General features: G+C 64.8%; 118 protein-coding genes (2 of these 118 only partly in view). 84 read left to right on the top strand and 34 right to left on the bottom strand.

Annotated elements, in window-relative coordinates:
* The 7 genes in view from rplB to rpsQ are tightly spaced (at most 9 nt apart) and all read left to right on the top strand, a layout consistent with a single transcriptional unit that may run on beyond the window.
* Positions 1–786: the 3' portion of a 50S ribosomal protein L2 gene (gene rplB / locus HBA99_RS19430; protein WP_030096695.1), read on the top strand. It extends 51 nt beyond the left edge of the window; the window shows 786 of its 837 coding nt (coding positions 52–837); its start codon lies off the left edge, out of view; it ends in the stop codon at positions 784–786.
* 9 nt (positions 787–795) lie between these two features.
* The gene (rpsS, locus tag HBA99_RS19425) at positions 796–1077 is read left to right on the top strand and encodes a 30S ribosomal protein S19 (protein WP_030096696.1); all 282 of its coding nucleotides are present in this window, start codon (positions 796–798) and stop codon (positions 1075–1077) included.
* Positions 1077–1550, top strand: coding sequence for a 50S ribosomal protein L22 (rplV, locus tag HBA99_RS19420; RefSeq protein ID WP_030096697.1), 474 nt, complete (start codon positions 1077–1079; stop codon positions 1548–1550). The genes rpsS and rplV overlap by 1 nt, the downstream gene beginning before the upstream one ends.
* Positions 1550–2365, top strand: a complete 816-nt coding sequence (gene rpsC / locus HBA99_RS19415; protein ID WP_030096698.1) for a 30S ribosomal protein S3 — start codon at positions 1550–1552, stop codon at positions 2363–2365. The genes rplV and rpsC overlap by 1 nt, the downstream gene beginning before the upstream one ends.
* 2 nt (positions 2366–2367) lie before the next feature.
* Positions 2368–2784 carry a 50S ribosomal protein L16 gene (rplP, locus tag HBA99_RS19410; RefSeq protein WP_030096699.1) on the top strand — a complete coding sequence of 139 codons (417 nt, stop codon included), beginning with the start codon at positions 2368–2370 and terminating at the stop codon, positions 2782–2784.
* Positions 2784–3020 carry a 50S ribosomal protein L29 gene (gene rpmC / locus HBA99_RS19405; protein WP_030096700.1) on the top strand — a complete coding sequence of 79 codons (237 nt, stop codon included), beginning with the start codon at positions 2784–2786 and terminating at the stop codon, positions 3018–3020. The genes rplP and rpmC overlap by 1 nt, the downstream gene beginning before the upstream one ends.
* Positions 3017–3322: a 30S ribosomal protein S17 gene (gene rpsQ, locus HBA99_RS19400; protein WP_030096701.1), complete on the top strand. Its 306-nt coding sequence runs from the start codon at positions 3017–3019 to the stop codon at positions 3320–3322. The genes rpmC and rpsQ overlap by 4 nt, the downstream gene beginning before the upstream one ends.
* Before the next feature lie 132 nt (positions 3323–3454).
* On the opposite strand, the gene HBA99_RS19395 is transcribed toward rpsQ, so the two are convergent.
* Positions 3455–4306 carry an alpha/beta fold hydrolase gene (locus HBA99_RS19395; RefSeq protein WP_030096702.1) on the bottom strand — a complete coding sequence of 284 codons (852 nt, stop codon included), beginning with the start codon at positions 4304–4306 and terminating at the stop codon, positions 3455–3457.
* A 173-nt stretch (positions 4307–4479) separates the two neighbouring features.
* Here HBA99_RS19395 and HBA99_RS19390 point away from each other — a divergent pair, with 173 nt between their 5' ends.
* From HBA99_RS19390 to rplO, 17 genes are all read left to right on the top strand, one after another.
* Positions 4480–5487: a cutinase family protein gene (locus HBA99_RS19390; RefSeq protein ID WP_070932945.1), complete on the top strand. Its 1008-nt coding sequence runs from the start codon at positions 4480–4482 to the stop codon at positions 5485–5487.
* 6 nt (positions 5488–5493) lie between these two features.
* Positions 5494–6840, top strand: coding sequence for an MFS transporter (locus tag HBA99_RS19385; protein ID WP_057967470.1), 1347 nt, complete (start codon positions 5494–5496; stop codon positions 6838–6840).
* Between the two features lie 294 nt (positions 6841–7134).
* Positions 7135–7503 (top strand): 50S ribosomal protein L14, encoded by a 369-nt coding sequence (gene rplN, locus HBA99_RS19380; protein WP_005055680.1) that lies wholly within the window; start codon positions 7135–7137, stop codon positions 7501–7503.
* Positions 7504–7821, top strand: a complete 318-nt coding sequence (rplX, locus tag HBA99_RS19375) for a 50S ribosomal protein L24 (RefSeq protein WP_030096705.1) — start codon at positions 7504–7506, stop codon at positions 7819–7821.
* Entirely contained in the window at positions 7821–8384 is a 564-nt protein-coding gene (gene rplE / locus HBA99_RS19370) for a 50S ribosomal protein L5 (protein WP_030096706.1), read from the top strand. The genes rplX and rplE overlap by 1 nt, the downstream gene beginning before the upstream one ends.
* Before the next feature lies 1 nt (position 8385).
* Complete coding sequence (locus tag HBA99_RS19365; protein WP_005055692.1) at positions 8386–8571, top strand: type Z 30S ribosomal protein S14; 186 nt, start codon at positions 8386–8388, stop codon at positions 8569–8571.
* Positions 8572–8679: 108 nt separating this feature from the next.
* The gene (locus HBA99_RS19360) at positions 8680–10194 is read left to right on the top strand and encodes a carboxylesterase/lipase family protein (RefSeq protein ID WP_070933417.1); all 1515 of its coding nucleotides are present in this window, start codon (positions 8680–8682) and stop codon (positions 10192–10194) included.
* 48 nt (positions 10195–10242) lie between these two features.
* A complete protein-coding gene (locus HBA99_RS19355; protein ID WP_070932949.1) occupies positions 10243–12258 on the top strand; it encodes an acyltransferase family protein in 2016 nt (671 codons plus the stop codon).
* Between the two features lie 411 nt (positions 12259–12669).
* On the top strand, positions 12670–13197 hold the full coding sequence (locus HBA99_RS19350; RefSeq protein WP_044105301.1) for a hypothetical protein: 528 nt from the start codon (positions 12670–12672) through the stop codon (positions 13195–13197).
* Between the two features lie 57 nt (positions 13198–13254).
* Positions 13255–14607, top strand: a complete 1353-nt coding sequence (gene gdhA, locus HBA99_RS19345) for an NADP-specific glutamate dehydrogenase (protein WP_030096710.1) — start codon at positions 13255–13257, stop codon at positions 14605–14607.
* Positions 14608–14664: 57 nt separating this feature from the next.
* On the top strand, positions 14665–15156 hold the full coding sequence (locus HBA99_RS19340) for an MBOE_33420 family protein (protein ID WP_070932950.1): 492 nt from the start codon (positions 14665–14667) through the stop codon (positions 15154–15156).
* A gap of 262 nt (positions 15157–15418) precedes the next feature.
* Entirely contained in the window at positions 15419–15817 is a 399-nt protein-coding gene (rpsH, locus tag HBA99_RS19335; protein ID WP_030096712.1) for a 30S ribosomal protein S8, read from the top strand.
* 15 nt (positions 15818–15832) lie between these two features.
* A complete protein-coding gene (gene rplF, locus HBA99_RS19330) occupies positions 15833–16372 on the top strand; it encodes a 50S ribosomal protein L6 (RefSeq protein WP_030096713.1) in 540 nt (179 codons plus the stop codon).
* Positions 16373–16374: 2 nt separating this feature from the next.
* The gene (rplR, locus tag HBA99_RS19325) at positions 16375–16782 is read left to right on the top strand and encodes a 50S ribosomal protein L18 (RefSeq protein WP_030096714.1); all 408 of its coding nucleotides are present in this window, start codon (positions 16375–16377) and stop codon (positions 16780–16782) included.
* Between the two features lie 28 nt (positions 16783–16810).
* Positions 16811–17476 (top strand): 30S ribosomal protein S5, encoded by a 666-nt coding sequence (rpsE, locus tag HBA99_RS19320; RefSeq protein WP_030096715.1) that lies wholly within the window; start codon positions 16811–16813, stop codon positions 17474–17476.
* Positions 17469–17651, top strand: coding sequence for a 50S ribosomal protein L30 (rpmD, locus tag HBA99_RS19315; RefSeq protein WP_005055719.1), 183 nt, complete (start codon positions 17469–17471; stop codon positions 17649–17651). The genes rpsE and rpmD overlap by 8 nt, the downstream gene beginning before the upstream one ends.
* 3 nt (positions 17652–17654) lie before the next feature.
* The gene (rplO, locus tag HBA99_RS19310; protein WP_030096716.1) at positions 17655–18095 is read left to right on the top strand and encodes a 50S ribosomal protein L15; all 441 of its coding nucleotides are present in this window, start codon (positions 17655–17657) and stop codon (positions 18093–18095) included.
* A 126-nt stretch (positions 18096–18221) separates the two neighbouring features.
* Here the strand turns inward: rplO and HBA99_RS19305 are convergent, their stop codons facing one another.
* The 3 genes from HBA99_RS19305 to HBA99_RS19295 form a co-directional block, all read right to left on the bottom strand.
* Complete coding sequence (locus tag HBA99_RS19305) at positions 18222–19451, bottom strand: serine hydrolase domain-containing protein (protein ID WP_070922944.1); 1230 nt, start codon at positions 19449–19451, stop codon at positions 18222–18224.
* 90 nt (positions 19452–19541) lie between these two features.
* Entirely contained in the window at positions 19542–20345 is an 804-nt protein-coding gene (locus tag HBA99_RS19300; protein WP_070922943.1) for a hypothetical protein, read from the bottom strand.
* 7 nt (positions 20346–20352) lie between these two features.
* The gene (locus HBA99_RS19295) at positions 20353–21933 is read right to left on the bottom strand and encodes a sensor domain-containing protein (RefSeq protein WP_070922942.1); all 1581 of its coding nucleotides are present in this window, start codon (positions 21931–21933) and stop codon (positions 20353–20355) included.
* 105 nt (positions 21934–22038) lie between these two features.
* On the opposite strand from HBA99_RS19295, the gene sppA reads away from it, so the two are divergent.
* Both sppA and HBA99_RS19285 read left to right on the top strand, forming a co-directional pair.
* Positions 22039–23790: a signal peptide peptidase SppA gene (sppA, locus tag HBA99_RS19290; RefSeq protein WP_070952085.1), complete on the top strand. Its 1752-nt coding sequence runs from the start codon at positions 22039–22041 to the stop codon at positions 23788–23790.
* Positions 23791–23874: 84 nt separating this feature from the next.
* Positions 23875–25014 (top strand): AI-2E family transporter, encoded by a 1140-nt coding sequence (locus HBA99_RS19285; RefSeq protein WP_070952454.1) that lies wholly within the window; start codon positions 23875–23877, stop codon positions 25012–25014.
* Here the strand turns inward: HBA99_RS19285 and HBA99_RS19280 are convergent.
* Positions 25011–25928 carry a class I SAM-dependent methyltransferase gene (locus HBA99_RS19280; protein WP_057966432.1) on the bottom strand — a complete coding sequence of 306 codons (918 nt, stop codon included), beginning with the start codon at positions 25926–25928 and terminating at the stop codon, positions 25011–25013. The two genes, HBA99_RS19285 and HBA99_RS19280, sit on opposite strands and share 4 nt — an antisense overlap.
* A gap of 163 nt (positions 25929–26091) precedes the next feature.
* Between HBA99_RS19280 and HBA99_RS19275 the strand changes: the two genes are divergently transcribed.
* The 5 genes from HBA99_RS19275 to map all read left to right on the top strand — a co-directional run bounded on the left by HBA99_RS19275 (position 26092) and on the right by map (position 31039).
* Positions 26092–26958: a hypothetical protein gene (locus tag HBA99_RS19275; RefSeq protein WP_070922940.1), complete on the top strand. Its 867-nt coding sequence runs from the start codon at positions 26092–26094 to the stop codon at positions 26956–26958.
* 5 nt (positions 26959–26963) lie between these two features.
* Positions 26964–28220 (top strand): HAD family hydrolase, encoded by a 1257-nt coding sequence (locus HBA99_RS19270; RefSeq protein WP_070922939.1) that lies wholly within the window; start codon positions 26964–26966, stop codon positions 28218–28220.
* 129 nt (positions 28221–28349) lie between these two features.
* Entirely contained in the window at positions 28350–29678 is a 1329-nt protein-coding gene (secY, locus tag HBA99_RS19265) for a preprotein translocase subunit SecY (protein WP_030096726.1), read from the top strand.
* Entirely contained in the window at positions 29675–30220 is a 546-nt protein-coding gene (locus HBA99_RS19260) for an adenylate kinase (protein WP_030096727.1), read from the top strand. Before secY ends, HBA99_RS19260 begins: the two co-directional genes overlap by 4 nt.
* 24 nt (positions 30221–30244) lie before the next feature.
* On the top strand, positions 30245–31039 hold the full coding sequence (map, locus tag HBA99_RS19255; RefSeq protein WP_030096728.1) for a type I methionyl aminopeptidase: 795 nt from the start codon (positions 30245–30247) through the stop codon (positions 31037–31039).
* On the opposite strand, the gene HBA99_RS19250 is transcribed toward map, so the two are convergent.
* The 6 genes from HBA99_RS19250 to HBA99_RS19225 are packed head-to-tail and all read right to left on the bottom strand — an operon-like array spanning position 31040 to position 36518.
* Positions 31040–31918: a DUF4190 domain-containing protein gene (locus HBA99_RS19250; RefSeq protein ID WP_070952086.1), complete on the bottom strand. Its 879-nt coding sequence runs from the start codon at positions 31916–31918 to the stop codon at positions 31040–31042.
* 45 nt (positions 31919–31963) lie between these two features.
* Complete coding sequence (locus HBA99_RS19245; protein WP_030096730.1) at positions 31964–32581, bottom strand: dTDP-4-dehydrorhamnose 3,5-epimerase family protein; 618 nt, start codon at positions 32579–32581, stop codon at positions 31964–31966.
* Position 32582: 1 nt separating this feature from the next.
* A complete protein-coding gene (gene rfbB, locus HBA99_RS19240) occupies positions 32583–33578 on the bottom strand; it encodes a dTDP-glucose 4,6-dehydratase (protein WP_057967480.1) in 996 nt (331 codons plus the stop codon).
* Positions 33579–33598: 20 nt separating this feature from the next.
* Positions 33599–34423, bottom strand: a complete 825-nt coding sequence (locus HBA99_RS19235) for an LLM class F420-dependent oxidoreductase (RefSeq protein WP_057967481.1) — start codon at positions 34421–34423, stop codon at positions 33599–33601.
* A 29-nt stretch (positions 34424–34452) separates the two neighbouring features.
* Positions 34453–35997, bottom strand: coding sequence for a flotillin family protein (locus HBA99_RS19230; RefSeq protein ID WP_057967482.1), 1545 nt, complete (start codon positions 35995–35997; stop codon positions 34453–34455).
* Entirely contained in the window at positions 35994–36518 is a 525-nt protein-coding gene (locus HBA99_RS19225) for an NfeD family membrane protein (protein WP_070952087.1), read from the bottom strand. Before HBA99_RS19225 ends, HBA99_RS19230 begins: the two co-directional genes overlap by 4 nt.
* A 129-nt stretch (positions 36519–36647) precedes the next feature.
* On the opposite strand from HBA99_RS19225, the gene HBA99_RS19220 reads away from it, so the two are divergent.
* The 9 genes from HBA99_RS19220 to truA all read left to right on the top strand — a co-directional run bounded on the left by HBA99_RS19220 (position 36648) and on the right by truA (position 42727).
* Positions 36648–37931 (top strand): FAD-dependent oxidoreductase, encoded by a 1284-nt coding sequence (locus tag HBA99_RS19220; protein ID WP_057967524.1) that lies wholly within the window; start codon positions 36648–36650, stop codon positions 37929–37931.
* A gap of 206 nt (positions 37932–38137) precedes the next feature.
* Positions 38138–38359: a translation initiation factor IF-1 gene (gene infA, locus HBA99_RS19215; protein ID WP_003418601.1), complete on the top strand. Its 222-nt coding sequence runs from the start codon at positions 38138–38140 to the stop codon at positions 38357–38359.
* Positions 38360–38381: 22 nt separating this feature from the next.
* Positions 38382–38495 (top strand): 50S ribosomal protein L36, encoded by a 114-nt coding sequence (rpmJ, locus tag HBA99_RS19210; protein WP_003886927.1) that lies wholly within the window; start codon positions 38382–38384, stop codon positions 38493–38495.
* 169 nt (positions 38496–38664) lie between these two features.
* On the top strand, positions 38665–39039 hold the full coding sequence (gene rpsM, locus HBA99_RS19205; RefSeq protein WP_030096736.1) for a 30S ribosomal protein S13: 375 nt from the start codon (positions 38665–38667) through the stop codon (positions 39037–39039).
* A gap of 5 nt (positions 39040–39044) precedes the next feature.
* Positions 39045–39464 (top strand): 30S ribosomal protein S11, encoded by a 420-nt coding sequence (gene rpsK, locus HBA99_RS19200; protein WP_030096737.1) that lies wholly within the window; start codon positions 39045–39047, stop codon positions 39462–39464.
* Between the two features lie 15 nt (positions 39465–39479).
* On the top strand, positions 39480–40085 hold the full coding sequence (gene rpsD, locus HBA99_RS19195; RefSeq protein ID WP_030096738.1) for a 30S ribosomal protein S4: 606 nt from the start codon (positions 39480–39482) through the stop codon (positions 40083–40085).
* Between the two features lie 74 nt (positions 40086–40159).
* Positions 40160–41212, top strand: a complete 1053-nt coding sequence (locus HBA99_RS19190; RefSeq protein WP_030096739.1) for a DNA-directed RNA polymerase subunit alpha — start codon at positions 40160–40162, stop codon at positions 41210–41212.
* Positions 41213–41272: 60 nt separating this feature from the next.
* Complete coding sequence (gene rplQ, locus HBA99_RS19185; protein ID WP_030096740.1) at positions 41273–41839, top strand: 50S ribosomal protein L17; 567 nt, start codon at positions 41273–41275, stop codon at positions 41837–41839.
* 3 nt (positions 41840–41842) lie between these two features.
* Entirely contained in the window at positions 41843–42727 is an 885-nt protein-coding gene (gene truA, locus HBA99_RS19180) for a tRNA pseudouridine(38-40) synthase TruA (protein WP_070952088.1), read from the top strand.
* Here the strand turns inward: truA and HBA99_RS19175 are convergent, their stop codons facing one another.
* From HBA99_RS19175 to HBA99_RS19155, 5 genes are all read right to left on the bottom strand, one after another.
* Positions 42728–43444: a cutinase family protein gene (locus HBA99_RS19175; RefSeq protein WP_057966424.1), complete on the bottom strand. Its 717-nt coding sequence runs from the start codon at positions 43442–43444 to the stop codon at positions 42728–42730.
* A 42-nt stretch (positions 43445–43486) separates the two neighbouring features.
* Positions 43487–44038, bottom strand: a complete 552-nt coding sequence (locus tag HBA99_RS19170) for a cutinase family protein (protein WP_030096743.1) — start codon at positions 44036–44038, stop codon at positions 43487–43489.
* A gap of 132 nt (positions 44039–44170) precedes the next feature.
* Positions 44171–45160 carry an alpha/beta fold hydrolase gene (locus tag HBA99_RS19165; protein ID WP_070952089.1) on the bottom strand — a complete coding sequence of 330 codons (990 nt, stop codon included), beginning with the start codon at positions 45158–45160 and terminating at the stop codon, positions 44171–44173.
* 10 nt (positions 45161–45170) lie between these two features.
* On the bottom strand, positions 45171–45821 hold the full coding sequence (locus HBA99_RS19160; RefSeq protein WP_030096745.1) for a cutinase family protein: 651 nt from the start codon (positions 45819–45821) through the stop codon (positions 45171–45173).
* A gap of 1 nt (position 45822) precedes the next feature.
* On the bottom strand, positions 45823–46875 hold the full coding sequence (locus tag HBA99_RS19155; protein ID WP_064409478.1) for an EamA family transporter: 1053 nt from the start codon (positions 46873–46875) through the stop codon (positions 45823–45825).
* 72 nt (positions 46876–46947) lie between these two features.
* On the opposite strand from HBA99_RS19155, the gene HBA99_RS19150 reads away from it, so the two are divergent.
* Positions 46948–47502 carry a CGNR zinc finger domain-containing protein gene (locus HBA99_RS19150; protein WP_030096747.1) on the top strand — a complete coding sequence of 185 codons (555 nt, stop codon included), beginning with the start codon at positions 46948–46950 and terminating at the stop codon, positions 47500–47502.
* Positions 47503–47515: 13 nt separating this feature from the next.
* Here the strand turns inward: HBA99_RS19150 and eccE are convergent, their stop codons facing one another.
* Positions 47516–49150, bottom strand: a complete 1635-nt coding sequence (eccE, locus tag HBA99_RS19145; RefSeq protein ID WP_030096748.1) for a type VII secretion protein EccE — start codon at positions 49148–49150, stop codon at positions 47516–47518.
* A 207-nt stretch (positions 49151–49357) separates the two neighbouring features.
* Here eccE and eccB point away from each other — a divergent pair, with 207 nt between their 5' ends.
* Complete coding sequence (gene eccB, locus HBA99_RS19140) at positions 49358–50836, top strand: type VII secretion protein EccB (protein ID WP_057967488.1); 1479 nt, start codon at positions 49358–49360, stop codon at positions 50834–50836.
* 18 nt (positions 50837–50854) lie between these two features.
* Here the strand turns inward: eccB and mycP are convergent, their stop codons facing one another.
* Positions 50855–52297 carry a type VII secretion-associated serine protease mycosin gene (mycP, locus tag HBA99_RS19135; RefSeq protein WP_046254628.1) on the bottom strand — a complete coding sequence of 481 codons (1443 nt, stop codon included), beginning with the start codon at positions 52295–52297 and terminating at the stop codon, positions 50855–50857.
* Positions 52294–53829 carry a type VII secretion integral membrane protein EccD gene (gene eccD, locus HBA99_RS19130; protein WP_057967489.1) on the bottom strand — a complete coding sequence of 512 codons (1536 nt, stop codon included), beginning with the start codon at positions 53827–53829 and terminating at the stop codon, positions 52294–52296. Before eccD ends, mycP begins: the two co-directional genes overlap by 4 nt.
* Positions 53830–54096: 267 nt before the next feature.
* On the opposite strand from eccD, the gene eccCa reads away from it, so the two are divergent.
* The 7 genes from eccCa (at position 54097) to glmM (ending at position 62900) form a co-directional block, all read left to right on the top strand.
* Entirely contained in the window at positions 54097–58083 is a 3987-nt protein-coding gene (gene eccCa / locus HBA99_RS19125; protein WP_070932963.1) for a type VII secretion protein EccCa, read from the top strand.
* The gene (locus tag HBA99_RS19120) at positions 58080–59459 is read left to right on the top strand and encodes a type VII secretion-associated protein (protein WP_070952090.1); all 1380 of its coding nucleotides are present in this window, start codon (positions 58080–58082) and stop codon (positions 59457–59459) included. The genes eccCa and HBA99_RS19120 overlap by 4 nt, the downstream gene beginning before the upstream one ends.
* A gap of 142 nt (positions 59460–59601) precedes the next feature.
* Entirely contained in the window at positions 59602–59880 is a 279-nt protein-coding gene (locus HBA99_RS19115; protein ID WP_070915339.1) for a WXG100 family type VII secretion target, read from the top strand.
* A 47-nt stretch (positions 59881–59927) separates the two neighbouring features.
* Positions 59928–60215 carry a WXG100 family type VII secretion target gene (locus tag HBA99_RS19110; protein WP_070952091.1) on the top strand — a complete coding sequence of 96 codons (288 nt, stop codon included), beginning with the start codon at positions 59928–59930 and terminating at the stop codon, positions 60213–60215.
* Between the two features lie 288 nt (positions 60216–60503).
* Positions 60504–60947 (top strand): 50S ribosomal protein L13, encoded by a 444-nt coding sequence (rplM, locus tag HBA99_RS19105; protein WP_030096756.1) that lies wholly within the window; start codon positions 60504–60506, stop codon positions 60945–60947.
* Complete coding sequence (gene rpsI, locus HBA99_RS19100; protein ID WP_081347115.1) at positions 60944–61477, top strand: 30S ribosomal protein S9; 534 nt, start codon at positions 60944–60946, stop codon at positions 61475–61477. Before rplM ends, rpsI begins: the two co-directional genes overlap by 4 nt.
* Before the next feature lie 103 nt (positions 61478–61580).
* Positions 61581–62900 carry a phosphoglucosamine mutase gene (glmM, locus tag HBA99_RS19095; protein ID WP_070920839.1) on the top strand — a complete coding sequence of 440 codons (1320 nt, stop codon included), beginning with the start codon at positions 61581–61583 and terminating at the stop codon, positions 62898–62900.
* On the opposite strand, the gene HBA99_RS19090 is transcribed toward glmM, so the two are convergent.
* Both HBA99_RS19090 and HBA99_RS19085 read right to left on the bottom strand, forming a co-directional pair.
* Positions 62897–64411 carry an alkaline phosphatase D family protein gene (locus tag HBA99_RS19090; protein WP_070952092.1) on the bottom strand — a complete coding sequence of 505 codons (1515 nt, stop codon included), beginning with the start codon at positions 64409–64411 and terminating at the stop codon, positions 62897–62899. The genes glmM and HBA99_RS19090 overlap by 4 nt on opposite strands.
* 60 nt (positions 64412–64471) lie before the next feature.
* Positions 64472–65509, bottom strand: coding sequence for an LLM class F420-dependent oxidoreductase (locus HBA99_RS19085; RefSeq protein ID WP_070952093.1), 1038 nt, complete (start codon positions 65507–65509; stop codon positions 64472–64474).
* A 103-nt stretch (positions 65510–65612) separates the two neighbouring features.
* Here HBA99_RS19085 and HBA99_RS19080 point away from each other — a divergent pair, with 103 nt between their 5' ends.
* From HBA99_RS19080 to HBA99_RS19070, 3 genes are read left to right on the top strand one after another with little or no spacing between them, the layout of a single operon-like run.
* Positions 65613–65921: a type VII secretion target gene (locus HBA99_RS19080; RefSeq protein ID WP_057967526.1), complete on the top strand. Its 309-nt coding sequence runs from the start codon at positions 65613–65615 to the stop codon at positions 65919–65921.
* Positions 65911–67539, top strand: coding sequence for a hypothetical protein (locus tag HBA99_RS19075; protein ID WP_070952094.1), 1629 nt, complete (start codon positions 65911–65913; stop codon positions 67537–67539). Before HBA99_RS19080 ends, HBA99_RS19075 begins: the two co-directional genes overlap by 11 nt.
* On the top strand, positions 67536–67748 hold the full coding sequence (locus HBA99_RS19070) for a hypothetical protein (RefSeq protein ID WP_070932973.1): 213 nt from the start codon (positions 67536–67538) through the stop codon (positions 67746–67748). Before HBA99_RS19075 ends, HBA99_RS19070 begins: the two co-directional genes overlap by 4 nt.
* On the opposite strand, the gene HBA99_RS19065 is transcribed toward HBA99_RS19070, so the two are convergent.
* A complete protein-coding gene (locus HBA99_RS19065) occupies positions 67749–68615 on the bottom strand; it encodes a dienelactone hydrolase family protein (protein ID WP_070952095.1) in 867 nt (288 codons plus the stop codon).
* Between the two features lie 65 nt (positions 68616–68680).
* Between HBA99_RS19065 and glmS the strand changes: the two genes are divergently transcribed.
* The 13 genes from glmS (at position 68681) to HBA99_RS19000 (ending at position 81530) form a co-directional block, all read left to right on the top strand.
* Positions 68681–70546, top strand: a complete 1866-nt coding sequence (glmS, locus tag HBA99_RS19060; RefSeq protein ID WP_070952096.1) for a glutamine--fructose-6-phosphate transaminase (isomerizing) — start codon at positions 68681–68683, stop codon at positions 70544–70546.
* Between the two features lie 118 nt (positions 70547–70664).
* Positions 70665–72098, top strand: coding sequence for a bifunctional ADP-dependent NAD(P)H-hydrate dehydratase/NAD(P)H-hydrate epimerase (locus tag HBA99_RS19055; RefSeq protein ID WP_070952097.1), 1434 nt, complete (start codon positions 70665–70667; stop codon positions 72096–72098).
* Between the two features lie 10 nt (positions 72099–72108).
* The gene (gene gad / locus HBA99_RS19050) at positions 72109–73527 is read left to right on the top strand and encodes a glutamate decarboxylase (protein WP_057965774.1); all 1419 of its coding nucleotides are present in this window, start codon (positions 72109–72111) and stop codon (positions 73525–73527) included.
* A 49-nt stretch (positions 73528–73576) separates the two neighbouring features.
* A complete protein-coding gene (gene alr / locus HBA99_RS19045) occupies positions 73577–74770 on the top strand; it encodes an alanine racemase (protein ID WP_078321297.1) in 1194 nt (397 codons plus the stop codon).
* Positions 74760–75851, top strand: a complete 1092-nt coding sequence (locus HBA99_RS19040) for an alpha/beta fold hydrolase (protein ID WP_070952099.1) — start codon at positions 74760–74762, stop codon at positions 75849–75851. Before alr ends, HBA99_RS19040 begins: the two co-directional genes overlap by 11 nt.
* Entirely contained in the window at positions 75848–76315 is a 468-nt protein-coding gene (gene tsaE / locus HBA99_RS19035; RefSeq protein ID WP_030096770.1) for a tRNA (adenosine(37)-N6)-threonylcarbamoyltransferase complex ATPase subunit type 1 TsaE, read from the top strand. Before HBA99_RS19040 ends, tsaE begins: the two co-directional genes overlap by 4 nt.
* A complete protein-coding gene (gene tsaB / locus HBA99_RS19030) occupies positions 76312–76935 on the top strand; it encodes a tRNA (adenosine(37)-N6)-threonylcarbamoyltransferase complex dimerization subunit type 1 TsaB (protein ID WP_070932985.1) in 624 nt (207 codons plus the stop codon). The genes tsaE and tsaB overlap by 4 nt, the downstream gene beginning before the upstream one ends.
* The gene (gene rimI, locus HBA99_RS19025; RefSeq protein ID WP_070922919.1) at positions 76932–77399 is read left to right on the top strand and encodes a ribosomal protein S18-alanine N-acetyltransferase; all 468 of its coding nucleotides are present in this window, start codon (positions 76932–76934) and stop codon (positions 77397–77399) included. The genes tsaB and rimI overlap by 4 nt, the downstream gene beginning before the upstream one ends.
* 12 nt (positions 77400–77411) lie before the next feature.
* Positions 77412–78437 carry a tRNA (adenosine(37)-N6)-threonylcarbamoyltransferase complex transferase subunit TsaD gene (gene tsaD / locus HBA99_RS19020; protein WP_070922918.1) on the top strand — a complete coding sequence of 342 codons (1026 nt, stop codon included), beginning with the start codon at positions 77412–77414 and terminating at the stop codon, positions 78435–78437.
* Positions 78434–78904, top strand: coding sequence for a nuclear transport factor 2 family protein (locus HBA99_RS19015; protein WP_078321295.1), 471 nt, complete (start codon positions 78434–78436; stop codon positions 78902–78904). Before tsaD ends, HBA99_RS19015 begins: the two co-directional genes overlap by 4 nt.
* 183 nt (positions 78905–79087) lie before the next feature.
* Positions 79088–79387, top strand: coding sequence for a co-chaperone GroES (gene groES / locus HBA99_RS19010; protein ID WP_070952100.1), 300 nt, complete (start codon positions 79088–79090; stop codon positions 79385–79387).
* Between the two features lie 108 nt (positions 79388–79495).
* Positions 79496–81115 (top strand): chaperonin GroEL, encoded by a 1620-nt coding sequence (gene groL / locus HBA99_RS19005; RefSeq protein ID WP_070952101.1) that lies wholly within the window; start codon positions 79496–79498, stop codon positions 81113–81115.
* An 85-nt stretch (positions 81116–81200) separates the two neighbouring features.
* On the top strand, positions 81201–81530 hold the full coding sequence (locus HBA99_RS19000; protein WP_070922917.1) for a DUF4333 domain-containing protein: 330 nt from the start codon (positions 81201–81203) through the stop codon (positions 81528–81530).
* Positions 81531–81598: 68 nt separating this feature from the next.
* On the opposite strand, the gene HBA99_RS18995 is transcribed toward HBA99_RS19000, so the two are convergent.
* Positions 81599–81889, bottom strand: a complete 291-nt coding sequence (locus HBA99_RS18995) for a WhiB family transcriptional regulator (protein WP_030096777.1) — start codon at positions 81887–81889, stop codon at positions 81599–81601.
* 361 nt (positions 81890–82250) lie between these two features.
* Between HBA99_RS18995 and HBA99_RS18990 the strand changes: the two genes are divergently transcribed.
* From HBA99_RS18990 to HBA99_RS18980, 3 genes are all read left to right on the top strand, one after another.
* Positions 82251–83078: a hypothetical protein gene (locus tag HBA99_RS18990; RefSeq protein WP_070952102.1), complete on the top strand. Its 828-nt coding sequence runs from the start codon at positions 82251–82253 to the stop codon at positions 83076–83078.
* Between the two features lie 89 nt (positions 83079–83167).
* Positions 83168–83749 (top strand): sigma-70 family RNA polymerase sigma factor, encoded by a 582-nt coding sequence (locus HBA99_RS18985; RefSeq protein ID WP_046254595.1) that lies wholly within the window; start codon positions 83168–83170, stop codon positions 83747–83749.
* A complete protein-coding gene (locus HBA99_RS18980; RefSeq protein ID WP_070923152.1) occupies positions 83742–85169 on the top strand; it encodes an anti-sigma-D factor RsdA in 1428 nt (475 codons plus the stop codon). The genes HBA99_RS18985 and HBA99_RS18980 overlap by 8 nt, the downstream gene beginning before the upstream one ends.
* Positions 85170–85185: 16 nt before the next feature.
* Here HBA99_RS18980 and HBA99_RS18975 read toward each other — a convergent pair whose 3' ends face one another.
* A complete protein-coding gene (locus HBA99_RS18975) occupies positions 85186–85590 on the bottom strand; it encodes a DUF5319 domain-containing protein (RefSeq protein WP_005056069.1) in 405 nt (134 codons plus the stop codon).
* 163 nt (positions 85591–85753) lie between these two features.
* Here HBA99_RS18975 and guaB point away from each other — a divergent pair, with 163 nt between their 5' ends.
* The 4 genes from guaB (at position 85754) to guaA (ending at position 91916) form a co-directional block, all read left to right on the top strand.
* On the top strand, positions 85754–87289 hold the full coding sequence (gene guaB / locus HBA99_RS18970) for an IMP dehydrogenase (protein ID WP_030096781.1): 1536 nt from the start codon (positions 85754–85756) through the stop codon (positions 87287–87289).
* Positions 87290–87315: 26 nt separating this feature from the next.
* A complete protein-coding gene (locus HBA99_RS18965; RefSeq protein WP_030096782.1) occupies positions 87316–88452 on the top strand; it encodes a GuaB3 family IMP dehydrogenase-related protein in 1137 nt (378 codons plus the stop codon).
* A gap of 92 nt (positions 88453–88544) precedes the next feature.
* The gene (locus tag HBA99_RS18960; RefSeq protein WP_070947659.1) at positions 88545–90302 is read left to right on the top strand and encodes an FAD-dependent oxidoreductase; all 1758 of its coding nucleotides are present in this window, start codon (positions 88545–88547) and stop codon (positions 90300–90302) included.
* A gap of 45 nt (positions 90303–90347) precedes the next feature.
* Complete coding sequence (gene guaA, locus HBA99_RS18955; protein ID WP_030096784.1) at positions 90348–91916, top strand: glutamine-hydrolyzing GMP synthase; 1569 nt, start codon at positions 90348–90350, stop codon at positions 91914–91916.
* A 5-nt stretch (positions 91917–91921) separates the two neighbouring features.
* Here guaA and HBA99_RS18950 read toward each other — a convergent pair whose 3' ends face one another.
* Together HBA99_RS18950 and HBA99_RS18945 are read right to left on the bottom strand one after the other, a co-directional pair.
* Positions 91922–92206, bottom strand: a complete 285-nt coding sequence (locus tag HBA99_RS18950) for a hypothetical protein (RefSeq protein WP_070922915.1) — start codon at positions 92204–92206, stop codon at positions 91922–91924.
* The gene (locus HBA99_RS18945; RefSeq protein ID WP_046254591.1) at positions 92199–93341 is read right to left on the bottom strand and encodes a PspC domain-containing protein; all 1143 of its coding nucleotides are present in this window, start codon (positions 93339–93341) and stop codon (positions 92199–92201) included. Before HBA99_RS18945 ends, HBA99_RS18950 begins: the two co-directional genes overlap by 8 nt.
* Before the next feature lie 92 nt (positions 93342–93433).
* Here HBA99_RS18945 and HBA99_RS18940 point away from each other — a divergent pair, with 92 nt between their 5' ends.
* The gene (locus HBA99_RS18940) at positions 93434–94705 is read left to right on the top strand and encodes an ATP-binding protein (RefSeq protein ID WP_232785606.1); all 1272 of its coding nucleotides are present in this window, start codon (positions 93434–93436) and stop codon (positions 94703–94705) included.
* Between the two features lie 2 nt (positions 94706–94707).
* Entirely contained in the window at positions 94708–95346 is a 639-nt protein-coding gene (locus HBA99_RS18935) for a response regulator (RefSeq protein WP_191985278.1), read from the top strand.
* Here the strand turns inward: HBA99_RS18935 and HBA99_RS18930 are convergent.
* Positions 95343–96398 (bottom strand): SMI1/KNR4 family protein, encoded by a 1056-nt coding sequence (locus tag HBA99_RS18930; RefSeq protein ID WP_070950694.1) that lies wholly within the window; start codon positions 96396–96398, stop codon positions 95343–95345. The genes HBA99_RS18935 and HBA99_RS18930 overlap by 4 nt on opposite strands.
* A 131-nt stretch (positions 96399–96529) precedes the next feature.
* On the opposite strand from HBA99_RS18930, the gene HBA99_RS18925 reads away from it, so the two are divergent.
* On the top strand, positions 96530–97264 hold the full coding sequence (locus HBA99_RS18925; RefSeq protein ID WP_070950990.1) for a hypothetical protein: 735 nt from the start codon (positions 96530–96532) through the stop codon (positions 97262–97264).
* Between the two features lie 70 nt (positions 97265–97334).
* On the top strand, positions 97335–98855 hold the full coding sequence (locus tag HBA99_RS18920; protein ID WP_235886613.1) for a DNA polymerase Y family protein: 1521 nt from the start codon (positions 97335–97337) through the stop codon (positions 98853–98855).
* Positions 98856–98869: 14 nt separating this feature from the next.
* Here the strand turns inward: HBA99_RS18920 and HBA99_RS18915 are convergent, their stop codons facing one another.
* Complete coding sequence (locus HBA99_RS18915) at positions 98870–99901, bottom strand: nucleoside hydrolase (RefSeq protein WP_070922914.1); 1032 nt, start codon at positions 99899–99901, stop codon at positions 98870–98872.
* Between the two features lie 137 nt (positions 99902–100038).
* On the opposite strand from HBA99_RS18915, the gene HBA99_RS18910 reads away from it, so the two are divergent.
* Positions 100039–101361, top strand: coding sequence for a flavin monoamine oxidase family protein (locus HBA99_RS18910; protein ID WP_337251453.1), 1323 nt, complete (start codon positions 100039–100041; stop codon positions 101359–101361).
* Here HBA99_RS18910 and HBA99_RS18905 read toward each other — a convergent pair.
* Positions 101339–103351: an SDR family oxidoreductase gene (locus HBA99_RS18905; RefSeq protein WP_070952104.1), complete on the bottom strand. Its 2013-nt coding sequence runs from the start codon at positions 103349–103351 to the stop codon at positions 101339–101341. The two genes, HBA99_RS18910 and HBA99_RS18905, sit on opposite strands and share 23 nt — an antisense overlap.
* 129 nt (positions 103352–103480) lie before the next feature.
* Here HBA99_RS18905 and HBA99_RS18900 point away from each other — a divergent pair, with 129 nt between their 5' ends.
* The 3 genes from HBA99_RS18900 (at position 103481) to HBA99_RS18890 (ending at position 106245) form a co-directional block, all read left to right on the top strand.
* On the top strand, positions 103481–103936 hold the full coding sequence (locus tag HBA99_RS18900) for a hypothetical protein (protein ID WP_030096794.1): 456 nt from the start codon (positions 103481–103483) through the stop codon (positions 103934–103936).
* A 2-nt stretch (positions 103937–103938) separates the two neighbouring features.
* The gene (locus HBA99_RS18895; protein ID WP_420063463.1) at positions 103939–104460 is read left to right on the top strand and encodes a PH domain-containing protein; all 522 of its coding nucleotides are present in this window, start codon (positions 103939–103941) and stop codon (positions 104458–104460) included.
* A gap of 123 nt (positions 104461–104583) precedes the next feature.
* Entirely contained in the window at positions 104584–106245 is a 1662-nt protein-coding gene (locus HBA99_RS18890) for a hypothetical protein (RefSeq protein ID WP_199252982.1), read from the top strand.
* Here HBA99_RS18890 and HBA99_RS18885 read toward each other — a convergent pair.
* Positions 106242–106805: a TetR/AcrR family transcriptional regulator gene (locus HBA99_RS18885; RefSeq protein WP_070933007.1), complete on the bottom strand. Its 564-nt coding sequence runs from the start codon at positions 106803–106805 to the stop codon at positions 106242–106244. The genes HBA99_RS18890 and HBA99_RS18885 overlap by 4 nt on opposite strands.
* 93 nt (positions 106806–106898) lie before the next feature.
* Complete coding sequence (locus tag HBA99_RS18880) at positions 106899–107876, bottom strand: alpha/beta hydrolase (protein ID WP_030096798.1); 978 nt, start codon at positions 107874–107876, stop codon at positions 106899–106901.
* A 149-nt stretch (positions 107877–108025) separates the two neighbouring features.
* Here HBA99_RS18880 and HBA99_RS18875 point away from each other — a divergent pair, with 149 nt between their 5' ends.
* Positions 108026–111307, top strand: a complete 3282-nt coding sequence (locus tag HBA99_RS18875; RefSeq protein ID WP_070952106.1) for an error-prone DNA polymerase — start codon at positions 108026–108028, stop codon at positions 111305–111307.
* Here HBA99_RS18875 and HBA99_RS18870 read toward each other — a convergent pair.
* Entirely contained in the window at positions 111304–111765 is a 462-nt protein-coding gene (locus tag HBA99_RS18870; RefSeq protein WP_070950698.1) for a tRNA (cytidine(34)-2'-O)-methyltransferase, read from the bottom strand. The two genes, HBA99_RS18875 and HBA99_RS18870, sit on opposite strands and share 4 nt — an antisense overlap.
* Positions 111766–111816: 51 nt before the next feature.
* Between HBA99_RS18870 and HBA99_RS18865 the strand changes: the two genes are divergently transcribed.
* The 3 genes from HBA99_RS18865 to HBA99_RS18855 are packed head-to-tail and all read left to right on the top strand — an operon-like array spanning position 111817 to position 113630.
* Entirely contained in the window at positions 111817–112737 is a 921-nt protein-coding gene (locus tag HBA99_RS18865; protein WP_070952456.1) for an AraC family transcriptional regulator, read from the top strand.
* Between the two features lie 25 nt (positions 112738–112762).
* A complete protein-coding gene (locus HBA99_RS18860; RefSeq protein WP_070950700.1) occupies positions 112763–113113 on the top strand; it encodes a VOC family protein in 351 nt (116 codons plus the stop codon).
* Positions 113114–113156: 43 nt separating this feature from the next.
* Positions 113157–113630 carry a GNAT family N-acetyltransferase gene (locus tag HBA99_RS18855; protein ID WP_057967701.1) on the top strand — a complete coding sequence of 158 codons (474 nt, stop codon included), beginning with the start codon at positions 113157–113159 and terminating at the stop codon, positions 113628–113630.
* Here the strand turns inward: HBA99_RS18855 and HBA99_RS18850 are convergent.
* Positions 113627–114013 carry a hypothetical protein gene (locus tag HBA99_RS18850; RefSeq protein WP_070922907.1) on the bottom strand — a complete coding sequence of 129 codons (387 nt, stop codon included), beginning with the start codon at positions 114011–114013 and terminating at the stop codon, positions 113627–113629. The genes HBA99_RS18855 and HBA99_RS18850 overlap by 4 nt on opposite strands.
* A gap of 110 nt (positions 114014–114123) precedes the next feature.
* Positions 114124–114249: the 3' portion of a hypothetical protein gene (locus HBA99_RS18845; protein WP_057968685.1), read on the bottom strand. Its footprint extends 111 nt past the window's final position; the window shows 126 of its 237 coding nt (coding positions 112–237); its start codon lies off the right edge, out of view; its stop codon occupies positions 114124–114126.

Below are 114249 nucleotides of genomic sequence, written 5' to 3'. Positions count from 1 at the left end.
GTCGCCGATTTCTCGGAGATCACTCGCTCGACTCCCGAGAAGTCCCTGGTTCGCCCGCTGCACGGCACCGGTGGCCGTAACGCCCACGGCCGCATCACCACTCGTCACAAGGGTGGCGGCCACAAGCGTGCCTACCGGTTGATTGATTTCCGTCGCCACGACAAGGACGGCGTCAACGCCAAGGTCGCGCACATCGAGTACGACCCCAACCGCACCGCGCGTATCGCGCTGCTGCACTTCCTGGACGGCGAGAAGCGTTACATCATCGCGCCGGTCGGGCTGTCGCAGGGTGACGTGGTGGAGTCGGGCGCCAACGCCGACATCAAGCCCGGCAACAACCTGCCGCTGCGCAACATCCCGACGGGTACCACCGTGCACGCCGTGGAGCTGCGTCCCGGTGGTGGAGCCAAGATGGCCCGCTCTGCCGGTGCCGGAATCCAGCTGCTGGGCAAGGAAGGCGCTTACGCCTCCCTGCGTATGCCCAGCGGTGAGATCCGCCGTGTCGACGTGCGCTGCCGCGCCACCGTCGGCGAGGTCGGCAACGCCGAGCAGGCCAACATCAACTGGGGTAAGGCCGGCCGTATGCGGTGGAAGGGCAAGCGCCCCACCGTCCGTGGTGTCGTGATGAACCCGGTCGACCACCCGCACGGTGGTGGTGAAGGTAAGACCTCCGGTGGTCGTCACCCGGTGAGCCCGTGGGGCAAGCCCGAAGGCCGCACCCGCAAGCCCAACAAGGCGAGCGACAAGCTCATCGTCCGTCGCCGGCGCACCGGCAAGAAGCGCTAGGAGTAAGCGATGCCACGCAGCCTCAAGAAGGGCCCGTTCATCGACGACCATCTGCTCAAGAAGGTCGACGTACAGAACGAGAAGAACACCAAGCAGGTCATCAAGACCTGGTCGCGTCGGTCGACCATCATCCCCGACTTCATCGGCCACACCTTCGCGGTGCACGACGGGCGCAAGCACGTCCCCGTCTTCGTCACCGAAGCAATGGTCGGTCACAAGCTGGGTGAGTTCGCCCCGACGCGGACCTTCAAGGGTCACATCAAGGACGACCGAAAGAGCAAGCGGCGCTAATGACTACAACGACTGAATACCCATCGGCCAAGGCCGTTGCACGGTTCGTGCGGGTCTCGCCGACCAAGGCACGCCGGGTCATCGACCTGGTGCGCGGCAAGTCGGTAACCGACGCCATCGACATCCTGCGGTGGGCGCCGCAGGCAGCCAGCGAGCCGGTTTCCAAGGTCATCGCCAGCGCTGCTGCCAACGCGCAGAACAATGACGGCCTGGATCCCTCCACCCTTGTGGTGACGGAGATCTTCGCCGACGAGGGCCCGACCGCTAAGCGCATCCGTCCCCGCGCGCAGGGTCGTGCATTCCGGATCCGCAAGCGCACCAGCCACATCACCGTGGTGGTGGAGAGCCGTCCCAAGTCCGAGAAGGGTGGTAAGGGCGGAACCTCACAGGCCGCCGCTCGCGCCCGCCGGGCCGAGGGCTCGAAGGCTGCCGCCAACAAGACCACCGCTGAGGCGAAGGGAGGCTCGCGCTAGTGGGCCAGAAGATCAATCCGCACGGTTTCCGGCTCGGTATCACCACCGACTGGAAGTCCCGCTGGTACGCCGACAAGCAGTACGCGGACTACGTGAAGGAAGACGTGGCGATCCGCCGCCTCCTGGCCACTGGCCTGGAGCGCGCCGGCATTGCCAAGGTGGAGATCGAGCGCACCCGTGACCGGGTTCGCGTTGACATCCACACCGCACGTCCCGGCATCGTCATCGGCCGTCGTGGCACCGAGGCCGACCGCATCCGCGCCGACCTGGAGAAGCTGACCAAGAAGCAGGTGCAGCTGAACATCCTCGAGGTGAAGAACCCCGAGGCCGAGGCGCAGCTGGTTGCCCAGGGTGTCGCCGAGCAGCTCTCGAATCGTGTGGCGTTCCGTCGCGCGATGCGCAAGGCCATCCAGTCGGCCATGCGTCAGCCGAACGTCAAGGGCATCCGGGTGCAGTGCTCCGGTCGTCTTGGCGGTGCTGAGATGAGCCGCTCGGAGTTCTACCGCGAAGGCCGGGTGCCACTGCACACGCTGCGCGCCGACATCGACTACGGCCTGTACGAGGCCAAGACGACCTTCGGCCGTATCGGTGTGAAGGTCTGGATCTACAAGGGCGACATCGTCGGTGGCAAGCGCGAGCTCGCCGCCTCGGTGGCCGCGCCTGCCGGTGACCGTCCGCGCCGTGAGCGTCCGGCCGGTGCCCGTCCGCGTCGTAGCGGCGCCTCGGGTACCACCGCGACGAGCACCGAGGCCGGCCGTGCCGCCGCTGAAACCCCGGCCGGAGATGCTCCGGCCGAGACAAGCACGGAGAGCTGAACATGCTGATTCCCCGTAAGGTCAAGCACCGCAAGCAGCATCACCCGAAGAAGAAGGGCACCGCCTCGGGCGGTACCACTGTTGCCTTCGGTGACTACGGCATCCAGGCGCTGGGCCACGCATACATCACGAACCGGCAGATCGAGTCCGCTCGTATCGCCATCAACCGGCACATCAAGCGTGGCGGCAAGGTGTGGATCAACATCTTCCCGGACCGCCCGCTGACCAAGAAGCCCGCCGAAACCCGCATGGGTTCCGGTAAGGGTTCGCCGGAGTGGTGGGTTGCGAACGTCAAGCCCGGTCGTGTGCTGTTCGAGTTGAGCTACCCGAACGAGGAGACCGCGCGCGAGGCCCTGACGCGCGCGATCCACAAGCTGCCGATCAAGGCGCGCATCATCACACGAGAGGAGCAGTTCTGATGGCAGTGGGAATTTCCGCTGGCGAACTGCGGGAAAGCACCGAAGACGAGCTGATCACCAAGCTGCGTGAGTCCAAGGAAGAGCTGTTCAACCTGCGCTTCCAGATGGCCACCGGTCAGCTCGCCAACAACCGTCGGCTGCGTGCGGTGCGCCAGGAGATCGCGCGCATCTACACGGTGATGCGTGAGCGCGAGCTCGGATTGGCCGCAGGACCCGATAGCGAGGACAGCAAGTGAGCGAGACCAAGAAGGCCGCCGGGCCTAAGCACACCCCGGCCACCGAGCAGCCGCGTGGGCGTCGTAAGACCGCCATCGGCTACGTCGTGTCGGACAAGATGCAGAAGACCATCGTGGTCGAGCTCGAGTCCCGTAACCGGCACTCGCTGTACGGCAAGATCATCCGCACCACGTCGAAGGTCAAGGCCCACGACGAGAACGGTGACGCCGGTGTCGGCGACCGCGTCTCGCTGATGGAGACCCGTCCGACCTCGGCCACCAAGCGGTGGCGCCTGGTCGAGGTTCTTGAGAAGGCCAAGTAAGCAGATACGCGTAAAGCGCGCCGTTCCCGAAAAAGGGGCGGCGCGCTTTTGCGTTGGGCGTGCATTGCGCCGAGTGCATACCGCACGCAGATGCATCCGGCGATTTGTCTGCGTGCGGTATGCGTTCGACGACTAGCGCCGCAGGAAGTCCACGACCGTCTGCTCGAAGGCCTGCTTGGCTTCGATCATCACCCAGTGGCCGCTGTTGGGGAAGATGTGCAGCTCGGCGTTGGGGATGAGCCGCATCGGCACGATCGCCATGTCCGGCGGGCTGACCCTGTCGTCGCGGCCCCAGGTGAGCAGGGTCGGGCACTTGATCTTGTGCATCATCGCCCAGTACGGCGCGATGTCGGCGTTCGCGAGGAACTGCTGTTGCATGGCAAAGGCTTTGGAGCCGTACATCAGCTGCGCGGTTTTGTGCGCGTCCGGGTTGATCGCCGCTTCCCAACGCTCCTCGATGAGTTCCTCGGTGACCACGGCGGGATTCCACACCATCGAGTTGAGCCAGCGGACCAACTTGTCGCGATCGGGGTTGTCGGTGAACTCCTGCAGCAGGCGCAGGCCCTCGCTGGGGCTCGGGCTGAAGATGTTCGGTCCTACGCCGCCGATGGTGACGAGTTTGGTGATGCGATCGGGGTGCTTGATCGCCAGGTTGATGCCGACGACCCCGCCCATCGAGTTCCCGACGATGGCGGCGGATTCGATGCCGAGGCCGTCCATGAACCGGATGACCGAGGCGCCGGCCGTCAGGACCGGGTGCCCCTGCACGGCGTCGCTGACGCCGAACCCGGGGAACTCCAAGACGTAGGTGTGGAAATGCTTCGCGAAAACCTCGAGGTTCCCGCGGTAATTGCGCCACCCGGTCACGCCGGGCCCCGAGCCGTGCAGCAGGATCAGCGGCTCGCCCTCCCCGGCCTCGTGGTAGCGCAGCACACCCTCATCGGTGGCCAGTTCCTTCTTGGTGCCCTCGTATGTCACGTCCACGACATAAGAGTAGAACGTGTTTCAGTTTCCGGTGACGGCGGTGCCCGCTGAGTGGGTGATCCGCGCACGTGCCGTCCGGGCGCGGATCAGGAGTGAGTAAGGGCCCGGTAAGAGTCATTTCGGATGGTGCCAACCTCTGTAAATGTGTGGGCCGACCTGTCTACGCTGGACGAATGAACCGATACGTCAAGCGTGGATCGGTCGGGGTTTCGATATTCGCGGTATCCGCGGCAGCCGCCGCGGTGCTCACCGCACAAACGGAGAGCTCTCCCACCGCCAGAGCGGCAGGCTGTCCGGACGTGGATGTGTCCTTCGCGCGCGGGACCAACGATTCGCCGGGCCTCGGCGATGTCGGCAAGGCCGTCACCGACGAGATCGTCGAGCGGCTCCCGGGCAAGAGTGTCGACATCTATGCGGTCAATTACCCGGCCAGTTTCGATTGGGTCCGTGCCGGCGACGGCGCCAATGACATGAGCTTCCACGTCCAGGAAGTCGCCCGAAACTGCCCGAACACTCAGTTCGTGCTTGGCGGTTTCTCTCAGGGCGCAGCCGTCGTCGATGTGCTGTTCGGCAAGAACGGAACAGGTCTCACCTTCAACAACCCGCTCCCGGCCGACCTCGAAAAGCGCGTCCCCGCAATCGTATTGATCGGGAATCCGAAAAATTGGCAGGTTGCCGGCATGAATCTGGACCTGGAGATCCGGGACGATCTGCGCAGCAAGGTCATCGACATCTGCAACCCCGGTGACGGGATCTGTGATCCGGCAGGCGGCGGACTCGGCCCGCACATGCAGTACAAATCCGACGGATCGGCCGACCGGGCCGCCGATTTCGTCATCGGCCGGCTCAACGCGGTGGCCGCCAGCAGTAGCGCCACGACACCCAGCGGCAGTTCGACGAGCGGCCCGGCGTCGACGTCCAAGAGCGCCAATCCGTTGAGCGCGACGACCTCGCCCGCTGCCACGACGCCATCGCCCACCACATCGGCACCGCAACCCTCATCGTCCACGCCGAAGCCGGTGGCGGCATCGCCGACGCGCAAGGCGCCGGCGTGGATGATGCCGTCGACCGATGGTCCGGCAGCCGACGCTCCCGCCGCGGTGGCGTCGACCAGCAGCATCACCGCGCCCGACCCTGCCCGGCACGGCCCTCCGCCGGGTCCGGCATCCGGTGGTCAGTAAGCCTGCATGACTGTTTCGAGTACCCACACGCCAACTCCATCGGGCCGGGCCGACACTCGCCGCGCCATCTGGAACACCATCAGAGGATCCTCCGGGAATCTCGTCGAGTGGTACGACGTCTACGTCTACACCGTCTTCGCGATGTACTTCGAGAAGCAGTTCTTCGATGAGACCGACGAGAACTCAACGGTCTACGTGTACGCGATCTTCGCGGTCACCTTCATCACGCGGCCCCTGGGGTCGTGGTTCTTCGGCAGGTTCGCCGACCGGCACGGCCGCCGTGCCGCGCTGACCATCAGCGTCTCGCTGATGGCGGCGTGCTCCATGGTGATCGCCCTGGTGCCTTCGCGTACCAGCATCGGAATGGCCGCACCGATCGTGCTGATCCTGTGCAGGCTCGTCCAGGGCTTCGCGACGGGAGGCGAGTACGGCACCTCAGCCACCTACATGTCCGAGGCGGCCACCCGCGAACGGCGCGGGTTCTTCTCGTCGTTCCAATACGTGACATTGGTCGGCGGCCATGTGCTTGCCCAGTTCACGCTGCTGATCATCCTGACCGTCTTCGACAAGGATCAGGTTCACGAATTCGGTTGGCGCATAGCCTTTGCCGTAGGAGGTGTGGCCGCGATCGTCGTGTACTGGCTGCGGCGCACCATGGACGAATCGCTCAGCGAGGAGCAGCTCGCGGCCATCAAGGCCGGTGCCGACACCAGCTCCGGGTCGATGCGCGAGCTGCTCACCCGGTACTGGAAACCGCTGCTGCTGTGCTTCCTCATCACCATGGGCGGCACTCTCGCGTTCTACACGTACAGCGTCAACGCACCGGCAATCGTCAAGACCGCCTATAAGGACCAGGCCATGACTGCCACCTGGATCAATCTGGCGGGGCTGATCTTCCTCATGCTGCTGCAACCCATCGGCGGACTCATCAGCGACAAGGTGGGCCGCAAGCCGCTGCTGCTGTGGTTCGGCTTTGGGGGAGTGGTCTACACGTATGTCCTCATCACGTATCTGCCGCAGACGCGGTCGCCGATCGCATCGTTTCTGTTGGTGGCCGGGGCTTACGTCATCCTGACCGGATACACCTCGATCAATGCGCTGGTGAAATCCGAGCTTTTTCCGTCTCATGTGCGCGCGCTCGGGGTAGGGGTCGGCTATGCGCTGGCGAATTCGGTGTTCGGCGGGACCGCGCCACTGATCTATCAGGCGCTCAAGGAGCACGGTCAGGTGCCGCTGTTCATCGCCTACGTCACGGTGTGCATCGCGATATCGCTGGTGGTGTACCTGGTCTTCCTGAAGAACAAGGGCGATACCTATCTGGACCGCGAGCAGGGCTCGGCTTTCAATCGGTAGCACCCCGTCGAGACCGAGGTTGTGGCGAGAATGTGCGAGACGAATCCGCCAGAACCAAGGTTTCGGCGAGGGGAGTCGGCGAGGGGAGCGGGTGCGGTGGCTCGGATTTGTATCCGACCTGCGGGTTCACCTACACTAGGGCGGTTGTCTTGTGGGTGCTGGGCGCCCTGGGGCAGGTAGGCATTCCCACCAGGTGAAAACCCGGGGATGGCGCGCGCCCTGAAGACAACATGACCGCGTGTGTCGGGTCGGAATCCGGCACACATCCACTTCCAGGTCACGTAGGAGAGACCAGTGATTCAGCAGGAGTCACGGCTGAAGGTCGCCGACAACACCGGTGCCAAGGAAATCTTGTGCATCCGCGTGCTCGGTGGCTCGTCGCGACGCTATGCCGGGATCGGGGACATCATTGTGGCGACCGTCAAGGACGCCATCCCCGGAGGCACCGTCAAGCGTGGTGACGTCGTCAAGGCCGTCGTAGTCCGTACCGTCAAAGAGCGTCGCCGCCCGGATGGCAGCTACATCAAGTTCGATGAGAACGCCGCCGTCATCATCAAGGCCGACAATGACCCGCGTGGTACCCGTATCTTCGGGCCCGTCGGTCGCGAGCTTCGCGACAAGAAGTTCATGAAGATCGTTTCGCTCGCCCCGGAGGTGCTGTAAATGAAGGTGCACAAGGGCGACACCGTTCTCGTCATCGCCGGCAAGGACAAGGGCGCCAAGGGCAAGGTCATCGCGGCCTACCCGGAGCGCAACCGTGTCCTCGTCGAGGGCGTGAACCGCATCAAGAAGCACACCGCACAGTCGGCAAATGAGCGTGGCGCGCAGTCCGGTGGGATTGTTACCCAGGAGGCCGCCATCCACGTGTCGAACGTGATGGTGATCGACTCCGACGGCAAGCCCACTCGTATCGGCTACCGCATCGACGAAGAGACCGGCAAGAAGGTCCGCATCTCCCGCCGCAACGGGAAGGACATCTGATGACCACTACCGAAAACGCACAGCCCCGTCTGAAGACTCGCTACCGCGAAGAGATCAAGACCGCGCTGAACGACGAGTTCAAGTACGCCAACGTGATGCAGATCCCGGGCGTCGTGAAGGTTGTCGTCAACATGGGTGTCGGCGACGCTGCGCGTGACGCCAAGCTCATCAACGGCGCCGTCACCGACCTGGCCGCGATCACCGGCCAGAAGCCGGAGATCCGCAAGGCTCGCAAGTCCATCGCACAGTTCAAGCTGCGTGAAGGCATGCCGATCGGCGCCCGAGTCACGCTGCGCGGCGACCGCATGTGGGAGTTCCTGGACCGTCTCGTGTCCATCGCACTGCCGCGTATCCGCGACTTCCGCGGTCTGTCGCCCAAGCAGTTCGACGGCAAGGGCAACTACACCTTCGGTCTCACCGAGCAGTCGATGTTCCACGAGATCGACGTGGACTCCATCGACCGCCCGCGGGGCATGGACATCACCGTCGTCACCTCGGCGACCAACGACGACGAGGGACGGGCCCTGCTGCGCCAGCTCGGCTTCCCCTTCAAGGAGAACTGATATGGCAAAGAAGGCTCTGGTCAACAAGGCCGCCAAGAAGCCCAAGTTCGCCGTGCGCGCGTACACCCGGTGCAACCGGTGTGGCCGTCCGCATGCCGTGTTCCGCAAGTTCGGCCTGTGCCGAATCTGCCTGCGGGAGATGGCACACGCCGGCGAGCTGCCAGGCATTCACAAGAGCAGCTGGTAAGCCACTGATCAATAGGCCGGGACTCATCGAGTCCCGGCCTATTGTCGTCTCTCCAGCGGTCCGGACCTTCAGGCCATTACGCTTGCGCCCGTGCCCGAGAAGCGAGACATGACGCGGTTGCTATTGGCTGTGCTGATGCTCCTGGCAGCCGTCGTGGCATGCAGTCCCACCACAGCCGCGGACCCGACGATCGTCAACACCCGTGCGGGCGCGGTGCGCGGCCACATCGACGACGAGGTGCGTGTCTTCACCGCTATTCCATACGCGGCGCCGCCGGTCGGCCCGCGACGGTTCACCGAGCCAGAACCCGTCGAGCCGTGGTCGGACACCCGCGATGCGACGGGCCCGGGCGTCGAATGCCCGCAGCCTGGGGCCGAGAGCGATCTGACCCAGAGCGAGGACTGCCTGGTCCTCAACGTCACGATGCCGCGCCACACCCAGGGGAAGGTGCCGGTGCTGGTGTGGATTCACGGCGGTGCCTTCATCGCCGGTAACGGTGTCGGCTACAACGCGCGAAAACTGGCCGTCCAGGGCGGGATTGCCGTCGTCACCATCAATTACCGGCTGGGGACGCTGGGATTCCTGGCCGCGCCGGGCCTGTCCGAGGTGATCGGCAACTACGGATTGCTGGATCAGGAGGCGGCGCTGCGCTGGGTGCGTGACAACATCGCCGCGTTCGGTGGTGATCCCGGTCAGGTAACCATCGGTGGCCAATCGGCGGGCGGCGTATCGGTATGCGATCTGATGGTGGCGCCGAAGGCCTCCGGGCTGTTCCGGTCGGCCATCATGGAGAGTGCCCCGTGCCAGGCTCAGGCCCCCGTCTCGTCCGCCGTCCGTGACAGCACCGCCTATGCGGCCGACGTGGGTTGCCCGGCCGGGCCCGGTTTTGCCGCGTGCTTGCGCGCGTTATCGGTTGATGCGCTGCGGGATTCGCCACAGTTCACCGGCATCGGACTGCCGGTGAGCCCGGTGACCGGGACACCGGAGCTTCCGGCGCCGCCGCTGGACGCGTTCACCAGCGGCCTGTCGTCTCCCGTGCCCGTCCTCATCGGCAGTAACGCCAACGAGGCCACGGTGTTCGAGGCCCAGCAGTATCAGCACAAGCCCGTGCCCGGCGCCGAGGAGTATCAACGTGCGCTGGAAAGCAAGTACGCGGACCGCGCCACCGAACTCGGACGGCGATATCCCTTGTCTGCCTACGGCGGGAACGTGCTCGCCGCGCTGGCGGCGATCGACACCGACAACAGCTACGCGTGCCCGACCCTCGATATGGCCGAGGCCCTGGTCAGGAAGGCGCCGGTGTACGCCTACGAATTCGCTGACCCCGCCGCGCCGGTAGAGCAGCAGTATCAAGGCGCGCCGTTGCCGTTGGGCGCCTCGCACGGTTCGGAATTGGGTTACCTGTTCGATCTGTCCAGACCGTTAAGTCAGGAATCGGCGGCCCTGTCTACGCAGATGATCACCTACTGGGCACAGTTCGTGAAGATCGGGAATCCTAACGGCAGCGGTCAGCCGGAATGGCCCAAATATGTGCCTGGAGGTGCGTTCCTGCGTCTGGCGCCACCGGCGCCCAAGCCGATGGCGGGCTTCGCCGACAGCCATCAGTGCGGGTACTGGCGGTAGCCGCCGCTGCAGGCCGATCTGGGAACGCTCGTCATCTAGACTCAGCCGGTGGTTGACCGCCGGCGAGATATTCAAGGTTTGCGGGCGGTAGCCGTTCTGCTGGTGGTCGCCTATCACAGCGGTCTGCCGGTTCCCGGTGGATTCATCGGCGTCGATGTCTTCTTCGTCATCTCCGGATTTGTGATCACCCGTCTGCTGCTGCGCGAGACCGACCGGACGGACCACATCGATCTGCGTCGCTTCTATGCGCGCCGGGTACGCCGTCTGCTGCCCGCGCTCGCCCTGTTGATCGTCGTGGTGCTGCCGATCGCCGCAGTCATCCAAAGTCCGCTGGGGTCAATGCAGGTCGCCGCACGAACGGCCGCCGCCGCAGCCCTATTCGTCTCGAACGCGGTGCTTTTCCTGGAGCCCTCCGGATACTTCGCGGCGCCGGCGGCGATGAATCCGTTCCTGCACACCTGGTCGCTGGCGGTCGAGGAGCAGTTCTATCTCATCTTCCCGGCCACGATGGCGTTGGCCGCCTACGTGGCGGCCCGTCGGCGGGCAAGTCGCTTGGTTGTCACCTTCTCACTGCTTCTGGCGCTGTCGGTGGCATCGCTGCTGCTCGCGATCTACCTGACGGCCAGCGATGGTCTCCCGTTCCATGCGCACAATGCGGCCTTCTCGTTCTACAGCTCGCCTACGCGCGCATGGGAGTTCGGGGTTGGTGCGCTGATCGCCTTGGCGGAGAGCCGGATACGCCGATGGGATACCCGAGTCGCGTTACCGATAGCGGCGCTCGGCGCGGCCGGCGTCACCTGGGGCGCCGTTGCGATATCCGCGGCAGACCCCTTTCCGGGAATCAATGCGCTGGTCCCGGTGCTGGGCGTGGGCCTGCTGATCATCGCTGGGACCGTACCGTCGCGCCAGCCTGTCGGCTGGTGGCTGTCGTCGGCGCCGATGCAATGGATCGGGGATCTGTCCTACAGCTGGTACCTGTGGCACTGGCCGCTCATCGTTTTCGTCAACAATCTGCTCGGCGCCGAGCACCGATGGCTGGTGCCCAGCGTGGGCGTGCTCTCGTTGCTTCCGGCCTGGTTGTCCAAACGGTATGTCGAGGACCCGATCCGGACGGGACGGAAACTGGCCGATCTTCGCGCGCCGCGACTCGCGGCGGCGTCGGTCGGTGTGGCGGTCTTCGTTTCGGCTGTGACATTCGGTGCCGCGCAGATAGCCACACCGGAGATTCGCGACGCGCGTGCGCAGCGGGCAGCCCATCTGGATGTCGGCAGAGGGTGCGTCGGCAACATGCCGGATGCCGAAAAGACCCGTCTGGACTGTCTGTGGCCCCAAGGCGCGGATGTCGATTCGCGGTCGGTCGTCCTCGTCGGCGATTCCAATGCCGGACAGTTCGCCGAGGCGCTCGTCCCGGCGGCGACGCAGCAAAACCGGTCGATGCTTCTCGCGACAAACGCCGCCTGCCCTTTCGTGGAGCTCGTGCTGGATCCGTCGCCGCCCGGCTGCACCGACTTCGTACAGCGTTGGACGAGTGCGTTGGCAGGCGTCCAGCCGGGCCTCGTGGTGATCGCTTCCGCCTCCAGTGACTACTTCCTGGCCGATCAACATGTGCGGTTCCGGCTTCCAGATACGCAGGAATGGATCACTGATGACGCCGGTAAGGGCCGGTTGTGGCAGCTGGGTATGGCCGCGGTGTTGCAGAAGCTATCGGAGGCGCGTGTCCCCGTCGTGGTGGTGAGTACCTTGCCGCACTTCGTGAACTGGGATCTGTACAAGTGCCCGGGGTACGAGGTCTGGCTGTCGCCCACCCGCTGCGGTCGCTCCGAGGCGCTGGCAGAAGTTCGGCGCCAGCAGAACACGGCTGCGACCGCCGAGCAGCGTGCCGCCCAGGGGCTCGTCGGGGTGTCCACCATCGACCTGGGGCCGGTGGTCTGTCCGGATGGCGTATGTCGCACCAACATCGATTCTCGGTGGGTGGCGCGCGACGGCGGACACATCACCGTGGGCGAAGCTCAACGGCTGCAGCCGGAATTCGCGCGTCTCATCGCTGAACGCGCCCGCCCGTGAGTCGACACGCGCGCCGTCACCGGTGGTGTCCCGGCACACCTTCGGCGGCTCGTCCGATTCTGACTCAGCAACCTTCGCCGCTGTGCCAGCGAGTTCCGGTGAACCGGCGCTCGCGCCTCTGTCGAATGCGGCCCGGGTAGTCGGACACTTTGCTATCGATTCAGCGCCTGGTGTGTGTCAGCAGGCCAGGAACGTTGCGGGGCTGTGGCCTGTGCTGGAGTTCTCTGCGCAGTGTTGCGCATCTCGCAACGAATGGCTGAGTTAGCGGCGGCGGTCCAGCTGGTATACCTTTGTGAGGCCACATTGCTGATAGTCCGGCAGTGGCTCGACAAACTCGCTGATCTGGAGGGTTGGTTAGCGAGAGGGGTCGAAGAAATCATGTCTGAGCAAATATGACGAATGGACACACCGATGCAGGTCTCGCAGGGTCGACGAGAAATCAGCAAGGCGCGGTTGCGCACCACCGGCGTCGCGGCGCTCGCAGCGCTGGCGCTTGTGGCGCTTCCCGGTGTGGCCAGCGCGGATCCCGGGGTGCTGCAGTCCACTGATCAGCTGGGGCTGCGCTTCGAGACGAGCAGCACACCTCAGCCCGAAGGGGCAACCACCACCGTCACAGTGCGTGCTGCGGATGGGAAGGTCGTGCAGACGATCTCCGAGCCCTTCAAGGGCTTCCTCGGCAACGCCGATGTCGAGCTGCTCGACATCGACCAGGACGGGCGTGACGATCTGCTGGTTCAGGTGGATGCGCGCGTCAAGGACGGAAAATGGGCGATCTGGCACGCGGTGGGCACCAACCCCAAGTTGTCGCGTGTCGGAGTGGTCGACGGGCATCCCGAGGCTGCCGGACCGGGCCTGATCAGGACGCAGACCGAACAGGGCACGTTCTTCTACACGATCAAGGGCAACGCACTGGCCACCGCGCCCGCACCTGCGGCCTAGCCTCGCGGTCTTATGCCGCTTGGTTAGCCAAATGCGCTGTGGTGCACTCTATTAGGTATGCCTGAGGCTCTGCACCCCGTCTTCCAGCCGCGTTTCCAGACCGTCCTCGCACGTAACCCGGGGGAGGCGGAATTTCAGCAGGCTGTCTACGAGGTGATGGCCAGTCTTACCCCGTTGGTCGGCAAGACGCCGGACTATGACCGCTGGTCGATCCTGGAACGCATCTGCGAACCCGAGCGGCAGATCATCTTTCGGGTCCCATGGATCAGGGACGACGGTGCTGTCGAGATCAACCGCGGCTATCGGGTGGAGTTCAATTCCGCGCTGGGCCCGTACAAGGGCGGTCTGCGTTTTCATCCGAGCGTGAACCTGTCGATCGTCAAATTCCTCGGCTTCGAGCAGATGTTCAAGAACGCGCTCACCGGCCTCCCGATCGGCGGCGGCAAGGGCGGATCCGATTTCGATCCCAAGGGGCGTTCCGACGCCGAGATCATGCGCTTCTGTCAGTCCTTCATGACCGAGCTGTACCGGCACATCGGCGAATACACGGACGTGCCCGCCGGTGATATCGGCGTGGGTCAGCGTGAGATCGGGTATCTGTTCGGGCAGTACAAGCGCATCACCAATCGCTACGAATCGGGCGTGCTGACCGGTAAGGGGCTGCCCTGGGGCGGATCTCAGGTGCGTACCGAGGCCACCGGTTACGGCGTCGTACTTTTCGCGCAGGAGATGCTCGCGATGCGTGCGCAATCTCTGGCCGACAAGACGGTCGTGGTGTCCGGCGCGGGGAACGTCGCGATCTATGCCGTCGAGAAGGCCCAGCAGCTGGGCGCGAAGGTCATCGCCTGTTCCGACAGCGACGGCTACCTTGTCGACGAACGCGGCCTGAATCTCGAACTGCTCAAGGAGATCAAAGAGGTCCGGCGGGGCCGGCTCTCCGAGTACGTCCAGGAGCGCGGTGGCGGAGCGCGTCAGGTCACCGACGGCACGATCTGGGAGGTGCCCTGCCAGGTCGCGCTGCCGTGCGCCACGCAGAACGAGCTCGACGGCAAGGACGCCCGCAGGCTCATCGAGAACGGCGTGCAGCTGGTTGCCGAGGGTGCCAACATGCCGTGCACTCCCGAGGCGGTGAAGTACTTCCAGGACGCGGCGGTGCTGTACGCCCCCGGCAAGGCCTCGAACGCCGGCGGGGTGGCGACGAGTGCACTGGAAATGCAGCAGAACGCCAGCCGTGACTCGTGGTCGTTCGAGCAGACTGAAAGCCGCCTGCAGTCGATCATGCGGTCCATCCACAGCACCTGCGTGGAAACGGCGGATCACTACGGCGACCCCGGAAACTATGTGACAGGCGCCAACCTCGCCGGATACACCCGCGTCGCCGATGCGATGGTGGCCCTGGGCGTCATCTGAGAAACCGTGTTCGGCGGTTCGGCCCCGGCCGTGCATGTGCTTTGTTATCAGTGACATATGCGCAGGTACAGCGTGCTGGCGCTCGCGGTCGTCACGGCATTGGGCGGTGCCGCGGTGGCGCATGCCGACCGGCCCGAGCCGGTGCCGCTGTACGGCACTTACGACACCTACCTGGACCATTCGCGGCAGACATTCGAGGGCAGGCCCGATGCCTCGGAGCCCTCGACCCAGGCTGCGAGCTTCACCACCACCTGCGGCGCGCAGGGCTGTGTCGCGCATTGGTTGCGGCTGGCCGAGCTTGCCGACAATCCCGATGCGCCCGCACTGTTCGACTACCGGTGGAATGACGATCGATGGGAATCGGCCTCGGACTATCCGTTCCACTGCGGCGATGGCGGCGCGGTGATCGCGGCCCGGTCCGACTTCCTGGTCCCGAACGGCGATGGCAGCTTTTCGGGCGAGCGCACGTTCACCGTGGGGGAGCCGGGATGCCCCGACGACGGACCGGGCACCTACTGGCTGCCATTCACGCTGACACCGACCGGCTGACCTGCCGCCGTCGATTTGGTCGGTACGTCCAGGTCACCTACACTTGACCGGTTGCCTGGGCTGTGTTTCGCCTATGGCCGGTCGGTATGTGCTTTCAGACTCCATGGATCGCACTATCGATGCACGACCCCTGACCGAACCCGGTCAGATACGGAAGATCACTTCGCAGTAGGCCCACCACGGGATGTACCAGGCCCTTTACGGGAACCAGTACGAGCGTGCTGTATGGGAACCGCGGCGAGAAAGGTTGATGGACTCTGTCATGACTATGACTGATCCGATCGCAGACTTTCTGACACGTCTGCGCAATGCCAACTCGGCATACCACGATGAGGTGACCCTTCCGCACTCGAAGATCAAGGCCAACATCGCCGAGATCCTCAAGCGCGAGGGCTACATCACCGATTACCGCACCGAGGACGCCCGCGTGGGCAAGAGCCTGGTTGTCTCGCTCAAGTACGGCCCCAGCCGTGAGCGCAGCATCGCCGGACTGCGCCGCGTCTCGAAGCCCGGTCTGCGTGTGTACGCAAAATCCACCAATCTGCCCAAGGTTCTCGGTGGCCTTGGCGTGGCGATCATCTCCACGTCCACTGGTCTGCTCACCGACCGCCAGGCGGCCCGACAGGGCGTGGGCGGCGAAGTCCTCGCGTACGTCTGGTAAGGGAGGACTAGAAACATGTCGCGTATTGGAAAGCAGCCAGTGCTGGTTCCCGCCGGAGTGGACGTCAACATCGACGGCCAGAACATCTCCGTCAAGGGTTCCAAGGGCACTCTGGAACTGACAGTGAGCGAGCCGATTGCGGTCTCGCGCAACGACGATGGCGCCATCGTGGTGACCCGTCCCGATGACGAGCGGCGCAACCGCTCGCTGCACGGGTTGTCCCGCACCCTGATCGCCAACCTGGTGACCGGTGTGACACAGGGTTACACCACCAAGATGGAGATCTTCGGCGTGGGCTACCGCGTCGTCGCCAAGGGATCGAACCTGGAGTTCGCGCTCGGTTACAGCCACCCGGTGCTGATCGAGGCGCCTGAGGGCATCACGTTCGCGGTCGAGACCCCCACCAAGTTCTCGGTCAGCGGAATCGACAAGCAGAAGGTTGGCCAGATCTCGGCCAACATCCGCCGCCTGCGTCGCCCCGACCCCTACAAGGGCAAGGGCATTCGCTACGAGGGTGAGCAGATCCGCCGCAAGGTCGGAAAGACAGGTAAGTGACCATGGCTCAAACGAAGACAGAAGCGAAGCAGCACGAGCCCGTCGGCAAGAGTGTCTCGGAGGTGCGCCGCACCTCGCGTCTGCGCCGCCACGCACGTCTGCGCAAGAAGGTGTCCGGCACGGACGCACGGCCGCGTCTGGTCGTCAACCGTTCGGCCCGCCACATCCACGTGCAGCTGGTCAACGATCTCACCGGCACCACCCTGGCGGCGGCCTCGTCCATCGAGCCCGACGTGCAGGCAGTGGACGGCGACAAGAAGGCGCGCAGTGCTCGGGTCGGTCAGCTGATCGCCGAGCGTGCGAAGGCTGCCGGCGTGGACACCGTGGTGTTCGACCGCGGTGGCTACACCTACGGTGGCCGGATCGCCGCACTCGCCGACGCCGCCCGCGAGAACGGGTTGGTGTTCTGATGTTCGTGACTTTCAACGGAAGGAATGCATGATGGCGCAGCGCAATTCGGGCGCTCCCGACAATGCGGGCGGCGCCAACGAGGGTCGCGACGGCGGCCGTGGACGCCGTGACAACCGCGACGACCGTCGTGGTGGGCGTGACAACGCCGAGAAGAGCAACTACCTGGAGCGCGTGGTCACCATCAACCGCGTCTCCAAGGTCGTCAAGGGTGGTCGCCGGTTCAGCTTCACCGCACTGGTGATCGTCGGAGACGGCAACGGTCTGGTGGGCGTCGGCTACGGCAAGGCCAAGGAAGTTCCGGCCGCCATCGCCAAGGGTGTGGACGAGGCTCGCAAGAACTTCTTCCGCGTTCCGCTCATCGGTGGCACCATCGTCCACCCGGTTCAGGGCGAGGATTCCGCCGGTGTCGTCATGCTGCGTCCGGCCTCGGCCGGTACCGGTGTGATCGCCGGTGGCGCTGCCCGCGCGGTGCTTGAATGCGCCGGCGTGCACGACATCCTGGCCAAGTCGCTGGGTAGCGACAACGCCATCAACGTGGTCCACGCAACCGTCGCGGCGCTCAAGCAGCTGCAGCGCCCCGAAGAGGTTGCGGCCCGGCGTGGTCTGCCCATCGAGGACGTGGCGCCGGCCGGGATGCTCCGGGCCCGCGCCGAGTTCGCAGCTGCGGCAGCACAGGGAGGCAGCCATGGCTGACGTGAAGATCACCCAGGTGCGCAGCACCATCGGAGCCCGATGGAAGCAGCGCGAAAGTCTGAAGACACTGGGTCTGCGCAAGATTCGCCAGACCGTTGTCCGTGAGGACAACGCGCAGACCCGCGGCCTGCTCCAGGTGGTTCGCCACCTGGTCACCGTCGAGGATGTGAAGTAAGCAATGACCATCAAACTGCATCACCTACGCCCGGCCCCGGGCTCCAAGACCGAGCGCACCCGCGTCGGCCGTGGTGAGGGGTCCAAGGGTAAGACCGCGGGTCGCGGTACCAAGGGCACCAAGGCACGTAAGAACGTGCCGGTGACCTTCGAGGGTGGGCAGATGCCCATCCACATGCGGCTCCCGAAGCTCAAGGGCTTCAAGAACCGCTTCCGCACCGAATACCAGGTGGTGAACGTGGCCGACATCGAGCGGCTATTCCCCGAGGGTGGCGACGTCACCATCGAGGCCCTGGTTGCCAAGGGTGCGGTGCGCAAGAACGAGCTGGTGAAGGTGCTCGGCAACGGAGACCTCAAGGTCAAGGTGTCGGTGACTGCCAACAAGTTCAGCGACTCGGCTCGCGAGAAGATCACCGCCGCAGGCGGATCGGTCAACGAGGCCTAGTAAACCGCTTTCGGAAAGGGCGTCCACCTTCGGGTGGGCGCCCTTTCTGCTTCGCCGAGTGCATACCGGGAGCAGAGCTATCGCGGGAACTGCCTGCGTGCCGTATGCACTCGGTGAAGCAGAGGCTCATATCTGCGGACGTGTGCCCAGCACATCCCGGAACAGTGCCTGACGTAGCGCCAGTTCGCGGGGATCGCTGAACAGGTGAAAGCCCAATCGGTTCATCACGTAGGCGAATCCGATACCGGTGTCGGGGTCGGCAAAGCCAAACGATCCACCGAGCCCGGGGGTTCCGAATGCCTTCCCGGACGACCCAAAGACGCAGTCCCGAAACGGTTTGCAATACCCCAGTGAGAATACCGAGTCGACATGCAGCACCTTGTCGCGAATGCCTCCGCTAGGAGGGACGGCGGGCTCTGTCACCGTTTCGAGAGTGGCCGGTGTCAGACCGAGTTCGGCCCCGCCGGTTGCCGCGCAACCATATGCGCGAGCCACCGAGCGGGCCGAGCCGATCCCGTTGGCGGCGGGCATCTCCACGGTGCGCACCTTCTCTTGGTTGAAGTCGGTCATCGCATCGATATCGTTGGGCAGGTTGGCACTTCGGCCGGTGAGGCCGCGAGGATTCAGAAGTCCCAGTACAAATCGGGGCGGCATGGTGTTGAGGTGCAGCAGTGCTTCGTGCCGCTTCCAGCCATGTAGTTCGGCCACCCGGCCGCGGTCCACCGAGGCGGGCAATCCGATGTGCAGATCCAGGCTCAGCGGAGCGGCGATCTCGTCGGCGAAGAAGCGTCCTATGGTGCGGCCGGCAGGGTCGGTGCGACGGATGAGCTCGGATTCGTACCACCCCAGGGTGAGTGCGTGGTAGCCATGTCGGGTTCCCGGCGTCCACGCTGGTTTTTGGGCGGCAAGCACCGCGGAGACCTTGGTTGGGTCGGTCAGGTCTGCCAGCTTCAGCGGCGCGTCGAGTGCGGGCAACCCGGCCTGGTGGGACAGCAGTTGACGCACCGTGACATTGGCCTTCCCGGCCTGCGCGAACTCGGGCCAGTAGTCCGCGACCTTTGCGTCGTAGTCGAGCAGCCCGCGCGATGCGGCGACGGAGACGGCAAGGGATGCAACACCTTTGGTGGTGGAAAACATGTTGACTATGGTGTCTTCACGCCACGGGTCCTTGGTGAGGCCATTGCGGTAACCACCCCATAGGTCGACGACCTTCACACCGTCGCGGTATACGGAGAAGGCGGCACCGATTTCGTCTCCGCGCGCGAAGTTGGCGCGGAATGCGTCGGCGATCTTGCCGTACCCCTCATCGACATCGCCTCCGATCAGAGCGGGTGACACCGTCATCTTGAGCGTCATTCGACAGTCATACCATCGGGCACGCGGGCCGGACGGTGATTCAGTCGTCTAGGTCAGGATCATCTCCGCACCCGCGTTGGCTACGTGCGGTTAGCGTTTCCGGTAGATGTCGGCGACCCAGGCCTGTTTGCAGAATCGGTCCTGGGCGGCGGGCGGGTCCACGCCCGCGTCCGTCAGGGCCTGATTGGTCTTCTCGGCTTGCCCCGGGGGAACGTCGTCGTAGTTGAAGGAACACAGCGTGTTTCCGTTGGTGTACCAGGTGCGGGCGGGATCGGGTGGATCCGGCCAGTCCGCTGCCTGTACGAAGAGCGAGCCGAGTCCCACGACCTTGTCGTTGACGAACCGGTAGAGGGTAACCCTGCCCGATCCAGCCCCGGTGCTGGCGTAGAACGCGGTGAAGTGTTCATCGGTAGTCCGGAAGTCCGGATAGCCGATCACCTGTCCCGCTTGGGCGAACTTCCCCGAATCCTTGTTGGCCCGCCACACATTCAGGACATCGCCATCGGAGCCGACGGTGTCCACCACGATCAGCTCATCGCGGCCGTCGCGATCCAGGTCGGCGAGGAGCGGGGGAGTTCGTTCCGGTTTGTTGACGGGAACGGTAAAGGTCTGTCGCTCAGTTCCGTTGGGCTCGTAGACCTTGACGGTGATCGGTGGCGTGCCCAGCACCTCGAATGTCAGCTTCGCCGAATCCTTGGACCGCAGCACGCAGTCCAGCGCCGGGTCTGGGTCGGGTTCGACAGCCTGTGGCTTGATCGACGAGCACAGCGCTAGAGCGTCGAGCCGACTTGGCACCGAGCTCGTCGGTGTTCCGGAGTGGTGGATGCCGCCATGTGTGCATGCCGCGAGCGTCAATCCTGCGCCGAGAAGTACGGTGGCGTGCCACTTTGTCATGCGCACCTCATCGCGTGCCCTGCCGGTACAGCGTTGGTACCCACGGCTGCAGGCAGAAATGTTCCGCGGCTGTGGCCGGGTCGACGCCGGCTGCGCGTAACGCATCCATCCGTGACCCCAGCGCTCCCGGCGGGTCATCGGACACGTTCATCGCGCATTTGACGTTGGCGTTCAGGCGCCACTTCGGATCGTCGAGAGGCTTGTTGTCGACGCGTCTTTCGGTATCCAGCAGCGCCAGCACCGCCAGCTTGTTGTCGACGAACCGGAACAGCGCTGCCACGCCGGCGTCGGCGCCGTTGCGCGAGAAGATTCCGATGAATCGATCGGATGTCAGCCAGAATCTCGGGACGCCGAAAATCGTTCCGGTCATGTCGAATTGATCGGAGTTGGGCCGCGAGCGCCACACATCCATAAGGTCGCCCGCCGGGTCGCCGGTTGCCCTGACCACCAGCAGCTCCTCGCGCTTATCCTGATCCAGGTCATGCAGGAAGGGCACGCGCTGCTGGAAGATCGAATTGGGGACGCGAATGGATTGCAGCTGTGCACCACTGCCGTTGAACACGCGGATGGTTCCCGTGGGAGTGCCCAGCACCTCGAAGATCACCCCGCTGCCGTCCGAGGTGCGAATTGTGCAATCCAGTGCCGGATCCGGTTGTGGATTTCCGGGTTGGGCCGCGACGGTGTCGCAGGCCGGCAGCCCGGCCAATCGTCCGGCGTTCTGGTCGGCGGGCGGTGGCGCGTGCTTGGCGTTGGCGATGGTGGTGGCCATCAGCTGATCTAGCAGGCCCGCGTCCACCGGATCGGTGCCTTCCACCTCGAACACCACCGAGCGCACCCTGGCGAGCAGCACACGTTGTCCGCGCACCCCCGACGACTGTTTATCGGCGGAGGTGTCATCAAGGTCGGTGCTGGCGCTGGTGTAGACGTAGGTCTGCACTCCGTCGACGATCGGTCCGGGCGCGAAGGAGTCGGTGACGTGCCGATTACGCACCTCCGGCTTGGCGAAGGTCGGAAACGCCCTGTCGTACTGGCCGCATTTCTTGATCCAGTCGGTGGTCAGTGCGAATACGTCGGTGTTTTCGCGTTCACGATTCACCGTGACGACGATGCGGCCACCGGCTGGATCTGTTTCGTGCAGCGTCGATGCCGCGTAGTAAAGGTTCCAGTCCGAGCCGTCCGGTGTCCTCGAGAAGGATTTACCGAACGGTGTGTAGAGGCATTCGGGCGGGCGGGTTTCACCGTCCGTCTGGCCATGTATGCCCAGCCCGGAGCCATCATCGGCGGCGATATCCGGTGGGCGAGTGTCCCCTTGTCCAGGAAAGTCCGCGGCCACAGGCAGTAGACCGGCAAGCTCGGCATTGTTCCGCCCACCCAGATCGGTGTGGTTGGGGTGAAACTTGCCGCGATACTCGGGAAACAAACCCGGATAGCTGCGGGCGGGGGCGGCCGTCGTCGATGATGTCGATTGCGATGGGGTCAGTTCGCGCGACCCGGACGTATCGATACACCCCGATACCGTGGTGACCGCGAGTACCGCAGCGACCTGAGCCAACAGCTTCTTGGCCGTTGTCTTCTGTACACGTGTCATCGTTGCCCCTCCGCCAGCGAATGGTTCAGACCCTACGCGCCGAGCAGAACAGCAGCACGGATTTGTAGCCGCGAGCGTTGCCGCATTCGTCGGTACGCTCAAGGCATGTTCGCCTTTACCACGCCCACGGATGTCAACGACCTGCTGGCCAAGGTCGACACCGCACGTCACCGGGGAGTACCCCGGGACTGCATCCTGGAACTCGATCTGCTCGAGGTGCCGCCGGAAACCGCCAACTTCGATCCGCTGGGCCTGGTCTTCTCCGGAGCGAGCAGGCCGCTGTCGCTGCGGCACACCATTGCCGCCATCCACCGTGCGATCGACGATCCGCGGGTGGCCGGCCTCATCGCCCGGGTGCAGATCCCGCCCGCCGCTGCCGGAGCCGTCCAAGAGCTTCGGGCCGCCATCGAGGCGTTCAGCGCGGTCAAGCCGAGCGTGGCGTGGTCCGAAACCTACCCGGGCACCCTGGCCTACTACTTGGCGTCGGCCTTCGGCGAGGTGTGGATGCAACCATCCGGCACCGTGGGACTCATCGGATTCGCGGCCAGCGGAACCTTCCTGCGCGGTGCACTCGACAAGGCCGGGGTTGAGGCGCAGTTCCTCACACGCGGTCAGTACAAATCGGCGGCCAACCTGTTCACCGAGGACGGCTACACCGAGGCGCAGCGGGAAGCTGACGGGCGGCTGTTGGAAAGCCTGTCCGAACAGGTTCGCGACGGTGTCGCCGCATCGCGCAAGCTCGACCCGGCAGAGGTGGACGCCCTGGCAGACCGGGCGCCGCTGCGGCGCACCGATGCGGTGACCGCAGGCCTGGTCGACCGCATCGGATATCGCGATGAGGCGTATGCGCGCATCGGTGAATTGACCGGTGTGCACGCCGATAAGGAACCCCCGCTGCTGTATCTGGCGCGCTACGCCCGGGCCACCCGGCCACAGGTGCCGAGCCTGCCCGCCCTGCCCGGGCGGCCATCGCGGCGGACCATCGGCGTGGTCACCCTGGCGGGACCGATCGTGAGTGGCCGCAGCGGGCCACGGCTCTTTCCGCCCGGACCGGCCAGCGGAGGTGACGTGATCGCCGAGGCGCTGCGCGACGCGGTCGCCGACGATTCGGTGGCCGCCATCGTGTTGCGTGTGGACAGCCCCGGCGGCTCGGTCAATGGCTCGGAAACTATTTGGCGAGAAGTGATCCGGGCGCGTGAGGCGGGCAAGCCAGTGGTGGCGTCCATGGGTGCGGTCGCCGGATCCGGCGGTTACTACGTGGCCATGGGTGCCGACGCGATCCTCGCCAACCCGGGCACCATCACCGGATCCATCGGGGTGATCACCGGAAAGTTCATCACCCGTGGGCTCAAGGAGAAGCTCGGGGTCGCCTCGGACACCTTGCGCACCAACGCCAACGCTGATGCGTGGTCGAGTAACGAACCGTTCACCGACGAGCAGCGCGATCTCGTCGAGGCTGAGATCGACATGCATTACGAAGATTTCGTGCAGCGGGTCGCCGACGGGCGAAACCTCAGTGTTGACGCCGTGAAAGCGGTTGCGCAGGGCCGGATCTGGTCGGGCAGGGATGCGCTGGCGCATGGCCTGGTTGATGAACTCGGCGGGTTCCGCGAGGCGGTGGCCAAGGCCAAGAAGCTCGCGGACATAGATCCCGATGACGACGTGCGGATCGCGAGCTTCCCGAGTTCACCGCTGACGGCGATGCTGCGGCAGCGGACGTCCTCGCAGCCCGCCGCCGCGGCCGTCACCGATGCGGTGCTCGGGCGGGTGGCGCAATTGGCCTTGGAAACGGTGCAGCGCGCCCAGCGATCCATTGGCGGCGCCCAGACCATGATGTTGGGCGACTACCGCTTCTAGTCGCACCGCACCAGCATGTTTCGCCGGGACGGGGGCTGACACCGACTAACGTGTCGAGTGCAGCTGCCGGCGGAAGGGCGTGGTGTGAACACCGAGCTGACCGTATTTCAGAGACGTGTGCTCGCTGTCCTCACCGCGGTGGGTGTCGCAGTGGGTATCTATTTTCTGCGCGGCTATTTCATCCTGATCGTGGTCGCCGGGGTAGCCGCGTATCTGTTCACGCCGGTGTACCGGCGCCTGGGTCGGCGATTCGGCTCGGGTGTGGCCGCGACCCTGACGCTGTTGTGCGCGCTGGGGTCGGTCGTGGTCCCGGTCGGTGCGCTGGTTTACGTTGCGACCGTACAGATCACCCGCATGGTCGACAGTGTCTCCAACTGGGTGGACGACACCGATATAACCGCACTCGGGCAACGGGCGTTCGCGGTGGTCAACGACGTCCTGGCCCGGATCCCATTCGTGCACGTGCAGTTGACCCCGGACAGCCTGCGGCAGTCGATCGCATCGCTGGCGGAGAACATCGGGCAAGGGGTGCTGCAGGTGCTGCAGAGCGCGGTCGGCAGCGTCGCATCGGCGGTCGCGGCGTGCATCATCTTCCTGTACGTGTTCGTCTCACTCCTGGTCAAGCAGGACAAGGTGCTTAACCTGCTGCGGCAGCTCAATCCGCTGGGGGAGGAGATCACCGACCTGTACCTCGACAAGATCGGTGCCATGGTGCGCGGAACCGTCAAGGGGCAGTTTGTGATTGCGATGGCGCAGGGTGTCGCCGGTGCCGCGTCGATTTATGTCGCCGGGTTCCGGCAGGGTTTCTTCTTCTTCGCGATACTGCTGACGGCGTTGTCGATCATCCCGCTCGGGGGCGGCATCGTGACGATTCCGTTCGGTATCGGCATGATCCTCTTCGGCCACCCGGTCGGCGGACTGTTCGTCATCGCCTGGCACCTGCTGGTGGTCTCCAACATCGACAATGTGCTGCGCCCCTTCCTGGTACCGCGCGGAGCACGTCTGGATCCCGCCCTGATGCTGCTGGCGGTCTTCTCGGGTATCGCGGCCTTCGGCTTCTGGGGAATCATGCTGGGCCCGGTGCTGATGATCGTCATCGTGACCACGATCGACGTGTATCTGGCCGTCTACAAAGGGGTTCCGTTTGAGAGCTCCGATGCCGACGAACCCGAGGCGCCGAGGCGGGCCTGGTGGACACGGTTGCGTTCGCGGGTGGCGAGCTAGCCCAGCGTCGCGTCGACGTACACGATGTTCGGGAATATGGTGCGCAGCAATGGGTTCGGCGGCTCCAAGTTGAGCCGTGCGTACAGTGCCTCGTTCTCCTCGGTGACCACCGACCATCCGTGTTCGGCCAGCCAGTCCGCCGCCATTTGACGTTCTTCGGCGTAGACGAGCGATTCCATATCCAGATCCAGTGTGTCTCCGGCAAATTGACGAGTCAGCTCGCGTGCCTTGGAAAAATCGGCGGTCTCCAGGCCGGGCACCTGCTCACACACGAGGCGGCTACCCGGCGCGCTGAGCTCGGTGATCGACGCGAACAACCGATCCTGTGCCTCCGGCGGCAGGTAGATCAGCAGTCCCTCGGCAGACCACACCGTCGGCTGCCCGGGGTCGAAGCCGGCCGCCTTCAAGGCCGATGGCCAGTCGTCGCGCAGGTCGATCGCTACAGTCCGGCGCTCGGCGCTGGGCGATGCTCCCAGTGCTGCCAGGTTGTCGGTCTTGAACGCGATCACATCTGGCTGATCGAGCTCGTACACCGTGGTGCCCGCCGGCCAATTCAGGCGGTAGGCCCGGGTGTCGAGTCCGGACGCCAGGATGATGGCCTGGCGCACTCCGGCCGCCGTGGCGGACTCGAAGGCGGTGTCGTAATACCAGGTGCGACTTGCCATTCCGTTGGCCATGCCGTCCACGGTGATGCCCAGCTGTACCAAACCGGCCATCTGCTCGGGGTCGAAATCACCCGAGGCCAGCTTGGCGAAGTACTCGATGCCGACGGCGCGCACCAGCGGCTCCGCGTAGGGATCGTTGATCAGCGCATTGGGTACGCGACTGGCCAGCGCTCGTTGGGCTGCCACCATCGTCGCCGTCGCCCCGACGCTCGAGGCCAGATCCCAGCTGTCGTCATCGGTCCGCGTCATCGAGGCTCCTTAGAGGTTGTCGGGGTGCCCCGACCATAGTGCGCCGCGCTCCGGGATTGCGCACCCCCGGGCCCGTGGCCTGCGCAAATTCGGTTGCGTGCGCCTGGGATCGAGGGGTTTGCTGTTCCGGCACAGAGGGCAGCCGAGAGATCAGGAGGTGAACGTGGCCGATACAGCGGTGCGGCCATGTGCGGCCGCGACACCGGGCAGCGTGATGAAGCTGCACCGGCATTCCGTGATGCTCGACGGAAGGTCCTACACGATCATCAGGCTGCGCGCCGAGGCCGATGTGCGCCTCTCCACCAACCGGTTTCATGAAACTTGGCACGTGTTATCCGATGAGCCCGGCGCCAAGACGCTGGCACGGCTGCTGTGGGGGCTTGCCTATCAGCGGCAACCCGGCACGCTGGTGCTCATCGACCGTGCGCATCTCGATCCGAATCCGTTCGATGCCGAGCCCGCGGACCCGATTGTGCTGCTGCCGTCGCATCTGACCGTGCTCACCCGGCAGGCGGCCCGGGCATTGCGTCGGCGTCCGCCGACCACGCCCGACGGAACCGTGCGCTGGCGCACCCATGGACTCGACAGCAGGGCCGCTGAGTTCCGGGCGTGGCGGCAGCTGCCCGCGGGGCAACGGGAGTACCCGTACACGCCGGCACCGACCGGGTGGGAGAGCGTTGAACGAATCGGCGGAGTGCTGGTACTGGCGGGCGGGCCGCAGACATTGCGGCAGTGGGCCACCTATGCCGAACTGATGCGCATTACGGAGCCATGGCACACGGACTATGAGTACCTGGCCGACCGCGACGGCGAGATTCAGATCTTCCTGAACTATCGCCGTGAGGTCGCCATCGCGAAACAGGCACGAGCCGACGTTCTGTCGGCGCCGTATCCGGCCGATATCGAGCAACTGCGAGAACGCATTTGGCAGCGAGCCGCGCAGATTCGGTCTCGCCACACGGGAAATACCGGTGAACGTTCGGTGACCAGCCCCGAATCGCGGACGCGCGGTGGTAATTTCGGCCGGTGAATGCCATGAGGTGGATTGCTGCCGTCGTATTGTCCGTTGCGGCATGCAATGTGGGTACTCCCGCCGCGTCCGCGGCGCCGGGATGCCGCCAGCTGGACCCCACCTTGCCCTGGTACGGCGAGGTCAGGGAACGGCTCCAGGCCGCGATCGACGCCAACAGCACGTGCACCGGGACCTGGAAGCGTGCCACCAAGGCGATCGCGCTCTTCGACTGGGACAACACCGAAGTCAAGAACGACATCTCCGATGCGACCCTGGCCTGGATGCTGCGGCACGACAAGATCCGCCAACCCGGGGACTGGCACTCCACCAGCCGTCACATCACCGAGGTGGCGGCCACTGCGCTGCGTGAGGCATGTGGCACCGCAACCCCCGCCGGCCGCCCGCTGCCCACCTCGACCAACGCGGCATGCGCCGACGAGATCCTGGCGATCCGCGAAGGCAAGACCCATGACGAACAGGAAGCCTTCACCGGATACAACCAGCGCTGGAGCAACGGCGCGTACGTGTGGACAGTCGCGCTGACCGCCGGCTACACCGCCGACGAGGTCGCGCAATTCGCGCAGGCGGCCAAGCGCGAGAACCTGGATGCGCCGATCGGAGCCACTCAGACCATCGGCACCACCACCGTGCCGGGGTATGTGCGGGTCTATCCGCAGATCAAGGACCTCATTGCCACCTTGCAGGCCCATGGCGTCAGTACCTGGGTGATCTCGGCGTCCTCGGAGGTGGTGGCCAAGGTGTGGTCACCGGAAATCGGGATTCCGACAAATCAGGTGATCGGAGTGCGCAGCGTCTATGACGCCAACGGAAGGCAGACCCCGCACGTCAAGGGCTGCGGCGGACAACCCGATGGTGCCGACACGGTGATCACCTACGTCGACGGCAAACGCTGCTGGGCCAACCAGGTGGTCTTCGGTGTGCAGGGCCCCGCCGCCTTCGAGCCCTACGACGTCAACAAACGGCAGATTCTTGCCGCCGGCGACTCGACCACCGATGTCACCTTCGTCGACGACGCCACCGCTGCCCACCTCGTCATCAACCGGAACAAGACCGAACTCATGTGCCGGGCCTATGACAACGCCGACGGCAAATGGTTGATCAATCCGATGTTCATCGACCCCTATCCGCAGCGTATGGAGCCGTACCTATGCGCGACAGACGGCCGGACCAACCCGGATGGCAGTACGGGGCCGCTGCTGCGTACCGATGGCACCGTCATCCCCGACCAGAAGGACACCGTCTTCTCCACCGGTATGTAGCGAACTGTTAGTCTCGTATCCGGCCCGGGCGTGCCCTGACGGCCGCCGAAACGGTTACCCAACGCTGGGATCACCAGCTGATTCATCTAGCAGATCACATGGCGAGCTGCAGGATGCGCAGGAGGATGTGTGCTTTCCGCTTTTGTCTCTGCTCTCAGGACAGCTGACCTGAGGCGGAAGATCCTCTTCACGATCGGGATCGTGATCATTTATCGGCTGGGTGCGACCCTGCCGTCTCCCGGCGTGAACTACGCCAACGTCAAGTACTGCGTCGAACAGGTCAGCAGTGGCGACTCGGCGCAGATCTACTCGCTGATCAACCTCTTCTCGGGTGGCGCGCTGCTGCAGCTGTCGGTTTTCGCGGTCGGCGTCATGCCGTACATCACCGCCAGCATCATCGTTCAGCTGCTCACCGTGGTCATTCCCCGGTTCGAGCAGCTGCGCAAGGAAGGCCAGTCCGGCCAGGCGAAGATGACGCAGTACACCCGCTACCTGTCGGTCGCGCTGGCGCTGCTGCAGTCCACCTCGATCGTCGCGCTCGGTGCCAGCGGAAACCTGCTGCAGGGCTGTGACCGCAAGGACGAGATCGTCTCGGACCAGTCGATCTTCTCGCTGAGCGTGATGGTTCTGGTGATGACTGCCGGATCCACCCTGGTGATGTGGCTCGGTGAGATGGTCACCGAACGCGGAGTCGGCAATGGTATGTCGCTGCTGATCTTCGCCGGCATCGCGGCCCGGATCCCTGCCGAGGGCAAGACCATCCTCGACAGCCGCGGTGGTGTCACCTTTGCCGCCGTCTGTGTGGCTGCGCTGCTCATCGTGGTCGGTGTCGTATTCGTCGAACAGGGCCAGCGCCGCATTCCCGTCCAGTACGCCAAGCGCATGGTCGGTCGGCGCATGTACGGCGGTACCTCCACCTACTTGCCGCTGAAGGTCAACCAGGCCGGTGTTATCCCGGTCATCTTCGCCTCCTCGCTGCTGTACATCCCGGGTCTGATCACTCAGCTCGTGCGCAGCGGTGGGAAGGACAAGACCGGCTGGTGGGATCGATTCGTCAGCACCTACCTGACCGATCCCAGCAACTACTGGTACATCGCGATCTACTTCACGCTGATCGTGTTCTTCACGTTCTTCTACGTGTCGATCACCTTCAACCCCGACGAGCGTGCCGACGAGATGAACAAGTTCGGTGGCTTCATCCCCGGTATTCGCCCCGGCCGTGCGACCGCTGACTACCTGCGCTACGTGCTCAACCGCATCACGTGGCCGGGCTCGATCTACCTGGGTGTCATCGCGATCTTGCCGAACTTGTTCCTGCAGATCGGGAACTCCGGTGGTATGCAGAACCTGCCGTTTGGTGGAACTGCGGTACTGATCATGATCGGCGTCGGCCTCGATACCGTGAAGCAGATCGAAAGCCAGTTGATGCAGCGTAACTACGAAGGGTTCCTGAAGTGAGAGTGGTGTTACTCGGCCCGCCCGGGGCAGGCAAAGGCACGCAGGCGCAACTGATTTCGGAGAAGTTCGGCATTCCGCAGATCTCCACCGGAGACCTTTTCCGGTCGAACATCAGCGAAGGCACCGAGCTGGGAATCCAGGCCAAGCAGTACCTGGACGCCGGCGACCTGGTGCCCAGCGAGGTCACCAACAAGATGGTCGAAGCGCGCCTCGACGAGGCCGACGCCGCCGACGGCTTCATCCTCGACGGGTTCCCGCGCACCGTGGATCAGGCTGATGCGCTGGCCGCGATGGAAGAGGCTCGCGGAGTCAAAATTGACGCCGTGCTGGAGTTCCGGGTGCCGGTGGAAGAGCTGGTGCAGCGGCTGCTGGGCCGCGGCCGCGCCGACGACACCGAGGACATCATCCGCAACCGGCTCAACGTGTACCGCGCCGAGACCGCACCGCTGCTGGAGTACTACCAGAGCGTGCTGCAGACCATCGATGCCGTCGGCACCGTGGACGAAGTGTTCGCGCGGACATCGCAGGCTCTGGGCCGGTAGCGGCGAGTCGGTAGTGGGTCGTTAGTGGGTCTCTTCGGCCGCAAGAAGACGGTGGAGCAGCGCACCGCCGGAGAACTCGATGCCATGGCCGCCGCGGGCGCCATCGTGGGCGCCGCATTGGTCGCCGTTCGTGACGCCGCGAAGCCGGGCATTTCGACGCTGGAGCTGGATCAGGTCGCCGAGTCGGTGATCCGGGACGCCGGCGCGGTGCCGTCGTTCCTGGGTTATCACGGCTTCCCAGCCTCGATCTGCTCCTCGGTCAACGACCAGGTGGTCCACGGAATACCTTCGGCGACAGCGGTCTTGGCCGACGGTGACCTGGTCTCCATCGACTGTGGCGCGATCCTGGATGGATGGCACGGGGATTCCGCGTGGACCTTTGCGGTGGGCACGGTCATCCCTGTCGACGAGGCGCTGTCGGAAGCCACCCGCCTGTCCATGGAGGCCGGTATCGCGGCGATGATTCCGGGAAATCGGCTGACTGACGTATCCCATGCGATCGAGCTGGGCACCCGGGCGGCGGAGAAGCAGTTCGACCGGGCATTCGGAATCGTGGATGGCTACGGCGGCCACGGTATCGGTCGCTCGATGCATCTTGACCCGTTCCTGCCCAATGAGGGAGCCCCCGGCAAGGGGCCACTCCTCGCGGTGGGGTCGGTGCTCGCCATTGAACCGATGCTCACGCTGGGCACCACTCAGACCCGGGTGCTGGCCGACGATTGGACCGTGGTCACCACCGACGGATCGCGGGCCGCGCACTGGGAGCACACGGTGGCCGTCACCGAGGACGGCCCCCGCATCCTGACGCTGCGCCCGTAGCTACGTGCCCTTGATGGACGCCGTGCGCTCCGTGCTGAAGACGGCCACGCAGGCGATCGAGTGGTCACCCTGCGCCCACGAACGTTTGGTCGGGTAGAGGTAGGTGATCTCGACCCCGTCGTCCTCGAATGCGCTGGGGGAGTAGCTCTCCAGCGCGGTGCTGCAGCCCTCATTACCCTTCTCGTCCAGTACGGACTGTGGGGGCACGGAGCTCCCGGAGAGCGGCAACAGTGCGTACACCTCTGCCTTGTGCGGCTGCGCACACGGAATCGCCTTGGTCGTCGTGTAGAAGTCTTTGTCGCCCAGATCGGCCACGCAGTCGCCTACGCGCAATTGGGTGACATCCATATCGCCGGACTGGGTGACGTGTCCGGAATCGTCACGCTTGGGCTTGTCGTTGATGCCCGCCGCGATCACGACAATCGACGCGATCACCCACAGGGAGCCGAGCGCGATGCCCGCGATGGCCAACCCGCGGCCGTTCTGACCGGTTCGCTTGATCTGGTTCAGGCCCAGGATGCCGAAGATGATGCCCAGGATTCCGCCGAGGCAGGGGATGATGCCGAAGATCAGCGCCGTGATGGCAAATCCATTGGTGCTCCGTGCACTTTCCACGGGGGGATAGGCGCCCGCCGCGGGATAACCGTAGGGCGCCGACGGGTATCCCGGAGGTGGCGGTGGGTACCCACCCGCCGGGTTCGCCGGGGGATAGGGCGGATAAGGCTCGACACCCGCAGGCCCTGCCGGGGGAACGGGCGGATATCCACCCGTTGGGGGTGGCCCGACCGGCGGGTACCCGGGGCCTGTCGGAGTCGGATACGGCGGAAACTCCGGTGGCCCGGGATCCGAGGGCGGCGGCCCCGAAGGCGGTTGCGTCATGTACGGACTTTAGCAAACACGCGGTGGCGTGGGAAGATTCGCCGATCAGCCGGAAAGGTTCGCCAGGAAGGCCTGCACCTCGGATGCGACAGGAAGCAGACCTGACTCCTGGGCATCGATTAATGATGGTGCAGCACTGTCCTTTTCGGAGACAACTAGCGAAAGCTCGGTGCCGTCGGGTCGGCTGGTCGGCCATTGGATCGCGATCGTGGGATCCAGCGGATTGATGCCATGTTCGCGGCCCGGGGCATACCCGGCGGAGCACAGGTAGACCACCGTCGAGGCGTCCTCGAGGGCGAGGAACCCGTGGCCGACACCCTCGGGCACGTAGACCGCCCGGCGGTCTCGAGGGTCCAGCAGCACAGCGTCCCACGCGCCGAATGTCGGTGAACCAAAACGGATATCGACCACTACGTCATATACGGAACCGGTCAGACAGGTGACGTATTTGGCTTGCCCGGGTGGCACGTCGGCGAAGTGGATCCCGCGCAGCGAACCGGCTGCCGAGACCGAGCAGTTGGCCTGCTGCAGGTCGAACGGGTGGCCGATGGCCTCAGCAAGCGCTGCGCCCTTGAACAATTCGAGGAACACTCCACGACTGTCGTGATGCTGTACCGGAGTGATCTCGAAGGCGCCGGGCACCGATAACTCACGAATCTGCACGTCACTGCCCCTGTTTCGCGTAGCGGGCTTCCACGCCATCCTTGATGGGACGCCACCAATCCTCGTTGTCCTGATACCACGAGATTGTCTCGGCCAGCCCGCTGGTGAAGTCGAGATGTTTTGGCGTCCAGCCCAATTCATCTCGCAGCGGGGTGGGATCAATGGCGTAACGCAGGTCGTGGCCCGCGCGGTCGGTGACATGATCGAAGTCGTCCGGCGACTTGCCCATGAGTTCCAGAATGGTGCGCAACACCGACAGGTTGTCCCGTTCTCCGTCAGCCCCGATGAGATAGGTGCGTCCGATGGCGCCGTCCTCGATGATGCGCCACACCGCACTGTTGTGATCGTCGACGTGGATCCAGTCCCGGACGTTCGCCCCGGCCCCGTATAGGCGCGGACGGCGGCCCGTCAGGATGTTGGTGATCTGCCGCGGAATGAACTTCTCCACATGCTGATACGGCCCGTAGTTGTTGGAACAGTTGGAGATCGTCGCGCGCACTCCAAACGATCTCATCCAGGCGCGCACCAGCAGATCCGCCGAGGCCTTGGTCGCCGAGTACGGGCTCGACGGGTTGTATGGAGTGGTGTCGGTGAACCGATTCGGGTCATCGAGCTCGAGATCGCCGAACACCTCGTCGGTGGAGATGTGGTGCAGCCGCACATCATGGCGGCGCACTGCTTCCAGCAATGTGTAGGTGCCAATGATGTTGCTGTGCAAGAACGGTGACGGGTCCGCGAGCGAGTTGTCGTTGTGCGTCTCTGCGGCGAAATGCACCACCACATCGTGAGTGGAGACCAGCCGATCCACTGTCTCGGCATCGCAGATATCGCCCTGTACCAGCTCGACCGACGCGGTGACCGGAGTCAACGACTCGCGGGTACCGGCGTAAGTCAGCGCGTCGAGAACGGTCACCGAGACATCGGGGCGCTCACGGACGGTCGCATGTACGAAGTTGGCTCCGATGAAACCGGCGCCGCCGGTCACCAAGATTCGCATGCACTAACCCTAGTGGGGGATTACCGAAGCGTGTCCGCCAACGAGGTCAATGTGTCGACCAACCCCTTATCGCCCAGGACCTGAATGAGTACCTGGTTCGCGCCGGCGTCGAGGTGTTCGTGCAATCGTGCGGCGATTTCCTCGGCCGTTCCGTGCGCCACTACGGCGTCGATGAAGGCGTCACTTCCCGGCGAGGTGACGTCCTCGTCGCTGAAACCAAGTCTCTTCCAGTTGTTTACGTAGTTGCTCAACTGAAGATAGAAGTCGACGGTGCGGCGGCCGATCTCGCGTGCGCTCTGGGCGTCGGTGCTGAGCACCACCTTGTGCTCGGGAATGAGCAGTGCGTCCGGGCCGATGATCTGCCGGGCTTCCCGGGTGTGCTCGGGCGTCGTCAGATAGGGGTGTGCGCCCGCGGTGCGATCGGCCGAGAGCCTGAGCACCTTGGGGCCGAGCGCGGCCAATGCCCGGCGCTGCTTGGGTACGCCCGCGGCATCCAGCCCGTCGAGGTACTCGACAAGGGCGTCGTACGGCTTGCGGTACTCGGCCGAGGCCTCCGGATGCCCGGCACCCACTCCCAGGAGGAACCGCCCCGGATAGGCGGCCTCGATCCGGTGAAACGAAGCCGCTATCTCGTCGACGGGAGAGGTCCAGATGTTCACGATGCCGCTGGCGACCGTGAGATTCTCGGTCGCCTCCAGCAGCGGCTCTACGTACGCGAGATCCGAGGTGAACACACCCCCGATCCACACCGATCCGTAGCCGAGATCCTCGATGGCCTTGGCCTGCTCCGGGGTGACCGGGCCGCCCTTCCATATCCCGTACTTGGTGAGGTTCGATTCGCCCATGCTGCGTTCCAACTTCGCAGGAGGTGTCGCTATTCCTCCACCGATTCTTCCGGATGCGCCGCGGGTGCCGGGGCAGCGGGCGTGTATTCCTTGGCCTGCTGTGTGCGGTTCAATAACTCCGGCACATCGATACCCGAAACCTTGAGGCTTTCAATCACTTTGGCCACTGCCTGCGGACTCACCCCGAAAAGAGTGCCCAGCGCGTCCTGGGCGTCACCGGAGCCCCCGATGATGGACAGCCTTTCAATCTCGCCGATCGGTTTCGACGCGGCCTCCGTCGCCTGCACCACCGACGCCAGGATGTCCGGCAGGGTCAACAGCCGGGCGGCCTCTGGCGTGTAGGCGTTGAGTGCTGCGGCGACCTCCTTCTTACCGTCGGCCTCGGCTAACAGCTTGGCCTTGACGCCGTCGGCCTCGGCGATCAGCTTGGCCTTCGTGCCGTCGGCTTCGGCGATCAGCTTGGCCTTGGTGCCGTCGGCGGCCGCTTGCTGTTCGATGCGGTAGGCGTCGGCGGCTGCCTTGCGGGCGTCGGCTTCGGCGGAACCCTTCTGCCGCTCGGCCTCGGCATCAGCCTGCGCCTTCAGGATCGCGGCCTGTCGGCTACCTTCGGCGATCGCGATATCGGCCTGACGACGTGCCTCGGCCGGGGCGATGACATCGGCTTGCAACGCGGCCTGGGCTTGCTCGGTACGACGCTGCTCCACCTCGGTGCGGGCCTGCACACGCGCGGCTTCCGCCTGCTCGCGGGCGATACCGACATCTTTTTCGGCGCGGGCCTGGGCGAGCGGACCGGCCTGGTCCGCCTGAGCGTTCTCCGCCTCCGTCTGCGCGCGCAGCCGGGCCAGCTCCACATCGCGCTTCTGGGTCGCGGTGGCGATGGCGGTATCGGCTTCGGCCTGTGCGATGGCACCCGCCTGGCGGGCCTGCGCGGACTGGATCTGCGCGTCCCGTTCGGCTTCGGCGGTGCCGACCGTCGCATCGCGGCGGACCTCGGCGATCCGGCGCTGGCCGAGCGATTCCAGGTACCCGTTGCGGTCGGAGATGCCCGCGATCTTCAGGACGTCGACCTCCATGCCGATGCGGGCGAGGTCACCGCCTGCCTCCTCGACGACGCTGCGTGCCAGCGAGTCACGGTTGGAGTTCAGGTCCTCGACGGTCATGGTGGCAGTGATGCCGCGCAGGCTACCGGCCAGGATCTCGTTGATCTGGCGCTGCAACTCCGAGAGGTCGGAGGTCAGGAAGCGTTGCACCGCGGTCTGCACTGCCTCGTCGTTGGAACCGATGCGCACCAGCCCGACGGCCTCGACGTTAACGGGAACACCGTTGTTGGACAACGCATTCTGCAGGTTGATGTTCACGTTGAACGGTTCGAGCGACATGATGTCCACCCGCTCGATGCCGGGCATCTTGAACCGCGCGCCACCGCGCACCACCTTGGGCTGGCCACGGCCCGTGAACACCGCGACCTCATTCGGCGGCACCTTGACGTAGTTGCGCACGTAGACCAGCGGCAGCGCCACGAAGAGCACCAGCGCCGCGACGGCGATGATGACGATGATCAGAAGTGAACTCATGCGGGGTCCTTAGAGGTTTGGTTTGGAATGCCAACGACGTGCAGGTATTCGTGGTCCACGTCAGCGATGTAGACCGTGGCGTTCTTGGCCAGTCCGCCGGGTTCATCGGTGATCGCGCGCGAGCGCACCCGGTTGCCATCGGCATCGGTGAACGCGACCTCGCCCCAGCCGCCGCCGGAAGGCACCTCCAGGGTGATGGTGCCGAGCCGTCCGATGTAGGACACGCGCCCCGAATGCGAATTCGCCTGCTGACGCCGCAGGTACGTCAAGAAAAGTTGCAGGATCGACACCAGCGCAACCGCGCACACGGCTGCAATGATTGCTGTCGGCAGCGTTGCGATGCCCAGGGCCGAGCCGATGAATCCACCGGCGCCCGCGCCGGTCAGGGCGGCGGAAACCGAGGTCAGGCTCAGAAACGGCATCCCGTCGCCATGGCCGATGTCGGTAAGCAGCAGAGCCGAGAGCACGGCGACTCCACCGACCGCGAAGGCCGCCAGATATCCGACTGTCAGACCGTCCACACGACCCCCTCCCCGTTGCCGACGGCGATGTTCGCCACTACCGACATAGGTACCATGTATCCGCCCCGCTGGCTATGTGTTGCCGGGCTGAACAGGCGCTCGTGTGCCCTGGCGCGGTACCGTCAGTGGGTGGCTCACCTCGCGGCAGTGTCGACGGACGCGCATCGGGACATCACCGATGACGCGGTCGTGATCGTCGGCGGCGGTCCCGTGGGGTTGCTGGCTGCCACGCTTTTGGCGCGCCGGGGAATTCGCGTTGTTGTGCTGGAGGCGGCCGGCTCGAAAGATCGCCAGCGCCACCGGAACTGCGCGACGTTCGTCGGGCACTCGACATTGCGGCGATACGACCGGGTGGCACCCGAGTTGGGTGCCCGTCTGCGCCAGTCCGCGCTCGCGGTCCATGGTGTCCAGACCTTCTACCAGGGCCGCCCGGTGTTCGTCATGTCCTCATACGCCCCCTCGCGGATACCCGGTCCGTGGAACCCCGCGGCATGGGGAATGAGCTTGTCGCAGCGCACCATTGAAGAAGAGAGCCTGGCCGAGGCGCTGAATTTGGGCGTGGAGTATCACTGCGGGATTGCCGTCACCGACATCAGCACCGACCACACCGGCGCTCGGTTGACGCTTTCCAGCGGCGATCGGCTGCGCGCGAGCTACGTCATCGCCGCCGACGGCTCCAGGTCGGCCATTCGGCAGGCGCTGGGCATCGGCATGTCCGAGCGCCCGCCGTCGCCCCCTTCCGCGGTGATCGACGTCGAACCGCATCCTGACGGTGTCACGCTCGATCTGCCGGTGCAGATCCAGTACCACCATCCCGATCTGGGCGGACGTCACGCCATCCGGCTGCCCTACCCGGACGGTCTGCGCCTTGACGTTCAGTTCCTGCCCCACGATGAGGCCACGCCGTCGACCGAACTGGTGCGTTCCTGGGTCACGGCGCTCACCGGGGATACCTGGTACGCCGACCACATCAGGTCGGTCGAGGTGCATCAGACCGTGCAGGGCGTGGCCAGCAGCTACACCGACGTGAACCGTCGGGTGCTGCTCGCGGGTGAGGCCGCCCATCAGTTCGCCCCGCTGGGGGGCCGCAGTCTCAACTCGGGCGTGGCCGACGCTGCCGCGGCCGCCGAGGCCATTGCGGAGGCGCTGGGGGAGCCCAGCGATCTCGCCGCCGCCTGGCTGGCGATCAACCGCAGCGCTCGCGAGCGGCGGCGCTCGGGTGTGCGTAACCGGATACTGTCCGTGCGGGCGCAGCGAGTCCTGGATGGTTCGGACGTTTCGATGCGGGCCAGGCGGACGATGGCCGCCAAATCCGCACCCCATATCTGGATCGCCGGCGCCTGGCTGACGGCGGGTCTGGTGCGACCCACGGCGATTCCGCATATCAGCAGGTCGGGAGTCACCTGGTCGTAAGACCTCCGGGCGGTTCTGACGGCCCGTTCGCCGGTTTGGTTTGGGGGCGTTACGCGGGTATCCTTGACCAACGGTGCGGCTTACGTGCCGACTGTCTGCGTGCCCTGTCCTGGATTTTCCTGTCACCGGCTCACGTTCGAGGTCGGTGAGTGTTGCCGTGTCCATGCCGGCGATAGCCGGAGCAGGCAATAAGAATCGCGGAGGATATGGCTAAGAAAGACGGAGCCATCGAGGTCGAGGGCCGGGTAGTCGAACCCCTGCCCAATGCGATGTTTCGCATTGAGCTGGAGAACGGACACAAGGTACTTGCCCACATCAGCGGCAAGATGCGGCAGCACTACATCCGCATCCTGCCTGAGGACAGAGTGGTAGTGGAGTTATCTCCCTATGACCTGTCCCGCGGTCGGATCGTTTACCGGTACAAGTAACGACAAGAACAGGATTGGGAACGTGAAGGTCAACCCGAGCGTCAAGCCGATCTGCGACAAGTGCCGCGTCATTCGCCGGCACGGGCGGGTCATGGTGATCTGCCAGGACCCCCGCCACAAGCAGAGGCAAGGCTAGTCAGAACGTCCGCAAGGACCTAGCTGACCAGCTACATAACTGAATGAAGACCTCCCAGAACCACTGACCGGGTACGCCGGACAGACACCCCCGGAACGGAGGCCGGGGCCCCAACCTAGAGGGGGCGGACTGGGAACAGACCTTCGTTGAATGAAAGAGGAACTGCCGCATGGCACGTCTAGTAGGCGTCGACCTACCGCGCGATAAGCGTATGGAAATCGCGCTCACCTATATCTATGGCATTGGCCGGACCCGCTCCAAGGAGATCCTGGCCGCCACGGGCATCAGCCCCGAGCAGCGCAGCAAGGACCTGACCGATGATCAGGTGACGCAGCTGCGTGAATACATCGAAGCCTCTCTCAAGGTGGAGGGTGACCTGCGCCGCGAGGTGCAGGCCGACATCCGCCGCAAGATCGAGATCGGCTGCTACCAGGGCCTGCGCCACCGTCGCGGCCTGCCGGTGCGCGGTCAGCGGACCAAGACCAATGCGCGCACCCGCAAGGGCCCGAAGCGCACCATCGCCGGCAAGAAGAAGGCTAGGTAACCCCGATGGCACCACCGAAGAAGGGCGCCGGTTCCGGCCCCAAGAAGGCGCAGAAGACCCGCCGCCGGGAAAAGAAGAACATTCCCCTCGGCGCCGCGCACATCAAGAGCACGTTCAACAACACCATCGTTTCGATCACCGACCCGCAGGGCAACGTGATCGCGTGGGCGTCCTCGGGCCACGTCGGCTTCAAGGGCTCGCGTAAGTCGACTCCGTTCGCCGCGCAGCTGGCTGCCGAGAACGCCGCCCGCAAGGCGCAGGAGCACGGCGTCAAGAAGGTCGACGTGTTCGTCAAGGGTCCCGGCTCCGGCCGCGAGACCGCCATCCGCTCGCTGCAGGCCGCCGGCCTCGAAGTGGGCGCGATTTCCGATGTCACTCCGCAGCCGCACAACGGTTGCCGTCCGCCCAAGCGGCGCCGGGTCTAAGGGAGGCTTGAACTAATGGCTCGTTATACCGGACCCGTCACTCGCAAGTCCCGTCGTCTGGGCGTCGACCTCGTCGGTGGCTCCAGCGCGTACGAGAAGCGTCCTTACCCTCCCGGCCAGCACGGCCGCGCGCGGATCAAGGAGAGCGAATACCGTCAGCAGCTGCAGGAGAAGCAGAAGGCCCGCTTCACCTACGGCGTCATGGAGAAGCAGTTCCGCCGTTACTACGCCGAGGCCGTGCGGTCCTCCGGCAAGACCGGTGAGCAGCTGCTGCAGATCCTGGAAAGCCGTCTCGACAACGTCGTGTACCGCGCCGGCCTGGCCCGGACTCGCCGTCAGGCGCGTCAGCTGGTCTCGCACGGTCACTTCACGGTCAACAACGTGAAGGTCGACGTGCCCAGCTACCGGGTGTCGCAGTACGACATCATCGACGTCAAGGAAAAGTCGCTGAACACCTTGCCGTTCGAGGTTGCACGCGAGACCGCCGGCGAGCGGCCCATCCCGGGCTGGCTGCAGGTTGTCGGCGAGCGCCAGCGCATCCTGGTGCACCAGCTCCCCGAGCGCGCGCAGATCGACGTGCCGCTCACCGAGCAGCTGATCGTCGAGTTCTACTCGAAGTAATCGCCGGTAGCGATCCTGCTACAGGCCCACTGACCGGCATCAAATAGCGGGTGCCGAGAAGGAGATAGAAAAGAATGCTGATTTCTCAGCGACCCACCCTGTCCGAGGAGACGCTGGCCGAGAACCGGTCGCGCTTCGTCATCGAGCCCCTGGAGCCGGGATTCGGCTACACCCTGGGCAACTCGCTGCGGCGCACCCTGCTGTCGTCCATCCCGGGCGCGGCCGTCACCAGCATCCGCATCGACGGTGTGCTGCACGAGTTCACCACCGTTCCCGGGGTGAAGGAAGACGTCACCGACATCATCCTCAACCTCAAGAGCCTCGTGGTGTCCTCGGAGGAGGACGAGCCGGTCACCATGTACCTGCGCAAGCAGGGACCGGGTGCCGTCACCGCCGGTGACATCGTTCCGCCCGCCGGCGTGACCGTGCACAACCCCGACATGCACATCGCGACCCTGAACGACAAGGGCAAGCTGGAGATCGAGCTCGTCGTCGAGCGCGGTCGCGGCTACGTCCCGGCCGTGCAGAACAAGGCCTCGGGTGCCGAGATCGGTCGTATCCCCGTCGATTCCATCTACTCGCCGGTGCTCAAGGTCACGTACAACGTCGACGCCACCCGCGTCGAGCAGCGCACCGACTTCGACAAGCTGGTGCTGGATGTCGAGACCAAGAACTCGATCACCCCGCGTGACGCCCTGGCCTCGGCCGGCAAGACGCTGGTTGAGCTGTTCGGTCTGGCACGTGAACTCAACGTCGAGGCCGAGGGCATCGAGATCGGGCCGTCGCCGGCCGAGGCAGACCACATCGCCTCGTTCGCGCTGCCCATCGAGGACCTGGACCTGACCGTCCGGTCGTACAACTGCCTCAAGCGCGAGGGTGTGCACACCGTCGGCGAGCTGGTTGCCCGCACCGAGTCGGATCTGCTGGACATCCGCAACTTCGGTCAGAAGTCCATCGACGAGGTGAAGATCAAGCTGCATCAGCTCGGCCTGTCGCTCAAGGACAGCCCGACCAGCTTCGATCCGTCCGAGGTCGCCGGATACGACGTTGCCACCGGCACATGGTCGGACACCGGTTCGTACGACTTCGATGGCGATCAGGACTTCGCCGAAACCGAACAGCTCTAAACACAATCCGTCCCGGTCCTACCTGATACGGGGGCCGGCCCCGAATAGGAGATAGTCGCAATGCCAAAGCCCACCAAGGGTGCCCGTCTCGGCGGGTCGTCTTCGCACCAGAAGGCGCTGCTGGCCAACCTGGCCACCGCGCTGTTCGAGCACGGCCGGATCAAGACCACCGAGACCAAGGCCCGCGTGCTGCGGCCCTACGCCGAGAAGCTGATCACCCACGCCAAGAAGGGTGGTCTGCATAACCGGCGCGAGGTGCTCAAGAAGATCCGCGACAAGGACGTCATCCACGCCCTTTTCGAGGAGATCGGTCCGTTCTACGCCGATCGCAATGGTGGTTACACCCGCATCATCAAGGTCGAGAACCGTAAGGGCGACAACGCGCCCATGGCGGTCATCGAGCTGGTGAAGGAGAAGACGGTCACCTCTGAGGCCGACCGCGCTCGCCGGGTCGCTTCGACCAAGAAGGCCGAAGAGGCGAAGGTCGAGGAGACTCCTGCTGAGGATGTCGTCGAGGTCGAGACCGACACTGCAGACGATGCGGCTGCCGAGGCGGAAGGCGCGGCGGATGCCGCAGCCGACACGGCTGAGGCTCCCGAGGCCGAGGACGCAGACAAGAAGGAATGACCTTTGGTCACACCTGAGAACCAGCCCGCTACCGGAGACGGTGGCGGGCTGGTTCGTTTACGGCTCGATATTGCCTATGACGGAACCGATTTCGCGGGATGGGCCACTCAAGTCAACCAACGCACGGTCGCCGGGGTGCTGGGTGCGGCATTCACGACGATCGTGGGCGAGCCGGTCTCGCTGTACGTCGCCGGGCGCACCGACGCGGGCGTACATGCCACGGGTCAGGTAGCGCATCTCGACATCCCGCATGCTCGGCTCCCAGAAATCCTCGGTAGATCCCGCTCCGCGGATGCGCCTGAGTTCGGCAGGCTGATCCGGCGGCTGTCGCGTTTCCTGCCCAAAGACGTGCGCGTGCTCGATATACGGCGTGCCCCCGAGCATTTCGACGCGCGGTTCTCGGCCCTGCGGCGGCACTACGAATACCGGTTCTCCACGGCGCCGTTCGGAGTGCTGCCTCTAGAGCGGCACGATGTCGTCGGATGGCATCGCCCGCTGGACGTCGGGGCCATGGCCGAGGCTTCGCAGAAACTATTGGGGCTGAATGATTTCGCGGCCTTCTGCCGCCATCGTGACGGCGCCACAACGATCCGTGAATTGCAGCGGTTCGACTGGACGGTCGATGGACATCAGGTGTCCGCGCACGTGAGCGCCGACGCGTTCTGCTGGTCGATGGTGCGGTCGTTGGTGGGTGCGGTGCTGGTAGTGGGGGAGGGCAGGCGGCCAGTGCAGTGGTGCGCGGACCTGCTCAAGAAGGAAAGGCGTTCAAGCGATTTCGCTGCTGCACCGGCGCGTGGTCTGACACTGGTCGGTGTGGACTATCCGCCCGATGACGAGATGGCGGCTCGCGTGTTGATCACGCGTGATGTTCGAGTCCGGAAGGACTGACTACTCGCTGGGCTCGGCTTCGCCGTGGCGGTTGAGTTTCGAGGCAACGAACGCCGCGGCCTCAGCGGGAAGTCCGGTGCGTTCATACGAGGTGTGGGCGTCCCAGCTGTTGTTGGGACCGGCCATGCAGATCGGGTCTCCTTGATTGCAGAGATCGATTGCCCGCGAGCCGAATACGCCGGCGATACCGCTCAGCGGGCCGCCCGTACGGTGGGTGGCGTTGCCGAACGTCGCGATAGCCGCGATGCGGTCGCCCACTGCGGGAGGTAGGGGGCGGTTGAACCCGATGCCCACGTTCGGAACACCGATGATCGTGTCGATTACCTCCGCACCCATCGAGTACCCGCCGATGACGAGCTTGGTCCGGGGGCAACTGGCTGCCACAGCTTGCAGGTGATTGCTCAGATCATTGGCCCCGCCGCCGGCCGAAAAGATGCCGGCGTCGTAGTTGACGGGGTAGACGTTCATGCTGGCCCCGGTCGCCTCGATGCGCGGGGTCAGGGAGTCCACGAACTCACCGCCCACGCGGCCCAACCCGACTGGCTCCTTGCGACCCCGTGCAAATGAGACGTCTACGTCCGAACACGGATCTGCCGACGCGTGAGGCACCGCATAGACAAGCCCGACAACATTCGCTGCCGACAGCGCGAACACCGTCAGGGCGACAAGATAACTCAGGACAACGCCGACCCTCGTGCCCCGCTGATGCGTGGTCACACCACGATGCTACGGGTCAGCGAGGTCTTGTGTGCCCTTTCTCTAGAGCTTGCCCGCCACGAAAGACGCAGCCTGAGCGGGCAGATTTGTCTGCTCGTAGGTCTGGTGCGCGGTCCACGAGCGGCCGCCCTCCTGGCAGACCGGGTCGCCGGGATTGCACTGATCGATCCACCGTCCGGCGAGGGGGCCGGTCATGCCACCGCCGCGCCGGTCGATGTTTCCGAAGGTCGCGATTCCCCTGATCCGGCCAGCGACGTCCGGCGGCGGGTTGTTGGCGACGTCGTCCACGACGGTCGCGCCCATGGAGTATCCGCCGATCACCAGCTTGGTGTTCGGGCAGGATGATGCGACGTCGCTGAGGTGTGCGCGCAGGTCATCGGCACCTTCTCCGGTGGAGAGCAGTCCGGCGCTGTAGTTGACGGGGTAGACGTTCATGCTGCCGACCTTGGGGCCGAGGGCGTCAACGAATGCCTGACCCACGCGGCCGAGGCCGGGCGGCTCATCACGGCCGCGAGCGAAGGAGACGTCCACGGCGGCGCACGGGTCGGCGGTCGCGGTCACCGGCTGCGAGATGGTCACCAGGCTGATGAACATGAGCAGAGCGGCGAGCGGAAATCCCCACCGGCGGACGTGCGCGATTGCAGGTGAAACAGCACTGTACGTCGTCACACGGGAATGCTACGGGTAAGTCAATCTAGTTGTCATATCGGTGCGGTATGGGCCATGTCACCTGGGCGGAAGCGACCCCAGGAACTCAATCATCGCGGTGTTGACCGCGTCAGGCCGCTCCATCTGCACGAAGTGTCCGGCCCCCTCGACGATCAGCACCGACCGCAAACCGGGAACGAGATCGGCCATAGCCGTCATGGGGTCGCGGCCGAGCATTTCCAGGACCGGATCAGCCGATCCGGCGATGAAGGTCACCGGTACGCCGATGGGTCTGTCGTGCAGGTGCTCATTCTGGGACCACACCAGATCCTCGGCCCGGTACCAGTTGAGGCCACCAGTGAATCCCGTGCGCGTGAATTCGGCCGCGTAGTAGTCGAGATCCTGCTCGGAAAGCCAATTCCATGGCAGGGGAGGGGGACTCGGAAGGACATCTAGGTAGCCGTTACGTTTGTCGCCCACGCGTGCCGGGTGGTCCCAACAATCCAGATAGCGATTTGCCCCGCTGAGAGCGTGGAACAGTGTGGCCAGGAATGTCTTTGGCTGCGCATCCAGCTCGGACTCTGCCACGCCCGGCTCCTGGAAGTACTCCAGATGTGTGAAGTGCTGAGAGGCAAGGTAATTGAATCCAACGCTCGGTGTTACCGGGAGTCGCCGGGTGCGCGGTACCGACAGCTGGATCAGTGCGCGAACTCGATCCCTCGCCCAGGCGGGCATGTCCCACACCAGATGTGCCCCGAAATCGTGTCCGGAAAACACCGCATCGTGCAGATCCAGCGCGTCTAACAAGCCGACGAGGTCGTTGACCGTCGTGCTGCGGTTATAGGCGGTTACGTCCCGCGGCGCCGTGGTGCGTCCATATCCGCGCATATCCGGCGCGATGGCCCGATATCCGGCTGCAGACAGCGCGGCCAGCTGGTGGCGCCAGGTGTACCAAAGCCCGGGAAAGCCATGGCACAGAACAACCGCCGGGCCTTCGCCCTGTTCGGCGACGTGCATGTCGATTCCATTGACCGACAGCTGACGGTGGGTGATCTGGGAAACAGTCACCCAGGCGAGGCTAGTTCACCCGGGCGGCAGCGAAGTCCGCAGCCTGCGCAAAGAGTGCCGGCGGGTATGTGGTGTGGGACTTCCAGCTCTCGTTGTCGCCCGCCATGCAGACCGGGTCGCCGTCATTGCACAGGTCAAGGACGCGATCGGAGTAGGCGCCCGCGAGGTTCTGGATCGGGGCGAAGCGGTTGACGATGTTGCCGAAGGTGACGATCGCCCGAATGCGGTCACCGACCTCCGGGGGAACCGGATTGGTGAAGTTGAAGAAGTCCCCGATCGAAACGGGACCCTGGAAACCCAGCGCGGTGTCGACGACACCGGCGCCGAGGGAGTAACCGCCCACCACCAGCTTGGTGTTGGGGCATGAGTTGGCCACCGATTGCAGGTGGGCACTCAGGTCGTTCGCTCCGCCGCTGACGTCAGTGTTGGCGTCGTACCGGACCGCGTACACACCAACGTCTTTGACGCGGTTGCGCAGCGCGCTGATGAATCCGTCGCCGATGTTTCCGACGCCTGGCGGCTGGGAACGCCCGCGGGCGAAGGAAACCTCGACGTTGGGACAGGCCGCCGAAGCGGTGGCGGGGAGGATGACCGCGAGACCCGTGGTCATCATGATTGCCGCAACCGAAACAACCGCCGCGCGTGCGGCGGCGGTGAACAACTTACTGGCTGGGCGTGGATTCGGCTGTAGCGTCACACACTGAGGTTACGGATAATTCGCTGTCACTGCCATGTGATTTCAATCCCGCAGGTAAAGAAGCCGAGAGCCCGGCTGCGCTGGATTCGGCATCCGCCGAGGTATCCGCGCCCTGATGTGCCAGAACCAGACCCGCGAGAATGACCGCGGCGCCCACGTACTGGATGGGTGCGATGGTTTCCCCGAGCAGCACCCACCCCGCGATCACCGCGCACAGTACTTCGGTGAGCGCGATCAACGACGCATAGCTTGGCTTGAGTCGGGCGATGGCGGCGATGCCGGTGAGATAGGCGATCGCGGTGGTGACCACTCCGAGAATGAGGATGGGCACGTAGACCGGTGCATGCCAGCCCGCGACCTGCACATCCTGAGTGGAAAAGGTCATCGGCATGATCCCGGTGAGCCCGAAGCCGCCGACCGCGATGGTGCCGACGAGTAGCCCGCTGGTGGTCAGCGTGATCGGTTGCAGCCCTTGCGCCTTGCCGCCCGCGCGGTGTGACGAGATGAAGTAGTACGCGGCGCACACCGCCGCGCCCAATCCCCACAGCACCCCCACCGGCTCTACGCGGGATCCGCTGAAGATGTTGAGTACCAACAGCATTCCAACTAGCGCGAGAGCCGCGCCGGCAAGTACCCGGGTGTGTGGACGGTGCCGGGTGGACAGCCAGGTCCAGGCGATAACCAGGATGGGGCTCAGGAACTCCAGGAGCATCGCCACGCCGACCGACATGTGCCGGACGGCGCCGAAGTAGCAGAACTGGGCACCCGCCACGGGAATGATCCCGTACAGCACAACGACTTTGGTGTGGCGCCTAGCTTCGGAGAACCATCCGGGTGCCGCGATGCAGGCGGCCACGACCATGACCGCGGCGCCGGTGGCCAGGCGCGCGGTGACGACGGCCGTCAGAGACCAGCCTGCCGCCATGAGTGACTTGGCGAAGGGGCCGGAAAATCCGAAGGTGGCGGCTGAGGCGAGGGCGAGGATCACGCCCGCCCGGAAAGTGGCCCTGTCGTTCACCGCACCTCCCGCGTGTCATGAGTAAAATCGAATACGGTCATGACCGTATAAGTGAAGGATGTCAGGTGTCAAATGCTTTTCACTCATGACACGGAGCAGGGGCTGAAATCTGCGGCTGAGCTGATCAACACCGCCCGCAACGATCGGGAACTGCTCCCTGATCCGGACGCTCTACCGCCGCTGTTGGATCGGTACGGCTGGACCGGCAGGCGTGACGGCGATGAGGCCGAGCTGCAGGCCGTGAAGACGCTACGGACCCGATTGGGCGATATCTGGGCGCATATCAACGACGAGGAATACGTGGTTCGGCAGGTCAACGCGTTGCTGGCCGATACCCACGCCTCGCCGTGGCTCACCCGGCATGTCGAGGAACCCGATTGGCACCTGCACATGGCGGCCAGCGACGCGCCGCTCGCGGACCGCCTCGGTGCCGAGACCGCCATGGTGTTCGCGGACCTGGTGCGCACCGGCGAACAGCGGCGTTTGAAGACCTGTGCCGCCCCGGATTGTGATGCCGTCCTGATCGACCTGTCGCGCAACAGATCCAGGATGTTCTGTGACACCGGAAACTGCGGTAACCGGCAGCATGTGGCCGCCTACCGGGAGCGCATGCGCGACGAGCCCTGAAGCCGCGAAACTTCTACTGTGCGAAAGCCTGTATCGGCCGGCCCAGGTAGGCCAACTCATCGCTGACCGTCACGAGGCGGACCTGGATGGTCTCGCCACCGGCGGTCAAGAGGATGTGGTCGCCGTAGCCATTGGGCTGGTCGATGATGACATCCGGCCGGGCCGGAAGTGCGTCGTACTCGCTGCTGATGATGTGCAGTGCCGTGCAGTTGCTGGGAAGTGCGGTCGGCTGCATGCCGTCCACCACGGCCAGCGTGCATCGAGGGTCGATAAAGCCCGGGCCACTGGCGAATTGGATGCGGTTGGCGTCGCCGATCGAGGTCACCATGACATCCCACATGTGGGGACGGTCGGTGTACACGACCACAAGTGCTCCGATCGCCACCGCTCTGAGCACCACCTGTTGGCATACGTAGAGTTCGGCGCGGACCACCACGGTGTGAACGCCCTGGCCGGACAATCGTGCGGCGATCGCGCGGCCGGACATATCCGAGCCGATCAATTGTCCGCAGCCCGATGTCGGCAGATGAATGCCGTCGAGTTCCTCGTTGCTCATCTCGATGCTGCGGGTCAGGTACTCCAACCCGATGGCCCCCACGGGAAGTCCGGCGAAGAACGCGTCGCGCTGACTCCCGTTCAGTGAGGTCATGCCCGTGGAATGGCGTATCGGAAGTTGTTCGTCGGTTGCCCACCGCACCAGTGCGCCAACCGATGTGCGGCCCTTCGCGGCCGGGCGCAGCCGAACCGTCACGGTGGTCTCCAGCGTGGGCCGCGCCCACAGTCCCGTGAGGGTGGCATCGGTGATGTACCACGGGTCAATTCCCATCGCGACGTTGTAGGAGTCGATGAGCATGAGCCCGCCCCACTCCTCATGCATGGGTGCGCCCGCGTACTGCCGGAGCATTTCGGCGCTGATCCGGTGAATCTGGCCCGCCTGCAGGATGGTGCTGGCGCAGTGGGCCGCCGCCAATGCCCGGCGGACCCGTGCGGTGGCGATGACGGCACATCGTTCCGCGCCGCGCCGGCTGCCTCCGCGGCGGAAGACCGCGTCGACGTTCGCGCCGGGGTCGAATCTCAGTACCACCCAGACGGTGCGGATGGCGACGGCAGGTAGCGGGCCCACCAGCCGGTCGTACCCGCCGCGCAGGACCGTGCCCTGTGCGGTGCGTTGGCCGTTGCTGATGACGTCGATGCTCTCCAGCTCGATGTCGTTCTGATGCATGCACTCCCGCAGCACGCGCAGGGGCACCAGTGAGTCGGTGGCGCAGTGGTCCGGGGTGATGACGGAGGGGTGGCGTTGGGTTGCGCTGACTTCCAGCACCGTGATGAGTTTGCCGTTCTCCCAACGAGTTCCGGTCCAGCTGTCCTGGCTGCTGGGGGTGTCGGCGATGCTGCCCGAGCTTCGGTAAGTGCGGCCCGTCAGATACTTGAATCCGGTAACTGCCCAATGCCTGACCGTCTGACCGCCCCAACGGCCGAGGACGAGCGCCAAGGCCACGATCGCGATCAACAACGCGGCCCACCACGGCCAGCCGAACAGCAAGGAAACCAGGACTGCGGCGAGGATCAGCAGCTGCGAGATCACCATGATCTGGATGGGCATCGTGGCCCGACGCACCTGTTCCGGAGCCGCCCCGCTCGAGGTCACCGTTCCCCCTTCTGTCCCACCGTCATGCCGCGCCGACCCGACTCGGGCATCGCGGTTGCCACCCGCAACCTATCGTGGTTGCCCAGTATTGCAATAGGCTGCATGGCCGTGTGGCCGGTACGTAGGATCTGACAAGATCCGGGGGCAGGCCTAGAGGCATCGTTAGGTCGTAGATCCGAGTTTCGCAGATTTCCTGGAGGGGGGACGATGGCGCGACAACCGACAACCCGGCTGCAGGTCAGCGGGTACCGGTTCCTGGTGCGACGTATGGAGCACGCACTGGTTCGCCGTGACGTCCGAATGATCCACGACCCGATGCGGTCGCAGTCCAGTTCGCTCATGGTCGGCATCGTGCTGGCCACCGTTGTTGTTGCCGGTTGTGCGATCTTGGCGTTCTTTCGGCCCAACATGCCGCTGGGCGACCAGCCCATCGTCATGGCCAAGGACACCGGTGCCGTCTACGTCCGGATCCAGGACACGCTTCACCCCGCGCTCAATTTGGCATCGGCCCGGTTGATCTCCGGGAACAACGAGAATCCCAAGCCGGTCAAGGACTCGGAGCTGGCCAAGGCGCGTCGCGGCCCGCTGGTGGGGATTCCCGGTGCGCCGGCCTCCATTCCGGGTCCGTTGACCGGGGACGACACCATCTGGACGGTGTGCGATGTCGCGACGCCCCCGCCGAGTTCCACCGTCACCTCCACGGTGATCGCGGGCAAGGTGACCCTCGAGAACGGCAACCAGGAGATGCCGAAGGACAGGTACGCCCTGGTGACCGTGAACAGCCAGATGTATCTGCTCTACGACGGCAAGCGCGCCGCGGTGGATCTGACGAACCCCGCGGTGACCCGCGCGCTGCGTCTCGAAGGTGTGACACCCCGGCCGATATCGATGAACGTGCTCAACGCCATTCCCGAGGTTCCGGCCATCGCTCCGCCGCCCATCCCCGACGCCGGAGGGCCTTCGCCCATCACCACCGGTGGTGTTCGCGTTGGGTCGGTCATCAAGATGAGCCGGGCGGACTCTGCCGAGTACTACGTGGTGCTCTCGGGCGGGGTGCAACGCGTCAACGAGGTCACCGCCGATCTGATCCGGTTCTCCGACTCCCAGGGCGCACAAGACATCGTCTCCGTCGCTCCGGATGTGATCTCGGGACACCAGAGCCTCAATGTGCTTGCCGTACAGACATTTCCGGACCGTGCCGGGAAGATTGTGGACGTCCCGGAGAAGTCGGTGCTGTGCAGCAGCTGGAAGCCCGGGCAGGAGAAGACGCAGGAGCACGCCTCGACCAAGCTTTTGATGGGTAACTCGCTGCCGTTGAAGACCGATCAGGTACCGGTGGTGCTGGCGCAGGCCGACAAGGAGGGGCCCAACCTCGACACCGCCTACATTCCGCCCGCGCGTAGCGCATTCGTGCGGTCCACGGGCCTGGGTGGCGATACCGGGCGTGCCGAGTCGCTCTATCTCATCCTCGATACCGGCGTGCGTTTCGGCATCGGGAATCTGGAGGCCGCCAAGTCTTTGGGGCTCACGGTTGAACCCGTTCCGGCCCCGTGGCCGGTCGTCGGGCTGCTGCCGCCGGGGCCTCGACTGAGCAAGGAAGACGCACTCGTCGTGCACGACGGAATGCCGCCGGACAAGACAGGTTTGGCGATCAATCCGTCCACATCGAGCACACCGCCTGCTTAAAAGAGCGTGTTACCGCCGCTATTCGGTGGAGTTGTCGCGGCCCTGCCGCAACTTGCGAACCGGTGCGAGCATCGCCAATGCCGCGGCGAGAAATGCCGCGCAGACCGCTATTCCGATCAGAGCGACACGGCGTGGCCGTGGGTCGGGCGGCGCGGGTGCGGGCGGCAGCTGCAGCTTCTTGGCCGCGTTGGCCCGGGCGAGGTCGCTGGTGGTACCCAGGTCGTCGCTGACGGCGGCCAGCGCGTCCACCACGCCGTAGCCCAGATAAGGGTCCCAGCCGCCGGGCGGGCGGTGTGCCGTGTTCTTGATGCGGTCCATCACTTCGCGCGCGCTGAGCTGAGGGAAGCGTGAACGCACCAGCGCGACAACGCCACTGACCACCGGCGCGGAGAAGCTGGTGCCCTGAATGGGTACCGGGCCCTGCTCGCCCATGTAGGCGTTGGTCAGCGCATCGCGATTGGGGTCCAGCGACACGATGTCTTCACCGGGCGCCGAGACATCGACCCAGGGGCCGCCGAGACTGAACTTCGAGGGTTGCCCATCCGGGCCGATCGAGCCCACTGTCAGGACGAGGTCGTTGTACCAAGCCGGACTCACCGTTTCCAGGACGGCATCCCAGTCCGGGGTGTTGGGCCGCGCCGGATCCGGTGGTGGGTTCTGGTTCTTGCACTGGCCGTCGCCGACATTTCCCGCGGCGACGACCACCACGACGTTCTTGACGTCCACCGCGTACTGCAGGGCGGCGCCCAGCGGTCGGTCATCCAGGAATTGTTTGGCGGAGGCGCACGCCACCTCGGAGATGTTGATGACGGTGGCGCCCAGGTCGGCCGCGGTACGCACCGCCATGGCCAGGGTGTCGACGTTTCCGACGCCACTGATCTTCGAGGGATCGTCCCTGTCGCCCCCGCCGCCCTTGTTCTTCACCGCGAACTTGGCGCTGGACTGGCGAATGGTGATGAGGCTGACGTCGGGTGCGATACCGCTGAACGCGCTCGCCCCCGTGGGATCCGGTGCAGCGGCGATGATTCCGGCCACGATGGTGCCGTGCGCATCGCAGTCCTGGGTGCCGTTGCCGCCCTCGAAGACGTAGTCGCCGCCCGGGATCAGTGGTGGCAGCCGCGGGCTGCGCGCCACACCGGTGTCGATCACCGCGACCGTCTGGCCCGCGCCGCGCGATAGCTGCCATACCAACGGCAGATCCAGCCCGCGCTGCTGTGTGGGCACCTTGTTGAGGTCGCGCTTGGGGTCAATGCCGGGGAATCGGCACAGTTCCTTCTGCTCCGTGGGCTCGATGGGAGCGGCGGGACGCGGGCCGGGAAGCATGCTCGGATCGACGGGAAGTGGTGCGAAGGCGCGTGCGGTCGCCAGCATGTGCATCGAACCGGTCGCCAGCTGCGATGCCATCGCCAACATCACAACGGCTGCAGCGGTGGCGACGCGGCGGGCCACGCCCAGGTTCATGGCAGGTTCAATCCCCGCACGGCGCTGTACACGCCACACACCCAGACGGCGATCGGAACGATCAGCGATAGCGCGATGTATTCGATGATCTCCACCGTGCGGCGGGCCACCGGTGAGTACTTGCGAGCGGACACCAGGAAGCCGAGGGCAATGGCCGAACCGGCCGCGATCGCCGCAAACACGGTGGTGAACACCGCCGCCGTCGGGTACGCGACCGCGATGAACGCGAATGCCGCTGCCGGAATGGCCAAGCCGCCCAGGTTGATCGCGACGGTCTGTGCGAGATCGGCGTGCGAGCGTGCCCGCAGCATCATCGCCAGCGCGATCAATCCGGCGAGCACCACACCACTGAATCGGTGCGCACCGGTGGGGTGATGATCACCGGCTCCGGGGAAGGTCAGCGCGGCCAGCATGGCGCCCACCGCGGTGACGGCGGATGTCCCGCACACCAATCCGGTCAGTACGGCGTGCGCCCGCAGCGCCTTCTCACGAAGATCGGGCAGCGGCGGAAGTGCCGTGGCGTCCTCGACGTCATCACCCTCGGTATCGAGTCCGTCGAGACCTTCGATGGCTTCGATAGGTGCCGTCGAATGTTCAGGACGTGAGGGTGCGCCCTGCGTGGGCACCGGGGGAAGCGGTAGTCGGGCGAGCGCCATGGCCACGCGCGGGGACAGTGCCACCGCGCAGATGCCGACCGAGCCGAGCACGGCGCCGAGGCTATAGATCGGAGGCTCGAAAAGTACATAACCCAGGGCCGCTCCGAACCCGAGCAGCGATGCCGAAGCGACCGCGACAAGGGACATCGTTCCGGTGCCGGTCGCACGCATGGCGAGGATGGATACGACCATCGCCACCATGAGCGCCAGCATCACGTGTGGGGCGCCGTACTTTCCCGGTACGAACAGCGCTCCGGCCACCGCCGAGAAGCCGACAGCGCAATGGCTCAGCATCACCGAGGCCAGGGAGTCGTCATAGACCCGGTTCGCGAACACCGCGGCGGTGATGGCCACCAATGCGATCGCTACGGCGATGATGGGAAGAAGCAGGCCGGGATTCGTGGCTCCGGCACGTAACAGCGCCGTCGCACCGAGCACCGCGGCCAGGCCGCACGCGGAGGCGCCGAGTATCCGGGCGGCGGTCCGGCTCCACGGATGCGCCGACACGGTCCGGAAGGTAGAGACAGCAAGGAAGACGTCGTCGAACAGCGGATCCGGTGCGGCCACATCGGACGCGGTCAGAATCAGTTGATCACCGTCGCGGACCTCCAGCTCACCAAGGGTGCTGGACATCTGCAGCGGTGGCTGACCGGGCCGGGACAAACGCCAGTGCGTTTCCACGGCGTCCTCCGGGCTGGTCAGCTCGGGGACGCCTACATGTTGGTTGATGATGTCGACGATCGAGCCGACCAAAAGGGCCAGCGGAACACTCGTCGGCAGCGCCAGGTCGACCTGGGTGCGCTCAGCCTGGATGGAAACGCGGCACAGTTCGAGTACCGCCGAACGTTGCTCGGCGCCCGACTGCGCATGTGTCATGCTGTGCCCCCTACCTGCCCCCACGGTCATTGATCTTTGCGCATGCACACTAGCCGAACGCTGCTGAGCGCCGCCAGCGGTTCGATGCATCCGGGCGAACGCCATCCACGCGACCAGCGGCTGCAGCGATCTTGTGAGCGAATTCGTTGCGGCACCGGATATAACGGCCCTATCCTGTAGCCCGCCGTGGGCTGGGCGGTAGCGTGGGTGCCACAGATTGCCACGAGATGTGACGCGGGGGAACCGGAGGGCCAGGGTGAGCACGGGGTGAACACCACAATATTCATTCGTCGGCCTCGGCTTGCGGTGCCTCGTGTCCCGGGCGGCGAGGTCAATGTGCAGCCGCCGCCGGAGATTCCGCGGCCGGTCCCGTCGCCGATCATTGCGAAGATCATGCCGCTGGTCATGGTCGTGGCAATGGTGGGCATGATCGCCTTCTTCGTCACCTCGGGAAGCTTCGGTGGTGGGGCAGGCGGCGGGATGATGCGCAGCCCGATGTTCATGCTGTTCCCGATCATGATGATGGTCTCGATGGTCAGCATGGTGTCCAACAGCGGCGGCAAGGGAGCCAAGACCAGCGAGATCAACGAGGATCGCAAGGATTACCTGCGGTACCTCGAAGTGGTGCGCAAGAACGTCACCGATACCGGTGCGGCCCAGCGCAAGGCGCTGCTCTGGAACAACCCGGACCCCGCCGCGCTGTGGACATTGGCCGGTGGCCGCCGCATGTGGGAGCGGCGTCCCGGAGACAGCGACTACTGCCATGTGCGTGTCGGAGTAGGGGATCAGCGTCTGGCGGCCCAGTTGGTGGCACCGGAGATCGGCCCGGTCGAGGAGCTGGAGCCGGTCGCGTCTGTGGCACTGCGGCGATTCGTGCGTACGCACTCGCTGGTGCCCGAGCTGCCTATCGCGTTGAACCTGAGAGGTTTTGCGGCCGTCACCATCGACGGTTCGCCGGAGGTGGCGCGAGGCATGTTGCGCGCCATGATCTGCCAGCTCGCGATGTTCCACGGGCCCGACCAGTTCTTGGTGGCGGCGGTGGTCAATCGGCATGCCGCCCCACACTGGGACTGGCTCAAATGGCTTCCGCACTCGCAGCATCCGAGCGCCTTCGACGGCGTCGGCTCATCTCGGCTGGTCTACCACTCGCTGGGTGAGGTCGAGGAATCGTTGGCGTCGCTGATTACCGAGCGGGAACGGTTCTCGCGGACCGCGCAGCCGTCCCCCGACCGGCCGCAGATTCTCATCATCGTCGACAGCGGCACGCTGATCGGGTCCGAACGCCTCATCGTCGACCACGGCATCGATTCGGTGACCCTCGTGGAGATCGGCACCAGGGTGGATCCGCTCGCGGCCCGTCGCGGTATGCAACTGGAGCTGACCGAACGCGGGCTGGGTGCCAAGGGCAACGTCGGGTCCGAGGTCTTCGCCCACCCGGATCACCTCACCGTCACCGAGGCGATGGCGTGTGCGCGCCGCTTGGCGCCCTATCGGGTGCTGACGGGCAGCGGCGACGAGGTTCAGATCCAGACCGAGGTCAGCACGCGCTGGTCCGACATCGTGGGTATCGGTGATCCCGGACTACTCAACCCGGAAGTAGTGTGGCGCAACAGGGTTGGCCGTGACAGGCTTCGGGTTCCGATCGGTATCGCGGTCGACGGCACTCCAATGGAGCTGGATATCAAGGAAGCCGCCGAGAACGGCATGGGTCCACACGGGCTCTGCATCGGTGCGACCGGTTCGGGTAAGTCGGAGTTTCTGCGCACGTTGACACTCGGCATGATCGCGACCCATTCGCCGGATGCGCTCAACCTCGTGCTCGTCGACTTCAAGGGTGGAGCGACGTTCCTGGGTCTGGATCGGGCACAGCACGTCGCGGCGATCATCACCAACCTCGCCGAAGAGGCGAACCTGGTGTCCCGCATGAAGGACGCTCTTGCCGGCGAGATGAACCGGCGCCAGGAGCTATTGCGCGCCGCGGGCAACTTCGCCAATGTCACTGAGTACGAGCGTGCGCGCGCTGCTGGTGCGTCCCTCGCCCCATTGCCGGCACTGTTCATCATCGTCGACGAGTTCTCCGAATTGCTGAGTCAGCATCCGGATTTTGCGGAGTTGTTCGTCGCTATCGGCCGTCTGGGCCGGTCGCTACATGTGCATCTATTGCTCGCTTCGCAACGTCTGGATGAGGGTCGTCTGCGCGGGCTGGAATCGCACCTGTCTTATCGGCTATGCTTGAAGACGTTCTCTGCCAACGAATCCCGTGCCGCGATCGGCGTGCCGGACGCCTATCATCTGCCCAACACCCCCGGTTCCTGCTACCTCAAGGACGACTCGGGGGAGCTGACGCGATTCCAAACCTCCTACGTCTCAGGTCCATATGTGCCGTACGGACCGGCGCGTCGGGCCGTCTCCTCGGGAGGCGGAGGTGCAGCGCCGCGCCTCTTTACCGCTGCGCCGGTGGCGCTGCAGATGCGTCCGGTGGAAGTGGTCGAAGATGACACTCCGGCCGCGTCCGAAGGGGCACCAGGAAGGTCGGTCATCGACACGATCCTCGATCGCGTTGAGGGGCATGGCAATCCGGCTCACGAGGTGTGGCTTCCGCCATTGGACGATTCGCCCACGCTGGGCGACCTGATTCCTCGTCACGGTCGTGCTGGTTTCGACGCGGTGGGCAGCCTGACCGTTCCGATCGGAATCGTGGACAGGCCGTACGAGCAGCGGCGCGACCCGTACATCGTCGACCTCTCCGCTGCGGCGGGCAACGTCGCCATTGTCGGCGCACCCCAGTCCGGGAAGTCGATGGCTGTCCGCACCCTGGTGACCTCGCTCGCGGTGACACACAGTCCCGCGCAGGTGCAGTTCTACTGCCTGGACTTCGGTGGTGGCACGCTCACGTCGTTGGCGCAGCTACCGCATGTCGGTTCGGTGGCCAGCCGCCTGGAATCAGATCTGATCCGGCGGACTTTCGCCGAAATGCTGACGATCGTCAGATCGCGTGAGAATGCCTTCCGCGCCTATGGAATTGACTCGATGGCCGAGTACCGGCGGCGCAAGGGTGCAGGTGACCCACAGCTTGCGAATGATCCATTCGGTGACGTGTTCTTCATCATCGATGGCTGGTCCACCGTACGGCAGGAGTTCGAGGCTCTCGAGCCACAGGTAACCGCGCTTGCGGCGCAGGGGCTTGGTTTCGGTGTGCACACCGTGGTCACGGCGTCGCGCTGGGCCGAGATCCGTCCGGCCCTGAAGGACCAGATCGGCACGCGCGTCGAGCTTCGTCTCGGTGATCCACTGGACTCGGACTTCGATCGCAAGCTGGCACAGCTCGTGCCCGATGGCAGGCCGGGCCGGGGTATCACCCGCGACCGTCGGCACATGCTCATCGGATTGCCACGCGTCGACAGTGTCTCGTCGAATCAGGACCTTGGTGAGGCGATCAGTGCGGCCGCGGCGAGCATGCGCCAGCGCAGTACGGCGGAAGCGCCGAAGGTTCGCATGCTGCCGCACAAGATCGATTACGCCGCACTGGTTCCGCAGGCACCCCAAAACGATCAGCCGAACCTGCGCATCCTCGTCGGTATCAATGAAACCGAGCTGGCCCCGACGTTCCTGGAGTTCGGCGAGCAGCCGCACATGATGATCTTCGGCGACAGCGAGTGCGGCAAGACCGGCTTGTTGCGCACCATGTGCCGCGAGATCGTCCGCACCACCACCCCGGAACAGGTGCAGCTGTTCATCGTGGACTATCGGCGCACCTTGCTCGGTGTCGTCGAGACCGGGCATCTGGCCAAGTACGCGATGTCGAGCAATACCCTGGTCGATGAGGTGCCTGCGTTGATCGAGCTCCTCAAGTCGCGCATGCCGGGACCCGATGTGACTCAACAGGAATTGCGGGACAGGTCCTGGTGGTCCGGCCCGGAGATCTACATCCTGGTCGACGACTACGACCTGGTGGCGCTGGCAAGTGGAAACCCGCTGCTGCCACTGGCGGAGTACCTACCGCACTCGAAGGACATCGGCCTGCATGTTGTGATCGCGCGCCGCACCAGCGGTGCCTCGCGGGCGATGTTCGAGCCGATGATGGCCCGCATGAAGGACTTGTCCTGCATCGGTTTACAGATGAGTGGCAACAAAGATGAGGGTGTGCTGCTGGGGACGGTCAGACCGAGTGAGCAGCCTGCGGGGCGCGGCACCCTGGTCATGCGCTCGGGCGGTCAACAACTGATCCAAGTCGCCTGGAGCGATCCGCAGTGATTCTGGATCGCGACCCGCAGATAGGGACGCGGGTGGCGATCGAAGTGACCGAGACCGCAGTCCGAGCGCGAACCGACGCCGGCATCCGTGAGGCCGGACATTCCGATGTTCGGTCGGCGGTCGCCGCACTCGATGACGAGATGGCCCTGTTACCGGGGCGCGTGGTTCCGTCCCGCGCGCTCTGGGCAGCCCTGTTCGAGTCGTTGCTCACTGACCAGAATGCCCCGGTCCGCCTCGATTCCATGCAGCTGATCCATCCCACGGCGTGGAGTCCTGGACGACGCACCACGCTGTCGAATGCCGCGCGGATGATGGCCGCGAGACTGACCGTGCGTTCGCGCGCCATCGCACTGGCCGAGCGCGGTGTGCGCACCGATTTGTCGGGGCGCTCCCTGGTGGTGGTCGAGGTGTCGCCTGGTGAGGTCGCCGTCATCGTTGTGGCGCACGGCTCCGCCGGTGAGCCGGAGGCGACGGTTCGTCATCTCGAAGAACGGTCCTGGGAGGCCAAGAACGCCGCAGACGTTGCGCGCGCCGTGGCACGTGCCGTCGAGGATGTGGTCCGCAGCGAGCCGACGGGAGTCGCCGCGATCCTCGTCGACTCGGCCGATAGTGAGATGGGTGAGGCGATCGTCGACGCGGTCGATCGGATCGGCTTGACTCCTGGGGTATCGCAGGTCGCCGAGGATTCGGTATTTCGCGATGTCGGTCAAGCTCCGCGGGGGCCGGCGTTCGTCGATGAGCCGGCCGAAGAGCCCGTTGTGGCCAGAAGGCCCGAATGGACACCCGCATCGCCCGCGAGATCCGCGCCGCGGCTTCCCGCGTGGTGGCCGCTTGCCGCGATTGGTCTGGCCGCCGCAGTGGTCGTCACCGGTGTTGTCGTGACCGTGGCCTCCGCGCGGGAGCGGCGAGCGTCGCCGACGGCTCCCGTGGTGGCGACATCGCTGCTGGTAGAGGGGCATGTGCAGTTCATGGTGCCCGCCGAGTGGGCGGTACGGCGTATCCCTGCGGGCGGTGCCGGCTCAGCGAGGGTCGAGGTGATCTCACCCGCGGACCCCGAGACGGTCGTGCATGTGACCCAGGTGCGGGTGAAGTCGACAGAAACCTTGGCCTCAACAGCCGAGACGCTGCGAGCTGCCATGACGAAGGAGCCGCCGGGGGTATTCACCGATTTCAAGGCCGACGACCACAAGGCGGACCGGCCAGCTGTTACCTACACCGAGGTGCGCGAGGGCCATGACATCGCATGGACGGTGCTTCTGGATGATGACCTGAGAATAGGAGTTGGCTGCCAGTCCAAGAAAGATAGCTATAATGATGTCGAACAGGCTTGTGATCTGGCAATCAGAACTGCGCATGCGGTAAAATCGGGTAACTAGAAAGATTGCTGAAAAAAATTTTGAAAAAGATGGAACCGATCTGACGGTCAGGCCATCGTATGTAGTTGTAAGGACAAAACCGGCCAGAAACCGGAAGTCACACCCGTGACTGGCCGGGCCTGGGGACAAGGGAGGACATAAAGTGGCTGTTTTTCAGAATGACCTGGCGTTGCTCGACGCTACGTCGAAGAAGATCGAAGGCAAGCACCAGGAGTTCACCGCGATCCAGAACCAGCTGCGGGACCGCGTAGCGGTGGGCACCAGCACGTGGCAGGGTCAGGCGCGGCATGCCTTCGACGAGGCGATGGCTCGCTTCGACCAGGAGATGGGCGACATCCAGAAGGTGCTCCTGCAGATCTCCGACACCATGGAGTCGAACAAGCGTCGCATCCAGGAGATGGATGAGGGTCAGACCTTCTAGGTCTAGCAATAGTCATCAGAGACATCACATAGCAAAGGGGAACGAACATGCAGATTACCTATAATCACGGCGAGATCGACGCATTGGTTGCAGATGTCAAGGGCATTATCGGCAAGATTCAGGCCGGCCTCGAGGAACTGCAGCACGACGTCAATCCCTTGATCCAGCAAGCTGAGGGTCAGGAAGCGACCGCGTACCAGGAGTACCAGAAGGCTTGGCACCAGTCCGCTGAGGACCTCAACCAGATCCTGACCCAGCTCAACTCCAAGGTTGACCAGGGTAACCAGGATGCGCAGCACACCGACCAGAGCGCTGCGGGCGCCTGGCACGGCTAAATCGCCGACGGTTTGTTCAAGACCCTGTGGGGCCTTGGTGGGGGAGAGCCACCAAGGCCCCACAGTTTTTTTGTGGAAGTGTCCGGGGTGCTCACAGGGCGGGCTCGACCGCGTTTTGACCTGCGGTGACGTCGCCCGGTAAGCTCCTCCGTTGGCGTGCGGTATGTCATCGCACACGAGGCTCGGGTCACCACTGGTCGCCGAGATCAACCTCCACCGTCCGCCATGACCAGCGCTCCGAACGGCAACAGCCGTCCGGGGATCCACCCGAGTAGACAAGGAAAGACTGTGCCTACCTACACGCCGAAGGCGGGTGACATCACCACAAGCTGGTATGTCATCGACGCCACGGATGTAGTGCTCGGCCGTCTTGCCGTTCAAGCAGCCACCCTGCTGCGCGGCAAGCACAAGCCGACCTACGCCCCGCATGCTGATGGTGGCGATTTCGTCGTCATCATCAACGCAGAGAAGATTGCCCTCAGCGGCAAGAAGCTCACCGACAAGTTCGCCTACCGTCACTCGGGCTTCCCGGGCGGTCTGCGTAAGCGCAGCATCGGCGAGCAGCTGGAGAAGTTCCCCACTCGCACGGTGGAGAAGGCAATCATCGGCATGCTGCCCAAGAACAAGCTTGGCCGCCAGATCGAGCGCAAGCTGAAGGTGTACGCAGGTCCCGAGCACCCGCACGCCGCGCAGCAGCCGATCCCGTTCGAGATTAAGCAGGTGGCTCAGTGACCGATATCGCCGAAGAGCAGACCCCCGAAGAGAACGCGGACATCTCAGTGGACGGCGGCGACCAAGCGGTCGTCGAGGTCGTTGTTGAGGATTCCGCCGAAGAGACTGCCGTCAAGGCCGCTCCTCGTGGGCCCGTCGTCATCGACAAGCCCATCCAGACCGTTGGCCGCCGCAAGGAGGCCGTCGTCCGCGTGCGCCTCGTCCCCGGCACCGGCAAGTTCCACCTGGATGGCCGCACTCTGGAGGAGTACTTCCCGAACAAGGTGCACCAGCAGCTCATCAAGGCGCCGCTAGTTTCCGTCAACCGTGTGGACAGCGTGGACATCTACGCTCACCTGTCCGGTGGCGGCCCTTCGGGTCAGGCAGGCGCGCTGCGTCTGGCTATCGCCCGTGCGCTCATCATCGTGGAGCCCGAGGACCGTCCGGTGCTGAAGAAGGCCGGCTTCCTCACTCGTGACCCGCGTGCGATCGAGCGTAAGAAGTACGGTCTCAAGAAGGCCCGTAAGGCGCCTCAGTACTCGAAGCGCTGATCGACTCTGTTCGTCCGCGTATTGCGCCGGCACACGACCTGTGTGTCGGCGCAATCGCGTTATTGGGCCAGTTTGATATGACTGGTTATGGAAGGTTTACTGCATGGGCTCACTATTCGGCACTGACGGTGTGCGTGGTGTCGCGAATGCCGAGCTGACAGCCGAGCTCGCGGTCGCGCTGGGCTCGGCCGCTGCGCGGTCGTTGGCCAGTGGTCGCGCCATCGCGGTCGTGGGTCGAGATCCGCGCGCCAGTGGTGAGATGTTGGAGGCCGCGGTTGTCGCGGGTATCGCGGCAGAAGGCGTCGACGTGCTGCGAGTCGGTGTGCTGCCCACCCCGGCGGTGGCATACCTGACGGGTGCCTACGGAGCGGCCTTCGGCGTCATGATCTCGGCCTCGCATAACCCCATGCCGGACAACGGCATCAAGATCTTCGGCGCCGGCGGTCACAAGCTTGATGACTCCGCCGAGGATGCCATCGAGGCGCAGCTGGACACTCCTGCGGCACGTCCGACCGGGGCGGGCATCGGGCGTGTGCGCGACGCCGTCGACGCCCTCGACCGGTATCTGCATCATGTTCACAATGCCGCCACCCATCCGCTGAGCGGAGTCACCGTGGTGGTCGATTGTGCGCACGGCGCGGCCTCCGACGCGGCGCCCTTGGCCTACCGCGCCGCGGGTGCTCACGTGATAGACATCAATGCCGACCCCGACGGGCTCAATATCAACGACGGTTGTGGGTCAACGCATCTCGGTCCACTGCAGGCGGCCGTGAAGGCCCACGATGCTCACCTCGGGCTTGCGCATGACGGCGACGCTGACAGATGTCTTGCGGTAGACGCGGATGGGAACGTCATCGATGGCGACGCCATCATGGTCGTGCTCGCCGCAGCGATGGCGGAAGCCGGTGAGCTCACCGATAACACGCTGGTCACCACGGTGATGAGCAATCAGGGATTGCATATCGCCATGCGTTCGGCGGGCATCGACGTCAAGGTGACCGGTGTCGGTGACCGCTATGTGCTGGAGGAGTTACGCGCGGGCCAATTCGCCTTGGGGGGCGAGCAATCCGGTCATATCGTGTTGCCCTCGCTGGCCACTACCGGAGACGGGATCGTCACCGGCCTGCGTCTCATGTCCCGGATGGCTCAAACAGGTAAGTCATTGGCTGATCTTGCGTCCGCGATGCGTAGCCTGCCGCAGACGCTGATCAACGTGCCGGTCTCGGATAAGCACACGGTGGCGAAGGCACCCGAGGTGCTTGCGGCCGTCGCCGCTGTGGAGTCTGAGCTTGCGGGCAATGGCCGAATCCTGTTGCGTCCTTCCGGAACCGAGCAACTCGTTCGTGTCATGGTGGAGGCCGGCGAGCAGTCGACCGCACAGCGCCTCGCCGAGCGGGTGGCCGAGGTGGTCGGCGCGGTCTAGGCACGCGCCAGGCTGCGGGTGTACAGCGCGGAACCCGCGGCGTCGCACAGGGTGACGGTGAGATCGCCGCTTGTGCCGTCGATATCGACCTGCCCAAAATGCTGGTAACCGTCCAGCGGTGACTGCTGATCCGGCGGTGCCGCGTGGACGTAATCCGCTCGCGGCCCGAAGGTTCCGTCGAGTGGCTTCTCCTGGCCGGCGCCGGCATGCAGTGGACCCGACACAAACTCCCAGAACGGGTCGAAGTCTGTGAAGGCGGCACGCGCAGGCGAGTATTCATGCGCCGCGGTGTAGTGCACATCGGCGGTCAGCCACACCACATTGCGGACCTGTCGCGCTTTCAGTTGCGAGAGGATGTGTGCCAGTTCGGTTTCTCGCCCCAGAGGGGGGCCGTTATCGCCATTGGCGACGGCCTCGAAGTTCGTCTTGCCGTCGGGTACCACCAGCGCCAGCGGCAGGTCATTGGCGACGATTTTCCATACTGCCTTGGATGAGGCCATGGCGTTGATCAGCCATTCGGTTTGGCGGGCGCCGAAGATGGCGCCATGCTGCTGCCGGTTGGTGGAGTTGGGATCCTTGTAGCTGCGCATGTCGAGGATGAACACGTCCAATAGCGGACCGTATGAGACTCGTTGGTAAACAAGGCCGTCAACGGCTTCGCGGCGTTCGGTTGGTTGCCATTCATGGAATGCCCGGTGCCCGCGTTGTGCGAGCACATCGACTCGCTTTTCGGTGTACTTGTCGTTCTCCAGAATCTCGCCCGGATACCAGTTGTTGAGCACTTCGTGGTCATCCCACTGCACTAGTTGCGGAACGTGCGCGTTGAAGTAGCGGTAGTTTGCATCGGTGAGGTTGTACGCGTGTTGGCCGCGATACTGGTCGAGTGTCTGTGCCACATCGCTTTTCGCCTCGGATACCTCGTTGCGCCATATCCGTCCATCGGACAGGGTCAATGTTTCCTGGATCGGAACATCCGCGTACACCGTGTCCCCGCTGTGCAGGAAGAACTGCGGATTCCGGTCCGCCATGGTGCGGAAGATCCTCATCCCACCGACGTCTGGATTGATGCCGAATCCTTGTCCCGCCACATCGCCGGACCAGATCAGTCGCACGTTTCGTGCGTCGGTCGGTGCTGTCCGGAAGACGCCGGTAACAGGCTCACTCAGGGCTCCATCGGAGTCCAGTGTGACCCGGTAGTGCACCTCGGAGTCCGCGGGCAGGCCGGTGAGACGCAGTCGGCCCGTCCCGTCGGTCTCGGGTGTGAGGATCGGCCCGGTGAAACGTCGCACGTCCGAGAAGCTTTCGGTGGCAGCTGTTTCGACGAGCATGGTGGCCGGGCGATCCGAGCGGGCCCAGACCAACGCCCCGTCGGAGCGGGGGAATCCGCTTGCGACTCCATGCGTCAGTCTCGGACGAGTAGTCACCAACGCCGGCCCGCATGCCGCGGCCGGAGCAACAGCGAGCCCAAGCAGGGCGGCACGCAGGACCGTGCGGCGCGGAATGGCTGTCATCCCACCACCTTCGGGGTGGCAGGCAAACGTACGCCGAACGCTACGCGAACGGCGTACGAATCACAGCAGCTCGCGCAGAGCCTCGACATGCTTGATCCGGCCTGCCGCATCGGCGGCGAGCGGAGCGACATTGAGAGTCGTCACACCTGCCTCCTTGAAGGCCGCAACCCGTTCGGCGACAAAGCTCTTGGGCCCGATGAGCGAGATGTTCCTGACCAGCTCGTCAGGCACCGCGTCGGTCGCCTCGGCCTTCTTGCCCGCCAGGTAAAGCTCCTGGATGGTGTCGGCTTCCTTGCCGAAACCGTATGCGGTCGCGAGGTTGTGGTAGAAGTTCTTGCCCTTGGCGCCCATGCCGCCGATGTAGAGCGCCAGGCTCGGCTTGACGAATCCGTACAGCGCTTCGACGTCGTCACCGATCGCGAGTGCGGGCCCGGCGTAGACCTCGAGCTCGCCGAGTGACGGGTCGCGCTTGCCCTTGCCTTCGGCCAGGGCGGCCCCCCACACGTCATTGGCCTTCTCGGGAAGGAAGAAGATGGGCTGCCAGCCCTCGGCGATCTCGGCGGTCAGTGCCACGTTCTTGGGGCCAAGAGCGGCGATGAGTACCGGAATGCGGTCGCGCACTGGGTGATTGATCAGCTTCAGCGCCTTGCCCAAGCCGGTGCCCTGTTCGGGAGGCAGTGGCACGGTGAAGTACTTGCCTTCGAATTCCAGGCGTTCCCGACGCCACACCTTGCGGCAGATCTCGACGGTTTCACGAGTGCGGCCCAGGGGAGCGTCGTACTTCACGCCGTGGAATCCCTCGATGACCTGCGGGCCCGAGGCGCCGATGCCCAGGACGAACCGGCCGTTGGAGACATAATCCAGACCGGCCGCCGTCATGGCCAGCAAGGTGGGGGTTCGGGTGTACAGCTGGAAGATCCCCGACGCGAGCTTTACGGTGGATGTCTTGGCAGCGAGAAACCCGAGCTGGCTCGCGGCGTCATACGAGTAGGCCTCGGCGACGAACGCGATGTCCAACCCGACTTTTTCCAGCTCAGCGAGCTCGTCAACGACTTCGGTGAATCCGCCGGCATAGCTCAGCGTGGTTCCAATGCGCATGCGGCGACCCTACCCGACCAAGCGGTTGAACGGGAAGACGCATGATCCACAGATCGGTGAAAAAAGATGGAACCGGAAGTGGCATGCACCCGTCGTAGTCAATATGGGAGAAACCTCGATCAACGTCGCTGGTGTCCGGGGGGTCGCTGGGGAGTTCGACAGCGTGGCAGAAGAGCTGCAAAAAGCCATTCAGCAGCTGCGTGGGTTGTCTTTCGGTGGGGCATCGGCCGGACGGTGGCACACGGCCAAGGGCGACGCGGTCAGGGATGGGCTGCGCGAGGTGGTCACTCACCTCGAGGACTGGCAGCGCACCAACACCGCGATCGCCGAACAACTCCGTGCGACCGCGCAGCGTTATGCGGATCGGGATGCCAAGAACAAGGCAAGGGTGGCTGCAGCCAATGGCCGGTAAGTACGACATCGAGTCGCTGCGCAGCGAGGGCATCCAGGCGATCGCGAACTCGCAGAACTACACGACCACCGCGATCCGGGGAAACGGTAAGTCGCCGGTCACGATCACCAACCCGGATCTCACCGCCAACGAGCGCCAGCTGTTCGATTGGTACGACATGGACGCCGGCATGGACCTGAACAAGCTCGGTGCGGATCTTGAGCTGTTCAAGAGCGCGGTGACCACCATGAAGTCCGCCGCCGAACGTCAGCACGGACAGCTGCAGCAGCTCATGGGCATGTGGGAAGGCAAAGGCTCGGAGGCTGCGAATCAGTTCCTGCGAACGCACAACTCCACCGCCGATGCGGTGACCAAGGAATTCGGGCAGGTATCCACCGGTCTGGACGGGTTACGCGAAACGCTCTGGACCATCGTCGATCTCAAGAAGCAGGCATCGACCATGGTCGATGGGTTGGTGACCGATCGTGCGTCCTTTGACAGTGCCGTCGCCACCTACAAGACCGGTACCGGCGACAGGTCGGTGGCCGACGAGACCAACGCCACGAAGATCGGTCCGCACGTCCAGCAGAACATCGAGGGCAAATGGCTTCCCGCCATGAAGGCGGCATGGGGCAAGGGTGGCGAGGCGTACGACACGTTCACCAGTGCGCTGAAGCAGGAGCTGCCCGCGGAGTTCAAGAACCCGCCCGGCCAGCTCGGACCGGAGTACGACTCGGACACCGAGTCCCCGCAGAACTCCACGGACAGGGACAGGGACAAAAACAAGGGCGGCAAGCAGGAGTCAGATGCTGCCGGGGGTGGCCAGAGCAGCGCCGCCAACGGGTCCGCCGGCGGCGGCGCGGGCGGCGGGATGCAGGGCACGGCGACCCCGGCCTCCGCGATGGGTAATCAGGGCGGGCAGATGGCTGGCGGTGGGCAGCAGGGTGCCGGCCAGGGGCAAGGGCAGCAGGGGATGGACCCGAGCCAGATTGTCAGCGGGTTGACCGGGGCCATGACGGGTGCGCTCGGATCCATCGGCCAGGCGGCCAGTGGCATTGTCAGCGCCATCACGGAGGGCCTCTCCAGCATCCCGTTCGACCAGTTGGGACAGGGCGGCGATGCCGGCGACGAGAAGCCCGAGGACAAGATCGAGGGGAAGGCCGACGAGGCTGCCGACAAGAAGGACCCGGACACCAAGATGGCGGCGGCCAAGGATGCGGCGATCCAGGAGGCCCGCTCGGATGCGGGCGCGACGTTCGCCACAGATGGCAAGCCGATGCAGGGCCCGGGCGTTCAGCTGGCAGGAGCAGGTGGCGTGGAAGCCACTCCGGCCCCTGCGGGTCAGACCACCCCGGGTGCGCCGCTCGGGACCACGACGCCGCCGGGGGGTGCGGTTCCGCCGTCTACCGGTGGCCTGTCTGCCGCACAGCCCGCCGGATCGATGTCGCCGGTAAACCCACCGCCGGTCCACACACAGCAGCCGAACGCGGCCCAGCATCCCGAGCCTGCGCAGCAGCCCTCACCCGTGCCCTCGGTGGGGCCCAGCGGCCGGCAGGCTCAGCCTCAGGCCGCGGGGACGGATGCCGGGGAGACGCCGTGTGAAATCGCCGCCGATGAACTGCCTAAGGCTGGGCGATGATCGACATCACCGACGCCCTCGCAGGCATCGTCTCGGATTTCGAGAGCACCCTGGATCAGCTGCGGGATGACGCCGACGCAGCACGCGGCGACATGATGCTCGATGAGTCCGCCGAGGTCACGGAACTTCAGATGCCCATGCAGATCCATATGACCGAGTCCGACTTCGACGAGGACGACATCTACCGCTGGCAGCGATGGCGGCGCTGACTACCTCAGCAGCGATTGCACGCGATCGATCTGGCTGATCTCCAGCGCAGCGGCGTCGGGCAGCGAGGTATTCGGTAGTTCAGCTGCCGGGTCCGCGAAGTCGCGGTAGCGCTTGTCTCCGGCAAGCTGGAACAGCAGGTATCCGGTCAACAGGGCACGAGTGTTGCGCTGGGTTGCCCGGTTCGATCCGCCGAGTCCGACAAACCTGCGCAGCCAGCTGTGTTCCGGTAGCCCGCTGGACTTCGCCTTCGCGACGTTCCGCAACTCGGCACCGGGCCACGCCTGCGAGAGCGCCAGGGCATTCGATCGCAGCGATTGGGCGTCGTCGGTGCTCGTGACAACGAGGCCGGGGATGGTCAACGCGGCGGCACTGCTCTCGACGGGCGGCTGCGTCGCGCTGGGAAACAGCGCGACGACGGCCTTGGGGCCCGTCGGCCGGTTCTTCTTGTCCACCAGCGCTGAGGACCGCGCGGCCGCGAACACCGCCGCCGAGGCCCCCAACCCATGACCGGCCAGCGCGAGTTTGGTCGGATGCACGCTGATCTTGCCGTCGCCGAGGCGCACCCGGGTCACGATCTCGAGTGTTGTGGCCAAGTCGGCAGCCAGATTCAGGTGTGACGGGATCAACCCCTTCTCGGTGTCCGGGGCTGCCGCGACGATTCCCCAGGATGCGAGATGTTCCAGAGTCGCTCGGTACTTGTTCGTACCGGTCAGCCAGTCGTGTCCGAACGCCACCGCAGGCAGATTGAAGCCGGAATCCGGTGTGTAGACGACGCCGCTCACCCCGGCGAAGGCCAGGTCGCCACGCAGAACCTTGTGCGGACCACGACGGGTCAGAGCTTTGAATAGCGTGCGGGTACTCGCCATGGCATGACCGTAGCTGATCGTTGTCGTTGCGGACCGCAGCGGGAACTGAACTACCCTGGTGGGCTATGTGCGGAATCGTCGGGTACGTCGGCCACCGGGACGCCCTTGGTGTCGTCCTCGAGGCGCTGCGGCGACTCGAGTACCGGGGCTATGACTCGGCGGGGGTTGCGCTGGCCGACGGCAGCGGCGGGCTGCTGGTGCAGCGCAAGGCGGGCCGGCTGGCCAACCTGGAATCCGCGATCGCGGAATCGGGAGAATCCTTCGGCGCTACCACCGGCATGGGGCACACCCGCTGGGCCACCCACGGTGCCCCCACCGACCGCAACGCTCACCCGCATCGGGATGCGACCGGCAAGGTCGCGGTGGTCCATAACGGGATCATCGAGAACTTCCCCGCATTGCGTGCCGAGCTGGAGGCCGCGGGCGTCGAGTTCGCCAGCGACACCGACTCCGAGGTGGCCGTGCATCTGGTGGCGCGCCAGTACGAATCCGGAGACACCGCCGGCGACTTCGTGGCGTCGGTGCAGGCTGTGGTGCGACGGTTGGAGGGGCACTTCACCCTTGTCTTCTCCCACGCCGACGACCCGGGCACGATCGTGGCCGCACGCCGGTCCACCCCGCTGGTCGTGGGTATCGGCGACGGTGAGATGTTCCTCGGGTCCGACGTCGCCGCGTTCATCGAATACACCAGGGAAGCCGTCGAACTGGGGCAGGACCAGGTTGTGGTGATCACCGCGGACGGCTATCGCATCACCGACTTCGCGGGTAACGACGACGCCGATAATGCGCGGGTCTTCACGATCGACTGGGACCTGTCGGCCGCGGAAAAGGGCGGCTACGAATACTTCATGCTCAAGGAGATCGCCGAACAGCCGGCGGCGGTGTCCGACACCTTGTTGGGGCACTTCGACCTTGGCCGGATAATTCTCGATGAGCAGCGGCTCTCCGATCAGGAACTGCGCGATATCGACAAGGTGTTCGTGGTGGCCTGCGGTACGGCATTCCATTCGGGCCTGCTGGCCAAGTACGCCATCGAGCATTGGACACGGCTGCCCGTGGAGATCGAGCTCGCGAGCGAATTCCGCTACCGCGACCCGGTTTTGGATCGCAGCACGCTCGTCGTCGCCATTTCGCAATCGGGTGAGACCGCGGACACCCTGGAAGCGGTGCGGCACGCCAAGGAGCAGAAGGCCAAGGTGCTGGCCGTCTGCAATACCAACGGTTCACAGATTCCCCGTGAATGCGATGCGGTGCTCTACACGCGGGCCGGGCCGGAGATCGGTGTCGCCGCGACGAAGACATTCCTGGCGCAGGTGACCGCCAATTACATTGTGGGCCTGGCCTTGGCACAGGCTCGCGGGACAAAATACCCCGACGAAGTGGCTCGTGAGTACCACGAGCTGGAGGCCATGCCGGAGTTGATCGAGCGCGTCATCACCGCCATGGATCCGGTCGCCGAACTCGCGCGGCAGTACGCGCAGTCCTCCAGCATCCTGTTCCTGGGGCGCCACGTCGGATACCCGGTGGCGCTGGAGGGTGCGCTCAAGCTCAAGGAGCTGGCGTACATGCACGCCGAGGGATTCGCGGCCGGAGAGCTCAAGCACGGGCCGATCGCGCTGATCGAAGAGGGGCTGCCGGTCATCGTGGTGATGCCGTCACCCAAGGGCATGGGGTTGCTGCATTCGAAGCTGCTCAGCAACATTCGTGAGATTCAGGCTCGCGGGGCGCGGACGATCGTGATCGCCGAAGAGGGCGATGAGACGATCCGGCCGTACGCGGACCACCTCATCGAGATTCCGGCGGTGTCGACGTTGTACCAGCCGTTGCTCTCCACGATTCCGATGCAGGTGTTCGCCGCGGCGGTGGCGCAGGCCCGGGGATACGACGTGGACAAACCGCGGAACCTGGCCAAGTCGGTAACCGTCGAATAGCGGCGTCTACATCCTGTGGCGCGCCAACCCTGCGTCGACAACCCCGCGGCGTACCGTCTGCATCGCACACCCACCAGTTCCTCGACGGCGAAGAGGGAGCGAGGGGAGCCCACGATTCATGAAGTACTACTACAGCGCCGAGCAGATTCGGGAAGCCGAGGCACCGCTGCTGGCCGCCCTGCCCGAGGGGGCCCTGATGCGGCGTGCGGCATACGGATTGGCCACGATCGTCGCTGACGAGTTGTCGCGGCGGGCCGGCGTGGTGGTCGGGCGGCGTGTGTGCGCGATCGTCGGTTCCGGAGACAACGGGGGAGACGCCTTGTGGGCGTTGACCTTCCTGCGCCGGCGCGGAGTATCAACCAGCGCGGTGCTGCTGAATCCCGAGCGGGCCCACCGTGCGGGCCTTGCCGCCTTCCGTAAGGCCGGCGGCCGGGTGGTGTCCGCGGTGCCCGGCGATACCGATCTCGTTCTGGATGGCGTCGTAGGAATTTCGGGGACCGGCCCGCTTCGGCCGGGAGCCGCCGAGATCGCCGAACAGATCAATGCCGAGGGCATTCCGGTGATCGCGGTGGACATCCCCAGTGGCGTAGACGTGCACACCGGCACAGTGGACGGAGCGGCCTTCCGGGCCGCCGTCACGGTGACGTTCGGTGGCTACAAACCCGTTCATGCTCTTGGTGATTGCGGCGAGGTCCGGTTGGTCGACATCGGGCTTGATCTGCCCGCCACGACGATCCGGGAACTCGACGCCCACGATGTGGCCCTCGCCTGGCCCATTCCCGGACCTGCCGATGACAAGTACACGCAAGGCGTGACGGGTGTGCTGGCGGGATCGCACACCTATCCGGGGGCCGCCATCTTGTGTGCGGGTGCGGCCGTGGCTGCCACGGCCGGGATGGTTCGATACGCCGGATCGGCTGCTGCCGAGGTGGTTTCGCATTGGCCGGAAGTGATTGCCACTCAGACGGAAGAGGCCGCGGGCCGGGTACAGGCATGGGTGATCGGTCCCGGATACGGAACCGGCGAGCGCCAGACGCGAACCCTGCGGCGGGTGCTTTCGGGCGGGCTGCCGGTACTCGTCGATGCCGACGCCCTGACGATCCTCGCCGAGCACCCCGAGCTGGCTGATCTCGTGGCAGCACGCGACGCCCCGACGCTCCTGACCCCGCATGCCGGTGAGTACCGCAGGCTCGCAGGTGAACCTCCGGGCCCCGACCGGGTTGGCGCCGCGCGGTCGTTGGCGCTGCGGCTGGGCGCCACGGTGCTCCTCAAGGGCAACGTCACCGTCATCGCACAGCCGGACGGAACCGCGTACGTAAACAAGGCACACGGGTCATGGGCGGCGACGGCGGGCTCGGGCGATGTGCTCTCGGGTGTGATCGGTGCGCTGCTGGCCGCCGGAGTTCCCGCCGACAAGGCCGCGGCGATGGGGGCTTACGTGCACGCCCGCGCGGCGTCTGCCGCCGCGGCAGATCCCGGTCCGGGTAAAGCCCCCATTTCGGCTTCCCGTCTTCTTGGGCATCTACGTTGGGCGGTCGCCGAAATAGGGTGAGAATCGGCTTATGTCGAATCCCCGCGATCAGTTCAGTCTTTCGGCGCACGCCGGAAAGATCAACGCCTCGTCCTTCAGCCCCGCATACACCGGCCGGTTGTCGACCGCGCCCATCCCGGCCCTACGCCTCCCCGACGAGCCGATGGATCCGCAGGCTGCTTACCGGTTCATTCACGACGAACTGATGCTCGACGGCAGTTCGCGGCTCAACCTGGCCACCTTCGTCACGACCTGGATGGATCCCGAGGCCGAGAAGCTGATGGCCGAGACGTTCGACAAGAACATGATCGACAAGGACGAATACCCGGCGACCGCCGCGATCGAGTCGCGGTGCGTGGCCATGGTGGCCGATCTGTTCCACGCCGATGATCTATCTGCCGAGGACCCGTCATCGGCGATCGGGGTATCGACCATCGGGTCCAGTGAGGCGGTGATGCTCGCCGGGCTGGCCCTCAAGTGGCGCTGGCGCGCCAAAATCGGTGACGGCTGGAAGGGCCGCACGCCGAACCTGGTGATGGGGTCCAACGTGCAGGTGGTGTGGGAGAAGTTCTGCCGGTACTTCGACGTTGAGCCGCGGTATCTGCCGATGGCGAAGGACCGGTACGTCATCACTCCCGAGCAGGTGCTCGACGCGGTGGACGAGGACACCATCGGGGTAGTGGGCATCCTGGGCACCACCTTCACCGGTGAGCTGGAGCCGATTGCCGAGATCTGCGCGGCGCTGGACACTTTGGCGGCCACGCCCGGCAAGCCGGATGTCCCGGTACACGTGGACGCCGCCAGCGGCGGATTCGTGGTGCCGTTCCTGCACCCAGAACTGCACTGGGATTTCCGGCTGCCCCGGGTGGTGTCGATCAACGTCAGTGGGCACAAGTACGGCCTGACCTATCCGGGAATCGGCTTCGTGGTGTGGCGCAGCAAGGAACACCTGCCCGAAGACCTGGTGTTCCGGGTCAACTACCTCGGCGGAGATATGCCGACGTTCACCCTCAACTTCTCCCGCCCGGGTAATCAGGTGGTCGGGCAGTACTACAACTTCCTGCGATTGGGGCGGGCCGGTTACGCGCAGGTGATGCGCTGTCTGTCGGAGACCGCCCGCTGGTTCGGCGACGAGCTGAACAAGAGCGAGCACTTCGAGGTGATCACCGACGGCTCGGCGATTCCGGTGGTGTCGTTCCGGCTCAAGGGCGACCGCCCATACACGGAGTTCGACATCTCGCATTCGTTGCGGGCCTTTGGCTGGCAGGTGCCGGCTTACACGATGCCCGAGGACGTCACCGATGTCGCGGTGCTGCGGGTGGTGGTGCGCGAAGGCTTCTCAGGTGATCTTGCCCGTGCGCTCCGCGATGACCTCATCACGGTGTTGAAGGGGCTTGACGAGCTGAAACCGAACGGGCACTTCGACGCGGTGCAGCCGTTCGCGCACTGATACGGCGGGCTGGAGCGCTGCGACTCGGGGATCTGACGCGGATGGGACAATAGAGCCGGTGACGACAACTTCGACGACAACGGACGGCCTCCCGCCGAACACGGGTGAGACGACCGCGCAGGCGGTCGTCGACCTGGGTGCCATTGCGCACAACGTCCAGTTGCTGCGTGAGTACGCCGGCGAGGCCCGGCTCATGGTGGTCGTCAAGGCCGACGGCTACGGGCACGGAGCCTTGCCGGTGGCGCGTGCCGCGCTCGCGGCCGGGGCCGACGAACTCGGTGTCGCCACCATCAGTGAGGCGCTGCAGGTCCGCGCGGGTGGGATCGACGCGCCGCTGCTCGCCTGGCTGCATGCCCCGGGCGCCGACTACGCCGCCGCGCTGAAGGCCGATGTCCAGGTCGCGGTGTCCTCGCTCGATCAGCTCAGCGAGTTGCTTGACGCGGCGCAGTCCACGGGGCGTCAGGCGGTCACGACCGTCAAGGTGGATACCGGGCTCAATCGCAATGGGGTACCGGCCGAGTACACCCGTGACCTTTTCGAAGCGTTGGCGAAGGCACAGGCCGAGCAGTCAATCCGGGTGCGCGGCATCATGTCTCATTTCGCGTACGCCGATCAGCTCGGTAATCCCACCATCGACATGCAGAAAGGGCGGTTCGACGAGGCGCTCGGGTTGGCACGTGACCTGGGGTTGCGTTATGAGGTGGCACACCTGTCGAATTCGGCGGCCACGCTGACTCGTCCCGATGTCCGATATGACATGGTGCGCGCGGGTATTGCGCTGTACGGCGTCAACCCGATGCCGGGCGAGATACAGACCGGCCTGATTCCGGCGATGTCGCTCACGTGCGCGGTGTCGTCGGTGAAGCCGGTGCGGGCCGGTGAAGGAGTGTCCTACGGACACGTATGGACGGCCCCGCGCGATACCAACGCGGCCCTCATCGGGATCGGTTACGCCGATGGCGTGGTCCGTGGACTGGGTAACCGCTTCGAGGTAGCCATCGGAGGGCGCCGCTACCCGAACATCGGCCGTGTCTGCATGGACCAGTTTGTGGTTGACCTGGGAGACAACGAGGCTGGGGTGCGGGCCGGCGATGTCGCAACGCTTTTCGGCTCGGGTGCGGCGGGCGAGCCCACCGCGCAAGAATGGGCGGAGCTGCTCGACACCATCGCCTACGAGGTGGTCACCTGCCCTCGCGGCAGGGTGGTGCGAACGTACCGGGATTCCAGGACCGTTGAGCAGTAAGTCGAACGCCTGGCTGGCCGGCGTGGCGGGGCTCGGTGCGGTGGTGACGGTGGCCGGTGTCGGCACCGCGCGCTCGATCGGTAGACGCAGGTTCGATGATCCCTACCGCGACGAGGATTTCGACCTCTTGGAGACCGATCGCGGCAGCATCGTGATGACCGACGACGGTGTGCCGCTGGCGGTTCGGGAGGTGGGTCCGTCGAACGCGCCGCTGACCGTCGTGTTCGTACACGGTTTCTGTCTGCAGATGGCGTCCTTTCATTTCCAGCGCCGCGAGCTCGCGAGCCGCTGGGGAGACAACGTCCGCATGGTCTTCTATGACCAGCGCGGACACGGGCGCTCGGGTCTGCCGGCTCCCAAGTCATGCACCATCCGTCAGCTCGGCGATGATCTCGAATCGGTGCTGCGGGTGTTGGTACCCCGGGGTAATGCTGTCCTGGTGGGGCATTCGATGGGCGGCATGACCATCCTTGCCCACGCCGGACGTCATCCCGAGCAGTATGGCCGCAGGATTGTCGGGGTCGGGTTGATCGCCAGTGCGGCCGAAGGTCTTTCGCACACCGCTATCGGTGCGGGGTTGCGCAATCCAGCATTGCGGGTGCTGCGCACGGCCGTGCACTACGCGCCGCGACCCGCCCACCACGGCCGCGGCGCGGTCAAGTCGCTCGTAGGTCCGGTGCTGCAGGCCGCCTCGTACGGAGGTCAACGGGTGAGCCCGACGCTCGTGAGGTTCAGTGAGCGCATGATTCATCAGACACCCGTCACGACCATCGTGGATTTTCTGCGGGCGCTCGAGGAGCACGACGAGACGGCGGCACTGCCGACCATCGCGCCGCTGCCGAGCCTGGTGGTATGCGGTGATACCGACATGCTCACCCCGCTGGTTCAATCGGAGTCCATGGCAGCGCAATTGGGGTCGAGCGGACACAACGAGTTGATCCTGGTGCGCGAATCGGGGCATCTGGTGCAACTTGAACATCCCGTAATCGTCAACGACGGCATCGATCGTCTTGTCAGGCGCTCGACCCCAACACTTTTCGCTGCCATCAAACAGCGTCTGCGTGATCGGACCGGACTGTGATCGATGAGTCGGGACGCATCGCGTTGCCCACGCTGCAGGACACACTGGATTTCGGGGCGCGGATCGGGCGTGACCTCGCCGCGGGCGACGTCGTCGTGCTCGACGGTCCGCTGGGGGCGGGAAAGACCGCATTGACCAAGGGAATTGCGTTGGGCATGGATGTCGACGGCCCCATCACCTCGCCGTCGTATGTGCTGGCCCGCGTCCACGAGGCGCGGCGCCCGGGTGCACCGGCACTGGTGCATGTGGACGTCTACCGGCTGCTGGAACATCACGGTGCCGACCTACTCGGCGAGCTCGACTCGCTGGATCTCGATACCGACCTGGACGACTCGGTGGTCGTCGTGGAGTGGGGCGAGGGGCTGGCGGAGCGGTTGTCGGAACATCATCTGGATATCCGGCTGCAACGTGCACCCGACTCCGATGAACGCACCGCAACCTGGCATTGGAGCCGTAAGCCGTGAGCGTGATACTTGCCCTGGACACCGCCACCCCTGCGATCACGGCGGGGCTTGTGAGGCGGGCATCGGATGGATCGGTGCAGGCCTTGTCCGAACGAATCACCATGGGTGCCAAGGGGCATGCCGAGGCGCTTACCCCCAATATCGGGGCGGCGTGTGTCGAGGCCGGGGTCGCGGTCGGTGAACTCGACGCGATTGTGGTGGGTTGCGGTCCGGGTCCGTTCACCGGACTGCGCGTCGGGATGGCGACCGCCGCGGCGATGGGTCTGGCGCTGGATATCCCGGTGTATCCGTTATGCACACTCGACGCGATCGGCTATGACACCACCGGCAGCGTGCTCGTCGTCACCGACGCGCGCCGGCGCGAGGTGTACTGGGCCGGTTACCGCGACGGAACACGCATCGGCGGCCCGGCCGTCGACGCGCCCGCGGACGTCTCGGTGCAGGGCTACGACTTGGTGGCTGGATCACCAGATCACACAGTGCTTTTCGATCTCCCCGTGCTTGACCGTCAGTTCCCGTCGCCGTCGCGGCTGGTACAGGTGGTCGACTGGGGCCAGCCTCCGGGTCCCCTGACGCCGCTGTATTTGCGTCGCCCCGATGCCAAAGAACCCCGTCGATGACGGTCGAGCTGAAGCCTCTTCGCCGGCGCGACACCCGTCGGTGCGCCGAACTTGAGGCGATTCTGTTCGCAGGTGATGACCCGTGGCCGGAGTCGGCCTTTCGCGCGGAGCTCGCGTCCCCTCACATCCACTACCTGGCGGCCAGGGACGGGCACACGCTGGTGGGATACGGCGGCATCTCCCGGTTGGGACATCACGAACCGGAGTACGAGATTCACACCATCGGCGTGGATCCCGCCTACCAGAAACAGGGCATCGGACGGCGTTTGTTGGACGAGCTGCTCACGCATGCGGATCGCGATCCGGGGCCGGTGTTCCTGGAGGTGCGCACCGACAACGCGGCCGCGATCGCTCTGTACCACGGCACCGGATTCGAGACCGTCGGCGTGCGCAAGCGGTATTACCCGGGCAGTGGGGCCGATGCGTTCACCATGAAACGCCCTGCGCAGGGCATTGTGAAATAGGCTGGTGCGGCCATGACAGTTATCCTCGCCATCGAAAGCTCCTGCGACGAAACCGGAGTGGGTATCGCCGAGCTGACCCCCGACGGGTCGGTGGTGTTGTTGGCCGATGAGGTGGCTTCCAGCGTCGACGAGCACGCACGTTTCGGTGGGGTGGTGCCGGAGATCGCGTCCCGCGCGCATCTGGAGGCACTTGGCGTTACCGCCCGGCGCGCGCTGGACATCGCCGGCGTGCAGAAGCCCGACGTGGTCGCTGCGACCATCGGTCCGGGTCTTGCGGGTGCGCTTCTGGTCGGGGTATCGGCCGCCAAGGGGCTGGCATTGGCCTGGGGTGTGCCCTTCTATGGGGTGAACCATCTGGGCGGGCACATTGCCGCCGACGTCTACGAGAACGGGCCGCTGCCCGAATGCGTGGCGCTGTTGGTCTCGGGCGGGCACACCAGCCTGCTGCATGTGCGCTCGCTGGCCGAGCCCATCGAGGAGCTCGGTGCCACGGTGGATGATGCCGCCGGTGAGGCCTACGACAAGGTCGCGCGGCTACTCGGTCTGGGGTACCCGGGCGGCAGGGTGCTCGACGAGCTTGCGCAACAAGGAGATTCATCGGCTGTCCCGTTTCCGCGAGGCATGATGAGGCCACAGGATGCCCGGCACAGTTTCAGCTTCTCAGGGCTCAAGACGGCGGTCGCGCGGTATGTGGAGAAAACTCCCGACTTTGTGCCCGCCGATGTCGCTGCGGGCTTTCAGGAGGCGGTCGCCGATGTGTTGACCATGAAGGCGGTGCGCGCGGCGGCGGACCTGGGGGTCTCGACGCTGCTGATCGCCGGTGGTGTGGCCGCCAACTCGCGGGTACGCGTACTTGCCGAGCAGAGGTGTGCCGAGGCCGGTCTGACGCTTCGCGTGCCACCGCTGCGGTTGTGCACCGACAACGGCGCCATGATCGCTTCCTTCGCGGCGCATCTGGTGGCTGCGGGCGCCGAGCCCTCCTCGCTGCAGGCCGCGGCGGATCCTGGGCTGCCGGTGGTGAAGGGGCAGGTGCGGTGACGGGCCCCAGCGACAGCGTGGCCGACCGCCTTGCCATCGCCGATCTGTTGTATCGATACGCCGAGCTGATGGACGCGGGGGACTTCGACGGAGTCGGGGAGCTCCTCGGCCGCGGCTCCTTCGGCGGCGAGCAGGGCAGTGTGTCCGGCGCCTCGGCCATCACCAAGCTCTTCTTCACCACCACTCGTCGCTACCGCGAGACCGGCGGCACACCGCGCACCAGGCATCTGGTGCTCAACCCGATCGTCGAGGTCACCGACGACGGCACAGCCTCGGCCCGGTCGACGTTTTGCGTGGTGCAGGCCACCGAGCAGCTGCCGCTGCAGCCGATCGTCGTGGGCCGATATCGGGACACATTCGCCCGGGACGAGCGGGGTTGGTACTTCAGCTCGCGCCGGGTGGATGTCGAGATGATCGGCGATGTGTCGGCACATCTGCTCATGGATCCCGAGACTCTGAGCGGGTAACGAGAACCCAGCCTTGAGCGCTAGCACTCTCATGTATAGAGTGCTAGATGGCGATCGGTTGGACGTCGTGTCGGCACCCGCGACGACGGCGCGACACTCATCCGGCCGCCGAAACATCTGTTGACAATCCAGGCTCATGGGCATCAGGCCCACCGAGCCACCCTGAGAGGGAAAGGGATCACTGTGGCCGTGAACATCAAGCCACTCGAGGACAAGATCCTCGTTCAGGCCAATGAGGCCGAGACCACGACCGCTTCCGGTCTGGTCATCCCGGACACCGCCAAGGAGAAGCCGCAAGAAGGCACCGTCGTCGCAGTTGGCCCCGGCCGCTGGGATGAGGATGGCGACAAGCGGATCCCCCTGGACGTGTCCGAAGGCGACGTCGTCATCTACAGCAAGTACGGCGGCACCGAGATCAAGTACAACGGCGAGGAGTACTTGATCCTGTCGGCTCGCGACGTGCTGGCTGTCGTTAGCAAGTAACACCGTGTGACCGCCCCGGAATCGGCCTGCACCGCAGGCGATTTCCGGGGCGGCACGCGTTTTTACCTATTCCTGTCCGGTACTGAATCAGCCGAATAGAGAGAACACATGAGCAAGCTGATCGAATTCAATGAGACCGCGCGCCGCGCCCTGGAAGCCGGGGTCAACAAGCTGGCCGACGCGGTCAAGGTCACGCTCGGTCCCCGTGGACGGCACGTGGTGCTGGCCAAGGCATTCGGCGGTCCCGTCGTGACCAACGACGGCGTCACCATCGCCCGCGATATCGACCTGGAGGACCCGTTCGAGAACTTGGGCGCCCAGCTCGTCAAGTCGGTGGCGACCAAGACCAATGACGTCGCCGGTGACGGCACCACCACCGCCACGGTGCTGGCCCAGGCGCTGGTCAAGGCCGGCCTGCGCAATGTGGCCGCCGGTGCCAACCCGATCGCACTCGGCGCCGGTATCGCCCGCGCCGCGGACGCGGTGTCCGAGCGGCTGCTGACGGTCGCCGCCCCGGTATCCGGCGAGCACGCCATCGCCCAGGTGGCCACGGTCTCCTCGCGTGATGCCGAGATCGGTGAGCTGGTTGGCCAGGCCATGACCAAGGTCGGCCGGGACGGCGTGGTCAGTGTCGAGGAATCGTCGACCATTAACACCGAGCTGGTCATCACCGACGGTGTGCAGTTCGACAAGGGCTACCTGTCGCAGTACTTCGTGACCGACTTCGACGAGCAGAAGGCGATCCTGGAAGACGCGCTGGTGCTGCTGCACCGCGACAAGATCAGCTCGCTGCCCGATCTGCTGCCGCTGCTGGAGCTGGTGGCCAAGGAGGGCAAGCCGCTGCTGATCGTGGCCGAGGACGTGGAGGGTGAGCCGCTGTCCACCCTGGTCGTCAACGCGATCCGCAAGACCCTCAAGGCCGTCGCGGTCAAGGCGCCGTTCTTCGGTGACCGCCGCAAGGCGTTCCTGGAGGACCTGGCGATCGTCACCAACGCCCAGGTGGTCAACCCCGATGTGGGTCTGTCGCTGCGCGAGGCGGGCATCGAGGTGCTCGGCACCGCACGCCGCATCGTGGTGAGCAAGGACGAGACGGTCATCGTCGAGGGCGGCGGCACCGAGGACGCCATCAAGGCGCGTGTCGCTCAGCTGAAGGCGGAGATCGAGACCACCGACTCTGACTGGGACCGCGAGAAGCTGCAGGAGCGCCTGGCCAAGCTGGCCGGCGGCGTCGCGGTGATCAAGGTGGGCGCTGCCACCGACACCGCACTCAAGGAGCGTAAGCACCGTGTCGAGGACGCCGTCTCGGCGGCCAAGGCCGCCGTGGAGGAGGGCATCGTCGCCGGCGGCGGCAGCGCCCTGGTGCAGGCTCGTTCGGCGCTGGACGGTTTGCGTGTCGAGCTCAAGGGTGACGAGGCCAAGGGCGTCGACGTGTTCGAGGCCGCGCTCTCCGCACCGCTCTTCTGGATCGCCGCCAATGCGGGGCTGGACGGAGCCGTCGTGGTGAGCAAGGTGGCCGAGCTGGACGCCGGACACGGCTTCAACGCGGCCACGCTCGAGTACGGCGACCTGATCGCCGATGGCGTCATCGATCCGGTGAAGGTGACCCGTTCGGCCGTCATCAACGCGGCGTCCGCCGCACGGATGATCCTGACCACGGAGACCAGCATCGTCGATAAGCCGGCCGAGGAAGCAGATCACGGGCACGGCCACCACGGCCACGCCCACTAGATAGCGCTACGAAAACACCCCCGGCCTACGAGGACCCGGGGGTGTTTTCGTCTGTCGGAGGTTTACTGAACAGATGGCTACTCAGATGTCACGACTGACGGCGGTTGCCCTGGCTGGGCTGTTGCTCTCGGGCTGTGAGGCGAACTTCAGCCTGGGGTCGTCGTCCCCCGAGCTCGCCAAGGCGAAGCTGGAGCAGGGGCTCAAGGACGGAATCAGGGACAAGACCGGGGTCGCGCTCACCAGTGCCTCGTGTGACGGGCCGCTGAAGGGTGAGAAGGGTGCAACGCAGCGGTGCGCGGTCGTCGACGGAGAGGGGAAGACCATCGGCGTCACGGTCACCGCGACCGCGGTCCAGGGATCGCAGATTTCTTTCAACTGGAAGGTCGACGACCAGTCGGCGGGTTCCTCCGCCTAGGTCGATCTCCGCAAACGTTGGGCCCCCGCCGCCATCTGGTCGCGGGGGCCCAACGCGTGCTGTACGTATTACGCGGAGCGACGTATCCCGCGGCGCAGGATCAATTCGCGCTCGGACTCCGAAAGTCCACCCCAGATTCCGTAGGGCTCGGCGACGGCCAGCGCATGTGCGCGGCACTGCACCAGCACCGGGCATGCCCGGCACATCTCCTTGGCCTTCATCTCGCGTTGTGCGCGGGCGCGGCCGCGTTCACCGTCGGGATGAAAGAACACTGACGAATCGACCCCTCGGCAAAGGCCCTTCATCTGCCAATCCCAAATATCTGCGTTGGGCCCAGGCAATTGCTGTGGCTGCGGCATGTGGTTAACCCTCTCGCTGCGCGCGCAGTCGACCTGCGCGTGAGTGAAGTAGCACCAGACGTGTCGCCGATGACAAGCGGTGTACACAAAGTAGGTGCGCGGTCGAAATCCAGTCAATAGGCGATGATCATGGCAACATCACGCCACTAGGTCCAGAATTAACATCACGTTCATCGTCTTTGCTCTTCGTTGGTATGTAACGCTCGCTCACCTGCGTGGTCAGCCCGTTTTGGCCGTGGGTTTTCCGTTTCCTTAACGCGGCGTTCGGCAACTGTTTACGCCATCCGTTGACGTGGATTTAACATCCGCTGCATCAACTGTTAACTCCATTTCTTGGGGAATTGGTACCGTGACCGCGCCCATGGTGACTTTCCGATCGTCCGCAGCCGCCGCGCTTACCGCCGCAGCCTTCGGTCCGCATCCAGCAATCTGGCCATTGCCTCCCGCCGCCACGCCCGAGGATGTCTGGTTGCGTGCCGTGGCGCTCGGGGGAGCCGGACGCTATGCGGCCGCGCATGCGGAGCTGAACGCCATCGCGGTGTCCCGGCCCGGCGGCTTGGCTTCGCGCACGCTGAGCACACGCGCATCCCTCGCGCGTCAGCTCGGGTGGCATGCACAGGCGCGTGGGTTGGACGGCCGAGCGTTGGCGATGGCCGACGCTGATGCGGAGGCTCGATCCGATGCGCTCATCGGGTTGGCGGCCGATGCGCTGGGACTGGCCCGGTTCCCGCTTGCTCAGTCTTTACTGGATCAGGCTGAGCCATTGTCTGCGCACGGTGATGTTCGTTGGCCGTGGCGCCTGCCTTTGCGGCTGGCCTGGGTGCGCGCCGAGCTGGCGATGGTCTCCGGAGACGGTGCGCGGTCGCTGCGGTACGCCCGCACCGCCGAACGTCTCGCGCGTGACGTGCCTTCGGTAAGGCACCAGGTCAAGACGGCGATGGTGCTCGCGGCGGCGCTCAGCAGCGCCGGTGATTTCGATGAGTCCGCGGTCGTCGCCGCCCGCGGATTGCAGGCTGCGACGGTGAACGCACTGGTGCCGCTGCGCTGGGCGCTGGCGGCGATGTTGGCGAGTCTGCCGGCCTCCGGAGATGTGGGGCAGGGCCACGAAGACCTTGTTGCTGTTCGCCGCGACTGCGCCGCCTGGATAGCCCGTGCGGGCGGCCGTTGGCGTCTTGAGGCGGTGGACTAAATGCGTTCCCCGTCTGCAGCCAACGCTATTGTCCTAGGTAACAGCACCACCACGGTGCATCACACGTAACGCTGGGGAATGCGCAGTCGATGACAAGTACGGAGAGCGGGCTCGACGACGTCGTTGCTGCTGCCGTCAAAGGCGATCGCGACGCGCTCTCCGAGGTACTTAGTGCCATCCGGCCCGTCGTGGTGCGATATTGCCGCGCGCGGGTCGGCACTGCGGAAAGAAGTGGTCTCTCCGCGGACGATGTTGCGCAGGAGGTGTGTCTCGCGGTGATCGCAGCGCTGCCTCGCTATCAGGATCAGGGACGCCCGTTCCTGGCTTTTGTGTACGGCATTGCCGCGCACAAGGTGGCCGATGCGCATCGTGCGATGGCTCGAGACAAGTCCGATCCGGCTGAGAGCCTTCCGGAACAGTTCGACCGCCATGCGGGGCCCGAGCAGGAGGCGTTGAACTCCGAGTCGGCGCGACGGATGCAGGCCCTGCTGGAAGTGCTGCCCGAGAAACAGCGCGAGATCCTGATCCTTCGGGTCGTCGTCGGTCTGTCGGCGGAAGAGACCGCCGATGCGGTGGGTAGTAGTGCGGGCGCGGTGCGGGTGGCGCAGCACCGGGCATTACAGAGACTGAAGGCAGAGATGACGCGGGCGGGCGGTGATCACCGTGGCTGATGGACGCGGATGGTTCCCCGGCGGCCAGGGCTGGCAGGAGAACGAGGGTCCCGAGGACCTCGCGGCACTGCGGCGCACCAATCGGATGATCGATGCCATCGCTGCAGATCTGCCGGTGGCGACTTCCGATTCCGACGAGTACGCCGTGGCGATGATGTTGGCGGCGTGGCGCGAGGATGTTGGGCGCGAACCGATGCCGGCCAAACCCACTCTCGGGCAGGCGCGTAACGCACTGCGTGAGCGTGGCGTCCGTTCCCGGCTGCTGGCCACGACGGTGGGTTCGGCCGCCGCCGTCACCTTGCTCTTCGGCGGATTCGGCGCGGCAGTTTACCAATCGCATCCCGGGGACGCGTTGTATGGGCTGCGAACCTCGTTGTTCGGCGCGGCGCCGGCGGTGCGCACCGACCCCGTGGTGCTCTCGGCGCAGACCGAACTCGCCCAGGTGGAAAAGCTTATTTCCCAAGGTGATTGGGAGGGCGCGCAGCAGCAGCTCGGGGTGGCAGCTGCGCGCGTCAACGAGGTCGGCGATGCCCAGCAAAAGGCCGAACTGGCCAGCCGGGTACAGCAGGCGGAGGTCAGGATCGACGCCAAGGACCCTGTGGCGACGGTGCCGCCGGAGATGGCGACCGAGACTCCGCGAATTATGCTGTCACCGCCGGTTATTGCGGCCACCACGACCTCGACGACTTCCACGACGTCGATATCGACCTCGGCATCGGATACGACGTCCACGACGCCATCCACATCCACGTCGGAGACGACCGCCACCACCTCGTCGCCGACGGAGACGACCAGCTCTCCTGGTTCGACATCAACGAGCACTTCCGGCTCCGCTGGCTCCACCTCGACCACGGTGCCGGTGACCTCGACACCGTCGATATCGACATCAACGGCTACATCGACCCCGTCCATCGTGACGGAGACGACGACGGCACCCTCGGCGCCCGTGACATCCACGTCGGTCCCGGGGGTGACGACGTCGGTGCCGAGCGTGACGGTCAGCACCGTGGTGCCGTCTACGGCATCGATCGTGACCGCCCCGACGACTCCCGCCGGAGTGACCATCGTCACCACCCCGCACGGAGCCGCTGACACTCCGGTTATCACCGCGCCGACGACGATTCAGGCGCCGTCACCGATCACTCGGACCCCCGACAACTCGGTACCGATCTTCCAGGCACCCGTGAACAACCCCGGTTCCATCAACAGCCCCGGCTCGGTGAACAGCCCGGGTTCCGTGAACAACCCGGGCTCGGGGAGCATCAACGGATTCCCTGGCGGTGGCGGAAGCGCGGGTTCGGGGGTAGACGGTCCGTCGCGGCACGCACCGCCGATGACTTCGGTGCCGGTGGCGCCGGCCAATCCCGGGGGTGGGTCGTCCAGCCACGGCAGCGGCTCGGGCGCGAGCGCCGGCGAGTAAGCCGAAAGCGGCTAAATCAGCGGAATCCGTCGCGGTCCGTCGCTGCCTCGTTGAGTGAGGCGTCCGCGTATCCGCGGCAGTAATCCCAGGTCACATAGGCTTCCGGCTCGGGATCGAAGGCCGGTTCGTGCGGACGGACGGTTCCGTCAACGAGCAGCTGCAGCAGGTTCGCGCGGAGCATGTCCCAGTCGTGATAGTGGTCCTGCTGGCATTCGTCACAGCAAACGACCAGCCCGCGAATCCCCTTGTGGGCGAGTAGCGCCTCGTAGACCGCGAGATCGGCGAGATCTTCCTCGACCGCGATCCGCTCCTGCGGGTCGAGCGGCTGGCCCGGCTCGATCGCATCGAGCGCGGCCGACGGATCATGGGGATCGTCGGCGAAGGGGTCAGGTGGCAATCCCGGCGGAAAGTGGTCGCGCACACTCTTAGAGTACGCAATTCGCGGGTTCGCGCGCCAGCTCACCTGGGGCATGTCCGGGGATATCGAGAACGACGCGAGCCGATAGGATGGACATAATCCGCTCTATTGCGCATCCATAGCGCACTGGGGATGTATACGACGGCTATCTGGCATGGAGGCTTGAATGACCATTGCGGCAGGGTCCGTCCACACCGGCGGCGACGATCCGCACAAGGTCGCCATGCTCGGTCTGACCTTCGATGATGTGCTGTTGCTGCCCGCGGCATCGGATGTGTTGCCGAACGGTGCGGACACCTCGTCTCAACTGACCAAGCGGATCAGGCTAAATGTCCCGCTGGTCAGCTCGGCAATGGACACCGTGACCGAGGCCCGGATGGCCATCGCGATGGCACGTGCCGGCGGGATGGGCGTGCTGCACCGCAACCTGTCGCTGGAGGATCAAGCCGGCCAGGTCGAGACCGTCAAGCGGTCCGAGGCCGGCATGGTGACCAACCCGGTGACCTGCTCGCCCGAGAACACCCTCGCCGAGGTCGACGCGCTGTGTGCGCGGTTCCGGATCTCTGGTCTACCGGTGGTGAATCCTCAGGGCGCACTCGTGGGGATCATCACCAACCGGGACATGCGATTCGAGGCCGATCTGTCCAAGCCGGTCGCCGAGGTGATGACCAAGCCGCCGCTGATCACCGCGCGCCAGGGCGTGACTGCCGACGCTGCGCTGGGGCTGTTGCGGCGCAACAAGATCGAGAAGCTTCCCATCGTCGACGGCGACGGCCGCCTGACGGGCCTTATCACGGTCAAGGATTTCGCGAAGACCGAGCAGCATCCCAACGCCACCAAGGACAGCGACGGACGGCTTCTGGTCGGCGCGGCGGTCGGTGTGGGCGATGACGCCTGGACGCGAGCCATGGCGCTCGTGGACGCGGGTGTCGATGTGCTGATCGTGGACACCGCGCACGCGCACAACCGCAAGGTGCTGGACATGGTCGGCAAGCTCAAGGCCGAGGTGGGCGAGCGCGTCGACGTGGTCGGCGGGAACGTCGCCACCCGGTCGGGTGCCGCGGCGCTCATCGAAGCGGGCGCCGACGCGGTGAAGGTCGGCGTGGGCCCGGGCTCCATCTGCACCACCCGTGTGGTGGCCGGTGTCGGTGCACCGCAGATCACCGCGATCCTGGAGGCCTCGGCAGTCTGCCACCTGGCCGGTGTTCCGGTGATCGCCGACGGCGGCATGCAGTATTCGGGCGATATCGCCAAGGCGCTTGCCGCCGGCGCGTCCACGACGATGCTCGGCTCTCTACTGGCGGGCACCGCCGAGTCGCCCGGTGAACTGATCTTCGTCAACGGCAAGCAGTTCAAGAGCTACCGCGGCATGGGGTCCATGGGGGCCATGCAGGGACGCGGTGCGGCCGGGAACACCGGGCGGAGCTACTCGAAGGACCGTTACTTCCAGGACGACGTGTTGTCCGAAGACAAGCTGGTGCCCGAGGGCATCGAGGGCCGGGTTCCGTTCCGCGGTCCGCTGTCGACGGTCATGCATCAATTGACGGGCGGCCTGCGTGCTGCCATGGGGTACACCGGGGCGTCGAGCATCGAAGAGCTGCAGCGCGCTCAGTTCGTACAGATCACCGCGGCCGGGCTCAAGGAGAGCCATCCGCATGACATCACCATGACGGCCGAAGCGCCGAACTACTACGTGCGTTAACAGTCGGCACCGCAAAGGAAGTCAACATGCGTGACCTCGTCGAAATCGGCATGGGCAGAACAGCTCGTCGTACCTATGAACTCGATGACGTAAACATTGTCCCGTCGCGCCGCACGCGTTCCTCGCAGGACGTGTCGACGGCGTGGCAGCTCGATGCCTACCGCTTCGAAATTCCGGTGGTGGCGCACCCGACCGACGCGCTGGTTTCGCCGCAATTCGCCATAGAACTCGGGCGGGCCGGCGGGCTGGGCGTCATCAACGGCGAGGGATTGTGGGGCCGGCACGCCGATGTCGAGGCCCGCATCGCCGAGGTGGTCGAGGTAGCCCAGAAGGAGCCCGAGCCTTCCGCCGCGATTCGGCTGCTGCAGCAGTTGCATTCGGCGCCAATCGATCCCGAGCTGCTGGCGACGGCCATCGCCGAAGTCCGCGGTGCCGGAGTGACCACCGCCGTGCGGGTGAGCCCGCAGAATGCGCAGCTGCTGACCCCGCACTTGATCTCTGCCGGTATCGACCTGCTGGTCATCCACGGCACCATCGTCTCGGCCGAGCGGGTGGCCCGTGACGGCGAGCCGCTCAACCTGAAAACCTTTATCTCCGAGCTGGATATCCCCGTCGTCGCCGGTGGCGTTATCGACCACCGCACGGCGCTGCATCTGATGCGCACGGGTGCTGCCGGTGTCATCGTCGGGTACGGGCAGACCGCGGGTGCGACGACTAGCGGAGAGGTGCTGGGCATCAGTGTCGCGATGGCCACCGCCATCGCCGACGCCGCTGCGGCCCGCCGTGAGTATCTCGACGAGACGGGTGGCCGGTACGTGCATGTGCTGGCCGATGGCGACATCCACACCTCGGGTGACCTCGCGAAGTCCATCGCCTGCGGTGCCGATGCCGTCGTGCTGGGGACGCCGCTGGCCGCCGCCCAGGAGGCCGCCGGTGACGGGTGGTTCTGGCCGAATGCTGCCGCGCATCCCTCGCTGCCTCGTGGCGCACTGCTGCAGGTGGCGGTGGGGGAGCGGCCGCCGCTGAGCGAGGTGCTCGTCGGGCCTTCCGATGACCCGTTTGGCACGTTGAATCTTGTTGGTGGGCTCCGTCGTTCGATGGCGAAGTCCGGATACTGCGATCTGAAGGAATTTCAGAAGGTCGGGCTGACCGTCAACTCTTAGACATGTGTCTACTTAGGGTGACCTAATTTACATTACCCCCCTCGTTGTATTCCATACTGGGCAGTAACGTGACCATGCGGAGGTAGCCAACGATGTCATCACCGGCAGCAGTCCCTGTGAAAGCTGAAGCAGATACCGACTTTGACGTCCTCATCGTCGGATCCGGATTCGGCGGGAGCGTCACCGCCATGCGATTGACCGAAAAGGGTTACCGTGTGGGCGTCCTGGAGGCCGGCCGCCGGTTCTCGGACGAGGAGTTCGCCGAGACGTCGTGGAATCTGCGCAAGTTCCTGTGGGCGCCGATGTTCAAGTGCTTCGGGATTCAGCGGATCCACCTGCTGAGCAACTGCATGATCCTGGCGGGTGCCGGGGTGGGCGGTGGATCGCTGAACTACGCCAACACCCTGTATGTGCCGCCGGAGCCGTTCTTCAACGATCCGCAGTGGCGCGGCATCACCGACTGGCGTTCCGAACTTTCGCCGCACTACGAGCAGGCGCAGCGGATGCTCGGTGTGGTGAAGAACCCCACCTTCACCGACGCGGACCGGCTCATCAAGGAAGTCGCCGACGACATGGGCGCCGGCGACACCTTCGTCGCCACCCCGGTGGGTGTGTACTTCGGGCCCGAGGGCGCCAAGGCGCCCGGAATCAAGGTGGCCGATCCCTACTTCGGCGGCGCCGGACCCGACCGCGTGGGCTGCACCGAGTGCGGTTCCTGCATGACCGGTTGCCGGGTCGGCGCCAAGAACACCCTCGTCAAGAACTATCTGGGACTGGCCGAATCTTCTGGCGCCCAGGTCATTCCGCTTACCACCGTCACGGCTGTCGAGGAGGGCGCCGACGGGATATGGCGAGTCGCTACCAAGACCACCGGTCGCTGGGTGCGCAAGCGGCGCAAGACCTACACGGCCAAGTACGTGGTGCTGGCGGCCGGTACCTGGGGCACCCAGAACCTGCTGTTCAAGATGAAGGACAAGGGTCTGCTGCCCCGGCTGTCACAGCGCCTGGGCGTGCTGACCCGGACCAACTCCGAATCCATCGTCGGTGCAGGCCGATTGGAGTACAAGGACGATTTGGACCTCACCCACGGAGTGGCCATCACGTCCTCGTTCCATCCGACCAGCGATACGCATATCGAGCCGGTGCGCTACGGCAAGGGCTCCAACGCGATGGGTCTATTGCAGACCCTGATGACCGACGGAGACGGGGAGAAGTCGCGGTGGCGTCAGCTCATCGAGGCCGCCCGTGCCGATCCGAGGGGCACCTTGCGCATGCTCAACGTGACGCAGTGGAGCGAGCGCACCGTGATTGCCCTCGTCATGCAGCACCTAGACAACTCGATCACCACCTTCACCAAGAAGACGCTGTTCTGGCGGCGGCTTGACAGCAAGCAGGGCCACGGCGAGCCCAACCCCACCTGGATTCCCGCGGGCAACGAGGCCACCAGGCGACTGGCCGCCAAGATCGACGGTGTGGCCGGTGGCACCTGGGGCGAGCTGTTCAACATCCCGCTGACCGCGCACTTCCTGGGTGGGGCCGTGATCGGGACGAGTCCGGAGGACGGCGTCATCGATCCGTATCACCGGGTGTACGGCTACCCGACCATGTACGTCGTGGACGGTGCGGCCATCTCGGCCAACCTGGGTGTCAACCCATCGCTGAGCATCACCGCGCAAGCCGAGAGAGCGGCGTCGTTGTGGCCCAACAAGGGCGAGACGGATCTGCGACCGGAGCAGGGTCTGCCGTATCAGCGGATGGCGGCGGTGCCCCCGTCGCACCCCGTCGTCCCGGCAGGTGCGCCCGGTGCATTGCGGAGTCTGCCGATCGAACCGGTGCGGTCGGTCAGCTAGTCCCCCGCAAGCGGGAAGTAGCCCCAGCGCCACTAAGCTAAGCCGGTGGCGCAAACGGAGCAGCATGGCGACCGACCGGTTCTGGTCATTGACTTCGGGGCACAGTACGCGCAGCTGATCGCGCGGCGCGTGCGTGAGGCGCGGGTGTTCTCCGAGGTGATCCCGCACTCGGCGAGCATCGACGAGATCAAGGAACGCAACCCTCGGGCTATCGTCCTGTCCGGTGGTCCGTCGAGCGTCTACGAAGAGGGTGCACCTCAACTCGACCCCGCCGTATTCGACTTGGATGTTCCGGTTTTCGGTATCTGCTACGGCTTTCAGGCCATGGCGCAGGTGCTCGGCGGAACCGTCGCACACACCGGCACCAGCGAGTACGGCCGCACCGAGCTGAAGGTCGTGGGCGGAGACCTGCATGAGGGCCTGCCCGGCCTTCAGCCCGTGTGGATGAGCCACGGCGATGCGGTAACCGAAGCACCCCAGGGTTTTACCGTGGTCGCCAGCAGCGAAGGTGCTCCCGTGGCAGCGTTCGAGGATCGGGCGCGGCGCCTGGCCGGGGTGCAGTACCACCCGGAGGTGCTGCATTCGCCGCACGGACAGCAGGTGCTCAGCCGCTTTCTGCATGAGTTCGCGGGCATCGAATCGACATGGACGGCAGCCAATATCGCCGAATCGCTGGTCGAGCAGGTGCGCGCGCAGATCGGAGACGGGCGTGCGCTGTGTGGGCTGTCTGGCGGCGTGGACTCGGCGGTGGCGGCGGCCCTGGTGCAACGCGCCATCGGCGACAGGCTTACCTGTGTGTTCGTCGACCACGGACTGCTGCGCAGCGGCGAGCGGGCGCAGGTGGAGCACGACTTCGTGGCGGCCACGGGCGCCAAGCTGGTGACTGTCGATGTCGCGGAAAAGTTCCTGGGTGAGCTCGCCGGTGTCAGCGACCCGGAGACCAAGCGCAAGATCATTGGCCGTGAATTCATCCGGGCGTTCGAGGGCGCCGTCTCCGATGCGATCGGTAACTCGGAGGACGGTATCGAGTTCCTGGTGCAGGGCACGCTGTACCCCGATGTCGTCGAATCCGGGGGTGGCAGTGGCACTGCCAACATCAAGAGCCACCACAACGTGGGCGGACTCCCCGAAGATCTGACCTTCACCCTGGTGGAACCGCTGCGGCTGCTGTTCAAGGACGAGGTCCGTGCGGTGGGCCGTGAACTGGGTCTGCCCGAGGAAATCGTTGGCCGCCAACCGTTCCCGGGGCCGGGGCTGGCCATCAGGATCGTCGGTGAGGTTACTTCCGACCGGTTGGATACTCTGCGCCGTGCCGATGCCATTGCGCGCGAGGAACTTACCGCCGCTGGTCAGGACCGCAACATCTGGCAGTGCCCGGTGGTGCTGTTGGCCGATGTGCGTTCGGTTGGGGTGCAGGGCGACGGACGCACCTACGGGCACCCGATCGTGTTGCGTCCGGTGTCCAGTGAGGACGCGATGACCGCTGACTGGACCCGCCTGCCGTATGAGGTGCTGGAGCGGATCTCGACGCGGATCACCAACGAGGTTCCCGAGGTGAACCGCGTGGTGCTGGATATCACCAGCAAGCCGCCCGGCACCATTGAATGGGAGTGAGCTGCCTAGGTTCGGTTACGGCGGGTTGGAACTGCCACCAGCGCAACGCCGATGGCGATCGCCACGGCAATCGCGATCCAGCCGAGCAGATTGCTGTGCACTAGCGCTCCGAAGTCCTGGCCGGTCAGGGCCCAGCCTCCGACGAGCAGGGCGACCATCCCGGACAGTGCCAGCAGGATGGATGGTCTGCCCTTCTCTTCGGCATCGGCCTCCGGTGTCGTCTCCACGGAATTTTCCGCGGTGAGCTCATTGTCGGTGCCGGTCGTTGGTTCGTCGATGTTCTCAGACACGTTGCACCTCAATGCTTCCTACATTTGCCGTTGCGTTGATCGTCAGGACGGGGCCGACACCCTTGGGTGAGGGCAGGCAATCGAAGCTGCCCATGCCCACCTCGCACGAGGTGCGTACATTCATCGAAGGGGGAACGAGCACCTGTATATCGCCCATCCCGACGTCGAGGTAAACCGTTTTATCGTTGGTGAGCGTGACCTGCGTGAGGTCAAGGGTGATCGTGCCGACGCCGACCTCGTAGTACTCCTCGATATCGGAAGCCTCTGTGACACGGTAATTTTGGTCGCCGACGTTGAGTGACACCTCGAGCGGACCGATCGAGGATGCTACGACGACGAACCCGGCCAGCGGTATCGCCAGAAAGAGCAGTGAGTAGCCGCTGCGAAGCCATGCACCCACCAGCAAGCCCACCCCGAGGACGACCAGTGCCGCTGCCGCGACCACGACGGGTGTCACCCAGTTGGCGCCCAGCAGTCCGATGGCCACGAGCAGAGCACTGACGATGAGTGCCGCGCCGATGGTTACCTTGGGTACGGGCGACTTGGGCTTGGCCGGAGGCGCCGGCAGGGGAGCCGGATCGGGTAGATCCCAGGCGAAAGGGGCCGCCCGCAGTGGATCCCAGTTGGGTGGAGGAGGCGGTAAGAGAGGGCTGGTGGCCGCGGTATGGCTGTTCGGTTCGCCATCTTCGGCCGGGCCGGGCTGCGTCGTCGAACTCGCCGGAGGTGGTGGGGTTTCGGTCTGGCGCTGATAGAGCAGATACCAGCCCCCGAGCAGGACAACGGCACTGACGAATCCCCAGGGATCGCGGTCGGGGTCGATGAAGGGTCCCCCGACAAGCAGCAGGACGATGATCCAGAAGACCATCTTCACCTTGGACTCGTGGTACGGAGTGGTGTAGCGGGCGGTAGGCATCAGCAGCCAGCACGCCACATACATGATGGCACCTGCCCCGCCGAAAATTGTTGTGACCACGAAGATTACGCGCACCAGCAGCGGGTCCACGTTATACCGGTAGCCGATTCCCGCGGCAACGCCTGCCAGCTTGCCGTGCCCGGGCAGCCGCAACGGCCGCGTGCGCCACATGTCTCCGAGCGTGGAGGACGGCGTCCGTTTGGTGGTGGTATCCGTGTCCATGACAGCTATGTTGCCCAGTCGCGGGCATGTCCGCCATCAGGATTCACCCTGATCTTTGCAAGGCAGGGGTTCAGGGATAAGCCCGATGCCCTATGGAGCTTTGCCATGGCAGTATCGCAGAGGTGAGTCCCACGTTTCGGAATGCCTTCGCCAGCGGGAATCGGCTGACTGCCGCCCCGCCCTTGCGTCGGCGTACCGGTGGCCGGGTAATCGCCGGGGTCGCCGGGGGGCTCGCCGATCATCTCGACGTTCCGGTATTTCGGGTGCGGTTGGCCTTCGCAGTGCTTGGCGCTGCCAGCGGAATGGGCATCGCGGCGTACGGGCTGCTGTGGCTGCTGATGCCGCCGGGCGACGACGTCGCCGCTGTCAGTGCGACGGACCGCAGGCGGGCGACGGGGCTATTGCTGTTGAGTCTTGCCGCGCTGATCATCTTGATGTCGACGGTCAGTGGTTCGACGGCGGCACTGGTTTTCCCCATCGTGCTGGCACTGGTCGGGCTCGCCGTGGTGTGGCGCGAATTCGATTCGCAGGGGCCGAGTTCGGCCGTGCTGGGAGAGTCGGGCAAATCGTCGCTATTGACCTTGGTCCGGGTGATTGCCGGTGCTGCACTGGTCTTCGGCGGGATCGCGGTGGTGGTCTTGCGCAATGTTGATCTGTCCTCGCTACGCGACTCGTTGGTGGCGATCGCGGCCACCCTGGTGGGCGCAATGCTGCTGACGGTGCCGTTGTGGTTGCGGTTGTGGCGTGCCCTCGGTGCCGAGCGTGCCGCGCGCATACGTACCGAAGAGCGGGAAGAGATCGCCTCGCACCTCCACGATTCGGTGCTGCAGACGCTGGCACTGATCCAGAAGCGCACAGACAACCCCGGCGAGGTACTGCGGCTGGCTCGCAGCCAGGAACGCGAATTGCGCAGCTGGTTGTTCTCCGCGGGGGTGTCCTCGGACTCGTCTCTGGCGCAGGAGCTACGCACCGTGGCCGGAGAGGTGGAGGATGCACACACCGTGGTGGTCAGTTCGGTGATCGTCGGTGATGCCGACCTCTCTCTGGAACCCGAGACCAGACGAGCGCTGGTCGGGGCAACCCGTGAAGCACTCGTCAATGCTGCCAAGCATTCCGGCCAATCGGATATCAACCTGTATGCCGAGGTGGAACCCGGCCAGATCAGTGTTTTCGTCAGGGATCGGGGCAAGGGGTTTGGTCTGGAGGCGGTGCCACAGGACCGGCAGGGCATCGCACGCTCCATCAAAGCCAGGGTGATGCGCCGGGGTGGGCAGGTGCAGATCAAGTCGGAGATCGGCAAGGGCACTGAGGTGCGAATTACCATGCCGTACAAGCCCTACGACGTCGACGAGAAAGAAGAGTGATGCTGCGGGTATTCCTGGTCGACGATCACGGGGTGTTCCGGTCCGGGGTGCGGGCGGAGCTGGCCGGTGAATCGGATATCGAGATCGTGGGCGAGGCCGGTTCGGTTGTCGAGGCGGTCGCCGGAATACGTTCCAGTGCACCGGATGTGGTGTTGCTCGATGTGCACATGCCCTCCGGCGGTGGGGTCGCCGTCATCAACGGAGTCGGCGGCTCGGGGCCGGTCTTTCTTGCGCTCAGTGTGTCGGATGCCGCCGAGGATGTCATCGCGGTGATTCGTGCGGGAGCCAGAGGCTATGTCACCAAGACGATTTCGGGAAGTGAGCTTGCCGAGGCCGTGCGTCGGGTGGCGGGTGGGGATGCGGTGTTCAGTCCGCGGCTTGCCGGATTCGTGCTCGATTCGTTCACCGGGCGGTCGAATACCCCAGAGCCGGCACTGGATCCGGAGCTGGATTCGTTGACCCCACGCGAGCTTGAGGTGCTGCGGCTCCTGGCCCGCGGATACACCTACCGGGAGATTGCCGAGGATCTGGTGATCTCGGTCAAGACGGTGGAGACGCACGCCTCTAATGTGCTGCGTAAGACCCAGCAGTCCAATCGCAACGCGTTGACCCGCTGGGCGCACACTCGCCAGCTCGACTAGGTCTCGTCGAACCGGAGTTTGAAGGTTCGGGATTCCAGTTGGTCGATAAATTCGTTGAGCGTGTTGGTCTGAACTTGCAGGTATTCCCAGCCTTCCGAGGCATACATCAAATACGTGGGTCCGTTCGGGTTACGGGTATCGATGGCGATATCGCCCCCGCCAGCTGCCGCCACATGTAGATACCCTGGGTTGTGGGCGCCGCCATCGGCACAGGCCTGAGTTAGAGAGACGATTTGAGCAGGGGCGTAGATATCGATGTAATCATCGGTGTCTAGACAGCCATTCTGGAGAATGGTTGTGCTGGTGAGATATTGACGCCATAGTTCGGGGACTGGCCACCCCATGGCCTCTTCTACCGTATCGATTTCTGCCTCTAGGTACCCTCTGCGGTATGTGAGGTGCGGATATTCCTTCAGTGCGGCTTCGTTGAGCGCCGATAGTGGTAGTGGCTTCTTCCCGTTGGAGAGCACTGGCACGGTATACGCAAAACCAAGTTCACCGGGAAGCATGGCGGGTCTCCCGGCCGCGATGACGGAACCAAGATCGAAGGTGACCTGCAGACTTCCGTTGTTGTTCAGTGCGTGTGGTGCCGTTTCTCCCAGGGCGCGAAAGCCACAGGATTCCGGAACGCGAAGAAATAGGGTGCCTTGTTTGCGCCAATGGAAGTTGTGATCGTCGAAATCCCGGATCAGTTCGATCTTCCACCTGCCGCGTACCGAGGCGACGTCATACCTGACCCAAGTGCCGGGCAGGTAGTACGTCTTTTCACGCTGATCTGCAAACTCGGTGTATACCTCCACGACGATGTGCTCTGGGCCGTGTGCCAAAACTTTGAATGTTTTGATGTGACACGGATTGTCTTTCTCCGTGCGGATCATCAGGTGGCGCCAGTACGGCTGCTTGCCGGGCACGCCTTTGTAGTTGGGTGAAAGTTCTTCCAACGCTGGACCGATCGATAGCTTCTTCAGGCCTTCGGTATCAGAGGTGTTGATTGCGTGGAGGTATCCCTCGACGAGGGCGCGTACCTCATGGGACTGCGGTTCGTCACTCATGTCAACCACCCCGTTAGATCTAGTTTGCTGGCTGTCAGGGTACTAATCGTGTGTTGACGGTTGTCGGGGGGTGGGTGTTTACTCGTTCTATCGAACATATGTTCTAGTCGAGTGTGTCTGGAGGTGCGGTTGTGACGGCAGTGACGGCCGCCGACGAGATGCTGGTGAACCGTGCTGACCAGCTACAAAAGCTCCGGCAGCAGATGGCTGCGATATCGGGAAAGGTTGGCGGAGACAGGTCATCGGCGGGGCGGTTTCACGAAGCGTTACCGGATGCTCAATCTTTGCTGCCGGTATCCGATGCGCTGGCCAGCTCGATAGGGCACGTGTTGCGGCGCGGCACGGTCGCGGTGGCCAGCGGGGCCCGGTCGTTGCCCTTGGATGTGGTGGCTTCGGTGACCGCGGCGGGCGGGTACGCCGCGATTGTGGGTATGCCGGAGGTGAGTGTGCTGGCGGCGGTGGAAAAGGGAGCGGACCTGAGCCGTTTGGCGTTGATTCCTCGCCCGGGTCTGAGTGCGGTGGAGGTGGCCTCGGTGCTTATGGACGGGATGGATCTGGTGGTGCTGGGTCTGGGGGGACGAAAGGTGACCTCGACGTCGGCGCGCGCGATGGTGGCCCGGGCGCACAGCAACGGATGCACGCTGTTGGTTGCCGAGGGGGACTGGGAAGGCGCCGCGGTGCGGTTGCAGGCCCGGGTAACCGGCTATGACGGGGTGTCCGCCTGTGGCCTGGGCCGAATTCGTGGCGTGCGGACGACGGTCCGGGCAACGGGGCGCAGGGCGTCCAGAGCCGCCGGGGCGGCGACGTCCAGCTCAAGAGCTGCCGGGGAGGTGTGTGGCAGCCGTGGCTCGATCAGGTCCGCCTAAACGACAGCGTAAAGCTCCACGGGTGCTGGCGATTTGGTGCCCGGATTGGCCGGCGGTGGCCGCTGCGGCGATGGCCGACCTTCCTGCCACCCGGCCCGTGGCGGTGACCCTGGCCAACAGGGTCACCGCGTGCACTGCCGCCGCGCGGGCGCTGGGAGTCCGCCGGGGTATGCGCCGCCGCGAGTCCCAGGCCCGTTGTCCACAGCTGCATATCGCGGTGGCCGATGTCGATCGCGATGCGCGGTTTTTCGAGCCGATGATCGCCGCGGTGGATGACCTGGTGCCGGGGGCCGAGATTTTGCGCCCGGGGCTGATGGCGCTTCCGGTGGCCGGTGCGGCCCGGTATTTCGGCAGCGAGCAGACCGCGGCCGAGCGGCTGGCCGATGCGGTGTCGGTGGCCGGGGCCGAATGTCAGGTGGGCATCGCCGATCAGATGTCCACGGCGGTGTACGCCGCGCGGCATGCGGCACTGGTACCGCCCGGTGGGGATGCGGAGTTCCTGGCGTCCTTGTCGATCAAAGAGATGGCCGCCGAACCCAGCCTGTGCCATCCGCAGCGTGAAGACTTGGTTGATCTGCTGTGGCGCATGGGAATACGCACCATGGGTGCCTTCGCGGAACTAGCGCGGTCCGATGTCGCCTCACGGTTCGACGATGACGCGGTACAGGCGCACCGCCATGCGCGAGCCGAATCGCAGCGTCCTCCCTCGGGGCATGCGGTCCCGGCGGAGCTGGGAGTCGCGCTGCCGTGCGATCCGCCGATCGACCGGGTGGATGCGGCGGCTTTCGCGGGACGCACGCTGGCGATGAGCCTGCACGAGGTGCTGTCCTCGGCAGGAGTGGCCTGCTCCCGGTTGGCCATTCACGCGGTGACGGTGGACGGCCAGGAGCTGTCGCGGGTGTGGCGGTGTGCCGAGCCGCTCACCGAGGAGGCGACGGCCGACCGGGTCCGCTGGCAGCTTGACGGCTGGCTTGCCCGGCGCCGGTCTCTGGATGGGCCGGTGGCGATGTTGCGGTTGGAGCCGGTCGAAGTGGTGGCCGCCGAAGCGCTGCAGTTGACGTTGTGGGGAGCGGTGGGCGCCGAGGAACGCCAGCGGGCCCGCCGCGCATTGACACGAGTTCAGGATCTGTTGGGAGAGGAGTCGGTACAGGTGGGAGTGGTCAGCGGTGGGCGGGGCCCAGCCGAACGAATTACTTTGGTGCCCTTAGGGGATGAGTTGCGACCGCGGGCCGATCCTGATGCGCCGTGGCCCGGGAGGCTGCCCGATCCGGCTCCTGCGGTGCTGCTCGGTGAGGATGGCGAACCGGTGGAGCTGTTGGATGTCGATGGAGCGCCGGTGACGGTGACCGGGCGGGGAATGTTCTCGGGGGAACCGGCCAGGGTCCGGCGGGGCGATGGCCGTTGGGAGTTGAGTTGGTGGGCAGGGCCATGGCCGATCGATGAGCGATGGTGGGAGGAACGGGAACCGACTCCTACCCGGGCATCGGTGGCCGCCCGGGCCCAAGTGCTGCTGGAAGGCAAGGGCGGTGGTCAGGCGCTGCTCCTGCATTTTCGGCGGCAGCGGTGGTATGTGGAGGGCGTTTATGAATGACGGCCTCGCCGGAATTAGCGCGCGCCGTCAAACCTTCGCGCGAAGACGCTGACTCGTTCGATGAATCGCTCGAAGAACACCTCGGGGTTGGTTTCCACCGCGATCTGCGCGTTGGGTTTCTGGCCCCACTGCCCCTTCCAGTCCGCGATGGTCATGGCGCGGGTCAGATCACCGGTCAGCTCGACATCGACAGTAGCGGAGCGGGTTTGGACCAGTGATGGCTCCAGCGCGACTGCGGCGGCGAACGGATCGTGCATGTGCGCCAAGAAGCCTTCGTCTTGCTTCATGTGGAACTCGAAATAGAAACGCACGGCATCTTCGATGAACTGCAGCAGCGAGTTGTTCGCCGACGAACGGCTGGATGGAAGATCGAGCACCGACAGGGGGGTGGTGATGGCGCCCGCGGCCTCGGCCAGTCTGATCAGATGTTCCGGTGTCATGGCGATGGTCTCGGTGAGATTCAGGCCGCACACGATCGGAAGTTCTTGTACGCCAGATGCTCCCCAGGCGGCGTACACCTCTGCCGTCGCACCCGGGTCGACTACGACATTCCATTCCGCCACCGGTGTGGTGTTGCCCGGGTAGTCGAAGGAGCCGCCCATGATCACGAGCCGTTTGAGGAGTTTGGGCAACTCGGGTTCGGTGCGCAGGGCCAGCGCCAGGTTGGTGAGCGGGCCGGTCGCCAGGCCCACCAGCTCACCGGGGTGTGCGCGTGCCGCCCGCACCCAGGCCTCGGCCGCGTCGTAATCGGTGAGCGTGCGGGTGGAATCCGGCAGTGCGGCATATCCGAGGCCGGTGGGTCCGTGGGTGTCTTCGGCGGTGCGCAGTGCCGCGCTCAACGGCTCGGCGACGCCCTTGGACACCGGGATTTGCGGGGCCTTGCATAGCTCCAGCAGGCCCAGGTTGTTCGCGCAAACATGGTCCACCGAGACATTGCCCGCAGTAGAGGCGATGCCGACAATCTCCACATCCTCGCTAGCGAGGAGAAAGATCAATCCCAGTGCGTCATCGACTCCGGTATCAACGTCGGCAAAAACGGGAACCATGGACGTCAACCTACCGTCAGTTAGCTCCGTGTACGGATACGACAAGCGGTAGAGCACCGGCACATCAAAGTCATACGACTGACTGAATCTATGGCTAGTATTGCTTTCAGGGCATCCGGTCTATCGCCGGGCGGTCGGTGAGGACGGAGTGTGGGATGCATCAGGACGAGTTACCGCAGACGACCACTGTGGCGGTTGTGGGTGCCGGGCTGTCGGGTCTGACGGCTGCCCGCGCACTGCACAGGCAGGGCGTCGACGTGATTGTGCTGGAGGCGGCGGACCGTATCGGTGGGCGGGTCATGGGAGAGACCACGGTGCTGGGCTCACGGCTGGACTTAGGCGGCCAGTGGATTGGCCATGATCACCACCGCGTCATGGGGCTTGCCGCCGAACTCGGCCTTACTCAGTTCCCCATGCACACGGGTCCGCTGCCCGCGGTGATCGACGGACCCCGCCGCGTGAAGATCCCGTCCCTACTGCCGAGCGTGCTCATTCTCACCGGCCTGGAGGTGTTCTCGCGTCTGAGGACGCCGAAGCGCTGGCACGCGACCAGCGCGGCCGAATGGCTGCGCAAGGTGCCCGGCCACACCACCCGGCGGTTACTTGAGGTCATCGCTTTGATCTCCTGGACGGCGGACCTGGACCGGATGCCCATCCCCGCGATGATCTCGATGATCCGGCATCAAGGTGGTCTGCGGACCATGCTGTCGACCAAGGGCGGCGCGCAGGACTCCCTACTCGTCGAAGGGGCGGGTGCGCTCGTGGAAAGTCTGGCCGCCGAACTGGGGCCCCGAGTGAAGCTGGGACACCGCGTTACTTCGGTCAGCCGGAATGAACACGGAGTCACCCTCGACACAGCCTCGGGTCAGGTGCACGCCACGAAGGTCATTGTCACCGCGCCGCCGCCCACGGCGGCCCGCATCACCTTCAGCCCGCAGCTTCCGGCCGAGCGTGTACAGATGCAGCAGAACATGTACATGGGGTCGGTATACAAGGCGATCGCCGTGTACGAGAACCCTTTCTGGCGAGAGCGATCCGGCGGCGAGTTCATGGTTCTCGACGGCCCGGGCCGGGCAGTCTTCGATACCACCGCTCCGGGCGGTCCAGGCCACCTGTGCGTGCTTGTCGCCGGTCCCGAGGCGCGTGAACTTGATGGGCTCGACACCGCCGGCCGTCGCCGCGCGGTGCTCGGCTCACTCTCCGAGCATGTCGGTCCGGAGGTTCTCGAACCGGCAGGCTGGCACGAGAAGTCCTGGCACCTCGACGAACATGCCGGAGGCGGATACATGGCTTTGCCCGATATCGGATTCACCGAACAGTTGCCGCTCCCGTCGGCGCCCCTGGGCGATATTCATTGGGCGGGTACCGAAACGGCGCACGACCACCCGGGCTACCTGGATGGTGCCATCGAGGCGGGCACCCGGGCGGCCCGGGAGGTCACCAATGCACTCCGGGAATGAGGCGTACCGCCCTCATCACGGGGCCCGGAACACGCAGCTTTGGCACGGCCGCAACACGTTTGGCGGCCCTGGGGCGGCGGCGCGAGGTCGAAACATCCTGACGTTCGTCGACCGGCTCAAGGCCGCGAGCGGCCCGAGAATCGGGATATGCCAGATACATCTGGTGCATGATCCGGCGGGTCAACTTCGGTGTCATGTACCTGCCGATGTCGGCGTAGGTGCCCATCGGATGATCGATGCGGGTCGGCTTTTCGACGAGACCGCGAATCACCATGGCAGCGGCGTGTTCTGGGGTGAGTCCCGGCACCACATTCAGTTTGTGAGAAGGCTGAATCATCGGCGTCTTCACCAATGGCATATGGATATTGGTGAAAGTGATGTGATCCGACACCGTCTCGGTCGCGACCACATCGGAGAAGGCATCCAGTGCCGCCTTGGTGGGGATGTACGACGCGTACTTGGGATTACGGGTCTGCACACCGGCCGTCGAGACGTTGACGACGTGGCCGAATTTCCTTTCCCGCCAATGGGGAAGAAGCGCCAGCACCAGCCGCACAGCGCCAAAATAGTTGATCGCCATGACCCGCTCGTAGTCATGGAACCGATCGACCGTGTTTATCGCCGAGCGGCGAATGGAGCGACCGGCGTTGTTCACCAAGTAGTCCACATGCCCGAACTGGCCGAGGATGCTCTTGACCGTGTCGTCCACGGCCGAGTAGTCGGTCAGATCGCAGCGGAATGAATACGCCTGCCCGCCGTCCTCACGGATCTCCGCGACCAGGCTGTCGAGCGCCTCGGCATCACGCGCCACCGCGAAAACGATGCCGCCGCGCTGGGCGACGGCGATGGCCGCGGCCCGTCCGATACCGCTGGATGCCCCGGTGATGATGACGTGCCGGCCCACCAATGGCCCGGCGGGATCGTCGCGGCGGTATCGCTCGGGGTCGAGGTTCTTGCGCCAGTACTGGTAGAGCTTGCCGGCGTAGCTGCCGAATGGGGGAACCGTAATTCCACTGGGGCGTAGGGCTTCCTGTGTGGATTCGGAGACGAAGGTGGGCATGATCTCGGTGATGTCGATGACCTCGGGCGGGATGCCGAGTTGGGTGACCACCATGTTGCGCCAGACCTTGAGCGTGCCGCGCGCATTCAGGAACGGGGTGGCGATGGCGTGGGGAAGCGACCCGCGCACGGGCGGCAGGCCCGCGGCAGGGGCAATGCCGGAGTAGATGTCCCGCAGGTAGGTCACCTCGGGGTTGGTCAGGTGGAAGGCCTGCCCGTCGCGGCCCTCCTGGTGCATCAGCTCGACGGTCGCATCGACGACGTAGTCGACCGGAACGATGTTGGAGCGTCCCGCCTTGGGCAGCATCATCGGGGTGAACCGGGGCAGGCGCGCGAGCTTGGCCAGAATTCCGAAGAAGTAGTACGGACCGTCGATCTTGTCCATCTCGCCGGTCTTGGAATCGCCGACAACGACGGCGGGCCGGTAGATCCGGTAGCGCAGACCGGGTTCCGAGCGCACGAGCAGTTCGGCCTCGAACTTGGTCTGGTGATACGGCGTCGGCAGGTCCTGGTTGACGTCGAAGTCTTCTTCGGTGAACTCGCCCTGGTAACTTCCCGCGACCGCGATGGAGGAGATGTGGTGCAGGGTGGCGCCGGTGCGTTTGGCCAGTCCGATGACCGACCGCGTGCCCTCGACGTTCGCGGCGCGCTGTGCCTTGTCGTCCACGGTGATGTCATAGATCGCGGCACAGTGCACGATGTGATCGGCGGTGACCGGATCTCCCTCGGTGGGCAGGCCGAGATCGGCCTGGGTGAGGTCACCCACCAGCGGCTGTACGCGGTCATCCCATTGTTCGGCGAGCTTTTCGAACCGTGACAGGGACTCGCGCCGCACCAGAACGGCGACTTCCGCATTGCGCTGGGTCTCCAGGATTCGGGTCACAATCCGCCGTCCGATGAATCCGGTGCCGCCGGTGACGATGTATTTCACGTGCTACCCCTGAGACTGTTAGGCCGCTTATCGGCCCGTTTGGAGTCATCGTTGCCGTTTTGGGGTATTTCGTCAACGATGTGTGACAAGTTCGTCATTGGGGAGTTAGCCATGGGGGATACTCCAGGAATGTCACGCGTTCGGGTGTTCCGTGCTGCGCGCGTCACGGGCAATGCTGCCTGGTGGACGTTCGTGGTAGCCGCCTTGGTGAACAGGGGGTTGAACCTGCGGGGCTGGGATTACGGGTGGACTGCCTATACCCCGCTCACCGACGGCATGCCGCGCCGATACGCCGACTATGTGCCGTTCAGTCCAGCTGCCGTGCAGTTGGTGGGCGTGGTCGTATGGATCGCCTTTGGTGTCGTGGTGGTCGCGGCCATCGTCGAATTGGCCGTCGTTCGGAGGTGGACGGCCGTGGTGTCGGTGGCCGTGCCGTTCCTTTCGTTGTGTCTGATCACCTATGCGTTCGGTGGGCTCGACAGTACGATCGCCTGGTCGCCGACCGCGGTGCTGGTGTTCGTGCTTGCGGCCATTGCGGTACGGCAGATATGGATGCGCCGGTTCGCTCCGGTAGTGGGGGAGTAGCGGTGATCGACACGACCCCTACGACTTCCGTGATGCCGGTGGGAGTCGTTGCCAGCAGGTCGGCTCCCGTGCTCTGGGCCATCCAGTACGCATTGGCATGTAGTCCGCTGGTTGTCGCGGTGGCGGCGGTGTGGGCGGTGACGGCGCCGCCGGCCCACGCCAGCACGCCGCTGGAACATGTCGCGGGCGTGTTGGGGCTGCTGTGCATCTGCGGTGCGCTGGCGTGGGTGGTGCTTCGCCCGCTGCAGCGTTATCGCGCATATCGGTGGGGTGTCCTGGATGACGATCTGCTGTATATCGCATCGAAGACGTTGTGGCTCAGGTTTTTCTGGGTCATCCCGTTCGCACTGGTGCGAACGGTGGAACTGCGGCAAGATCCGCTGTCGCGTGTGTTGGGGTTGGCGATGGTGGTGGTGCGCGCAGATCAGGGCGAGCTGCGGATCGTGGGGCTGGATGCGGCGACCGCACATGATGTTGTCGAGAAGCTGTTTGGGCTGGTGGACGAGGCTTCGGTCTACCAATGATGTGACGTTGTTCCAGGCCCACTGCGTGGTCGTGAGTGTTAGCATCGCCTCGCTGTCGCGAACTAAATATGTTCTCCGACAATAATTCTGGTTGTTAACTGGACTCAGGCAGGGAGCGTGCTGATGGAACGGAAGTACGGCTGGGGTCGGGGTGCAATGGCCATCGCATGTTCAGCACTGCTTGTTGTCGCCGGTTGCGGCAAGCAGACCGCGCACTCACCGGAATCGAGCTCGGCATCTGAGGACGCCAAGGCTGACGGGCCTGCGCGCAATCCGTACCTCTCGGCGGAGAAGTACGGCATCACGCATATCGATTCGGCCCAGACCGATAGCTTTGCCGACCCCATCCCGCGGGGTACCTTCCACGTCGATCCGGCCGCGATGCCCCGGGTGCCCGGTGGCCCGGTCAACATCATCACGATGGCCTCCACGTCGCCGCGATACATGTGGGTGAGCTCGTCATCGGGTGTCCGTTATGTGGATGTGTCCGACGGCGGGTTCCGTCAGGTGGCGTCACTGGAAACCCCAGGAGTGTCGCCGATCTCGGTGCAGGATCTCGATGTGGTCCTCAATCAGAAGTTCGGCAGTGTCGAGCAGATCGAGGCCGCGATTCGGGACCATTGGGGCGGAGCCACCTGGAAGCGGCTCACCAACGGCGTATACGGCGCGGTCGACAAGGACAACGAGCTCTACTACGTGACGCAGAACGCGGAGATCCTCAAGTTCGGACTTGAGGACAAGGACAACCCGGCTGCGGGCATCAAGGTCGAGAAGACCTACAAATTCAAGCCCTATCTGGGAACCGGCATGACGACTCTGGGCATTCCGGAGAGCATCGTCGGAGTCTCGATGACCTACGACGGTCATCTGTTGGTGCAGTCCAACCGGTCGCTGACGGTTCTCGACCGCGGGCTCGACGCGCCGCCTATCCAACAGATCCGGTTTGGCGACGATGAGACGGTATCGAATTCGGTTGCGGTGGATGCTAATAATGGGATCTACGTGGCCTCGGACAAGCTGATGCGCAAGATTGTGTGGACCGGGTCGAAGCTCTCGACTGACGAGTCTGACGGCGCGTGGTCATCGCCCTATGACTTCGGGCGTCAGCCTCCGGCGGTGAAGTTCGGTATCGGTACGGGGTCTACGCCGACTTTGATGGGGTTCGGCAAGGATTCCGACGAACTCGTCGTCATCACCGATGGCAGCGACAGGATGAAGTTAGTTGCTTTCTGGCGCAACAAGATCCCGGACGGATTGCAGCAGAAGCCGGGCACCAAGTCCAACCGGATCGCCGATCAGATCCAGGTCACCGCTGGCCTGAAGGAGCCGTTGCCGGAGTTCATCCAGAGTGAGCAGTCGGTGGTCGTCAACGGTTACGGGGCTTTCGTGGTCCAGAACATTGGCGCAGGCGGAGCCCCGGACCGGTTGGTAGACGTGCTGGCCAACGGCCCGGTGTCGCCGGCGCCGCAGGGCGTGGAGCGATTCGAATGGGATCCCAAGGGGCATCGGTGGGCATCGGCGTGGACGAGGGGCGATGTGGTGTCGACATCCATGGTGCCTGCGGTATCCACCAGCTCGGGCATCGTCTTCCTCAACGGATACACCAAGGCCGAAGGATGGGAAGTGACCGGTCTGGACTGGAAAACCGGAGAAACGGTGCACCGCACCGTATTCGGTCAGTCAAATCTGGGGAACGGTGCGTACGCGCTGATCGAGGGTTTACCCAATGGGGATCTGCTATTCAACAGTGTGGGCGGCCCGTTCCGCGCGAAGATCGCAGGCTAACCGCCGACGAGTTTTTCGACAGTACTGACGAGTGCGGCACGGTGGATGGTCAGGCGCTCGGGTGAGAAGGGTTCCGAAGCCGCAAGACCGCGCAGGGCCGGCGATGCGCCGAGCCACGCGGTGGTCAGCCCGAGCGTGAGGGCCAGAATGTCGGCCGGCTCCACGCCGTCCGCGGGTAAGCCTGTCGCGGCGATCGCCGCGACTTTGGCCGCGTAAGCCGCAGTTTCGGCTGGGCCCGCGACGGGCCGTTCCAGCTGCGCCCAGGTGGCAAGCCTCAGGTGCTCGGGATGCTTGATCAGGTGGTCGAACAAAGTGCCCGCGTAGCCCGGCAGATCGTCGGGCGTGAATGGGACGGCATCGGACATCCGTTGAATCGAATGGGCCACGACGGTGTCGAACAGCGTTTCCTTGTTGGTGAAGTAGACGTAGAGCAGCCGTTTGTTGGCACCGGCCGCGGCGCCGATCCGGTCGACACGGGCACCGGCCAGTCCGTGCTCGGCGAACTCTGCGTACGCGGCATCGAGCAGCCGCTTCTTGGTGGCAGAGGCGTCGGGCGGCATCCCAAGAGCCTAGAGGCATGCCGCCGCGTGATTTCGGCAGCGCACCGGCTGGGGCAGCGGTTATGCCCGCCAACCCAGCCGGTGCGCCCCCCGTCAGGCCAGGTGGCTGTTGAACCAGTCGGCGATGTGGCCGACGGTGCGGTCGACGATGTCGGGCTGGTCGTAGTACTGGAAGTGGTTGGTGCCGTTCTCCCAGATGAGCTTCTTGTCGTCGGAGGGGATCGACTCGAAGTGCCGCCGGGCCGCCGCCGGGTTCATGCAGGTGTCGGAGTGGATCACCAATGCGGGTTTGTCGAGCTTGGCGGCACCGGGCACGGTGCTGTAGTCGAAGTGGTCGAGGTCGCTCATGATGGCGTAACGGTTCTCCCAGCCCTTGAGCGTCCACGATCCGTACCAGCTCCACACCAGTGGGCCGGGCAGCCCGGCATCAGACCCGGCGACGGGGTCGCCCAGGTCAGGAGAGACCAGGGGCGCGTAGATGACTTCGCCGGTCTGCTCGTACCGGGTCTTGGCATCGCGTGCCCGCTCGAGCCGGGCATCCAGTAGCGCTTCCAGTTGTTCGGTGGTGGGTGCGGTAGCCGGATCGAAGGGGTTCTCGCTGACACCCGCGGCGATCATGAACAGATCGGTCTCGCGATCGCGGTAGTAACCGGTCACCGAGGCAACGGCCTTGATCCGGTCGTCGTATGAGGCGATGTCGAGCATTTCGGGTCCGCCTTGGCAGACGCCGGCCCCGAAGATGCGCGATGCGTCGACGTCGTCGCGCGTGAGCAGGTAGTCGATGGCCGCTACCGCGTCCTCGTTCTTCATCTTCGGATTCTCGAGGCGGCGCGGGGTGCCGCCGCTCTCGCCCACGGTGCGCGGGTCGAAAGCCAGCGCCAGGAAACCCTCGTCGGCCAGACGGGTGGCGTAGTGAATCGGGGCCTGCTCCTTCTCGAACGAGTACGGGCCCAGCAGGACCACCGCAGGGAAGGGGCCGTCACCGGAAGGGCGGTGGACGACACCGACGATGTCCTCGCCATGCGAGGGGAAGGTGACCTTCTCGGGCGTGTAGTTGCCGTGGTGTGGCATTCGCTTCTCCAGATTCTCGCTAGGTGCTTGCCCGCCGCGCCAGGTGCGGGGCCTTGTCAGCATACATGTATATATCTAGTTAGTTACTTTGCCAATAAGGGCCGGTCGAGCGATTGAACTATAGAACATATGTTCGATAAACTGTTTGAATGGGCTGGTCGCAAGGTCCCCCGACGTGGGCCGAAATGGAGCGGGTGCTTGATGGGCGCCCCAACCGTCACGCGCCTCCGGGGGATGGCGGGGACGGTCCGGCGTGGAGCCGGAAACGCCCGCCCTATGAACCGCCCACTCGTGAGCGCGGCCGGTCGGCGGTGCCGTACGCGGAGCTGCACGCGCATTCGGCGTTTAGCTTTCTAGACGGTGCCAGCCTGCCCGAGGAGATGGCGCAGGAGGCCGCGCGGCTTGACCTCAAGGCGCTAGCCATCACCGACCACGATGGTTTCTACGGAGTTGTCCGTTTCGCGGAAGCGGCCAAGGAGCTCGGCCTGCCCACCGTGTTCGGTGCGGAACTTTCTCTTGGCGGGCAGGGTAATACGGAGGATTCGGTACACCTGCTGGTGCTGGCGCGGGGCCAGGAGGGGTATCGGCGGTTGTCGCGGCAAATGGCCACCGCGCACTTGTCGGGAGGAACGTCAAAAGACCGAAAGGGTAAGCCGCGCTATGACCTTGACGCGCTTACCGAGGCAGCGGGTGGGCACTGGCACATCCTGACCGGGTGCCGTAAGGGGCATGTGCGACGGGCACTTGCCGCCGGTGGCTCGGTTGCGGCTGAGGCGGCACTGGCCGATCTGGTCGGCCGGTTCGGTGCCGACCGTGTCAGCATCGAGATCAGCAGGCATGGCCACCCGGATGAGGATGACCACAACGCGGAGCTTTCCGCATTGGCTCCGCGGTTCGGTGTCGGTGTCATCGCTACCACCGCAGCGCATTTCGCCACACCCGAGAGTGGGCGCCTGGCCATGGCAATGGCGGCGGTGCGCGCGCGTAAGAGCCTCGATGATGCGGCGGGATGGTTGGAGCCGGTGGGGGGTGCGCATCTGCGTTCGGGAGATGAGATGGCGCGGCTGTTCTCGCATTGCCCGGAGGTGGTGACGGCGGCCGCCGAGTTGGGGGAGGCGTGTGCTTTCGATCTGCGACTCATTGCCCCGCAATTGCCGCCGTTCGACGTCCCGTCCGGCCATACCGAGGACAGCTGGTTGCGGCATCTGGCCCTCGAAGGTGCCGCGCGTCGGTACGGTCCCCGGGCGGGGGCGCAGAAGGCTTACGCTCAAATCGAGCGCGAGCTGGAAATCATTGCCCAACTCAATTTTCCGGGCTACTTCCTGGTGGTGCATGACATCACCCAGTTCTGCCGTCGCAGCGACATCCTGTGCCAGGGGCGCGGCTCTGCCGCCAACTCGGCGGTCTGCTACGCGCTCGGGGTCACCAATGTCGACCCGGTGGCCAATGGTCTGCTATTTGAACGGTTCCTATCGCCTGCTCGCGACGGCCCGCCGGACATCGACATCGATATCGAATCGGACGAAAGGGAACAGGCCATCCAGTACGTCTACAACAAGTACGGCCGCGAGTATGCGGCGCAGGTGGCCAATGTGATCACCTATCGTGGCCGAATGGCCGTGCGGGACATGGCTAAGGCTCTAGGGTTCGCGCAGGGGCAGCAGGACGCCTGGAGCAAGCAACTCGGGCACTGGGGCGGCTTGGCCGACGCGGCGGAGGTTGACGGCATTCCGTCGCAGGTGATCGACCTGGCTCAGCAGATCAAGAATTTTCCCCGGCACATGGGCATTCACTCCGGCGGCATGGTCATCTGCGATCGCCCGCTGGCCGATGTGGTGCCCGTCGAATGGGCGCGCATGGAGAACCGTAGCGTGCTGCAATGGGATAAAGATGATTGTGCGGCAGTGGGTTTGGTTAAGTTCGACCTACTCGGCCTTGGCATGCTCTCTGCGCTGCACTATTGCATCGACCTGGTCCGCGAACACAAGAGCATCGAGGTGGACCTGGCCCATATCGACCTCTCTGAGGCGGCGGTCTACGAGATGCTGGCCCGCGCCGATTCGGTGGGGGTCTTCCAGGTGGAGTCGCGCGCCCAGATGGCCACGCTGCCCCGCCTGAAGCCCACGTGTTTCTATGACTTGGTGGTGGAGGTGGCCCTGATCCGGCCGGGACCCATCCAGGGTGGCTCAGTCCATCCGTATATCCGGCGATACAACAAGATCGACAAAGATTGGGAGCATGACCATCCCTCGATGGCGGCTGCGTTGGATAAAACTCTGGGAGTGCCGCTGTTTCAGGAACAGCTGATGCAACTCGCCGTCGATGTCGCGGGGTTCAGCCCCGCCGAATCCGATCAGCTGCGCCGGGCTATGGGATCCAAGCGGTCGCCGGAACGGATGGAAAGGCTGCGGAGCAGATTCTATGAGGGCATGCGGAACCTGCATGGCATCACCGGAGAGCTGGCCGACCGCATCTACGAAAAGCTCTACGCCTTTGCCAATTTCGGCTTTCCGGAAAGCCACGCGCAGAGCTTCGCTTCGTTGGTGTTCTATTCGTCTTGGTTCAAGCTGCATCATCCGGCCGCATTCTGCGCGGCGCTGCTGCGTGCACAGCCCATGGGTTTCTATTCGCCGCAGTCCTTGGTGGCCGATGCTCGTCGGCACGGTGTCACCGTGCACGGTCCCGATGTGAATGCCAGCTTGTCCTATGCGACGTTGGAGAATGCCGGCCTGGAGGTGCGGATCGGGCTGGGCGCCGTCCGCCACATCGGAAGCGACCTGGCTCACGCCATTGTCGAGGAACGAAAAACGCATGGCCCGTTCGCTTCTCTGCTCGATCTGACCGGTCGCATCCAATTGACTACGGCGCAGGTCGAGGCGCTGGCCACTGGAGGGGCGCTGGGTTGTTTCGGCATGTCCCGGCGTGAGGCGCTGTGGGTTGCGGGTGCGGCCGCTGCGCAGCGCCCCGACCGGTTACCCGGAGTCGGGGTGTCCTCCCGGGTTCCGGTGCTGCCGCCGATGGGGGAGGTGACTCAGGCTGCTGCCGATGTGTGGGCCACCGGAGTCACCCCCGACGCGTATCCCACCCAGTTCCTGCGGAAACAGCTCGACGAGCTGGGTGTCGTTCCGGCCAGGGGGCTCTTCGATGTGCCGGACGGGTCGCGGGTGTTGGTGGCGGGGGCGGTCACCCATCGTCAGCGGCCTGCCACCGCAGCCGGGGTCACGTTCATCAATCTTGAGGACGAGACGGGAATGGTGAATGTGGTGTGCTCGGTGGGGCTGTGGGCGCGGTACCGCAAGCTGGCGGTGACCGCGCAGGCGCTGATCATTCGTGGCCAGGTGCAGAATGCCAGCGGAGCCATCACCGTGGTGGCCGATCAGCTGCGACCACTGGACCTGCGTATCAGATCCGCCTCGCGGGACTTCCGTTAGACGCTGCCTTCGAAACCATGCTGACGCCAGGCCTCGTATGCGGCGATGGCTGCGGCATTGGACAGGTTGAGTGATCTGCGCCCTGGTAGCAGCGGGATGCGTACCTTCTCGGTGATGTGTGGATCGTCCAGGACCTCGGCATCCAGGCCGGTCGGTTCGGGGCCGAACAGCAGCACATCACCCGGCTGATAGGCGATGTCGGTGTAGCTGACGGTCGCATGAGTGGTAAAGGCATAGACCCGTTGTGGATGCATCGATTCCCAAGCAGCGGAAAGGCTTTCGTGGACCGTCACCGACGCCATGTCGTGATAATCCAGGCCGGCGCGGCGCACCTTGGCCTCCGACAGGTCGAATAGCGGCTGCACCAGATGCAGCTCGCACCCGGTGCCCGCCACCATCCGGATGGCATTGCCGGTATTCGGGGCTATCCGGGGTTCGTGGAAAAGGATGCGGAACACGGGTGACAGTATCCCTGCTCCTCGCGGCGCGACATGGCGCAGGATGGGACTATGCGCAGTCCGGCAAGTTATGAGCGTGGGACTACAGACGAAGCCGCCTGGCGGGCAGTGACTACATCTGCTGACGCCACGCTCGCCGGTATCGCGCACGGATATACCGAACTTCGCGAGTGGTCCTACCGGCCCGTCGAGCGCAGCGAGGTTGCCAGTGTCGAGCCGGTGCTCATCATCGAACTCGATGACCCGCTGCTTGTTGCCGATGTAGCGGATCATGCGTCCCCACGGATGTGGCAAGCATTCGGTGCGGGTATCAGCCAGGGGCCAACCTCCACGTTGCATTCGGGTACGCAGCACTGCGTTGAGGTGCGGCTGACGCCGCTCGGGTTGTATCGAATGTCCGGCGTGGCGATGGACGAAGTGAGCAATCGCGTGGTCAGTCTTGAAGACCTGTTCGGGCAGAACGGCCGATATCTACCCGAACGCCTTGCTGTTGAGCCTGATTGGACACGCCGTTTCGACCTGCTCGATTCGATGTTCATGCGCGCCGTGGCTGATGGACCCGAGCCTGACGTCGAGGTCGAATTTGCCTGGGATTGGCTGAATCGCACCGGTGGGACCGCGATCATCGGGGAGATACTCGCCGAGATCGGTTGGAGTCGTGCTCGATTGGCGAGACGTTTCCGCAGCCAAGTCGGACTGACACCCAAGGCGGCTGCACGCGTGCTTCGTTTCCGTCGCGCAATGACGTTGTCTGCACCGGGCCACCGATCGCTCTCCTCGATCGCATTGGCTTGCAGTTACTTTGACCAGGCGCATTTCAACAGAGACTTCCGGATGCTCGCTGGGTGTTCACCGCGGGAATGGGCCGGATTACGGCACGACGACTTGCTGGGATGCGGGATCCCCATGGCCGGCGAACATTTGTACAAGACGGGGGCGGATGGCGGGCCTAGCGTCGGTGCTATCAGATAAATCCATACGAGGAGGAACCCCGACGATGACTGGTGAACCGACGTACTTCGAGATTGGTGTGCCCGATGCGGTACGCGCTCAGAAGTTCTACCTGCAGCTCTTCGGCTGGACACCGCACGCAATGGGTGAGACTGGGCAGGCTTGGCTTGAAACGGGGGGCGTGCGAGGCGGACTGCACAACGATGATGAGGACCGCCGGATCGACGTATTCTTCGGGGTCCCGGATATTGAGGCCGCAGTCTCATCCGTCCGCAAACTCGGCGGTGAAGCCGAAGATCCCAGACCTGAGGAGCCTGATTTCGGCAGGTTCGCATTCTGCAGGGACGACCAGGGCGTACGGTTCGGCCTGCATCAGCCTGCCCGCCACACTGCATGATGGACTGGTATCCGACAGTCCGCTAGCACCGGGAGAACAGATCGTGGCGCTCTCGATCACAGTGGCAGATTTCCAGGACAGTGCGCTTCTGGCATTCTTGCAGGCCCACCTGGACGATGTCGCGCCGACCGCGCCAACGGAGAGTCAGCACGCTCTAGATGCGGTGGGCCTGCAGGATTCCGGAGTCAGACTGTGGGTTGCCCGGGACGGGCACGATCTGGTCGGAACTGTTGCGCTGGCCCAGATCTCTGCACAACACGAGGAACTCAAGAGCATGCGGACCGACCCGAACCGACGGGGTCAAGGCATCGCCTCAATGATGCTTCTGTATGTCCTTAATGACGCCAGGAATCGTGGTGTGAACAGGGTTTCGTTGGAGACCGGCAGTATGGACTTCTTCGCTCCGGCCCGGGCGCTCTACCGTAAACACGGGTTTATTGAGTGTGGCCCCTTCGACTCCTACATCGAAGACGCCAACAGCACCTTCATGACGCTAGCCATCCAATGGTCGGCCTAGTTGTAAGGGCATGAGGTAACGATCTTCCCGTCCGCCAAGCCCTTGGTGTTCATCGTTTCGAGCATGCCGGATAGTGCCCCATCTCCCTTGCCGGAGAAGAGAGCCCATGTGTCGCCTTGCAGATGGCTTTGACTCACTGCTGTACCAGCGTCACAGCTTGCCTTTCGCTTAGCTGTGGTATCGCCATTGACTACCTGAAACTGCCACGAATGTGCCCTTTCCTGATACGAGCACAACAGAAAATCGAGTGCAGGCACACAGCTGAATCCGTTTGATGCCAACCATGTGCCGAGGTCGGTGTTGTCGGAGAACTTGATGGGATCGGCATAACTGACTGGGGCACAGCTTATTAACGCTGCCAGCGCAACCAAGATAGCCTTCATGATTCCCTCCTCAAGTCCAACCCGATGAGCGCACTGTACGCCGAAGAGCCTCGGGGTCTTCGTTCAATCCACGGGGAGGATCGGCAGCGTGGTGGGCAACCTCAGGGGTGTCAGAGCTTGTATCGGAGGTACATCAGGGCAAGAAACAAGACTACGAAGACGCCAAGCCCGAATCCCGCGAGCACGCTCTCAAGGGCCAGCGATATGCATGCGATGGCGACCGCCGGAGCGACGGC

The organism is Mycobacteroides chelonae, assembly GCF_016767715.1.
GTDB lineage: Bacteria > Actinomycetota > Actinomycetes > Mycobacteriales > Mycobacteriaceae > Mycobacterium > Mycobacterium gwanakae.
Note: the sequence above shows the minus strand (reverse complement) of the source record. Positions and strands in the feature narration are given on the sequence as shown.

Coding starts and splice junctions, on each gene's coding strand:
- rpsS (WP_030096696.1), top strand. CDS start 796: ATGCCACGCAGCCTCAAGAAGGGCCCGTTCATCGACGACCATCTGCTC.
- rplV (WP_030096697.1), top strand. CDS start 1,077: ATGACTACAACGACTGAATACCCATCGGCCAAGGCCGTTGCACGGTTC.
- rplP (WP_030096699.1), top strand. CDS start 2,368: ATGCTGATTCCCCGTAAGGTCAAGCACCGCAAGCAGCATCACCCGAAG.
- rpmC (WP_030096700.1), top strand. CDS start 2,784: ATGGCAGTGGGAATTTCCGCTGGCGAACTGCGGGAAAGCACCGAAGAC.
- HBA99_RS19390 (WP_070932945.1), top strand. CDS start 4,480: ATGAACCGATACGTCAAGCGTGGATCGGTCGGGGTTTCGATATTCGCG.
- HBA99_RS19385 (WP_057967470.1), top strand. CDS start 5,494: ATGACTGTTTCGAGTACCCACACGCCAACTCCATCGGGCCGGGCCGAC.
- rplX (WP_030096705.1), top strand. CDS start 7,504: ATGAAGGTGCACAAGGGCGACACCGTTCTCGTCATCGCCGGCAAGGAC.
- rplE (WP_030096706.1), top strand. CDS start 7,821: ATGACCACTACCGAAAACGCACAGCCCCGTCTGAAGACTCGCTACCGC.
- HBA99_RS19365 (WP_005055692.1), top strand. CDS start 8,386: ATGGCAAAGAAGGCTCTGGTCAACAAGGCCGCCAAGAAGCCCAAGTTC.
- HBA99_RS19360 (WP_070933417.1), top strand. CDS start 8,680: ATGACGCGGTTGCTATTGGCTGTGCTGATGCTCCTGGCAGCCGTCGTG.
- HBA99_RS19350 (WP_044105301.1), top strand. CDS start 12,670: ATGCAGGTCTCGCAGGGTCGACGAGAAATCAGCAAGGCGCGGTTGCGC.
- gdhA (WP_030096710.1), top strand. CDS start 13,255: ATGCCTGAGGCTCTGCACCCCGTCTTCCAGCCGCGTTTCCAGACCGTC.
- HBA99_RS19340 (WP_070932950.1), top strand. CDS start 14,665: ATGCGCAGGTACAGCGTGCTGGCGCTCGCGGTCGTCACGGCATTGGGC.
- rpsH (WP_030096712.1), top strand. CDS start 15,419: ATGACTATGACTGATCCGATCGCAGACTTTCTGACACGTCTGCGCAAT.
- rplF (WP_030096713.1), top strand. CDS start 15,833: ATGTCGCGTATTGGAAAGCAGCCAGTGCTGGTTCCCGCCGGAGTGGAC.
- rplR (WP_030096714.1), top strand. CDS start 16,375: ATGGCTCAAACGAAGACAGAAGCGAAGCAGCACGAGCCCGTCGGCAAG.
- rpsE (WP_030096715.1), top strand. CDS start 16,811: ATGATGGCGCAGCGCAATTCGGGCGCTCCCGACAATGCGGGCGGCGCC.
- rpmD (WP_005055719.1), top strand. CDS start 17,469: ATGGCTGACGTGAAGATCACCCAGGTGCGCAGCACCATCGGAGCCCGA.
- rplO (WP_030096716.1), top strand. CDS start 17,655: ATGACCATCAAACTGCATCACCTACGCCCGGCCCCGGGCTCCAAGACC.
- HBA99_RS19305 (WP_070922944.1), bottom strand. CDS start 19,451: ATGACGCTCAAGATGACGGTGTCACCCGCTCTGATCGGAGGCGATGTC.
- HBA99_RS19300 (WP_070922943.1), bottom strand. CDS start 20,345: ATGACAAAGTGGCACGCCACCGTACTTCTCGGCGCAGGATTGACGCTC.
- HBA99_RS19295 (WP_070922942.1), bottom strand. CDS start 21,933: ATGACACGTGTACAGAAGACAACGGCCAAGAAGCTGTTGGCTCAGGTC.
- sppA (WP_070952085.1), top strand. CDS start 22,039: ATGTTCGCCTTTACCACGCCCACGGATGTCAACGACCTGCTGGCCAAG.
- HBA99_RS19280 (WP_057966432.1), bottom strand. CDS start 25,928: ATGACGCGGACCGATGACGACAGCTGGGATCTGGCCTCGAGCGTCGGG.
- HBA99_RS19270 (WP_070922939.1), top strand. CDS start 26,964: ATGAGGTGGATTGCTGCCGTCGTATTGTCCGTTGCGGCATGCAATGTG.
- HBA99_RS19250 (WP_070952086.1), bottom strand. CDS start 31,918: ATGACGCAACCGCCTTCGGGGCCGCCGCCCTCGGATCCCGGGCCACCG.
- rfbB (WP_057967480.1), bottom strand. CDS start 33,578: ATGCGAATCTTGGTGACCGGCGGCGCCGGTTTCATCGGAGCCAACTTC.
- HBA99_RS19235 (WP_057967481.1), bottom strand. CDS start 34,423: ATGGGCGAATCGAACCTCACCAAGTACGGGATATGGAAGGGCGGCCCG.
- HBA99_RS19230 (WP_057967482.1), bottom strand. CDS start 35,997: ATGAGTTCACTTCTGATCATCGTCATCATCGCCGTCGCGGCGCTGGTG.
- infA (WP_003418601.1), top strand. CDS start 38,138: ATGGCTAAGAAAGACGGAGCCATCGAGGTCGAGGGCCGGGTAGTCGAA.
- rpsM (WP_030096736.1), top strand. CDS start 38,665: ATGGCACGTCTAGTAGGCGTCGACCTACCGCGCGATAAGCGTATGGAA.
- rpsK (WP_030096737.1), top strand. CDS start 39,045: ATGGCACCACCGAAGAAGGGCGCCGGTTCCGGCCCCAAGAAGGCGCAG.
- rpsD (WP_030096738.1), top strand. CDS start 39,480: ATGGCTCGTTATACCGGACCCGTCACTCGCAAGTCCCGTCGTCTGGGC.
- HBA99_RS19190 (WP_030096739.1), top strand. CDS start 40,160: ATGCTGATTTCTCAGCGACCCACCCTGTCCGAGGAGACGCTGGCCGAG.
- rplQ (WP_030096740.1), top strand. CDS start 41,273: ATGCCAAAGCCCACCAAGGGTGCCCGTCTCGGCGGGTCGTCTTCGCAC.
- HBA99_RS19170 (WP_030096743.1), bottom strand. CDS start 44,038: ATGTTCATCAGCCTGGTGACCATCTCGCAGCCGGTGACCGCGACCGCC.
- HBA99_RS19150 (WP_030096747.1), top strand. CDS start 46,948: ATGCTTTTCACTCATGACACGGAGCAGGGGCTGAAATCTGCGGCTGAG.
- eccB (WP_057967488.1), top strand. CDS start 49,358: ATGGCGCGACAACCGACAACCCGGCTGCAGGTCAGCGGGTACCGGTTC.
- mycP (WP_046254628.1), bottom strand. CDS start 52,297: ATGAACCTGGGCGTGGCCCGCCGCGTCGCCACCGCTGCAGCCGTTGTG.
- eccD (WP_057967489.1), bottom strand. CDS start 53,829: ATGACACATGCGCAGTCGGGCGCCGAGCAACGTTCGGCGGTACTCGAA.
- HBA99_RS19110 (WP_070952091.1), top strand. CDS start 59,928: ATGCAGATTACCTATAATCACGGCGAGATCGACGCATTGGTTGCAGAT.
- glmM (WP_070920839.1), top strand. CDS start 61,581: ATGGGCTCACTATTCGGCACTGACGGTGTGCGTGGTGTCGCGAATGCC.
- HBA99_RS19090 (WP_070952092.1), bottom strand. CDS start 64,411: ATGACAGCCATTCCGCGCCGCACGGTCCTGCGTGCCGCCCTGCTTGGG.
- HBA99_RS19085 (WP_070952093.1), bottom strand. CDS start 65,509: ATGCGCATTGGAACCACGCTGAGCTATGCCGGCGGATTCACCGAAGTC.
- HBA99_RS19080 (WP_057967526.1), top strand. CDS start 65,613: ATGGGAGAAACCTCGATCAACGTCGCTGGTGTCCGGGGGGTCGCTGGG.
- HBA99_RS19075 (WP_070952094.1), top strand. CDS start 65,911: ATGGCCGGTAAGTACGACATCGAGTCGCTGCGCAGCGAGGGCATCCAG.
- HBA99_RS19070 (WP_070932973.1), top strand. CDS start 67,536: ATGATCGACATCACCGACGCCCTCGCAGGCATCGTCTCGGATTTCGAG.
- HBA99_RS19065 (WP_070952095.1), bottom strand. CDS start 68,615: ATGGCGAGTACCCGCACGCTATTCAAAGCTCTGACCCGTCGTGGTCCG.
- glmS (WP_070952096.1), top strand. CDS start 68,681: ATGTGCGGAATCGTCGGGTACGTCGGCCACCGGGACGCCCTTGGTGTC.
- HBA99_RS19055 (WP_070952097.1), top strand. CDS start 70,665: ATGAAGTACTACTACAGCGCCGAGCAGATTCGGGAAGCCGAGGCACCG.
- gad (WP_057965774.1), top strand. CDS start 72,109: ATGTCGAATCCCCGCGATCAGTTCAGTCTTTCGGCGCACGCCGGAAAG.
- rimI (WP_070922919.1), top strand. CDS start 76,932: ATGACGGTCGAGCTGAAGCCTCTTCGCCGGCGCGACACCCGTCGGTGC.
- tsaD (WP_070922918.1), top strand. CDS start 77,412: ATGACAGTTATCCTCGCCATCGAAAGCTCCTGCGACGAAACCGGAGTG.
- groL (WP_070952101.1), top strand. CDS start 79,496: ATGAGCAAGCTGATCGAATTCAATGAGACCGCGCGCCGCGCCCTGGAA.
- HBA99_RS19000 (WP_070922917.1), top strand. CDS start 81,201: ATGTCACGACTGACGGCGGTTGCCCTGGCTGGGCTGTTGCTCTCGGGC.
- HBA99_RS18995 (WP_030096777.1), bottom strand. CDS start 81,889: ATGCCGCAGCCACAGCAATTGCCTGGGCCCAACGCAGATATTTGGGAT.
- HBA99_RS18990 (WP_070952102.1), top strand. CDS start 82,251: ATGGTGACTTTCCGATCGTCCGCAGCCGCCGCGCTTACCGCCGCAGCC.
- HBA99_RS18985 (WP_046254595.1), top strand. CDS start 83,168: ATGACAAGTACGGAGAGCGGGCTCGACGACGTCGTTGCTGCTGCCGTC.
- guaB (WP_030096781.1), top strand. CDS start 85,754: ATGACCATTGCGGCAGGGTCCGTCCACACCGGCGGCGACGATCCGCAC.
- HBA99_RS18965 (WP_030096782.1), top strand. CDS start 87,316: ATGCGTGACCTCGTCGAAATCGGCATGGGCAGAACAGCTCGTCGTACC.
- HBA99_RS18960 (WP_070947659.1), top strand. CDS start 88,545: ATGTCATCACCGGCAGCAGTCCCTGTGAAAGCTGAAGCAGATACCGAC.
- HBA99_RS18945 (WP_046254591.1), bottom strand. CDS start 93,341: ATGGACACGGATACCACCACCAAACGGACGCCGTCCTCCACGCTCGGA.
- HBA99_RS18940 (WP_232785606.1), top strand. CDS start 93,434: ATGGAGCTTTGCCATGGCAGTATCGCAGAGGTGAGTCCCACGTTTCGG.
- HBA99_RS18930 (WP_070950694.1), bottom strand. CDS start 96,398: ATGAGTGACGAACCGCAGTCCCATGAGGTACGCGCCCTCGTCGAGGGA.
- HBA99_RS18920 (WP_235886613.1), top strand. CDS start 97,335: ATGGCCGACCTTCCTGCCACCCGGCCCGTGGCGGTGACCCTGGCCAAC.
- HBA99_RS18915 (WP_070922914.1), bottom strand. CDS start 99,901: ATGGTTCCCGTTTTTGCCGACGTTGATACCGGAGTCGATGACGCACTG.
- HBA99_RS18900 (WP_030096794.1), top strand. CDS start 103,481: ATGTCACGCGTTCGGGTGTTCCGTGCTGCGCGCGTCACGGGCAATGCT.
- HBA99_RS18890 (WP_199252982.1), top strand. CDS start 104,584: ATGGAACGGAAGTACGGCTGGGGTCGGGGTGCAATGGCCATCGCATGT.
- HBA99_RS18885 (WP_070933007.1), bottom strand. CDS start 106,805: ATGCCGCCCGACGCCTCTGCCACCAAGAAGCGGCTGCTCGATGCCGCG.
- HBA99_RS18880 (WP_030096798.1), bottom strand. CDS start 107,876: ATGCCACACCACGGCAACTACACGCCCGAGAAGGTCACCTTCCCCTCG.
- HBA99_RS18875 (WP_070952106.1), top strand. CDS start 108,026: ATGGGCTGGTCGCAAGGTCCCCCGACGTGGGCCGAAATGGAGCGGGTG.
- HBA99_RS18865 (WP_070952456.1), top strand. CDS start 111,817: ATGCGCAGTCCGGCAAGTTATGAGCGTGGGACTACAGACGAAGCCGCC.
- HBA99_RS18860 (WP_070950700.1), top strand. CDS start 112,763: ATGACTGGTGAACCGACGTACTTCGAGATTGGTGTGCCCGATGCGGTA.
- HBA99_RS18850 (WP_070922907.1), bottom strand. CDS start 114,013: ATGAAGGCTATCTTGGTTGCGCTGGCAGCGTTAATAAGCTGTGCCCCA.